The 111,750-nt window shown below is 69.3% G+C and carries 104 protein-coding genes, 1 tRNA gene and 1 riboswitch (2 of these 106 running past the window's edge); of the genes, 55 read left to right on the top strand and 50 right to left on the bottom strand.

Annotated features, from left to right (window positions below):
• Positions 1 to 438 carry the 5' portion of an FTR1 family iron permease gene (locus MMB17_RS05350; protein WP_238313666.1) on the bottom strand. It extends 387 nt beyond the left edge of the window, so 438 of the gene's 825 nt are visible here — the first part of the coding sequence; it begins with the start codon at positions 436 to 438; its stop codon lies beyond the left edge, outside the window.
• 415 nt (positions 439 to 853) lie between these two features.
• Here MMB17_RS05350 and MMB17_RS05345 point away from each other — a divergent pair, with 415 nt between their 5' ends.
• The 4 genes from MMB17_RS05345 to MMB17_RS05330 all read left to right on the top strand — a co-directional run bounded on the left by MMB17_RS05345 (position 854) and on the right by MMB17_RS05330 (position 3,537).
• Complete coding sequence (locus tag MMB17_RS05345; RefSeq protein ID WP_241101337.1) at positions 854 to 1,099, top strand: hypothetical protein; 246 nt, start codon at positions 854 to 856, stop codon at positions 1,097 to 1,099.
• Positions 1,100 to 1,230: 131 nt separating this feature from the next.
• On the top strand, positions 1,231 to 1,659 hold the full coding sequence (locus MMB17_RS05340; protein WP_241101336.1) for a hypothetical protein: 429 nt from the start codon (positions 1,231 to 1,233) through the stop codon (positions 1,657 to 1,659).
• A 118-nt stretch (positions 1,660 to 1,777) separates the two neighbouring features.
• Entirely contained in the window at positions 1,778 to 2,674 is an 897-nt protein-coding gene (locus MMB17_RS05335) for a GGDEF domain-containing response regulator (RefSeq protein ID WP_238313672.1), read from the top strand.
• 182 nt (positions 2,675 to 2,856) lie between these two features.
• A complete protein-coding gene (locus MMB17_RS05330) occupies positions 2,857 to 3,537 on the top strand; it encodes a LuxR C-terminal-related transcriptional regulator (RefSeq protein ID WP_238313674.1) in 681 nt (226 codons plus the stop codon).
• Between the two features lie 96 nt (positions 3,538 to 3,633).
• Here MMB17_RS05330 and MMB17_RS05325 read toward each other — a convergent pair whose 3' ends face one another.
• Positions 3,634 to 5,049, bottom strand: a complete 1,416-nt coding sequence (locus MMB17_RS05325; protein WP_238313675.1) for a cytochrome ubiquinol oxidase subunit I — start codon at positions 5,047 to 5,049, stop codon at positions 3,634 to 3,636.
• A 155-nt stretch (positions 5,050 to 5,204) separates the two neighbouring features.
• Here MMB17_RS05325 and pyk point away from each other — a divergent pair, with 155 nt between their 5' ends.
• Positions 5,205 to 6,626, top strand: coding sequence for a pyruvate kinase (gene pyk / locus MMB17_RS05320; RefSeq protein WP_241101335.1), 1,422 nt, complete (start codon positions 5,205 to 5,207; stop codon positions 6,624 to 6,626).
• Between the two features lie 10 nt (positions 6,627 to 6,636).
• Here pyk and MMB17_RS05315 read toward each other — a convergent pair whose 3' ends face one another.
• Together MMB17_RS05315 and MMB17_RS05310 are read right to left on the bottom strand one after the other, a co-directional pair.
• Positions 6,637 to 7,818: a DNA topoisomerase IB gene (locus MMB17_RS05315; RefSeq protein WP_241101334.1), complete on the bottom strand. Its 1,182-nt coding sequence runs from the start codon at positions 7,816 to 7,818 to the stop codon at positions 6,637 to 6,639.
• Positions 7,819 to 7,882: 64 nt separating this feature from the next.
• On the bottom strand, positions 7,883 to 8,314 hold the full coding sequence (locus tag MMB17_RS05310) for a GNAT family acetyltransferase (RefSeq protein WP_241101333.1): 432 nt from the start codon (positions 8,312 to 8,314) through the stop codon (positions 7,883 to 7,885).
• Between the two features lie 48 nt (positions 8,315 to 8,362).
• On the opposite strand from MMB17_RS05310, the gene MMB17_RS05305 reads away from it, so the two are divergent.
• From MMB17_RS05305 to MMB17_RS05290, 4 genes are all read left to right on the top strand, one after another.
• Positions 8,363 to 9,550 carry a glycosyltransferase gene (locus MMB17_RS05305; RefSeq protein ID WP_241101332.1) on the top strand — a complete coding sequence of 396 codons (1,188 nt, stop codon included), beginning with the start codon at positions 8,363 to 8,365 and terminating at the stop codon, positions 9,548 to 9,550.
• Complete coding sequence (locus tag MMB17_RS05300; RefSeq protein ID WP_241101331.1) at positions 9,547 to 10,212, top strand: class I SAM-dependent methyltransferase; 666 nt, start codon at positions 9,547 to 9,549, stop codon at positions 10,210 to 10,212. The genes MMB17_RS05305 and MMB17_RS05300 overlap by 4 nt, the downstream gene beginning before the upstream one ends.
• Before the next feature lie 183 nt (positions 10,213 to 10,395).
• Positions 10,396 to 12,798, top strand: coding sequence for a caspase family protein (locus tag MMB17_RS05295; protein ID WP_241101330.1), 2,403 nt, complete (start codon positions 10,396 to 10,398; stop codon positions 12,796 to 12,798).
• Positions 12,717 to 13,145 carry a hypothetical protein gene (locus MMB17_RS05290; RefSeq protein WP_241101329.1) on the top strand — a complete coding sequence of 143 codons (429 nt, stop codon included), beginning with the start codon at positions 12,717 to 12,719 and terminating at the stop codon, positions 13,143 to 13,145. Before MMB17_RS05295 ends, MMB17_RS05290 begins: the two co-directional genes overlap by 82 nt.
• 73 nt (positions 13,146 to 13,218) lie before the next feature.
• Here MMB17_RS05290 and MMB17_RS05285 read toward each other — a convergent pair whose 3' ends face one another.
• From MMB17_RS05285 to MMB17_RS05275, 3 genes are all read right to left on the bottom strand, one after another.
• Positions 13,219 to 13,500, bottom strand: coding sequence for a hypothetical protein (locus tag MMB17_RS05285; protein ID WP_241101328.1), 282 nt, complete (start codon positions 13,498 to 13,500; stop codon positions 13,219 to 13,221).
• A 121-nt stretch (positions 13,501 to 13,621) separates the two neighbouring features.
• Positions 13,622 to 14,560 carry an EcsC family protein gene (locus MMB17_RS05280; RefSeq protein ID WP_241101327.1) on the bottom strand — a complete coding sequence of 313 codons (939 nt, stop codon included), beginning with the start codon at positions 14,558 to 14,560 and terminating at the stop codon, positions 13,622 to 13,624.
• A complete protein-coding gene (locus MMB17_RS05275; protein WP_241101326.1) occupies positions 14,557 to 15,975 on the bottom strand; it encodes an AmpG family muropeptide MFS transporter in 1,419 nt (472 codons plus the stop codon). Before MMB17_RS05275 ends, MMB17_RS05280 begins: the two co-directional genes overlap by 4 nt.
• Positions 15,976 to 16,408: 433 nt before the next feature.
• On the opposite strand from MMB17_RS05275, the gene MMB17_RS05270 reads away from it, so the two are divergent.
• Positions 16,409 to 17,425 (top strand): histidine kinase dimerization/phosphoacceptor domain -containing protein, encoded by a 1,017-nt coding sequence (locus MMB17_RS05270; protein ID WP_241102122.1) that lies wholly within the window; start codon positions 16,409 to 16,411, stop codon positions 17,423 to 17,425.
• Between the two features lie 88 nt (positions 17,426 to 17,513).
• Positions 17,514 to 17,993 (top strand): response regulator, encoded by a 480-nt coding sequence (locus MMB17_RS05265; RefSeq protein WP_238313694.1) that lies wholly within the window; start codon positions 17,514 to 17,516, stop codon positions 17,991 to 17,993.
• Positions 17,994 to 18,002: 9 nt separating this feature from the next.
• On the opposite strand, the gene MMB17_RS05260 is transcribed toward MMB17_RS05265, so the two are convergent.
• Genes MMB17_RS05260 through MMB17_RS05250 form a run of 3 tightly spaced genes read right to left on the bottom strand, consistent with a single transcriptional unit; the run spans position 18,003 to position 21,138 of the window.
• Positions 18,003 to 18,839 (bottom strand): ABC transporter ATP-binding protein, encoded by an 837-nt coding sequence (locus MMB17_RS05260; protein ID WP_241101325.1) that lies wholly within the window; start codon positions 18,837 to 18,839, stop codon positions 18,003 to 18,005.
• Complete coding sequence (locus MMB17_RS05255; protein ID WP_241101324.1) at positions 18,836 to 19,690, bottom strand: ABC transporter permease; 855 nt, start codon at positions 19,688 to 19,690, stop codon at positions 18,836 to 18,838. The genes MMB17_RS05260 and MMB17_RS05255 overlap by 4 nt, the downstream gene beginning before the upstream one ends.
• The gene (locus tag MMB17_RS05250; protein WP_241101323.1) at positions 19,687 to 21,138 is read right to left on the bottom strand and encodes an ABC transporter substrate-binding protein; all 1,452 of its coding nucleotides are present in this window, start codon (positions 21,136 to 21,138) and stop codon (positions 19,687 to 19,689) included. The genes MMB17_RS05255 and MMB17_RS05250 overlap by 4 nt, the downstream gene beginning before the upstream one ends.
• Before the next feature lie 310 nt (positions 21,139 to 21,448).
• Here MMB17_RS05250 and MMB17_RS05245 point away from each other — a divergent pair, with 310 nt between their 5' ends.
• Positions 21,449 to 22,213 (top strand): Crp/Fnr family transcriptional regulator, encoded by a 765-nt coding sequence (locus tag MMB17_RS05245; protein WP_241101322.1) that lies wholly within the window; start codon positions 21,449 to 21,451, stop codon positions 22,211 to 22,213.
• Positions 22,214 to 22,223: 10 nt separating this feature from the next.
• On the opposite strand, the gene MMB17_RS05240 is transcribed toward MMB17_RS05245, so the two are convergent.
• From MMB17_RS05240 to MMB17_RS05205, 8 genes are all read right to left on the bottom strand, one after another.
• Complete coding sequence (locus MMB17_RS05240; RefSeq protein WP_241101321.1) at positions 22,224 to 22,547, bottom strand: hypothetical protein; 324 nt, start codon at positions 22,545 to 22,547, stop codon at positions 22,224 to 22,226.
• Positions 22,544 to 22,717 (bottom strand): hypothetical protein, encoded by a 174-nt coding sequence (locus tag MMB17_RS05235; protein ID WP_238313705.1) that lies wholly within the window; start codon positions 22,715 to 22,717, stop codon positions 22,544 to 22,546. Before MMB17_RS05235 ends, MMB17_RS05240 begins: the two co-directional genes overlap by 4 nt.
• A gap of 241 nt (positions 22,718 to 22,958) precedes the next feature.
• Positions 22,959 to 23,630: a M15 family metallopeptidase gene (locus MMB17_RS05230; protein ID WP_241101320.1), complete on the bottom strand. Its 672-nt coding sequence runs from the start codon at positions 23,628 to 23,630 to the stop codon at positions 22,959 to 22,961.
• Positions 23,630 to 24,064 (bottom strand): EamA family transporter, encoded by a 435-nt coding sequence (locus MMB17_RS05225; RefSeq protein ID WP_238313708.1) that lies wholly within the window; start codon positions 24,062 to 24,064, stop codon positions 23,630 to 23,632. Before MMB17_RS05225 ends, MMB17_RS05230 begins: the two co-directional genes overlap by 1 nt.
• Before the next feature lie 23 nt (positions 24,065 to 24,087).
• Positions 24,088 to 24,456, bottom strand: a complete 369-nt coding sequence (crcB, locus tag MMB17_RS05220; RefSeq protein WP_241101319.1) for a fluoride efflux transporter CrcB — start codon at positions 24,454 to 24,456, stop codon at positions 24,088 to 24,090.
• Between the two features lie 193 nt (positions 24,457 to 24,649).
• Complete coding sequence (locus MMB17_RS05215; protein WP_241101318.1) at positions 24,650 to 26,905, bottom strand: xanthine dehydrogenase family protein molybdopterin-binding subunit; 2,256 nt, start codon at positions 26,903 to 26,905, stop codon at positions 24,650 to 24,652.
• Between the two features lie 13 nt (positions 26,906 to 26,918).
• Positions 26,919 to 27,926, bottom strand: coding sequence for an FAD binding domain-containing protein (locus MMB17_RS05210; protein WP_238313714.1), 1,008 nt, complete (start codon positions 27,924 to 27,926; stop codon positions 26,919 to 26,921).
• Positions 27,923 to 28,447: a (2Fe-2S)-binding protein gene (locus MMB17_RS05205; protein ID WP_238313716.1), complete on the bottom strand. Its 525-nt coding sequence runs from the start codon at positions 28,445 to 28,447 to the stop codon at positions 27,923 to 27,925. Before MMB17_RS05205 ends, MMB17_RS05210 begins: the two co-directional genes overlap by 4 nt.
• A 214-nt stretch (positions 28,448 to 28,661) precedes the next feature.
• On the opposite strand from MMB17_RS05205, the gene MMB17_RS05200 reads away from it, so the two are divergent.
• Positions 28,662 to 30,053 carry a M20/M25/M40 family metallo-hydrolase gene (locus MMB17_RS05200; RefSeq protein WP_241101317.1) on the top strand — a complete coding sequence of 464 codons (1,392 nt, stop codon included), beginning with the start codon at positions 28,662 to 28,664 and terminating at the stop codon, positions 30,051 to 30,053.
• Between the two features lie 6 nt (positions 30,054 to 30,059).
• Here the strand turns inward: MMB17_RS05200 and MMB17_RS05195 are convergent, their stop codons facing one another.
• The 4 genes from MMB17_RS05195 to MMB17_RS05180 form a co-directional block, all read right to left on the bottom strand.
• Entirely contained in the window at positions 30,060 to 30,353 is a 294-nt protein-coding gene (locus MMB17_RS05195) for a hypothetical protein (RefSeq protein WP_238313719.1), read from the bottom strand.
• 53 nt (positions 30,354 to 30,406) lie between these two features.
• A complete protein-coding gene (locus MMB17_RS05190; protein ID WP_241101316.1) occupies positions 30,407 to 31,942 on the bottom strand; it encodes a PepSY domain-containing protein in 1,536 nt (511 codons plus the stop codon).
• A 2-nt stretch (positions 31,943 to 31,944) separates the two neighbouring features.
• Complete coding sequence (locus tag MMB17_RS05185; protein WP_420847333.1) at positions 31,945 to 34,137, bottom strand: TonB-dependent receptor; 2,193 nt, start codon at positions 34,135 to 34,137, stop codon at positions 31,945 to 31,947.
• Between the two features lie 293 nt (positions 34,138 to 34,430).
• Positions 34,431 to 34,629, bottom strand: a riboswitch (cobalamin riboswitch).
• A gap of 333 nt (positions 34,630 to 34,962) precedes the next feature.
• Entirely contained in the window at positions 34,963 to 35,943 is a 981-nt protein-coding gene (locus MMB17_RS05180) for a DUF3800 domain-containing protein (protein WP_241101315.1), read from the bottom strand.
• Between the two features lie 711 nt (positions 35,944 to 36,654).
• Here MMB17_RS05180 and MMB17_RS05175 point away from each other — a divergent pair.
• Complete coding sequence (locus MMB17_RS05175; RefSeq protein ID WP_238313725.1) at positions 36,655 to 37,014, top strand: ATPase inhibitor subunit zeta; 360 nt, start codon at positions 36,655 to 36,657, stop codon at positions 37,012 to 37,014.
• A 239-nt stretch (positions 37,015 to 37,253) separates the two neighbouring features.
• Entirely contained in the window at positions 37,254 to 38,819 is a 1,566-nt protein-coding gene (locus MMB17_RS05170; RefSeq protein ID WP_241101314.1) for a cation:proton antiporter, read from the top strand.
• A 7-nt stretch (positions 38,820 to 38,826) separates the two neighbouring features.
• Here MMB17_RS05170 and gshB read toward each other — a convergent pair whose 3' ends face one another.
• Both gshB and MMB17_RS05160 read right to left on the bottom strand, forming a co-directional pair.
• Positions 38,827 to 39,774, bottom strand: coding sequence for a glutathione synthase (gene gshB, locus MMB17_RS05165; protein ID WP_238313728.1), 948 nt, complete (start codon positions 39,772 to 39,774; stop codon positions 38,827 to 38,829).
• Positions 39,775 to 39,887: 113 nt separating this feature from the next.
• Entirely contained in the window at positions 39,888 to 40,223 is a 336-nt protein-coding gene (locus MMB17_RS05160) for a hypothetical protein (protein ID WP_373325072.1), read from the bottom strand.
• A 384-nt stretch (positions 40,224 to 40,607) separates the two neighbouring features.
• Here MMB17_RS05160 and MMB17_RS05155 point away from each other — a divergent pair, with 384 nt between their 5' ends.
• From MMB17_RS05155 to MMB17_RS05140, 4 genes are read left to right on the top strand one after another with little or no spacing between them, the layout of a single operon-like run.
• Complete coding sequence (locus tag MMB17_RS05155) at positions 40,608 to 40,814, top strand: hypothetical protein (RefSeq protein WP_241101313.1); 207 nt, start codon at positions 40,608 to 40,610, stop codon at positions 40,812 to 40,814.
• The gene (locus MMB17_RS05150; protein ID WP_241101312.1) at positions 40,811 to 41,602 is read left to right on the top strand and encodes a hypothetical protein; all 792 of its coding nucleotides are present in this window, start codon (positions 40,811 to 40,813) and stop codon (positions 41,600 to 41,602) included. Before MMB17_RS05155 ends, MMB17_RS05150 begins: the two co-directional genes overlap by 4 nt.
• Positions 41,603 to 41,635: 33 nt before the next feature.
• A complete protein-coding gene (gene rnhA / locus MMB17_RS05145; RefSeq protein WP_241101311.1) occupies positions 41,636 to 42,328 on the top strand; it encodes a ribonuclease HI in 693 nt (230 codons plus the stop codon).
• Entirely contained in the window at positions 42,328 to 42,891 is a 564-nt protein-coding gene (locus tag MMB17_RS05140; protein ID WP_241101310.1) for a DNA-3-methyladenine glycosylase, read from the top strand. Before rnhA ends, MMB17_RS05140 begins: the two co-directional genes overlap by 1 nt.
• A gap of 3 nt (positions 42,892 to 42,894) precedes the next feature.
• Here MMB17_RS05140 and MMB17_RS05135 read toward each other — a convergent pair whose 3' ends face one another.
• Genes MMB17_RS05135 through MMB17_RS05125 form a run of 3 tightly spaced genes read right to left on the bottom strand, consistent with a single transcriptional unit; the run spans position 42,895 to position 46,480 of the window.
• Positions 42,895 to 43,506 (bottom strand): DUF1254 domain-containing protein, encoded by a 612-nt coding sequence (locus MMB17_RS05135; protein WP_241101309.1) that lies wholly within the window; start codon positions 43,504 to 43,506, stop codon positions 42,895 to 42,897.
• Positions 43,503 to 44,192: a DUF1214 domain-containing protein gene (locus MMB17_RS05130; protein ID WP_420847369.1), complete on the bottom strand. Its 690-nt coding sequence runs from the start codon at positions 44,190 to 44,192 to the stop codon at positions 43,503 to 43,505. Before MMB17_RS05130 ends, MMB17_RS05135 begins: the two co-directional genes overlap by 4 nt.
• Before the next feature lie 20 nt (positions 44,193 to 44,212).
• A complete protein-coding gene (locus tag MMB17_RS05125) occupies positions 44,213 to 46,480 on the bottom strand; it encodes a transglycosylase domain-containing protein (RefSeq protein ID WP_241101307.1) in 2,268 nt (755 codons plus the stop codon).
• A gap of 353 nt (positions 46,481 to 46,833) precedes the next feature.
• On the opposite strand from MMB17_RS05125, the gene MMB17_RS05120 reads away from it, so the two are divergent.
• The 9 genes from MMB17_RS05120 to MMB17_RS05080 all read left to right on the top strand — a co-directional run bounded on the left by MMB17_RS05120 (position 46,834) and on the right by MMB17_RS05080 (position 57,936).
• Entirely contained in the window at positions 46,834 to 47,298 is a 465-nt protein-coding gene (locus MMB17_RS05120) for a YcgN family cysteine cluster protein (protein WP_238313744.1), read from the top strand.
• Positions 47,299 to 47,541: 243 nt separating this feature from the next.
• Positions 47,542 to 48,093, top strand: coding sequence for a TadE family protein (locus MMB17_RS05115; protein ID WP_420847332.1), 552 nt, complete (start codon positions 47,542 to 47,544; stop codon positions 48,091 to 48,093).
• Positions 48,093 to 48,914, top strand: coding sequence for a pilus assembly protein (locus MMB17_RS05110; protein WP_241101306.1), 822 nt, complete (start codon positions 48,093 to 48,095; stop codon positions 48,912 to 48,914). The genes MMB17_RS05115 and MMB17_RS05110 overlap by 1 nt, the downstream gene beginning before the upstream one ends.
• A complete protein-coding gene (locus tag MMB17_RS05105) occupies positions 48,899 to 50,347 on the top strand; it encodes a pilus assembly protein TadG-related protein (RefSeq protein ID WP_241101305.1) in 1,449 nt (482 codons plus the stop codon). Before MMB17_RS05110 ends, MMB17_RS05105 begins: the two co-directional genes overlap by 16 nt.
• 216 nt (positions 50,348 to 50,563) lie before the next feature.
• Complete coding sequence (gene zapE / locus MMB17_RS05100) at positions 50,564 to 51,790, top strand: cell division protein ZapE (RefSeq protein ID WP_241101304.1); 1,227 nt, start codon at positions 50,564 to 50,566, stop codon at positions 51,788 to 51,790.
• A 102-nt stretch (positions 51,791 to 51,892) separates the two neighbouring features.
• Positions 51,893 to 54,868, top strand: coding sequence for a response regulator (locus MMB17_RS05095; protein ID WP_241101303.1), 2,976 nt, complete (start codon positions 51,893 to 51,895; stop codon positions 54,866 to 54,868).
• A gap of 31 nt (positions 54,869 to 54,899) precedes the next feature.
• Complete coding sequence (locus MMB17_RS05090; RefSeq protein WP_241101302.1) at positions 54,900 to 56,666, top strand: SLC13 family permease; 1,767 nt, start codon at positions 54,900 to 54,902, stop codon at positions 56,664 to 56,666.
• 75 nt (positions 56,667 to 56,741) lie between these two features.
• Positions 56,742 to 57,374, top strand: a complete 633-nt coding sequence (locus MMB17_RS05085; protein WP_373325074.1) for a hypothetical protein — start codon at positions 56,742 to 56,744, stop codon at positions 57,372 to 57,374.
• 253 nt (positions 57,375 to 57,627) lie between these two features.
• A complete protein-coding gene (locus MMB17_RS05080) occupies positions 57,628 to 57,936 on the top strand; it encodes a hypothetical protein (RefSeq protein ID WP_238313758.1) in 309 nt (102 codons plus the stop codon).
• Positions 57,937 to 57,948: 12 nt separating this feature from the next.
• On the opposite strand, the gene aroB is transcribed toward MMB17_RS05080, so the two are convergent.
• Together aroB and MMB17_RS05070 are read right to left on the bottom strand one after the other, a co-directional pair.
• Complete coding sequence (aroB, locus tag MMB17_RS05075) at positions 57,949 to 59,067, bottom strand: 3-dehydroquinate synthase (protein ID WP_241101301.1); 1,119 nt, start codon at positions 59,065 to 59,067, stop codon at positions 57,949 to 57,951.
• A 28-nt stretch (positions 59,068 to 59,095) separates the two neighbouring features.
• A complete protein-coding gene (locus tag MMB17_RS05070) occupies positions 59,096 to 59,710 on the bottom strand; it encodes a shikimate kinase (protein ID WP_238313761.1) in 615 nt (204 codons plus the stop codon).
• Positions 59,711 to 59,868: 158 nt separating this feature from the next.
• Between MMB17_RS05070 and MMB17_RS05065 the strand changes: the two genes are divergently transcribed.
• The 5 genes from MMB17_RS05065 (at position 59,869) to MMB17_RS05045 (ending at position 64,938) form a co-directional block, all read left to right on the top strand.
• Complete coding sequence (locus tag MMB17_RS05065; RefSeq protein WP_238313762.1) at positions 59,869 to 60,021, top strand: histidine kinase; 153 nt, start codon at positions 59,869 to 59,871, stop codon at positions 60,019 to 60,021.
• Positions 60,022 to 60,101: 80 nt separating this feature from the next.
• Positions 60,102 to 60,995, top strand: a complete 894-nt coding sequence (locus MMB17_RS05060; protein WP_241102119.1) for a tyrosine recombinase — start codon at positions 60,102 to 60,104, stop codon at positions 60,993 to 60,995.
• A gap of 101 nt (positions 60,996 to 61,096) precedes the next feature.
• Entirely contained in the window at positions 61,097 to 62,821 is a 1,725-nt protein-coding gene (locus MMB17_RS05055) for a methanol/ethanol family PQQ-dependent dehydrogenase (protein WP_241102118.1), read from the top strand.
• 89 nt (positions 62,822 to 62,910) lie between these two features.
• On the top strand, positions 62,911 to 63,666 hold the full coding sequence (locus tag MMB17_RS05050; protein ID WP_241101300.1) for a methyltransferase: 756 nt from the start codon (positions 62,911 to 62,913) through the stop codon (positions 63,664 to 63,666).
• A gap of 132 nt (positions 63,667 to 63,798) precedes the next feature.
• A complete protein-coding gene (locus tag MMB17_RS05045) occupies positions 63,799 to 64,938 on the top strand; it encodes a sensor histidine kinase (protein WP_241101299.1) in 1,140 nt (379 codons plus the stop codon).
• Between the two features lie 71 nt (positions 64,939 to 65,009).
• Here the strand turns inward: MMB17_RS05045 and MMB17_RS05040 are convergent, their stop codons facing one another.
• From MMB17_RS05040 to oxlT, 4 genes are all read right to left on the bottom strand, one after another.
• Positions 65,010 to 66,536, bottom strand: coding sequence for an acyl--CoA ligase (locus MMB17_RS05040; RefSeq protein ID WP_241101298.1), 1,527 nt, complete (start codon positions 66,534 to 66,536; stop codon positions 65,010 to 65,012).
• Between the two features lie 32 nt (positions 66,537 to 66,568).
• The gene (locus MMB17_RS05035) at positions 66,569 to 67,576 is read right to left on the bottom strand and encodes a 2-dehydropantoate 2-reductase (protein ID WP_241101297.1); all 1,008 of its coding nucleotides are present in this window, start codon (positions 67,574 to 67,576) and stop codon (positions 66,569 to 66,571) included.
• Between the two features lie 164 nt (positions 67,577 to 67,740).
• Positions 67,741 to 68,505 carry a fumarylacetoacetate hydrolase family protein gene (locus MMB17_RS05030; protein WP_241101296.1) on the bottom strand — a complete coding sequence of 255 codons (765 nt, stop codon included), beginning with the start codon at positions 68,503 to 68,505 and terminating at the stop codon, positions 67,741 to 67,743.
• 4 nt (positions 68,506 to 68,509) lie between these two features.
• Positions 68,510 to 69,820 carry an oxalate/formate MFS antiporter gene (gene oxlT / locus MMB17_RS05025; protein WP_238313772.1) on the bottom strand — a complete coding sequence of 437 codons (1,311 nt, stop codon included), beginning with the start codon at positions 69,818 to 69,820 and terminating at the stop codon, positions 68,510 to 68,512.
• Positions 69,821 to 70,126: 306 nt separating this feature from the next.
• Between oxlT and MMB17_RS05020 the strand changes: the two genes are divergently transcribed.
• From MMB17_RS05020 to MMB17_RS05010, 3 genes are all read left to right on the top strand, one after another.
• Positions 70,127 to 70,330: a CsbD family protein gene (locus MMB17_RS05020; RefSeq protein ID WP_238313774.1), complete on the top strand. Its 204-nt coding sequence runs from the start codon at positions 70,127 to 70,129 to the stop codon at positions 70,328 to 70,330.
• Between the two features lie 120 nt (positions 70,331 to 70,450).
• Complete coding sequence (locus tag MMB17_RS05015; protein ID WP_238313776.1) at positions 70,451 to 70,867, top strand: CsbD family protein; 417 nt, start codon at positions 70,451 to 70,453, stop codon at positions 70,865 to 70,867.
• Positions 70,868 to 70,976: 109 nt separating this feature from the next.
• Positions 70,977 to 71,750: a creatininase family protein gene (locus MMB17_RS05010; protein ID WP_241101295.1), complete on the top strand. Its 774-nt coding sequence runs from the start codon at positions 70,977 to 70,979 to the stop codon at positions 71,748 to 71,750.
• Positions 71,751 to 71,754: 4 nt separating this feature from the next.
• Here the strand turns inward: MMB17_RS05010 and MMB17_RS05005 are convergent, their stop codons facing one another.
• Positions 71,755 to 73,350 (bottom strand): DHA2 family efflux MFS transporter permease subunit, encoded by a 1,596-nt coding sequence (locus tag MMB17_RS05005; RefSeq protein WP_238313780.1) that lies wholly within the window; start codon positions 73,348 to 73,350, stop codon positions 71,755 to 71,757.
• 5 nt (positions 73,351 to 73,355) lie between these two features.
• Positions 73,356 to 74,579, bottom strand: coding sequence for an HlyD family secretion protein (locus MMB17_RS05000; RefSeq protein WP_241101294.1), 1,224 nt, complete (start codon positions 74,577 to 74,579; stop codon positions 73,356 to 73,358).
• A gap of 121 nt (positions 74,580 to 74,700) precedes the next feature.
• Between MMB17_RS05000 and MMB17_RS04995 the strand changes: the two genes are divergently transcribed.
• From MMB17_RS04995 to MMB17_RS04985, 3 genes are all read left to right on the top strand, one after another.
• Positions 74,701 to 75,348: a TetR/AcrR family transcriptional regulator gene (locus tag MMB17_RS04995; protein WP_241101293.1), complete on the top strand. Its 648-nt coding sequence runs from the start codon at positions 74,701 to 74,703 to the stop codon at positions 75,346 to 75,348.
• Positions 75,349 to 75,464: 116 nt separating this feature from the next.
• Positions 75,465 to 76,109, top strand: a complete 645-nt coding sequence (locus tag MMB17_RS04990; protein ID WP_241101292.1) for a DUF47 domain-containing protein — start codon at positions 75,465 to 75,467, stop codon at positions 76,107 to 76,109.
• Positions 76,110 to 76,118: 9 nt separating this feature from the next.
• Positions 76,119 to 77,126 (top strand): inorganic phosphate transporter, encoded by a 1,008-nt coding sequence (locus tag MMB17_RS04985; RefSeq protein ID WP_241101291.1) that lies wholly within the window; start codon positions 76,119 to 76,121, stop codon positions 77,124 to 77,126.
• A gap of 7 nt (positions 77,127 to 77,133) precedes the next feature.
• Here MMB17_RS04985 and MMB17_RS04980 read toward each other — a convergent pair whose 3' ends face one another.
• Both MMB17_RS04980 and MMB17_RS04975 read right to left on the bottom strand, forming a co-directional pair.
• Positions 77,134 to 77,709, bottom strand: coding sequence for a sigma-70 family RNA polymerase sigma factor (locus MMB17_RS04980; RefSeq protein ID WP_241101290.1), 576 nt, complete (start codon positions 77,707 to 77,709; stop codon positions 77,134 to 77,136).
• Complete coding sequence (locus MMB17_RS04975; RefSeq protein WP_241101289.1) at positions 77,706 to 77,927, bottom strand: NepR family anti-sigma factor; 222 nt, start codon at positions 77,925 to 77,927, stop codon at positions 77,706 to 77,708. Before MMB17_RS04975 ends, MMB17_RS04980 begins: the two co-directional genes overlap by 4 nt.
• 361 nt (positions 77,928 to 78,288) lie before the next feature.
• Here MMB17_RS04975 and MMB17_RS04970 point away from each other — a divergent pair.
• A tRNA-Thr gene (locus MMB17_RS04970) sits at positions 78,289 to 78,364 on the top strand.
• 310 nt (positions 78,365 to 78,674) lie between these two features.
• On the opposite strand, the gene MMB17_RS04965 is transcribed toward MMB17_RS04970, so the two are convergent.
• On the bottom strand, positions 78,675 to 79,601 hold the full coding sequence (locus tag MMB17_RS04965) for a hypothetical protein (RefSeq protein ID WP_241101288.1): 927 nt from the start codon (positions 79,599 to 79,601) through the stop codon (positions 78,675 to 78,677).
• 106 nt (positions 79,602 to 79,707) lie between these two features.
• Here MMB17_RS04965 and MMB17_RS04960 point away from each other — a divergent pair, with 106 nt between their 5' ends.
• Positions 79,708 to 80,043: a helix-turn-helix domain-containing protein gene (locus MMB17_RS04960; protein ID WP_241101287.1), complete on the top strand. Its 336-nt coding sequence runs from the start codon at positions 79,708 to 79,710 to the stop codon at positions 80,041 to 80,043.
• A 236-nt stretch (positions 80,044 to 80,279) separates the two neighbouring features.
• On the opposite strand, the gene MMB17_RS04955 is transcribed toward MMB17_RS04960, so the two are convergent.
• The 4 genes from MMB17_RS04955 to MMB17_RS04940 form a co-directional block, all read right to left on the bottom strand.
• Positions 80,280 to 81,122, bottom strand: coding sequence for an ADP-ribosylglycohydrolase family protein (locus tag MMB17_RS04955; protein ID WP_241101286.1), 843 nt, complete (start codon positions 81,120 to 81,122; stop codon positions 80,280 to 80,282).
• Between the two features lie 498 nt (positions 81,123 to 81,620).
• Positions 81,621 to 82,061, bottom strand: coding sequence for a helix-turn-helix domain-containing protein (locus tag MMB17_RS04950; RefSeq protein ID WP_241101285.1), 441 nt, complete (start codon positions 82,059 to 82,061; stop codon positions 81,621 to 81,623).
• 586 nt (positions 82,062 to 82,647) lie between these two features.
• The gene (locus tag MMB17_RS04945; protein ID WP_241101284.1) at positions 82,648 to 83,349 is read right to left on the bottom strand and encodes a hypothetical protein; all 702 of its coding nucleotides are present in this window, start codon (positions 83,347 to 83,349) and stop codon (positions 82,648 to 82,650) included.
• Between the two features lie 86 nt (positions 83,350 to 83,435).
• Complete coding sequence (locus MMB17_RS04940) at positions 83,436 to 83,729, bottom strand: hypothetical protein (protein WP_241101283.1); 294 nt, start codon at positions 83,727 to 83,729, stop codon at positions 83,436 to 83,438.
• A gap of 138 nt (positions 83,730 to 83,867) precedes the next feature.
• Here MMB17_RS04940 and MMB17_RS04935 point away from each other — a divergent pair, with 138 nt between their 5' ends.
• Both MMB17_RS04935 and MMB17_RS04930 read left to right on the top strand, forming a co-directional pair.
• Positions 83,868 to 84,593 carry a hypothetical protein gene (locus tag MMB17_RS04935; protein WP_241101282.1) on the top strand — a complete coding sequence of 242 codons (726 nt, stop codon included), beginning with the start codon at positions 83,868 to 83,870 and terminating at the stop codon, positions 84,591 to 84,593.
• Between the two features lie 184 nt (positions 84,594 to 84,777).
• A protein-coding gene (locus MMB17_RS04930; RefSeq protein ID WP_241101281.1) for an IS630 family transposase occupies positions 84,778 to 85,739 on the top strand; the annotation gives its coding sequence in 2 pieces (ribosomal slippage) (positions 84,778 to 85,126 and positions 85,126 to 85,739; 963 coding nt in all).
• A gap of 95 nt (positions 85,740 to 85,834) precedes the next feature.
• Here the strand turns inward: MMB17_RS04930 and MMB17_RS04925 are convergent.
• Positions 85,835 to 86,848, bottom strand: a complete 1,014-nt coding sequence (locus MMB17_RS04925) for a DNA-methyltransferase (RefSeq protein ID WP_241101280.1) — start codon at positions 86,846 to 86,848, stop codon at positions 85,835 to 85,837.
• Between the two features lie 64 nt (positions 86,849 to 86,912).
• Here MMB17_RS04925 and MMB17_RS04920 point away from each other — a divergent pair, with 64 nt between their 5' ends.
• The gene (locus tag MMB17_RS04920; protein WP_338041767.1) at positions 86,913 to 87,155 is read left to right on the top strand and encodes a helix-turn-helix domain-containing protein; all 243 of its coding nucleotides are present in this window, start codon (positions 86,913 to 86,915) and stop codon (positions 87,153 to 87,155) included.
• Complete coding sequence (locus tag MMB17_RS04915; protein ID WP_241101279.1) at positions 87,155 to 87,781, top strand: PDDEXK family nuclease; 627 nt, start codon at positions 87,155 to 87,157, stop codon at positions 87,779 to 87,781. Before MMB17_RS04920 ends, MMB17_RS04915 begins: the two co-directional genes overlap by 1 nt.
• Positions 87,782 to 88,189: 408 nt before the next feature.
• On the opposite strand, the gene MMB17_RS04910 is transcribed toward MMB17_RS04915, so the two are convergent.
• Positions 88,190 to 88,750 carry a recombinase family protein gene (locus MMB17_RS04910; protein WP_241101278.1) on the bottom strand — a complete coding sequence of 187 codons (561 nt, stop codon included), beginning with the start codon at positions 88,748 to 88,750 and terminating at the stop codon, positions 88,190 to 88,192.
• A 289-nt stretch (positions 88,751 to 89,039) separates the two neighbouring features.
• Here MMB17_RS04910 and MMB17_RS04905 point away from each other — a divergent pair, with 289 nt between their 5' ends.
• From MMB17_RS04905 to MMB17_RS04895, 3 genes are read left to right on the top strand one after another with little or no spacing between them, the layout of a single operon-like run.
• Positions 89,040 to 90,368 (top strand): hypothetical protein, encoded by a 1,329-nt coding sequence (locus MMB17_RS04905; protein WP_241101277.1) that lies wholly within the window; start codon positions 89,040 to 89,042, stop codon positions 90,366 to 90,368.
• Positions 90,365 to 90,898: a hypothetical protein gene (locus tag MMB17_RS04900; protein WP_241101276.1), complete on the top strand. Its 534-nt coding sequence runs from the start codon at positions 90,365 to 90,367 to the stop codon at positions 90,896 to 90,898. The genes MMB17_RS04905 and MMB17_RS04900 overlap by 4 nt, the downstream gene beginning before the upstream one ends.
• Entirely contained in the window at positions 90,895 to 92,916 is a 2,022-nt protein-coding gene (locus tag MMB17_RS04895; protein WP_241101275.1) for an AAA family ATPase, read from the top strand. The genes MMB17_RS04900 and MMB17_RS04895 overlap by 4 nt, the downstream gene beginning before the upstream one ends.
• A gap of 423 nt (positions 92,917 to 93,339) precedes the next feature.
• Here MMB17_RS04895 and MMB17_RS04890 read toward each other — a convergent pair whose 3' ends face one another.
• A complete protein-coding gene (locus MMB17_RS04890; protein WP_241101274.1) occupies positions 93,340 to 93,498 on the bottom strand; it encodes a hypothetical protein in 159 nt (52 codons plus the stop codon).
• Between the two features lie 485 nt (positions 93,499 to 93,983).
• On the opposite strand from MMB17_RS04890, the gene MMB17_RS04885 reads away from it, so the two are divergent.
• Positions 93,984 to 95,138 carry a tyrosine-type recombinase/integrase gene (locus MMB17_RS04885; RefSeq protein ID WP_241101273.1) on the top strand — a complete coding sequence of 385 codons (1,155 nt, stop codon included), beginning with the start codon at positions 93,984 to 93,986 and terminating at the stop codon, positions 95,136 to 95,138.
• A 151-nt stretch (positions 95,139 to 95,289) separates the two neighbouring features.
• Here the strand turns inward: MMB17_RS04885 and MMB17_RS04880 are convergent, their stop codons facing one another.
• A complete protein-coding gene (locus MMB17_RS04880; RefSeq protein WP_241101272.1) occupies positions 95,290 to 97,596 on the bottom strand; it encodes a Tex family protein in 2,307 nt (768 codons plus the stop codon).
• A gap of 194 nt (positions 97,597 to 97,790) precedes the next feature.
• Here MMB17_RS04880 and MMB17_RS04875 point away from each other — a divergent pair, with 194 nt between their 5' ends.
• The 3 genes from MMB17_RS04875 (at position 97,791) to MMB17_RS04865 (ending at position 102,662) form a co-directional block, all read left to right on the top strand.
• The gene (locus MMB17_RS04875; RefSeq protein WP_241101271.1) at positions 97,791 to 98,540 is read left to right on the top strand and encodes a GntR family transcriptional regulator; all 750 of its coding nucleotides are present in this window, start codon (positions 97,791 to 97,793) and stop codon (positions 98,538 to 98,540) included.
• Between the two features lie 45 nt (positions 98,541 to 98,585).
• On the top strand, positions 98,586 to 99,632 hold the full coding sequence (locus MMB17_RS04870; RefSeq protein ID WP_241101270.1) for a threonine aldolase family protein: 1,047 nt from the start codon (positions 98,586 to 98,588) through the stop codon (positions 99,630 to 99,632).
• A 72-nt stretch (positions 99,633 to 99,704) separates the two neighbouring features.
• Entirely contained in the window at positions 99,705 to 102,662 is a 2,958-nt protein-coding gene (locus tag MMB17_RS04865) for an FAD-binding and (Fe-S)-binding domain-containing protein (protein WP_241101269.1), read from the top strand.
• A 44-nt stretch (positions 102,663 to 102,706) separates the two neighbouring features.
• Here the strand turns inward: MMB17_RS04865 and MMB17_RS04860 are convergent, their stop codons facing one another.
• The 4 genes from MMB17_RS04860 to MMB17_RS04845 all read right to left on the bottom strand — a co-directional run bounded on the left by MMB17_RS04860 (position 102,707) and on the right by MMB17_RS04845 (position 108,037).
• Positions 102,707 to 105,802: an efflux RND transporter permease subunit gene (locus MMB17_RS04860; RefSeq protein WP_241101268.1), complete on the bottom strand. Its 3,096-nt coding sequence runs from the start codon at positions 105,800 to 105,802 to the stop codon at positions 102,707 to 102,709.
• 62 nt (positions 105,803 to 105,864) lie between these two features.
• Positions 105,865 to 107,097, bottom strand: a complete 1,233-nt coding sequence (locus MMB17_RS04855) for an efflux RND transporter periplasmic adaptor subunit (protein ID WP_241101267.1) — start codon at positions 107,095 to 107,097, stop codon at positions 105,865 to 105,867.
• A complete protein-coding gene (locus MMB17_RS04850; protein WP_241101266.1) occupies positions 107,094 to 107,723 on the bottom strand; it encodes a TetR/AcrR family transcriptional regulator in 630 nt (209 codons plus the stop codon). Before MMB17_RS04850 ends, MMB17_RS04855 begins: the two co-directional genes overlap by 4 nt.
• The gene (locus MMB17_RS04845; RefSeq protein WP_241101265.1) at positions 107,720 to 108,037 is read right to left on the bottom strand and encodes a hypothetical protein; all 318 of its coding nucleotides are present in this window, start codon (positions 108,035 to 108,037) and stop codon (positions 107,720 to 107,722) included. Before MMB17_RS04845 ends, MMB17_RS04850 begins: the two co-directional genes overlap by 4 nt.
• A 241-nt stretch (positions 108,038 to 108,278) precedes the next feature.
• Here MMB17_RS04845 and paoA point away from each other — a divergent pair, with 241 nt between their 5' ends.
• The 3 genes in view from paoA to paoC are tightly spaced (at most 3 nt apart) and all read left to right on the top strand, a layout consistent with a single transcriptional unit that may run on beyond the window.
• Positions 108,279 to 108,872 carry an aldehyde dehydrogenase iron-sulfur subunit PaoA gene (paoA, locus tag MMB17_RS04840; RefSeq protein ID WP_373325075.1) on the top strand — a complete coding sequence of 198 codons (594 nt, stop codon included), beginning with the start codon at positions 108,279 to 108,281 and terminating at the stop codon, positions 108,870 to 108,872.
• Complete coding sequence (locus MMB17_RS04835; RefSeq protein ID WP_241101264.1) at positions 108,869 to 109,819, top strand: FAD binding domain-containing protein; 951 nt, start codon at positions 108,869 to 108,871, stop codon at positions 109,817 to 109,819. The genes paoA and MMB17_RS04835 overlap by 4 nt, the downstream gene beginning before the upstream one ends.
• A 3-nt stretch (positions 109,820 to 109,822) precedes the next feature.
• A protein-coding gene (gene paoC / locus MMB17_RS04830; RefSeq protein ID WP_241101263.1) for an aldehyde oxidoreductase molybdenum-binding subunit PaoC crosses the window boundary here: on the top strand, positions 109,823 to 111,750 show its 5' portion. 298 nt of this gene lie beyond the right edge of the window; only the first 1,928 of its 2,226 coding nucleotides appear in the window; its start codon is at positions 109,823 to 109,825; its stop codon lies off the right edge, out of view.

Raw genomic sequence — 111,750 nt, 5'->3', positions numbered from 1 at the left:
CTTGGCCAGGGCGTGGAGGAACAGCACCGTCTCGGCGCCTTCGCGGAACACGGCCAGGAAGGCGATGCCGGCGAGGGAGATCACGGTGCCCGCCCCGAGCGCCCGCTCGGCCAGCCGGTTCAGGTCGGCCTGCCAGGCCTTGGGATCCTGACGGATGAACATCCAGCCGCTCATGTAGAACATCAGCACGGCGGCCGCGATCATCACGGCGGCCTCGAACAGGTCGCTGTGAATGCCGTCGTAGAAGGTCTCGAACACCCAGGCCATGCCGAAGCTGGCGACGATGGCGGCGATCGCGCCGAGATAGATCGGCACGATTCGTTCCGAAGCGCCGGCCCGCCGCAGGAAGGCGGCCAGCGCGGCGATCACCAGCAGAGCCTCCAGGCCCTCGCGGAACAGGATCGTGAAGGCTTGTACGAACGTCGAACCGTCCGCCATCGCATGCGCTCCGTGTTGTCGTTGCACCGCACGACCACGCGGGACGTGCTGTTCCCTACATTTTAATGGATCAAAACTGCAGGGAATACAGGTTAGAATTGTTCTTAAGAAGAGCAGAAGCGGCCCACGACACGAATCTGCGCGGGCTTTGTCTGTCGTGGCGGCCTACTCCTATTTACCGTCTACCTGCAAGGCCGTGACGCGCCGGGCCGCCTTCACGGCTGCGGCATCGTCAGGGCGAGGCCGGTTTCTTTGCCGGTTCTCGAAACCCGTATCGGACGCGCCGGATTTCACGGGCGAAGCCGCAACCAATGGCCGCGCTCCGAATTACCGATTCAGAGAAGAACGGGGCGGCGCGCGGCTCTTGGCCGCGCAGAACGGGGCATGCCTGAACCGGGCATGCGGGCAGGGATTCATGATCGCGAGAACGTCCAGCATGGTCGCCCTGGCGGGCGCCCTCATGATCGGCTTTTCCGCTGCCGGACAGGCGGCGCCGGGACAGGCCGACCGGAGCCCGAGCAAGGTGGCGGAGGCATCCCCGGTGAAGCCGGTTTCGGTCGGCGAGGCCGAGGAGGAGGCCACGAATTGCATGAAGCCGCGCAAGCGCCTCTGGATCGAGGGCGAGGGCTGGGTCGTCCGCCGCGTCACGATCTGCCGCTGAGCGGGACGGCCCTCTTGGGCTCGCGGGACACGGCGGGGTTCAGCACTCTGCCTCCCTGGCGGAGCCCCCGCCTGCGGAACGACGATGCGCCCCCACCGATTGAGTCCGGGCCGTTTCGGAGGGTGAATCCCATGCGCAGCCTCGTCCGCCCCGCGCTCGCCGTTGCCCTGGTCCTGGGGGCGACCCCCGGTGCGCAGGCGGGCGAGCGCATCCTCTACGGGGCCTATGGCTACGGCCCCGCCGGATACGGCAACGCCTTCGCCGAGCCCTTCGTCTCCGGCAGCTATGTCGGCGCGCCGCTCACGCGCTTCCCCCGTCCGAGCGAGATCGTGCCGCCCGCCTGGGGCTACGGCACCTACGGGGTGCCGACCTATAGCGGGATCCGGCAGGGGCCCGCGGCCAAGCCGATGCTCTACGTCATCGACAGCCCCCGCGCCGGTACGGGGCGGGCCCGCATCGTCGAGCGCGGCCAGGACGGGCGCGGGTCGGACACGGACCGCGGCGCCGAGACGCGCGGCGGGGGCGCCCGCGTGGTCGACGTGACGGTGCCCCGTCGCTGAGGACGCGGGCTTCCGCTACCCGGGGATCCTTCGCAATATCCGCGAACCGGGAGCCTCCCGTTAACAACCCGGTCGTATCTTGCGCGGAGCGTTTCTTGCGCAGGGGGCCGTGACGGCCATGCATATCGTCATCGTCGACGCGAGCCGAGTGGTTCTGAAGATCATCGCCGGGTTGCTCGAGCCCCGCGGGCACTTGGTCAAGCAGTTCACGGATTCCGCCGAGGCGCTGGCCTACATCACCGACAACCCGTCGGTGCGCGCGCTCATCACCAGCCTCGAGGTGCGGCCCCTCAGCGGGTTCGAGCTGTGCTGGTCGGTCCGCCTGCTCGCCGAGTCCAACCGGCCGATCTCGATCCTGATGATGTCCTCGGCCCACAATGCCCGCAACCTCGCCGAGGCGCTGGACAGCGGCGCCGACGACTTCATCGAGAAGCCGCCGAGCGCCGAGGAGCTGCATGCCCGCCTGCGGGCCGCGGAGCGCCTGACCTCCCTCCAGATGGAGCTGATCCGCCTCGCCGAGACCGATCCGCTCACCGGCCTGCTCAACCGCCGCGCCTTCATGCAGAAGGCCCGCGACGCCGCGGACCGGGCCGGCTCCTTCGGCCAGCTCTCCGCCATCCTGGCCGATATCGACCACTTCAAGCGGATCAACGACGAGCACGGCCACGATGTCGGCGATGCCGCGATCAAGGCCGTCGCCGCGGTGATGGGCGAGCAGGGCCTCCCCTGCCGCTACGGCGGCGAGGAATTCGCGATCATGCTGCCGCACCGCACCCTCGCCGAGGCGGAAGCGCTCGCCGGTCTCCTGCGCGTGCGCGCGGCCGATCTGCGCATCCGCGGCAAGAAGGGGCCGATCCGCCTCACCTGCAGCTTCGGCGTGAGCGAATGGTCGGAGGGCGAGACCATCGACGGCCTGCTCAAGCGGGCCGACATCGCCCTCTACGAGGCCAAGACGGCGGGCCGGAACCGCGTCGTCTCGGCCGCGACCGAACTCGTCCTGGCACGGACCGGCTGAGGCCGGCCCGGCGGCCCATTCCGGGCCGCGCTGCGTTCCGCTTCGGGACGCTCCCGTGCAAGGTGCGCCGAAATCGCAAGGATTTCCCGCCCGCAGGCCGGCTAAACCGTTGGAACGACTCTTGTTCTGTCCCCTACGCATTCTCCGCGATGTATCGTGGAGGCACAGGAGGGGGACGCGGCATGAGTCACGCCGTCGAGGTCTTGATCGTCGATGAGCCGTCCCGGCTCGACCCGAACGCCCGGGCGGTGCTGGAACATGCGCCGTCGCTGCGCACGATCGGCGAGGCCGATCTCGACCGGCTCGATCCCACGCGCCGCACCATCGCCCTGGTCGTCCTCCGCGAAACCCATCTCGACGCCCATTGCGAGCGGATCGCGCGCCTGCGCGCCGGCCGGCCGGGCCTCGAAGTGCTCGTCGCCTTCCACGCCCTGCACCGGGACGAGCTCCAGCGGCTGATCCGGGCGGGGGCCGCCGGCTTCGTCGCCCGCAGCGCGCCGCCCGCCGAGATCTGCGCGGCGATCCTGGCGCTCGCCTCCGACGACGGCGCGCTCGTGGCGCCCCCCGCACCGGCCTCCCATTCCGGGGCAACCAGCGACACCCATGACGGGCTCGGCCTGACGCCGCGGGAGGCGGAGGTCTTGCGCTTCCTCAGCGCCGGCTTCAGCAACAAGGAGGTGGCCCGCCGCCTCTCCCTCAGCGTGCGCACCGTCGAGACGCATCGGCTGAACCTGCGGCGCAAGACGCAGACGGGGCGGCTGAAGGATCTCGTCTCCCTGGCCCGCCAGCTTCGCCTCGATCCGGTGCTCGACGCGGACATGCCGCGCCGGATCCTGCGCGACGAGCGCCCCGCCCGGCACTGAGGGGGCAACGCGCCGGGCGGGGCCGAGTCCCCCCTCAAATGCGGAGGCCGCCCCGCCGTTGCGCGGGCGGCCTCCGGTCCTCGACGCGCCGCGGCCTCAGGCCGGATTCGGGCGCAGATCCTCGTCGACGGCCGAGAGCGGGCGCTTGGGCGCGCGCACGAGGCTGCCCTCCGCCATGCCCGGCTCCACGGGATCCGGGCCCTTGCGCAGGAGCTTGGCGAGATAATAGCTGCCGAAGCCGAAGATGATCGCGTAGGCGATCAGGAAGGCGACGAGGGAGGTCGTCACGGCCTGCGCGGCGAGCGGCGAATGCGCGTCCGCGGTCTTGAGCTGCCCGTAGACGATGTAGGGCTGGCGCCCGATCTCGGCGGTGAACCAGCCGAAGATCACCGCGCCGAAGCCCGAGGGCGTCATCAGCATGGCGCAGGTGAGGAAGATCCGGTTGGTGTAGAGCCCGCCCTTCCAGCGCAGCCACAGGCTCCACAGGCTCAGGGCCAGCATGGCCATGCCGATCGCGACCATGATCCGGAAGGAATAGAAGACCGGCCAGACCGGGGGGCGCTTGTCCGGCGTCACCGCCTTCAGCCCCGGCACCACCCCGGAGAAATCGTGGGTGAGGATGAAGGAGCCGAGCTTCGGGATGCCGATCTCGACGTCGTTGCGCTCCGCCTCCATGTTGGGGATGGCGAAGAGCAGCAGCGGCATGTCCTTCTGCGTCTCCCAGTTCGCCTCGATCGCGGCGAGCTTGGTCGGCTGCAGCTTGAGCACGGCGAGGCCGTGGGCGTCGCCCACGAAGATCTGCACCGGCGTGACGATGACCGCGAACCAGAGCGCCATCGACAGGGACAGGCGCGCGCCCCGCACCTTCTCCGGCGGCTCCTTGCGCGCCCGCAGGATCATCCAGGCCGACATGCCCGCCACCGCGAAGGCCGTGGTGAGGAAGCAGCCGAGCACCATGTGGGCGTAGCGGATCGGGAAGGACGGGTTGAAGATCACCGCCCACCAGTCGGTGGCGACCGCCCGCCCGTTCTCGACGGTGAAGCCCGCCGGCGTCTGCATCCAGGAATTGGCCGAGAGGATCCAGAAGGCCGAGATCAGAGTGCCGAGGGAGACCATGCAGGTCGCCAGGAAATGCAGCCGGTCCCCGACCCGCTCCCAGCCGAACAGCATGATCCCGAGGAAGCCCGCCTCCAGGAAGAAGGCGGTGATGACCTCGTACTGGATCAGCGGCCCGAGCACGTTGCCGGTGAAGTCGGAATAGCGCGACCAGTTCGTGCCGAGCTGGTAGCTCATCACGATGCCGGAGACGACGCCGAGGCCGAAGGAGACCGCGAAGGCCTTCACCCAGAACTTGTAGAGCGTCCGGTAGACGGGGTTCTTCGTCCAGAGCCACTGCGCCTCGAGCCGCGCCAGGAAGGCGGCCAGCCCGATCGTGAAGGCCGGGAAGATGATGTGGAACGCCATGGTGAAGCCGAACTGGATGCGCGAGAGCATCAGGGCGTCGAGATCCATGGCGTCTCCTTCCGGAAGCCCGGTGCCGCGTCGCGGCCGCTTCCGAACGATGTCTAGAGAATCTCCGTCCGCGCCGCATCCGTTCCGGTTGTCGCGGCGGCCCTTCTGAGCGCGGCGCATTCTGCTAGAAGGGCCGCCCGGGCCAGGAGGACACCATGCGTCGTCACCGCCACGCCAAGATCGTCGCCACCGTCGGGCCGGCGACCTCCTCGCCCGAGACGCTCAAGGCGCTGTGCCTGGCGGGGGTCGACACCTTCCGCCTGAATTTCAGCCACGGCGTCCAGGCCGACCATGCCCGGGTGCATGCCGCGATCCGCGCCCTGGAGGAGGAGGTCGGCCGGCCCATCGCCATCCTGCAGGACCTGCAGGGGCCGAAGATCCGCGTCGGCACCCTGCGGGACGGGCGGCTCGACGTGGTGCCCGGCCAGGGCCTGCGCTTCGTGCTCCGGGGGGCCGAGGGCGATGCCCGCGCGATCCCCCTGCCGCATCCCGAGATCTTCGCCGCGGTGGTGCCCGGCCAGGAATTGCTGATCGACGACGGCCGCGTGCGGGTGCGGGTGACCGGGATCGAGACCGAGGCCCTGGAGGCGGAGGTCGTGATCGGCGGCGCCATCTCCAACCGCAAGGGCGTGAACCTGCCGGGCACGCTCCTCGACCTGTCGCCCTTGACGGAGAAGGACCGGGCCGACCTCGCCTTCGGCCTGGAGCTCGGCGTCGACTGGGTGGCGCTCTCCTTCGTGCAGAAGCCCGCCGACCTGATCGAGGCCCGCGGCCTGATCGGGGACCGGGCCGGCATCATGACCAAGATCGAGAAGCCCCAGGCGCTGGAGCGCATCGACGACATCGTCCGCCTCTCGGACGCGGTGATGGTGGCCCGCGGCGATCTCGGGGTGGAGATCCCGCACGAGGACGTGCCGGGCCGGCAGAAGGAGCTGATCCGCGCCTGCCGGCTGGCGGTGAAGCCGGTGGTGGTGGCGACCCAGATGCTCGATTCGATGGTGGCGGCCCCGACGCCCACCCGGGCGGAGGCCTCCGACGTCGCCACCGCGATCTACGATGGCGCCGACGCGGTGATGCTGTCGGCGGAATCCGCCACCGGGCGCTATCCCGTCGAGGCGGTCACGATGATGGACCGCATCATCCGCTCCGTGGAGGGGCACAAGCTCTACCGCTCCCTGATCGCGGCCTCCGAGCCGGGCGAGGAGGAGACGCCGCCCCATGCGGTCGCGACCGCCACGGCGCAGCTGGCCGAGGCCGTCCACGCCTCGGCGATCGTCGCCTATACCCTGAGCGGGACCACGGCGGCCCGCATCGCCCGCAAGCGCCCGTCCGTGCCGATCCTGGCCCTGACGCCGGATCTCGACACCTCGCGCCGCCTGAGCCTGCTCTGGGGCACCCACAGCGTCCGCTCGGACGAGGTCGGCACCTACGAGGCGATGGTGGAGAACGCGCTCATCCATGCGGCGGAGGAGGGCTTCGCCGCCGCCAACGACGTCGTCGTGGTCGCCGCCGGCATCCCCTTCGCGGTGCCCGGCAACACCAACAACATCCGCATCGCCCAGATCCCGGCCACCTGAGAGGACCCGTTCAGGCCGCGCACCGGCTGCCGCCGCTGGCCCGGGTGGTGCCGGTCCGCCTGGCGGCGCTGCGCTTGCCGGCGGCCGGCTTCTTCGCCGCCTTCACCGCGGCCTTGGCCTCCTGCGCGAGCCGCGTCCGCAGGAGGCCGAGCACGGCCGCCTCCTCCGGCTTGAGCGCGTAGAGGCCGTTGGCGAGCTCGTCCTCCACCGCCTCCTTCACCTGGAACAGCAGGGCGCCCTCCAGGTAGCAGTCGAGGATCTCCGGGTGCACGTAGCACTTGCGGCAGATCGTCGGCGTGTTGCCGAGGCGGCTCGCCACCGCCTCGATCGCGGTGCGCAGGTTGCTCTTGGCCTTGGCCTGGCTGTCGAAGGCCTCGAATTCCCGCAGGGCCAGGGCCGCGAGCACGGTGCCCGCCCAGGTGCGGAAATCCTTGGCGGTGATGTCCTCGCCGGTGATCGCGCGCAGGTAGTCGTTGACGTCCGAGGAGGTGACGTCCCGGCGCTCGCCGTCGTCGTCGAGATACTGGAACAGCTCCTGGCCCGGCAGGTCCTGGCAGGCCTTCACGATCCGGGCGACGCGCCGGTCGCGCAGGGACAGGTTCCATGCCTTGCCGCTCTTGCCCTTGAAGCGGAAGCGGATCTCCGAGCCCTCGATCGTCACATGCGGGTCGCGCAGGGTGGTCAGCCCGTAGCTCCGGTTCGAACGGGCATAGTCGTCGTTGCCGACGCGGATCAGCGTGCTCTCCAGCAGGTGGACCACCGTCGCGAGCACCTTCTCCCGGCACAATCCGCGCTTGCGCATGTCGGCGTCGATGCGGGCGCGGATGCCGGGCAGGGCCTCGGCGAAGGCCATCATCCGCCCGAACTTGGTGGCTTCCCGGGCCTGCCGGAACTCGGGGTGATACCGGTACTGCTTGCGGCCCTTGGCGTCGCGCCCCGTCGCCTGGATGTGGCCGTTGGCGCTGGGGCAGATCCAGACGTCGGTATAGGCCGGCGGGATGGCCAGCGAACGGATGCGGGCGAGCACCTTGGCGTCGCGCACCGGCGCCCCCCGGGCGTCGAGATAGCGGAAGCCCTTGCCGCTCTTGCGCCGGGTCAGGCCCGGCTTGCCGTCGTCGACGTAGCGCAGCCCCGCCTCGGCCGCGGCTTCGCGCAGATCGCCCGGCCCGCCCTCGTTCGTCTCGGCCGCCATGGCCTGCTCCTCCACCTTCGTGGAATCGAGAACCGGAAGCGGGGCTCCGGTGTTCCGAAGGTGGCTACGGCACCAGCCAGCGCTCCAGGACGAGGCGGGGCGCCTCCTCCCAGCCGACCTTGGCGTAGAAGGCGCGCACCGCCGCGTTGGTCGGGCGCACCATCAGCATGGCCTTGCGCACCTGCCGGTCGCGCAGCCAGGCTTCCGCCGCCCGCACCATCGCCCGGCCGAAGCCGCGCCCGCGGCAGGCGGGATCGACGGCGACGTAGTAGAGCCAGCCGCGATGCCCGTCATGGCCGACCATGACGCTCGCCGCGATGCGGCCGTCCGGCAGGACGCCGAGCAGCACGTCCGAGCCCGGCTTGCCCCTGGCGAGGTCGATATCGGTGTCGGGGTCGTTGTAGGGCACGGTGAGGCGGCAGGCTGCCCAGAGCGCCTTCACCGCCGCCCGGTCCGCGTCCGCGAGGGGGCGGATCGCCAAGCTCGCCTCGTCCATCTCTCGTCCGTCTCCCTCGGGCGCCGGCGCCATGCTACAGGCCGCCCGATGGCCTCCTCCTTCCCCGACGCGCCGGCCGACGGCAAGTCTCCCGACGGCAAGAGTTTCGCCGGCAAGTCCCTGGTCTTCGTGGTCACCGAGGACTGGTTCTTCGCCTCGCACTTCCTGCCCATGGCCCGGGCCGCGGTGGCGATGGGCCTCTCCGTCGCCGTGGTGACGCGGGTGCGCGCGCACCGCGCCGCCCTCGAGGCGACGGGCGCCCGGGTGGTGGAGCTCGAGGCCGAGCGCTCCAGCCTCAACCCGATGGCGGCGGGCTACGCGGCGGGCCAGCTCTCCGCGATCCTGAAGGCGCTGAAGGCCGATCTCGTCCATTGCATCGCCCTGCGTGGCATCCTGGTCGGCGGCACGGCGGCGGCGATGGCGGGCATCGACCGGCGCGTCTACGCCCTGACCGGGCTCGGGCTGATGGGCGCGCGGGACGACCGCACCGGCCGTCTCGCCCGCCTCGGCCTGAAGGGCCTGATCCGGGGGCCGCTCGCCGGCCGCCGCACCCGCTACCTGTTCGAGAACCCGGACGATGCCCGCGCCCTCGGCCTCGACCCGGCCGATATCGCGGTGACCCTCGTCGGCGGCGCCGGGGTCGATCCGGACCTGTTCGCCCCCGCGCCCCTGCCGCCGGTCCCGCCCCTGCGGGTGGCGATCGTCGCGCGCATGCTCTGGTCGAAGGGCATCGACGTGGCGGTGGAGGCCCTGCGGCGGGCCCGGGCGGAGGGCGTCCCGGTCGAGCTCTCCCTCTACGGCGCCCCCGATGCCTCGAACCGCCGGGCCATCCCCGAGGCGACCCTGCGGGACTGGAGCCGCGACGGCGTGACCTGGCACGGGCCGACCCGGGACGTCGCCGCCGTCCACGCCGCCCATCACGCCGCCTGCCTGCCCTCCCGCGGCGGCGAAGGCCTGCCGCGCAGCCTGCTGGAGGCGGCCGCCTGCGGCCGCGCCCTGATCACCACCGACGTGCCCGGCTGCCGCGCCCTCGTGCGCGACGGTGTCGAAGGCCTCGTCGTGCCCCCCGGCGATGCCGGGGCGCTCGCCGCCGCCTTCCGCCGGCTGGCCGCCGCGCCGGAGGAGGTCGCCTGCCTCGGCCAGGCCGCCCGCGACCGGATCCTCACCGGCGGCTACACCGAGGCGGCCGTCGCCCGGGCCGTGACCGGGCTCTATGCGGAGCTTCTCGCCTCGTGATTCCGGCCAGGGACCGCACCGCCTTCATCCGCGCACAGACCCGGCTGCGACCGGTGCCGCATGCGCCGGAGATCGCCCTGCACGTCGCCGACGAGGCGACGCGTCTGTGGGAGAAGACCGAGGAGGAATTGGAGGCGATCGGCCTGCCGCCGCCCTTCTGGGCCTTCGCCTGGGCCGGCGGCCAGGCGCTCGCCCGCTACGTCCTCGACCATCCCGAGACGGTGGCGGGCCGGCGCGTGGTCGATTTCGCCTCCGGTTCCGGGCTGGTGGCCATCGCCGCGGCCCGGGCCGGCGCCGCGCATGTGCTCGCCAGCGACCTCGACCCCTTCGCCCTGCACGCGATTCCCCTCAACGCCGCCGCCAACGGCGTGGCCGACCGGATCGAGGCCGTCGCCACCGACCTGATCGGCCGTGGCCGCGCCGCCCTCGGCGCCGAGACCGTGCTCGCCGCCGACATCTGCTACGAGCGCGACCTCGCCGCCCGGGTCACGGTCTGGCTCGAAGGGCTCCAGGGGGAGGGCGTCGCCGTGCTGCTGGGCGATCCCGGCCGCGCCTACCTGCCGAAGAATCGGCTCGAGGCGCTGGCGACCTATGAAGTGCCCGTGACGCGGGCGCTGGAAGATGCCGAAATCAAACGGTCGAGCGTCTGGCGTTTCCGCTGAGTCGGCGGGGCGCGGGCAAGTATTCCGCCCGGCCTGTCCGGTCGTCGGATCATGCGGAGCGCGGCTCTGATCTCGAATTCGTGAGGAGCCGCGCGGGCGCATTCAGTTTGCGTTCAACGGAAGGGTCCTGCAATGCCCCCCGCTTCGGCTCTGCCGCCGAACACGTCGAGGGGGAAACGCGCCATGCGCATCATCCTGCGCCCGTTCCTGGCCCTGCTGGCCGCCCTGGCGCTCGTCCTGCCCGCGCTCGCAGGGCCCGCCGCCGCGGGGAGCGAGAAGCGCATCGCCCTCGTCATCGGCAATGCGGAGTACCAGGCCGGCGCGCTCGCCACCCCCGCCAACGATGCCGGCCTGATCGCGCAGACCTTGCAGGCGGCGGGCTTCGACGTGGTCGGCGCCCGCGACCTCGACGAGGAATCCCTGCGCCGGGCCCTGCGCGACTTCACCGACAAGGCCGCCGCCTCGGGGCCGGACACGGTCGCCTTCCTCTACCTCTCGGGCTACGGCCTGCAGCTCTCCGGCGAGAACTACTTCGCCCCAGTCGACGCGCAGATCCCCAGCGCCGCGGACGTGCCCTCGCGGGCCCTGCGCCTCTCGGACTACACGCGGCGCCTCGCGGCGATCCCGCTCAAGGCCCGGTTCGTGGTGCTCGACGCCGCTCGCACGGCGCCCTTCGCCAAGACCGGCGACCCCCTCGCCGGCGGCCTCGCCCTGACGGAGGCCGAGCCCGGCGCGCTCATCGCCTTCAACGCCGCCCCGGGCACGGTCGGCCCGCCGGAGAACGGGCCCTACGGCGCCTATGCCCAGGCCCTGGTCGAGATGATCCGCGAGGGCGGCCTGCAGCCCAACGCCCTGTTCGAGCGGGTGCGCCTGCGGGTGAGCGAGACCACCAAGGGCGCCGAGATGCCCTGGCATTCCGCCCGCATCGACGCGCCCTTCGTCTTCCTGGAGCGCGCCCCCAACGCGCCGCCGGTGGCCGAGCCGCAGCAGGTCTCGGCCCTGCGGTCGCGCCCGATCCGCGAGATCGGCGCCAAGGACGCCTATGCCGTCTGCCTGGAGCGCGACACCCTGGAGGGCTACCAGGATTTCATCGCCGCCTATCCGCACGACGCCCTGGCCAAGCGCGTGCGCGCCCTCGTGGCCGCACGCCGCGAGGCGGTGACCTGGCGGCGGACCTACGTGGCCGACACGCCGGATGCCTACTGGTCCTATCTGAGCCGCTATCCCCGCGGGCCGCATGCCTGGGACGCGCGGCGCCGCCTGCGCGAGCTCGCCGTCGCCCTGGAGCCGCCGCCGCGCTTCGCGATGATCGCCTACGACGTGCCGCCGCCCCCGCCGGAGGAGGTGGTCTATGTCGAGCGCCCGGCGCTCTATCTCGACGATCCGGTCTACGACTTCGCGCCGCCCCCGCCGCCGCCGGCCGTGTTCCTGCCGCCGCCGCCGGCCTACATCGTCGATCTGGCACCGCCGCCCCCGCCCGTCGCCTATTACGCCCTGCCGGTGCCCGCCTTCACCCCGGTGCCGGACTACGTGAGCGCGCCGGCCTACGTCGCGGCCCCGCCGAACAACGTGATCTACGAGAACATCCACAACACCACGGTCATCAACACGATCAACGAACGCAACGCCGAGATCGCCCGCAACCCGGGCTCCGCAGCCGCGATCGGTGCCGGGGCGGTCGCGGGGGCGGCCCTGGGGGCCGCGGCGGCCCACGTCGCCCTGCCGCCGGCCGTGGCGCAGAAGGCGGCCCTGCGCGGGCCGATGCCGGCCGGTCCCGGTCAGAATCCAGCCCTGGCGCCCAACCTTGCCCCGAATGTCGCCCCCGGCCAGCCGGGGCAGGGCCTGCGCGGTCCGGCCCTGCCCAACGGCCAGCCGCTCCCGGCCCAGGCCGGGCGCCCCCGCGCGATGCCCGGCGCCGTCCCCGGCCAGCCGGGCGCCGTGCCGCCGGGCCAGAACCCCGCCGCGCAGAATCCCGGCCTTCGTCCGGCCATCGGCCAGCCCCTGCCGGGCACGAACGGGCAGCCCCTGCCTGGTCAGGCCACCCGCCCGGGCCAGCCGCAACAGGCCGGCCAGCCCAACCCGGCGGATCCGCGGGCGGCCAACGCGCCCGGAAGGGCCCTGCCGGGCATGAACGGCCAGCCGCTTCCGGCTCAGGCGGGTCGCCCCGGTGTCGCGCCCGGCCCGAACCCGGCGGGCGCCCCGCAGCAGGCCGGCCCGCCAAACGCCGCCGAGAGGGCCGCCACCGCCCCGGCCGGCCCCTGCCCGGCGCGAACGGTCAGCCGCTCCCGGCCCAGGCCGGGCCGGGCCGCGGGCCGCAGCCGGCCGAGCGGCCTTCGGCGCCGCCCGCCGTGGCGGGCCGCCCCGCTTTGCCGCCCGGCCCGAACCCGGCCGCCGGGCGCGAGGCCCCGCAGCAGGCGCTCCAGGCGCAGAGGGCTCAGCAGGCCGAGGCCGCCGCCCAGCGGGCGCAGGCGGCGCAGCAGCAGGCCGCCCAACGGCAGCAGCAGATGCAGGCCCAGCGCCAGGCGCAGCAGGCCCAGGCCGCGGCGCAGCGCCAGCAGGCCCAAGCCGCGCAGCGCCAGCAGATGATGCAGCAACAGGCGGCCCAGCGGGCGCAGCAGATGCAGGCGCAGCGTCAGGCCCAGCAGGCCCAGGCCGCCCAGCGTCAGCAGATGATGCAGCAGCAGGCCGCCCAGCGGGCACAGCAGATGCAGGCGCAGCGTCAGGCCCAGCAGGCCCAGGCCGCGGCGCAGCGCCAGCAGGCTCAAGCCGCCCAGCGCCAGCAGATGATGCAGGCCCAGGCGGCTCAGCGGGCGCAGCAGGCCCAGGCCGCCGCCATGCGGCAGCAGCAGATGATGCAGGCGCGCCAGGCCCCGCCGCCGCGGGCTGCCCCGGCCCCCCATGGCGGCTGCCATCCGGGCCAGCCCTGCCGCTGAGGCGGGCCGCCGCAGATCCCGGCGGCCCCACTCGGGGCGGCCGGGTGCGGTCAGGGGCCCGGTCGGTCGAGGGTCAGCGCTTGGCGACCTGCTTGGGCGCTTTCGGCTTCTCGGTCGAGGCGCCGGAGATCAGCTTGGCGAGATGCTGCTGGTCGAGGCCCTGCATGATCGAGGCCGCCGGGGCCGTCGCGGCGGCTTCCAGCTTGCGGGGCGCGATCGACCCCGTCGCGGCGGGGTCGTGGATCTTCGCCGTCGCGGTGGGTTCGCGCTGAACCCGCATCGCCCAATGGGCGGCGGTGGAGAGGGCTGCGATCGCCAGGATCGCCTTGATGCCACTCGTGAGAATGCGCCGCATGGCCGGGCCTGAACTTACGCGAGAGAACGCGGCCGGTTTCGCGGCCTGCCGGTAACATCGCGCAAGATCGTGAACGAAGCCGTAGCGAAGGCTTGACTGTGCCGTGCCGGAATGGCGCGAATCACCCGATCCCGAAGGCGTCCTTCTCCGCCGCGTAGGCCTGCCGGATCGCCTCCTTGCCGTAGCTGCGCTCCAGGCGGCGCACGGTGAAATGCGCCCGCGCCATCGACTGGAAATGGTCCATGAAGGCGGTGTTGACCGCTGCGCCGCCCACGGCGCCGATCAGCGGTACGGCCTGGGCTGCCACCTTCTGCGAGACGACGAGGCCGAAGCGCGCCGCGATCTGCGCGGAGAAGCGCATCAGCGCCGGGGCGCCGGCATCGAGCAGGGAGCGGTGCGCGGCGTAACGCGCGGCCTCCGACATGGTCTTGGCCAGGGCCGCGCGCACGGCGAAGTAGCCGCTGTCGGCGAGCGCCGTCTCGGCGCCGTTGCGGCCGCCCAGCGCGAAGACCTGGACGCAGGCGAGCGCGCCCTCGGGATCGCTCAGATCCTCGCCCTCCTCGCGGGCGATCTCGGCGATGGAGCGCAGCATCAGGGTGGTGGAGAGGGGCAGCTCGACGGCGAGGCTCGGCAGGCCGAAGGCGCCGCCCACGGCGCCGGACAGGGCGGCGAAGACCTTGTGGCGGGCATCGCTCGACCCGAGCAGGCGGGAGAGCCGGCTCGCCGTCTCCGCGGAGACGGTCTCGACCGCGGTGCCGGCGCCTTCGCCGGTCGCCTTCACGGTCCGGTCGGGCAGGGTGGCGAGGGCGATGCGCAGGGCCGTGCGCATGGCGCCCTCGGTGGAGCGGGCGACCGCCTCGGTGACCGGGCCGGGCAGGGCGCGGCCGATCATCTCCAGGGGCGCGCCCGCGGCGGCGGAGAGGCGGGCGGCGAGGCCCGGCCGTTCCAGGGCGGCGACCGCCCGGCGCAGGGCGGCGAGGTCCTCGGCCGTCAGGGGCGGCGGGACGGGGGTTCCGGTCGGGACGGGGAGGATCTCGCCGGACAGGGCAATCTCGTTCACGTCTGCGCTCTCATCGGTGACGCGGAAACTTCGACCGAAGCAAGCTCGGGACCGCCCGGTGGGTTCCTCTTCGGATCCGGCACGGGGGCCTCCGGGGCCTCCGCCGCGGCGGAGGCCAGGTTCGTGCGCCGGCCGACGGCGAAGCACAGGGCCACGACCGGGATACCGACCGCTGCCGTCATCGCGAAGAAGACCGGGAAGCCGAAGGCCCCGACCACGAAGCCGGAGGTGCCGGCGATGAGCTTGCCGGGCAAGGCGTAGAGCGAGGAGAACAGGGCGTATTGCGTGGCCGCATGCCCCGGCGTGGTCAGGCTCGACATGTAGGCGATCAGCACGATGCCGGCGAAGGACCCGCAGAAATTCTCGATGGAGATGGCGATGACGAGCCGCCAGATCTCGGCCCCGCCCAGCGCCAGCCAGGCGAGGGAGAGATGCGAGGCGGCCGCCACGAAGGCGCCGATCAGCAGGCTCGGGAACATGCCGAGCCGGTTCAGGGCCCAGCCCCCGGCGAAGCCCCCGGCGATGCCGACCCAGATGCCGTAGACCTTGGTGACGGTGGCGATCTCGTTCTTGGTGAAGCCGAGGCTGATGTAGAGCGGCCCGGCGAGCACCCCGGAGAGGAAGTCCGGCAGGCGGAACAGGGCGACGAGCAGCAGCACGCCCCAGAGAGCGTGGCCCATGCGGCCATAGAGGGCCGTCAGGGGCTCCAGCACGGCGTCGCGGAAGTTCCAGGTCGGCCGGGGGGCGGGGGCGGCGCCTTCCGTTCCCGGCGCGGGGTCGCGGCGGGGCTCCAGCAACGCGGCGGCGAGCCCGACGCTCATGAAGACCGCCATGGTCAGATAGGCCACCTTCCAGCTCGTGGCGCTGGCGATGTAGAGCGCCCCGGCCCCGGCCAGGATCAGGCCGAGGCGGTAGCCGAGATTGGAGGTGGCGGCCATCACGCCCTGCAGGTCGGTGCCGGCGGCGTCGATGCGCCAGCCGTCGATCACCACGTCCTGCGTCGCCGCGCAGAAGGCGACGAGCAGGGCGCCGAAGGCCAGGAAGGCGAGGTGCTCGACCGGGTCCGCGAAGGCCATCAGGGAGAGGCAGGCGGCGACCGCGATCTGCGTCACGACCATCCAGGCCCGGCGCCGGCCGAGGCGGTCGGCGAGCCAGGGCACGTCGAGGCGGTCGATCAGGGGCGCCCACAGGAACTTCAGGGAATAGGGCAGGGCCACGTAGCTCAGGAGCCCGATCGCCCGGATGTCGATCTTGGAATCGGCGAGCCGCAGGGTGAAGGTGCCGAGCACCAGCAGCAGCGGCAGGCCCGACGAGAAGCCGAGCGCCAGCATGCGCAGGATGCGCGGATCCTCAACCACGTCGCGCAGGCGGAACTTGCGCACCGCCGGGGCCGCTGGGGCGGGGGTGACGGCCATCAACCGAACTCCTGAACGTCGGAGGAGCTTGTCCCCCAGGATCGTGGCATCCTTGCGCCGACGCCGCGTCGCGGCGGGCCGAAACGTCTCATAGACGGCAAGTCTGGAGAAAGCCTAAGCCGTCTTTCGGGCGCGGCCCCGGTCGCCGGGGGGCGGGACCGGGCGTCCCGGACGGCCTTGCAAGGAACAACGGCCTCGGCCCCGGGTTGGCGTTGCCGAGACCAAGTGGACGAAACGCTCGATCCGAGCGGAGGGCTCCCGGCCACCGGATCCGGGAATGCCCTCGCTCAACGACAACGGTGTACGTCGCGGCGCGCGGATGACGGGGAAACGGGACAACGATTCCGATGAGAACAAGGTCGACGCCGTACCGCCTTCGGCACCGGTGAGCCTCGGCGCCTTCGCGGCGGCCTTCGAGGCCAGCCCGACGCCCATGGTCGTGACCGACCCGCGCCAGGCCGACAACCCCATCGTCTGGGCCAACGAAGCCTTTCTGGCGCTCACCGGCTACGGCCGGGCCGAGCTCTACGGCCGCAATTGCCGCGTCCTGCAGGGGCCGGATTCCGACCCGGCGGTGATCGCGGCCATGCGCGCGGCGGTGGCGGAGGAGAAATCCGTCGAGTGCGAGCTCTTCAACGTGCGCAAGGACGGCGCCCGCTTCTGGAACGGGATGACGATCAGCCCCGTGCGCGACCCCGACGGCACGGTCCGCTACTTCTTCTCGGCCCAGGCCGACATGACCGACAAGCACCGCCTGGAGGAGGCGCTGAAGCGGGCGAACGACGAGCTGGAGCGCCAGGTCGTCGAGCGCACCGCCGCCCTGCAAGCGGCCCTGGAGCAGAAGACGGCTCTGCTCCACGAGGTCGACCACCGGGTCAAGAACAACCTCCAGGTCATCTCCTCGCTGATGCTCCTGAAGGCCCGGCGCACGCCGGAGGGCGAGGCCCGGGAGGCCCTGCAGGCCATGGCCGAGCGCATCGGCGCCCTCTCGACCGCCCACCGGATGCTCTACTCCGCCGGCAACGTCTCCCGCTTCGACTTCCAGGAATTCACCGCGGAGTTCCTCTCCGACGTCGCGGCCGGGCTCGATCCGGAGCGGACCACGATCCGGTCGGAGATCGAGCCCGTCGGCACCACCGCCGCCATGGCCGCCCCGCTCGCCCTGATGCTGCACGAATTGACCGCCAACGCCCTGCGCCACGCCTTCCCGGGCGACCGCGAGGGCCTGGTCAGCATCCGGGCGCGGCAGGGTGCGGAGGGGATGCAGCTCGTGGTCGAGGATGACGGCGTCGGGCTGGCGCAGGCGCCCGCCAACCCGGCCGGCTTCGGCCGCAACCTCGTCGAGATGGTGGTGCGCCAGCTGCGCGGACACGTGCTCTGGAGCGATGCCGCGCCAGGAACACGTGTAGAAATCACGATTCCGATGAATGCCCGGGATGGCCTGAACTGAGTGTATCGGTATAGCTTCAGGTCGAACACAAGAAAACGAGGGTCCCGGTCACGGAACGAGGCCCCGCCTCGGAGGAAAGGCATCCGCCATGTCCCAGGAGACGTCCGGATCCGGCCTGCGGATTCTCGTCGTCGAGGACGAGGCCCTGATCGCGCTCGAACTGGAAAGCCTTCTCGAAGATCTCGGGCACATCCCGGTCGGCGTGGCCACGAATTCGCAAGAAGCCATCGCGCTGGGCCGCGACACGACACCCGATCTCGCCCTGGTCGACATTCATCTCGTCGACGGCCCGACCGGGGTGGAGGTGGCCCGCGCCCTGAGCGCCGACCCGCGCATCCTGGTGCTGTTCATGACCGCCAACGCCAAGCGCATCCCGGACGACTTCGCCGGCGCCCTCGGCGTGATCCCGAAGCCCTATTCCGAGCGCTGCGTGGCGAGCGCGCTGGCCTATGTCGCCGCGTGCCGGGCCGGCGCCACGCCCTCCCGGGACACCATCGACGGCTTCAGCCTCGCGCCGCTCGCCGCCGAGGCCTGCGGCCGGGCCGCCTGGGGCGAGCCGCGCCACTGAGGGTCCCCGTCACGCCCCCGCCCGGCGATCCGGCATGCCGATCGGGCTCAGCCGGGAGAGGGGCAGGCCCGGTCCCTGGTGGAGCAGGGCGAGGCAATGCTGCTTGATCCGGGTGAAGCCCGGGTCGGTGATCAGGCCCCGGGCCCGCGGGCGGGGAAAGTCCAGGGCGATGTCGTCGAGGAGGCGGCCGGGCCGGGGCGTCATCACGAGGAGGCGGTCGCCGAGGAACAGGGCCTCGTCGATGTCGTGCGTGACGAAGAGGATGGTGGTGCGGTGCCGCGCCCAGACTTCGAGGAGCAGTTCCTGCATGGTCAGGCGCGTCTGCGCGTCGAGCGCCCCGAAGGGCTCGTCCATCAGCAGCACCCGCGGGCGGTTGACGAGGGCGCGGGCGATCTCGACCCGCTGCTGCATGCCCCCGGACAGCTCCGCCGGGTAGCGCCCGGCGAAATCGGACAGGCCGACCTGCGCCAGGATCTCCCCGGCGCGCTCCAGGCGCTCGCGCCGGCCGATTCCCTTCATCTTCAGGCCGAAGGCGACGTTGTCGACGACGCTCAGCCAGGGGAACAGGGTGTGCTGCTGGAAGACGATGCCCCGGTCCGGATGCGGCCCGGCGATCGCCTCGCCGTCGAGGCTGACCCGGCCGCGGCGCAGGGCGAGATGCCCGGCCACCGCCCCGAGCAGGGTCGATTTCCCGCAGCCGGACGGCCCGAGGATGCAGACGAATTGCCGGGCCGGCACGTCGAGATGGATGTCCTCGACCACGTCGAAGGCCGCCGCCCCCCGGCCGAGCCGGATCGCGCCGCCCTCCAGGGTCACGCGGCCCCCGGCCGCCACGCCCGCGCTCATCGCTGCCCTCCCGCGCCGACCCAGGGCGTCGCCCAGGCGCCGAGCGTCCGCACGATCAGGCTCGAACCCATCCCGAGCAGGCCGATCAGCAGCATGCCGACGACGATGTCGTCGTAGTTCTGCAAGGTGTAGGATTCCCAGGTGAAGTAGCCGATGCCGTACTGGCCGGAGATCATCTCCGCGGTCACGAGGCAGAACCAGGCCGTGCCCATGCCGATGGCCGCCCCCGTGACGATGCTCGGGGCGGCGCCGGGCAGGATCACCTCCCGCAGGATCGCGGCATCCCCCGCGCCGAGGCTGCGCGCGGCGGCCACCAGCCGCGGATGCACGCCCTCCACCCCGTGCAGGGTGTTGAGCAGGATCGGGAAGAGCGCCCCCGTGAAGGTGATGAAGGCCATCGAGAGCTCGGAGGAGGGGAACATCAGGATCGCCAGGGGGATCCAGGCCACCGCGGGGATCGGGCGCAGCACCTCGAGCGGCGGCATCAGCAGGTCGTGGGCGAGGCGCGAGCGGCCCACGGCGAGGCCGAGCCCCACCCCGATCGCCAGAGCCGCCACGAAGCCGGAGAGCACCCGGGCGAGGCTCGCCCCGAGATGGGCGCCGAGCGCCGGCGCATGGAGAAGCGCCCAGGCGGCCTGCGCCGCCTGGAGGGGCGTCGGCACGTTGCGGAAGCTGACGAAGCCGAGGTCGAGCTTCGCATGCGCCGCCGCGTGCCAGGCGGCGAGGCTGAGGCCGAGGGCGAGGCCGCGCAGGGCGAGCCGCCCCAAAGGCCAGCGCTGCGGCAGGGGCAGCCGGAGCCTGCGCCCGGCCGCCCGCGGGGGCGCGGGCGCGTCCAGGGCCGAGGCGCTCATCGGGCGCTGAGCTTGGCGAGGCCGGCCCGGGCGGCGGCGAAGTCGAGCACGTCCCCGCCCTTGGCTTGCGCGAAGGCCTCCGCGTCCGCCTTGAGCAGGAAGGCGCTCAGGTGCTTCCCGGCGTCGCGCACGTACCAGGCCTGGGTGGCGAACAGCTTGATGCCGGTGCCCCGGTCCTGGGCGTAGACGACGCGGGCCTGGCCGCCCTCCTTCTCCAGGGCGGCGAGGGCCGCGAAGGCGCCCTCCGGCGAGGCGTAGTGGCGGACCTTCGGCTCCCCGCGCACCCAGATCTGGGCGACGCGGGCGAAGTCGGTGATCGGCGCCCCGGTCGCCGCATCCGTGGCGACGAGGGGGGCGGGGGCGTAGTCCCTGAGGCGGGCCTCGTAGTCGATCCCGGCCTGTTTGGCGGCCGCGCGGATGAAGCGGTCGTCGACGAAGCGGTCGAGGTCGATGTCGGAATCGGCCTTCTTCAGGAGTTTCAGCGTCTCGAAGGAGGTCTTCACCGCCTGCCGGTATTCGGGCTTCCAGGTCAGGTCCCGGGTCTGCAGGCCGAGGGGGCCGTGGAACAGGTAGGCGACCTCGGCCTCGATGCCGGTCACCTTCTCGATCAGCTCGGAATAGGTTTCCGGCTCGGCGGCGATCAGGCGGTCCGCCTCGATCGCCGCGCGCAGATAGGCCTCGACGATCTCGGGATACGTGTCGGCGTAATCGGCGTCGACCAGAGCGCCGTGGAAGGTCGGGGCGTCGGCCTGGGCGCCGTCGTAGATCTTGCGGGCGAAGCCGCGCCAGGGGAACAGCTCGGCGAAGGGCACGAAATCGGCATGCGCCTCGATCTTGTTGGCGAGCAGCGCCGAGCCCGCCACCTCCGGGGCCTGGGTGATGATGGTGACGTCGCGGCCCGGCTCCCAGCCCTGCGCCTTCACCGCCCGCAGCAGCAGCCCGTGCGCGGTCGAGGCGAAGGGCACCGAGATGGTCTTGCCCTTGAGGTCGGCGAGCGCCTGCACGGGGGAGTCCTTGGGCACCACGATGCCGTTGCCGCTGCCCTTCACGCTGCCCGAGAGCACGGAGAGGAACAGGCTGCGCCGCCCGGCCTTGGCGAAGGCGTAGCCGTTGAGCGAGCCGGGGAAGTCGGCCATGGCGCCGAGATCGAGCTTGCCCGCGACCATCTCGTTGGTGAGCGGCGCGCCGCTGGTGAAGTTGCGCCACTGGATGTCGTAGGTCGCGTCCTTGTACTTGCCCGTGTGCGGCAGGAACTTTTCCAGGAGCTTCAGCTCGCGGATCAGCAGGCCGCCGGTGGCGCAGTTGATGGTGGTGTCCTGCGTGCCGACCGCGACGCGGATCGTCTCGGCCGCGGCCGTGCCGGCCGTGGCGCCGAAGACGGTGGCCGAGAGGAGGAGGGCGGCGAGCGGCCGGGCGAGAGGGCGGCGGGCGGGGCGGAAGGCGGTCACGGGCGGGCTCCGTCGGGCAGGATGCGCCGGGCGGCCCGGGAAGGTGCGCGGCGACGGGCCCATCTAGCGGCCTCGTGCTGCGCTGCGGCGAGCAATTAATTTCATCGCCTCATGAAGACTGCGGTCTTTCGCGGCTGTTCTTGGATGAGCGGAAAGAAAATCTCCAAAAAATCTTCCCTTTGGGAAAATCTCGCCGTCGAGATCTTCAATTTGGAATTGCTCGCGGCGGCGTCCGATCGATAATCCCCCCCTCACAGCGCGCTCGGCCGCCTTCGCCGGTGGCCGCGCCCCGGAAGAGGCCATCCGCACTATGTCCGCAGCGATGCTCGCCCTGTCCGAACCGCACCGCCCGGCGCCGCTGATCGCCAGCGCGCTGTTCCTGAGCGAGACGATCGAGGGGCTCGACGACGGCGCCGGCTTCCTCGACCGGCTCACGCCCGCGGAGGCGGCGCGGGTACGCGCCGCCGGCCGCAGCCTGACGCTCCCGGCCGGCCGCAGCGTGTTCGCGCAGGGCGAGGCGCATGAGGGCATCTTCCTGATCGAGGAGGGCCGCGTGCGGGTGTTCTATTCCGGCCCCTCCGGCCGGCAGGTGACCCTCGCCTACTGGACGCCGGGCCATTTCATCGGCGGCCCCAGCATTTCCGGCGGCGGCTGCCACCAATGGTCGGGGGTGGCGATCGAGCCGGTGCGGGTCACGGTGCTCTCCAGCGCGACCCTGCGCAGCCTGATCCGCCAGATGCCGAACTTCGCCCTCTGCCTGATCGAGGCGCTGGAGGCCAAGGGCCGCTGCTACACGGCCATGGCGCAGATGCTCGGCACCCGCTCGGTGATCGAGCGGCTGGCCCAGCTGCTCCTCAATCTCGGCGACCTCTACGGCACGGAGGAGGACGGCGCGGTGGTGATCCACCGCCGCATCACCCATGACGAGCTCGCCGCCCTGGTCGGCTCGACCCGGCAATGGGTGACGATGATGCTCAAGCGCTTCCAGCGGGAGGGCATCGTCGCGATCGACAAGGCGCATATCCGCCTGACCCGCCCCGCCCGCCTGCACGAGATCGTGCTGACGGAGGGCTAGACGGGGGCCGTCAGGCGCGGCCGGCGGGCTCCATCTCGGCCAGGGTCCGGCCCGGCGGCTGCAGCAGGGCGGCGGCGAGCATCGCCTCCAGCACGATCAGGTCGGAATCGGGCTCCGGCCGCCAGCCGCAATCGCAGCCGCCGGGGCCATGCGCGGCCGCCGCCTGCCGGTAGAGCGCGCCCACCGTCCGCGCCGCCGTCTCGAGCCCCGCCATCACCGGCATGGGCTGGTCCTGCATCGCCTGCCAGAAGGCGCGCATGAGCGCGCGTTCGAGGCAGCCCTGCGCCTGCCGCTCCACGGCCTCGCGCCGCTCCTCGCTCACACCTGCGCTCACGCCCGTTCGTCCTCGCTCTCGGTCCCGCCCTGGGGCCGGCGGCTGCCGCCCCGCTCGCCCTCGGTCAGGCCCAGCAGGTCGCCGAAGGCCGAGAGGTGGAGGCCCAGGGCCGAGCCGTCCCACCAGGCGATCCGCGTGTAGTGCCGGATCGCGTCGAGGGTGCGTGCCATCCGTCTCTCCGCTTCTGTTCTCCCGCCCCTGACAGGGTAAGCCCGGGGCGATCGATAGGTTTCGTTGCGGGAGAATCTTTGAGCAATCGCCGGAATATTTGCAAGTTACGGGCAAAACATTAGAAATGATACAAGGCGAGAGTTGCTCTCGAAATCTGTCTCGCCTGAACTGGAATAATTCAAGGCGCAAGACAAATTCCACACAGAGCCATGGCGTTGCCTCGGCTTCTGCGCGCGGGCCTCAGCGGATCGGCCGGTCGAAGGCCGTGTGGGGAAAAGGCTCGCCGCGCAGGGTGAAGTGCCACCATTCCTGCGGATAGGGGGCGAAACCGGCCCGAATCATCGCCGTCCGCAGCCGGGCGCGGTGGGCCGCCTGGGGGAGGGTGAGGGCCTTGTTCCCCTCGCCGGAGGCGGGGCCGAAGAAGTCGAAGGGCGTGCCCATGTCGATCTCGCGGCCCTCGGCCCGGGTCACGAGGGTGAGGTCGACGGTCGAGCCGCGGGAATGCGCGGAGTTCCCGGCGATGTAGCCGAGGCGGAACAGGTCGGCCTTGTCGATCTCCGGATAGAACTCGGCCTTCATGCGGGCCTCGGCGGGGTCGCGGGCCCAGGCCACGAAATCGGCCACCGCCCGGGTCGGCCGGTAGCAGTCGAACACCTTCAGGCCGAGCCCCTCGCGGGCCAGATCCGCCTGGGCGCGGGCGAGCGCCGCCGTGGCCGCGCGGGTGAGCAGGCAGCGCGGCGCCGCGTAGCCGGCGATGGGCCGCCCGACGAAGTTGTGCGCGCCGGCATAGCGCATCTCCACGACGAGGCCGGGCACCCGCGCCCCGGCATCGACGAAGGGATCCTCCGCCGTGGCCGGTCCGGCCGCGAGCAGGGCGGGGGCCAGCAGGGCGGCCAGGCGGGGGGCTCCCATCAGCGCCAGGCCACCAGCAGGGCCCCGGCGGTGATGAGGCCGATGCCGAGCCAGTTGGTCGCCGAGAGCCGCTCCCCGAGGAAGAGCACGCCGAACAAGGCGACCAGCACGACGCTGAGCTTGTCGAGGGGCGCGACCTTGGCCGCGTCGCCGAGGGAGAGGGCGCGGAAGTAGCAGAGCCAGGAGGCGCCGGTGGCGAGCCCCGACAGGACGAGGAGCAGGGCGCTGCGCCCCGGGATCCGGCCGAGGCCCTGGGCCTGGCCCGCCAGCAGCATGATCGCGCCGGTGAGCGCCAGGATCACGAGGGTGCGCAGGAAGGTCGCCGTCTCGGAGGCGATGCCCTCCACCCCGGCCTTGGCCAGCACCGCGGTCAGCGCCGCGAAGGCCGCCGAGAGCAGCGCCCAGAGGCGCCAGGACTGGAGCGGATCGGCCATCCTCGGTTCCCCTCGGCTCCCTGTCAGAGGATCTGCCGCATCACGTAGAGCCCGAGGGCGAGGCCGCCGATGCCGGCGATCAGGGAGCCGAGCACATAGGCCGCCGCGGCCGCGCTCTCGCCGCGCTCGAACAGGGTGAAGGCTTCCAGCGAGAAGGTCGAGAAGGTGGTGAAGCCGCCCAGAATCCCGGTGGCGAGGAACAGCCGCGCCTGCAGGCTGCCGCCGCGCAGGGCGAACCAGCCGGTCACCAGCCCCATGGCGATCGAGCCGGAGACGTTGATGGCGAGCGTGCCCCAGGGGAAGCTCGATCCGAGCCGCACGGCGAGCATGTTGACCCCGTGGCGCATCACGCCGCCGAGGCCGGCACCGAGGAAGACGAGGAGAGCCGCCATGCAGCTGGATCCGGCGCGAGGAAACCCGAGCGCCGCGATACGCCGCCCGGGGCGGGTGGGGCAACGACGATGTGGGGCGGATCGCAGCCGCAGCTCTCCGCGGGTGCCGGGCGAAGCACCTTTCCCCGCCCTCTGGGCGAGGGGGACCGCGCGAAGCGGTCCGATCGCGCCTGCGGGGAAGGCGCCGGGGCCCTCAGGTCAGCAGCTTGTCGAGGGTGATCGGCAGGGCGCGGATGCGCGTGCCCGTGGCGTGGTGGACGGCGTTGGCGATGGCCGCGGCCACGCCCACGATGCCGATCTCGCCGAGCCCCTTCACGCCGAGCGGATTGGCCTTGTCCTCCTCGTCGACGAAGATCACCTCGATGTCGTGGATGTCGGCATTCACCGGCACGTGATACTCGCCGAGATTGTGGTTCATGAAGCGGCCGAGGCGGTGGTCGAGCATCGATTCCTCGTGCAGCGCCGAGCCGATGCCCATCACGATCCCGCCCTTGATCTGGCTGGCCGCCGTCTTCGGGTTGAGGATCTTGCCCGCGGCGATGGCCGAGACCACGCGGGTGACCCGGACCACGCCGAGCTCCTCGTCGACCTTCACCTCGGCGAAGACGGCCGAGTGGGTATAGGCCTCGTACTGCGCCTTGAAGTCGGAATCCGGCCCGGCCGATTCCGTGGCCTCCAGCCTGTCGGTGCCGGTGGCGGCGAGCACCTCGGTCAGGGCGAGCCCGCGGGCGGCATCCTCCGCGAGCTGGATCCGGCCGCCGGTGAACACGACCCGCTCGAAATCCGCATTGGCGAGCGGCGAGCCCTCCAGGCCCCGGGCGAGCCTGAAGACCTGCTCGGCCACGTTGCGGGCGGCCTTCATCACCGCGGTGCCGGAGGAGGCGGCGGTCCAGGAGCCGCCGGCCACGGGGGCCTCGGGCAGGCTGGTGTCGCCGAGCTTGGTCGTGACATGCTCGAAGGGCACGCCGAGCCCGTCCGCCGCGATCTGGGTGAGGATGGTGTAGGTGCCGGTGCCGATGTCGCCGGTGGAGTTGCCGACCTCGACCCGCCCGTCGGCGGTGAGCGCCACCCGGGCGCTCGATTGTTGCATCATCGATTCCCAGATGCCGCAGGCCATGCCCCAGCCGACGCGCTCGCGGCCGTCCTTCATGGAGCGGACCTGCGGGTCGCGCTTGTCCCAGCCGAAGCGCGCGGCGCCCTGCTCGAAGCAGCTCTTCAGGGCCTTGGAGCCGAAGGGCTTGCCCTCGGTCGGGTCCTCGTCGGTGTAGTTGACGAGGCGCAGGGCGATCGGGTCCTGGCCGGTGGCGTAGGCCAGCTCGTCCATGGCGGATTCGATGGCGTAGACGCCGGAGACGGCGCCGGGCGCGCGCATGTCGCCCGGGGTCGGGGTGTCGAGCTTGACCAGCTTGTAGGTCAGTTCGACGTTGTCGCACTTGTAGAGCACGCCCGACCAGTTGACGACGACCTCCTGGTAATCCTCGTAGGTCGAGGTGCCCTGCACGGCACCGTGCCTGAGCGCCTGCAGCGCGCCGTCCTTCGCCGCGCCGAGCCCGATGGACTGCACCGCCTGCGAGCGGAAGGTGAAGCTCCACATCTGGTCGCGGGCCAGCGTCACCCGCACGGAGCGGTTCAGGTCCTGGGCCGCGAGCATGGCCAGGAAGAGCTGGTATTGCGGGCGCAGGGCGGAGCCGAAGCCGCCGCCGAGATAGGGGTTGAGGCAGCGCACCTGCTCCGGCTTCAGGCCGAAGACGTTGGTCAGGTAGAGCTGCGTGTTCGCCACCCCCTGGATCTTGTCGTAGACGGTGTAGGTGCCGTCCTTCTCCACCACCACGGTCGAGGCGTGGGGCTCCATCGGGTTGTGGTGCTCGTCGGCCAGGCGGTAGCTCTGCTCAACCCGGATCTCGGCTCCCTCCAGGGCCTTGCGCGCATCGCCCCAGGGCTCCGGCGGCGGCTTGATGCCCTCGCGCTCCACCGGCGGGACATAGGCGTCTCCGCTCAGTGCATCGAGATCGGTGCGGGGCGTGTCGGTGTCGTAGGCGACGCGGACCAGCGAGGCGGCGTAGCGCGCCGTCTCGAAATCCTCCGCCAGCACCAGGGCGACGGGCTGGCCCGAGAACAGGATCGTCTCGTCGTAGAGGGCGCGGAAGGGCGCGCCCGGGGGCGCCACCATGTCCTGATAGGCATCCGCCTGCCCCGGCACGGCGGGGCGGTTCTCGTGGGTCAGGACCTTGAGCACACCGGGCACGGCCTCGGCCTGCGACGCGTCGATGCCGGTGATCCGGCCCCGGGCGATGCGGCTCGACACGACATAGCCGTGCACGAGATCGGGGGCGGCGAATTCGCCGGAATACTTGGCGAGGCCGGTGACCTTGGCGGGGCCGTCGACGCGGCTGATCGCGCTGCCGACGAAGCGGTCCTTGCCGGCACCGCTGCTGAGCTGGGTGGCCATCGTCGGGCTCTCCTTACTGGATGCGCTTGTCGGACTGCGATTGCGGGGTGCCCGCGGCGGCCTGCTCCAGCCCGCGCACGATCGCCCGCCGGGCCAGCTCGACCTTGAAGCCGTTCTCGGACTGGGGCCTGGCCTCCGACACGATCCGGTCGGCGGCCTTCCGGAAGCTCTCGCGGGTGGCGGGCGCGCCTTCGAGCAGCGCCTCCGCCTCGCGGTTGCGCCAGGGCTTGTGGGCGACGCCGCCCAGCGCCAGCCGGGCGGTCCGGATCGTCCCGCCGTCGAGTTCGAGGGCGGCGGCGACCGAGACCAGGGCGAAGGCGTAGGAGAGCCGGTCGCGCAGCTTCAGGTAGGTGTGGTGCGGGCCGAAGTCCCGGGCCGGCAGGTCGATCGAGAGGATCATCTCGCCGGGCTTCAGGTTGGTGTCCTTCTCCGGCGTGTCGCCGGGCAGGCGGTGGAACTCCGCGAAGGGGATGGCGCGCTCGCCCTCCGGGCCGGTGACGTTGACGGTGGCCTCCAGGGCCGCGAGCGCCACGCACATGTCGGAGGGGTGGGTGGCGATGCAGTGCGGGCTCGTCCCGAAGATCGCATGGATGCGGTTCACCCCGCCGATGGCCGGGCAGCCGGAGCCGGGCTCCCGTTTGTTGCAGGGCGTGCCCTCGTCGTAAAAGTAGTAGCAGCGGGTCCGCTGCAGCAGGTTGCCGCCGGTGGAGGCGGCGTTGCGCAACTGGGCCGAGGCCCCGGCCAGGATCGCGCTCGACAGCAGCGGGTAGCGGGCGCGGACGCGGTCGTCATAGGCCAGCGTCGCATTGGTCACGAGGGCGCCGATGCGCAGGCCGCCCGCATGCGCCTCGATGTCCGTCAGGGGCAGCCGGGTGATGTCGACGAGCCGCTCCGGCTTCTCGACATTGTACTTCATCAGGTCGAGGAGGTTGGTGCCCCCCGCGATCAGGCGGCCGCCCGCACCGAGGGCCTGCACGGCTTCCGCGACCGTGCCCGCGCGGACGTAATCGAAGCGGTTCATCGGGCGCCTCCCTGCTGCATCACCTCTTCGATGGCGTCGACGATGTGGGTGTAGGCGCCGCAGCGGCAGAGGTTGCCGCTCATCGCCTCGCGGATCTCGTCCCGGCTCTTGGCATGGCCCTCGTTCATCAGGCCGACGGAGGAGCAGAGCTGGCCCGGGGTGCAGTAGCCGCACTGGAAGGCGTCGTGCTCGATGAAGGCTTCCTGGATCGGGTGCAGGGTGTTGGTGCCCGCCTTGTGGGCCAGGGCCGCGAGGCCCTCCACAGTGGTGATCTCGGCGCCGTCCTTCATCACCGCCAGTGTCAGGCAGGCATTCACGCGCACGCCGTTCACCAGCACGGTGCAGGCGCCGCACTGGCCGTGGTCGCAGCCCTTCTTGGTGCCGGTGAGGTCGAGGCGCTCGCGCAGCAGGTCGAGGAGCGTGACCCAGGGGGCGACGGCGATGCGCCGGCTCTGCCCGTTGATGGTCAGGGTGATGTCGACGGTGCCGGGGGCTCCGGGCGAGCCGCTGTCGATGAGCATGGCGGGGATCCGATGCGTGAGGGACAGTGTCCGCCGGGCGGACGTTGCGCGGAGGACGAAACGCTGCCGTCCGCAGCTTTGCGTCGATAACCGCTCCAAACTGGCGCCGTTCCATGCGGCGGCGTGCCCGGGACGGGGCGGCCGGGGTTCCGCCCCGGGCCGCCCTCGGCTAACGCTGAGGGCACGACCCGCTTCCCAGGGAACCCGAAGGCCCATGCCCGACACGGCGCTCGACCCCGTCCTCAACGACATCGACCGCGACCTCGACAATGCCCTGGAGCGGCTGTTCGCCTGGCTGCGCATCCCCTCGATCTCGACCGACCCGGCCTATGCCGGCCCTTGCCGGGAGGCGGCCGCCTGGCTCGAGGGCACCCTGACCGCCCTCGGCTTCGCGACCACCGTGGAGGAGACCTCCCTGCATCCGGTGGTGCTGGCGCATCGCCCCAAGCCGGGGGCGCCGCACGTCCTGTTCTACGGCCATTACGACGTGCAGCCGGTCGACCCGCTCGCCCTGTGGGAGACGCCGCCCTTCGAGCCGCGCCTCGCCGGCGAGGGGGAGGCGCAGAAGATCGTCGCCCGCGGCGCCTCCGACGACAAGGGCCAGGTGATGACCTTCGTCGAGGCCTGCCGGGCGCATCTCGCCATGAACGGGGACCTGCCGGTCGGCGTCACCATCCTGGTCGAGGGCGCGGAGGAGAACGGCTCGCAGGGGCTGCCCGAATGGGTCGCCGCCAACCGCGACCGCCTCGAGGCCGACGTCGCCCTCGTCTGCGACACCGGGATGTGGGACCGGCAGACGCCGCAGATCACCACCTCGCTGCGGGGCCTCGCCTATTTCGAGGTGAAGGTGACCTGCGCCGACCGGGATCTGCATTCCGGCTTCTTCGGCGGGGCGGCGGCCAACCCGATCCACGTCCTGTCGAAGATCCTCGCCGCCCTGCACGATGCCGACGGCCGGGTGACGCTGCCGGGCTTCTACGAGGGCGTGCGCGAGCCGCCGCCGGAGCTGCTGGAGCAGTGGCGCTCCCTCGGCCTCACGGCGGAAAAGTTCCTCGGGCCGATCGGCCTGAAGGAGCCGGCGGGCGAGCGGGGGCGCCTGCCGATCGAGCTGATCCAGTCGCGTCCGGCCTGCGACGTGAACGGCATCATCGGCGGCTATACCGGCGAGGGCACCAAGACGGTGATCGCCAGCGAGGCCTCGGCCAAGGTCTCCTTCCGCCTCGTCGACGACCAGGATCCAGAGCGGCTGGCCCGGACCTTCGAGGCCTTCGTGCGCGAGCGGGTGCCCGCCGACTGCAGGGTGGAGGTGATCTGCTACAAGGGCTCCCGCGCGGTGGCGCTGCCCTACGACATGCCCCAGCTCGGCGCCGCCAGGCAGGCGCTCGCCGAGGAATGGGGCCGGGAGGCGGTGGCGGTCGGGGCCGGCGGCTCGATCCCGATCGTGGGCGACTTCAAGCGCCTCCTCGGCCTCGACACCCTGCTGATCGGCTTCGGCCTCGACGACGACCGCATCCACTCGCCCAACGAGAAGTACGCGCTGTCGAGCTTCCACAAGGGCACCCGCTCCTGGGCCCGCATCCTCCAGGCCCTCGGCGCGGCGGGCTGAGGCGGCTCAGGTCGTGCGTTCGTGGGCGAGGTCGAGCTCGTCCTCGGCGAGGCGGACGAGATAGGCGATCTGGTCCGGCCGGGGCTTCTCGCTTTCGAGGCGCCGGCGCAGGCTGGTCTCGAAGGCCGCGCGCTCGGCGAGGCGCTCCCGCGGCATCAGCCGCTTGAGCATCGGGCTCGCGATGGCCTCCCGAACGAAACCGCGATGGACGGCGAGGCGTCCCATCCGGGCCACGAGATCGTCGACGAGCGAGACCGCCTGGTAGCTGCGGGCGGTCTCGAAGCGATGGATCGGAGCCATCTGTCTCAACGGGCCGAGAGGGACGAGGGGTCGTGCCTGACCACTCGGCAGGATCATGCCGGTCCCGTCCTCAACGAATCGTTGCGACGATCCGTGAAATTCTCGGAATAGTTGGGTGCGAAGCGCGGCCGGCGGCGCAGGCGGCGCAGGCGGCGCCAGCCCAGCACCACCCCGGTCACGGCGATGACGCCGCCGAGCCCGTTGAGCGACCATTGCGCGATGTCCCAGGCCGGCCGGTGCCCGGTGAGCACGGCGAGGTCGAGCCGGTGCAGCCCGGCGAACAGCCAGCGATAGAGGCGGCTGCTGCGGTCGAGCCGGTTCAGGATCTCCCCGGAGACGGGGTCGACATGCAGCCAGGTCGCCGCCGCATCGGCGAAGCGCAGGCGCAGGACCGGCAGCGGGCGCGTGTCGTGGTGGGGGTACCAGTAGGAATCGTAGCGGGTGAGCCGCACGATCCCCGCGAGCGGCGCCGCCGGGAAGGCGCGGGCGGCCGCCGCGGCGATCGCGGCCTCGTCCGGGGCCGGGCCGCCCTCCGCCCCCTGCACGCGCCGGGCGGCGGCGGTCCGGGCCTCGGTCAGCCAGCGCCCGCCGAGGCGCAGGAAGCGGAGCTCGACCGCGCCCTCCGGCGCCGCCGCCCTCAGCCCGGCGGGATCGAGCCCGATCGGCCCGGCCGGCCCGGCATAGGCGGCCAGCAGGTCGCCGGGCGGCCCCGGCATGGTGAACCAGTGGTTCGGGTTCATCGAGAGCCAGCCGCTCACGATGAAGCTGAGCAGGCTCGCCCCGCCCGCGAGCCCGACGAGGTGGTGCCAGCGCCCGATCCCGCGATAGGGCGTCACCGACCCGTGCGGATAGGGCCGCCGGACCCGCAGCCGCCAGATCCCGAGGACGAGCCCGCTCAGGGCGCCGGCGATGCCGATACCGGAGACCCAGAGGATCGCCTGCCGCCAGAGCTCGGCCCGGGCGCGCAGGGGCGTCGGGTAGAACCAGTGCGGGATCGCGCCGAGCCAGTTCCAGACGCGCTCCTGCCGGTTGGTGTCGAGGGCGATCTCGCCGGTCCGCTCCGAGACGTAGCGATCCGTGCCGGCCGCATCGCCCAGCGCCACCTTGAGGAAGGGGCGCAGGGCGTCGTAGCGGGCATGCACCGTCCACTGGTCGCGCGCCACGGCCTCCACCGGGGCCTCCGGGCCGGCCCCGGCGATGAGCCGCGCCTCCTCGGCCGAGACCGGGCCGAGCCGCGCCCCGGTCCGGGCCGAGAGGGTGAGCCGGTCGCCCTGCGCCGTGACGAGGCGGTAGACCGGCACCGCGCCGCGCATGGCGAGCGCCAGGCTGCGCGGCGTCCCGCCCTCCGAGGCGGCGCGCGCCGCGTCGGGGCCGAGGGCGACGCTCTCCCAGGCGATCGGCGGCAGGCCCGCGAGCCGCTCCGCCTCGCTCAGGCTCGGGAAGGGCACGTAGAGCATCACCAGCCCGGACCCGATCCAGGCGGCGAAGAACAGCCCGGTCAGGATGCCGATCCAGCGATGGCCGAGCAGCAGCCAGCGCTTGGCCGCCTTGCCGATCCGCTTCGTGCCCTGTCGTCCGCCGCCCCGCATCCTCACCACGTCACGCTGTAGGCGACCTCGAAGGAGCGCGGGCGCCCGAGCAGCCAGTTGGTGCCGACCCCGTCCACCGCGTTGCCGGCGATGGCGTAGACCTCGTCGAGGAGGTTGTAGGCCCGCAGGGAGAGCACGGAATTCGGGGTCACCTGATGGTCGAGCCCGGCATTGAGCAGGGCATAGGCCGGCCGCGGCGCGGTGTTGCCGAAATCGCTGAAGGTGCGCCCGACATACTGCACCCCGAGCCGCGCCTCCCAGCCCGGGGCGAAGGCCCAGTTGAGCCAGAGATTGCCGACCCGCTCCGGCACGTCCAGGGGCTGCTTGCCGGCATAGCTGACCAGCACGTTGTTCACCACCTGGGTGAAGTCGTCGTACTGGGCGTGGAGCAGGGCGAGGTTGGCGTCGATGCGCCAGCCCTCGGGCAGGCGGAGGGAGACCGCCGCCTCGACGCCCTGGGAGGATTGCCGGCCGACCTGCACCTGCTGGGTCGAGGTGCCCGGCAGCGCCGAGATCAGCTTGTCCTTGACGATGCGGTAGCCGGCGAGCGTCCATTCGAGGGTGCCGCCGAAGCTCAGGCCCTTCACGCCGATCTCGACCTGCTGCCCGGTGGAGAGGTCGAAATTCGCGTCGCTCTGGCTGAGGGAGATCAGGCTGTTCACCGGGTCGGTCGCGGTGGCGTATTGCGCGTAGAGGGCGAGGTCCGGCGCCGGGTTGTAGACGCCGCCGAAACGGTAGCTGAGCGCGCTGAAGTCGCGCGCGAACCGAGCCCCCGTCTGGAGGTTGGTGCGCTCCAGATACGGCGCGTCGTAGCGCAGGCCGGAGAGCAGCGCGAACTGGTCGGTCACGATCAGCCGGTTCTCGGCGAAGACCGAGGCCTGGAAGGTCCGCGTCGCATAGGCCGGGCGCGCCCGCCCGTCCTGCGGGAACAGGCCGGGATCGTAGCCCGAGACCGGCACGCTGTCGGACGCGTCGAAATAGAAGTTGTTGGTGTGGCGGAAGCGGATCGTGTTGACGTCGAAGCCCGCCAGGAACTCGTTGCGCATCCCGAACAGCTCGCCCTTGAAAGCGGTGTCGAAGCGGTTCCCGATCTGCTCCTGGGAGTGGTAGATCTCCAGGTAGTCGCGGCGGTCGATCCGCCCGGTGGCGCGGTTGAAGCTGTATTGCTCCACGTCGAGCCAGTGGCGCCGGCTCTGCAGCCGGTAGGCGGTGTTGCGGAGCGTGATGTCCGCGCTCGGCGTCCATTCCGCCTTCAGCTGCGTCCAGTTGTCGAGCCAGGTGACCTTGGCGTCGCGGACATTGTAGTTGTTGAAGCGGATCCGGTCCGGCACGCGCCCGTCGATGAGCGGGCTGCCCCAGTAGCGCATCGGCTCCTGGTAGCCGAGGTCGTGGGAGAGGGTGACGGCGAGGTCCGGGGTCGCCTGCAGGGTCAGGGCGCCCGAGACCGCGAGGTTGCGGAAATCGCCGTCCGGATTCATCCAGCCGTCCGCGCGGTTGCCGCTCACGTTGAGGCGGTAGGCGACCTGCTCGCCGAGGGGGCCGCCGGTGTCGAGGGCGAGCCGCGCCGTCCCGTCCGAGCCGAGGGCAGCCCGCGCCGCGCCGACCGGCGTGAAGACCGGCTGCTTGCTGACCACGTTGACCACGCCGCCGATCGCCCCGTCGCCGTAGAGCACGGAGGCCGGGCCGCGCAGCACCTCGATGCGCTCGACGTTCCAGGTGTCGAAGGGGAAGGTGACGGTGCCGGCGCCGACGAAGAGCCGGGTGCCGTCATAGAGCTGCTGGATCGAGTTCGGCCCGGCGAAGCCCCGGCTCGTGAAGGCGCCGTTGCCGTTGCCCGGCGCGGCGATGGTGGTGATGCCGGTGGCGTTCTGCGTCACCGCCTCCGTCACCGTGTTCTGGCCGCGGATGCGGGCGGTCTCGCCGGCGATCACGTCGAGGCTCGCCGGCGTCTCCAGGGGCGTCAGGCCGAGGCGGGAGCCGCCGCGATCCGGCGTGCGCAGGTTGAGGCCGGCCGGGGCGGCCCGGGTCAGGCTCACCCCGTCGCCGGTCACGGTGAGCTGGTCGAGGGTGACGCTGGCCGCCTCCTGCGCGGCGGCCGGCCCGCAGGGCAGGGCCGGCCAGAGCAGGAGGGCGAGGGCGGGCAGGCCGCGCGCGGAACGGAGCCGCCCGGAGGGGCGGGGAGAAGGCATCGTCATGGGAGCGTGGGTGTCCGGGCACGGGCGGCGGTGCCCCGGCCGCGGTCCTACAGCGAATGTAATAATGTTACAATCGCCATCCGCGAGGCCGCCGTGTCCCCTCCTGGGGCGCGGGCACGGGCGGGCTCTCTCCCGGGGCGGGAGCGGAAACCTTGCGGGATCGGACATCGGCGGAGGTGGCGCGCGCGTCTTCGAGTGGCACGTCACCGCGAACGAGGCTTCGGCCTCCGCCTCCTCCGGGGAGGGGCGGCGCCTTCAGCACCCGTCAGGACACCCCGCCCGACGCGTTTCGCGTGTGACCACGGCTGACGGCAGGTCTCCTGGCTCGCGGGTCGCTGCCCTCTCACCGTCTTCCCGGGCGGATCGCCCAGTGACATGGTGGCGGAAGGCTCGCCGCTCACAGTTGCGGGGGCAGCCGCGGCTTCAGGCCCGACAGGCCCTCACCGCGTTCCCTTTTGATCCCCGAGGGGAACCGTCGGCACCAAGCTTGGCCGTTGCTCACGGTTTCGTCAATGCGGGGCTTTCTCCATTGGACCTTAAGTGTGGCAGGCAGCGCATGCACCGCTATCTCGCCAGGTTCGGCTTCCACTACAGCAATCGGCTGGAACTTGACGTTAACAATTCGAATCGCGCTGAGCGGCCTTGGGGGCTAGCAAGCGACCAACCTATCAACAGTCATCTCGTTAGGCGCGAAATCCGAGGTGGAACGAAGCCACCGAATGTGCATTATGGGGATAATTCGAGCGGTATGGGTTTCAGCCCTTGCGCAAGAAGGGAGATCGTGTTGCGCGATCGGGCGGGGGCTATAGGCCCCCGTTTCCCGTTCTAGGGTAGCCATTTGAGGCCAAATCCCTCAACTCGGAGCGTTCTAGGGCAGCGTCGATATTTTTTCTTGAGCAGAATATCGACTATTTTAGTCCCAAAGTCTGCCGGTTGCTCCATCTGGTCTTTTATAAATCGCATGTATCTGGCGCTTGGGTGTGCGAGAAGATCGGCAATCTGTAGTCCTGCCACATTCGCGGTCTTTGCCCGCATGTGAATATCTCGCGATGTTAAGTGCATTTGTACTATTCTTGCTGGAATATGTTCTGTACCATTGCTATAAACTCTAGCAAAAGATGCCTTTAGCTTTTTGTCTACGCTTTTATTTCTGGCTTCAACAACCACATCTCCTTGGATATTTCTAGATTTTAGATACATTACGTATCTTTCGACCAAGCACCTCATGCAGTAGTGATATGGATCGAAATGCCAAACTCCATATTGCTCTAAATGTTTCTTCTTGTCGATCTGAACAGTGATCACAAGATATGGAATTCTGTGCAGTTCCTCTAAAATATAATTATTAAATTCGTCGAGTTTGCCAGGGTCTCGGAGGGTGGCGAATGGCCCTTCGCGTCGCATAATTTCGCGCCTGTGGAGAACCACGGGGATATCGGGGGTATGTCCGAAGAGCTTCTCCTTGAACGCATCAAGTCGGGGTTGGATTACGTCGTTATGGGTTTTCAAAGGCGTTAGAACGCCAGTCAAACTTAAGTACCTAATATTTGGATCATTTTCAGCGCCTTTAAGGTCGCCATTCCCAACTTCATCAACAAATAGGCGATATAGCATGGGTAAGAGTACAAAATATGCTATCGAGCCAGGCCGATCATTTGAGGATGTTAATCCATCTTCTGACGAGCAAAGCGAGCGGCTTTTGCGTGATGCTATTCGGCTGGAACGCGGTGAAAGGCGCCGACAAGCAAGCAGCAAGTTAGCGCAGAAGGCAACAGGTAGGGGTAAATAAGTTTCAAGCGCCCACACGCGCGCAGCGGTTCGGCGGCAACTGCATGGCGTTGGGCCATAATGACGATATCCCAGCTTGAGTATCTTAGGGTATGCCGAGACTATGGGGCCTGCTCTTTAAGCCGAAACATCCTAATCATTTCGGCGTCAATAGGTTAAAAAATAAGAGGTAGAATTGTCTATCCAGAAAATCCGCACGGGAAACTGGCGCCGATGGATATAAGGCGAAATTAAAATTATTGATATCGACCGACAAAGCAATTTTAATTAAATAATTACTATGTAGTATTGAGCAGATATTTTATGGGATGATTTCGAAATCGAGAAACTAAATCTAGCCATATCGACGGATTATAGAGGTAATCACTAGGGCCCTATGTGTTTGCAGTTCAGGCTCCATCGATTCGAGTCTGCGTGATGTTTAGTCGTGATTTTGCGCGGGAAATAGATGTGCTTCTTTGCTGTGATTAATATGTTTCCGGCCAAATTGTTTGGAGGCTTAGTCTTATAGGTGAATGCGCGAAAAGTGTGTCATCAAACTTATGGGCCGAGCCGAGGTAGTGACCATGAAGGCATCATAACGTAGCCTCTGACTAACGCCAACGCCTACGCATCTTCCGAAAAATTTGAAATTCAACCTCCGCCGAATTCCCTTGGTAATCCGCGCATTCGGCGGCATTCTCAATGCTTCGACCCCTCGCATCCCCCGGATCGCCCAGGAGGGAAACGATGCTCAGATCGTTCGAAGAGAGAGAACGTGCCGAAGAACTGAAATTTGCTTTGGAGGAGGAGCGGCGTTTCCTGAATCGCCGTCTCGGAATCCAGGCGCTCGCGAACTTTGCTGTCCGAAAACTTGGCTGTGACGGGCAGACGAGCCGGGCCTATGCCGACGTGCTGATCGACGCCATGGTCCATGGCGCCAGCGACGAGACCCTGCTCGCGCGGGTGCAGGCCGACCTCTCGGCGAATGTCGCCGATTTCGGCCTGGACGAACTCCGCGGCGTGATGCGCAGCGGCCTGGACCCCGCCCTGCAATCCCGCCGGGTGGTCACGCCCCGCTCCAGCGTCCCGCGCTTCGAGACCCTGTAGCGGGCGACCCGCCGGGCCGAGCGCGCGACGCGGGTCGACGAGGCTGCCGAGCGGGCGAAGGGGCGCGGCCGGCCCGGCCGCCTGCTGCGCCGGCCTGCGCGGGGCGCCGGAACGCCCTCCGGGCTGGGCAGGCAAGGCGCGGGCGCTCGCTTCGCGCCGCGACCGATCGGCCGGGCGGGGATACCGCCGGCTCCGCGGGGGGTTCCGCTTGCCTGACCGCGTCGCGTTGCTCCGGGCCCATGCTTCTGTTCGACTGGATCGTCGGCATCCTCACCGGGGCGGTGGTGCTCGCCGCCCTGGCCCGGCGGATCGGCGCGCCCTTTCCCGCCTTCCTGGCGCTGGGCGGGGTCGGCATCGCCTTCCTGCCCGGGGTGCCGAACCTGACCCTGGATCCCGGCCTGGCGCTCGCCCTCTTCCTGGCGCCGGTCCTGCTCGATGCGGGCTACGACACCTCCCTGCGGGATCTCCTGCGCTGCTGGCGGCCCGTCGCCGGCCTCGCCCTGGGCGCGGTCGCGGCGACCACCCTCGCCGTCGCGGTGGTGGCCAAGGTGCTGGTGCCGGACATGCCGCTCGCCGCCGCGATCGTGCTCGGGGCCATCGTCGCCCCGCCGGACGCGGTCGCCGCCCTCTCGGTGCTCGCCCCCGGCACGGCCCAGGCCATGCCGCTGCCCCACCGCCTCATCACCATCCTGCGCGGCGAGAGCCTGCTCAACGACGCGAGCGCGCTGCTGATCTACCGGCTCGGCGTCGCCGCGGCGGTGACCGGGCATGTCGAGCCCTCCGAAGTGGCCCCGACCTTCCTCGTCGGCGTGCTCGGCAGCCTCGTGGTCGGGCCGCTGCTCGCTTTGGTCTCCCTCCGGCTGATCCGCTGGTTCGACGACGCGGCGAGCACCATCGTCCTGCAATTCGTGGCCGCCTTCGGCATCTGGATCGCCGCGGAGAAGCTGCAGCTCTCCGGCGTGCTCACCGTGGTCAGCTACGCGATCACGGTCTCGCGCTTCTCCCCGGGCCAGACCGCGCCGCGCGCCCGCATCCTGTCCTACGCCGTCTGGGACACGGCGATCTTCGTGCTCAACGTCCTCGCCTTCGTGCTCATCGGCAACCAGATCGGGCCGATCCTCGAACGCCTGCGCGACGACCACGCGGTCTCGCACAATCTCTTCGCCGGGCTGGTGGTGCTCACGGTGATTCTGGTGCGCATCGCCTGGGTGCTTCCGGCGAGCGGGCTGCGCGGCATCGGCTTCGAGGCGGCCGCCGAAGCGGCTCCGAAGCCGAAGGGCCTCGGCCTCGGAGCCGGCTTCGCGGTGTCGTGGGCGGGGATGCGCGGCCTGGTGACGGTCGCGGCGGCGCTCGCTTTGCCGGAGGGCTTCCCCCACCGCGATCTCCTGGTCTTCACCGCCTTCTGCACGGTGCTCGGCACCCTGGTGCTGCAGGGCCTCACCCTGCGCCCCCTCATCGCCCGCCTGCGCCTCGAAGACACGGATCCCGTCGGCCACGAGGTCGGCTGGGGCCGCGCCCAGGCCTACCAGGCCGCCCTCGACCGGCTGAAGCAGGACGAGTCGCAGGCGGCCGAGGCCCTGCGCCGGGAATTCGCCCTCGCCCTGAAACAGGCGGCGGCGCACGAGGCCGGCCATGCGCCGGAGGCCCTGCCGGCGGACGAGGCCCGCCGAAAAGCCGTCTCCGCCGCCCGCGACCGCATCCTCGCCCTGCGCCGGGAGGGCCGGATCGGCGACGACGCCTATTACGTGCTGGAGGAGGAGTTCGACTGGGCGGAGCTCGACGTCACGCCCCGGGCGGAGCGCTGAGCCGGCCTCAGCTGCGGCCGAGCCGCCCCTCGATCGCGTCCCAGACCGACACCGCGAGATCCGGGCCGCCGAGCCGCTTGATCGCCCGGATGCCGGTCGGCGAGGTGACGTTGATCTCGGTGAGATGCCCGTCGATCACGTCGATGCCGACGAGGATCAGGCCCCGGCGCCGCAGCTCCGGCCCGATCGTCGCGCAGATCTCGCGCTCCCGGTCGGTCAGGTCGGAGGCGGCGGCGGCCCCGCCCCGCACCATGTTGGAGCGGATGTCGTTCTTGGCCGGCACGCGGTTGATCGCCCCCATCGGCTCGCCGTCGACGAGGATGATGCGCTTGTCGCCCTCGGTGATCCGTTCCAGGAAGCGCTGGACCACCCAGGCCTCGCGGAAGGTGGCGGCGAAGAGGTCGAACATCGAGCCGAAATTCGGGTCCTCCTCCGAGACCCGGAACACCGCCGCCCCGCCATGCCCGTGCAGGGGCTTCATCGCCACCGTGCCGTGCTCGCGGCGGAAGGCCTCGATCTCCGCCTTGTCGCGGGAGATCAGCGTCGGCGGCATCAGCTCGGGGAAGTCGAGGACGAAGAGCTTTTCCGGCGCGTTGCGCACCTCGGCCGGGTTGTTCACCACCAGCGTGCCGGGGTGGATCTTCTCCAGCATGTGCGTGGCCGTGACATAGGCCATGTCGAAGGGCGGATCCTGGCGCATCAGCACCACGTCCGCCTCCGACAGGTCGATGCGCTCGATCCCGCCGAGGGTGGCATGCGCGCCCTCCACGTCCTGCACGGTCACCGGCTCGACCCGGGCCGTGACGCGCCGGCCCTGCATCGAGAGCCGGTCCGGCGTGTAGTAGAGAAGTCGGTGCCCCCGCGCCTGAGCTTCCAGCATGAGCGCGAAGGTGGTGTCGCCGGCGATGCGGATCGCCTGGATCGGATCCATCTGGACCGCGACGGTGAGCGGCATGGTCGTCCTTTGAAGTCCTGTGGCCCCCTCTCGGCCACGAACCGGCGGGACCGGCGTCCCGGTGGTTCAGTGCCTCTCACGAAACGCCCGCGATGGGGAGTCCGAAGACGCGCTCAGTCGTCGTCCGGCTTGGTCATCCCGCTCCTGTTGCCGGTGCGGCGATCGTAGTCGCTGATCGCGGAGCGGCATTCCGGCGAGAGCCGGTTGCGGTTGCGCTGCATGCAGCGGTCCGCATCGTTGCTGTTCGGGTCGACGCCTGCGCAGAGGCGGAAATAGTCGTTGGCGCAGCCGAGCTGAAGACCCTGATCCTCGCGCTGCGCCTGGGCCGGGCCGGCGAGCACCAGGACCGCCATCGGCGTCCCGATCAGCGCGGCGGCCTTGAAGCCTCGGGCCAGGCGCAGCGCCGTGGTTCCCGCCACGCTCCCGAATCGTGAGGTGTCCAGACCCATCCTGGGATGTCCTTCGCTGGGTTGAGAGGGCAGGCACCGCATATCGGGCGCTCCGCCGAGTTAGCAAGCCAAACACAGGTGAGCCCCGAAAGCTCCCGGGCGGAGGGTCGCGCGGCGGCAACACCTTCCCGTCGTCGCACCGCGTCCGATGGGTTGCGCCAAACGAAAAAAACCCGCTCGCGCGAAGCGAGCGGGGTCGCAGTTCAAGGGAGGAAACGCCCGCCGTGGGCGAAAAACCACGATGCAAGGACCGGGCCGCGCCGCGACGGCCGCGGAAACCATCCGTTAACCATGCCGTGCTGAGGTACCCTTCAGTTTCCTCCGGTGCCGGAGCGGCGCAGGACGACCAGACCGTCAGACCCGAACGCGACGGGACGTAAGGCCATGACTCCTTCGATCAAACCCCGCCGCAAGGCGCCGGTCCCCGCGAGGCCCACGACCAACGTCGTGCCCTTCCCCGCCGCCGCGATCCGCCGGTTCCGGCGGGACGAGGCCGAAGGCCCGCGCGGCGCGATCCTGCTCTTCACCGGCGTGCGCTACGAGCGCCTCGCCGACGACGACGCGGCCCAGCGCCTCCGCAAGTGGTCGTGAGCCCCTTCGAGCGCGCATCCCGCCTGATCCTGCTCGCGCCCCTCTGCCTGGTGGCCTGCGCGCAGCAGGGCGATTTCGGCCGCCCGGCCAAGAGCGCCTGGAACGACCTCGTCGAGACCACGGGCACCCTGGCCGCCCGCGAGCGCGAGGAGCCGGCCTCCGCCTTTCCTCTGACCGACGACGAGCGTGTCCTGCGCGACCGGGCCTGGCGCTTCCTCATGCCCGCCCAGGGGCACGCCGCTTTCGAGGACGTGCTCGCCAACCTGACCCGCACGCGGGTGCTGCCGCCGAACTGGCGCGAACCGAACGTCGCCGCCTATCATGACGGCCTCCTCTCCGAAGCCTTCCGTTCCCCCGTCTCCCGCTACCGGCGGCTCTCCGAGGATGCGGGGGCCGACGGCCGGCTGATCCCCGTCTTCGTGGCCACCGCCGCCCGGGTGATCGAGGCGGATGCCTTCCGCCTGCGCAGCCTGCCCTTCGCCAGGACTCTGGACGATTTCGACGTGCGTAACGCCGCCATGCGGGTCGCCGAGAATCGCTGCCTGATCGCCTGGGTGCGCCTGGAGCTCGGGCAGCGCGTGGCGCAGTACCGCTACGCCCTGGAGCATCTCGCCGTGGAGATGCCCGGCCGGGACGCGGCGGTGACCGAGCAGGCGATCGGCTTCCTTGAGTCGCGCCGGGCGCTGCTCGCCCCCCTGCTGCCGCCCGAGGCGGCGGCGCGCTGCGGCCTCGAAATCCTCGATCCGCCCCAGGCAGCCCTGGCCCCGCCGGTCGTCGCCAAGTATTGAGCCGACCCTCAGACAGCGGAACCGGACTCCTCCATGCGAACCATCGTCTACGCCGACGGCGGCTGTGACCCCAATCCGGGTCCCGGCGGCTGGGGCGTCGTCATCCAGCATCCGACCGGCACGGTCGAGCTGCATGGCGGCGAGCGCGCGACCACCAACAACCGCATGGAGCTGACGGCGGCGATCAGCGCGCTGGAGCACTTCCCCGAAGGCGCGGCCATCGAGATGCGCTGCGACAGCCAATACGTGGTGAAGTCGGTCACCGAATGGATGAAGGGCTGGAAGCGCAAGGGTTGGCGCACCGCCACCGGCCCGGTGAAGAATCGCGATCTGATGGAGCGCCTCGACGCCCTCGCCTCGGCCCGGGACGTGCGCTGGACCTGGGTGCGCGGCCATGCCGGCGAGGTGGGCAACGAGCGGGCCGACCGGCTGGCCGCCCAGGGACGCCGCGAGGCCCTGGAGCGCCCGACCGGGGCGCCCTCGGATGCACCTGCTCCGGTTCAGGCGCCTGCGCCTGTCGCCGCCGAGTCTGCCCCCGCGGCGCCCCCGCGCACCACCGAGGTGCGGATCGGACTCGGCCTCGGGCTGGAGGTGTCCCGCGCCGCCAAGCGCGCCGGCCTCTCGCCCCAGGCCTTCGTGGAGGAGGCGGTGCAGCTCGCCCTCGATCTCGGGCCGGAGGGCCGGGCGCGGGCCCGGGCCTCCCTCCTTCCCGCCCGCGAGACCTGATGGAGGCGGGCTTCTTCGCGCGGCCCGTCGCTGCCGTGGCGTCGGAGCTGATCGGCTGCGGTTTCTTCGTCGACGGCGTCGGCGGCCTGATCGTCGAGACCGAGGCCTATGACCGGACGGACCCCGCCTCGCACAGCTTCGGCGGCCCGACGCCGCGCAATGCCAGCATGTTCGGGCCCCCCGGCCACGCCTATGTCTACCGTTCCTACGGCCTGCACTGGTGCCTGAATCTCGTCTGCGAGCCGGGCAGCGCCGTGCTCCTGCGGGCGATCGAGCCGACCGCCGGCCTGCCCACGATGCGCGCCCGCCGCGGACTCGACGCGCCCCGGCTGCTCTGCGCCGGCCCCGGCCGCCTCTGCCAGGCGCTCGGCGTCGACCGCGCCCAGGACGGCCTTCCCCTCGACCGGGCGCCCTTTACCCTGCGGCCTCGGGCGGAGGACGTGCCCGTGGCGGCAGGCCCCCGCATCGGCATCAGCCGCGGCGTCGAGACGCCCTGGCGCTTCCTGCTCGCCGGCTCGCGCTTCGTCAGCCGCCCGCTGCCCCGCGGGACGGCCCCGGCCTGAGACTTACCGGCCCGGCGCCGCTTCGGCGTCGGTCGGTTCGTCGGGGCTGTCGATGGAGCAGGAGACCGCCTGCACCGCCTCGTTGGCCATGGCACGCTGGCTCGGCAGCCCGGCCATCACCCGCACCACCACGAAGCCTTCGCGGTCGCTGGCGACGATGCGCACGTCGCGGCTCGGTTCGCTCTCGTCGTCGCTGGCCAGCGCCTCGTCGTATTGCGCCCGGGTCATCACCACGAGGTCGAGGGCGCCCTTCACCGCCGCCTGGTCGGTGACCGCGTAGAAGGCGCCGCGGCGGCCATGCACGGCGAGGGACAGGGTCAGCGCCCCGGTCTTGGCCGAGACCCGCATCGGTCCGTCGTCGAGGTCGTAGGCGCAGACGCCGACCGCCACCGCAGGGTCGGGGATCGGGAGCCAGGATTCGGCCGGGCCCGGATTCTCGCCGGTGGCGAGGGTGTGCACGGCCAGGGGATGGTCCAGGCTCTCGCTCGCCCGGGCATGGGAGAAGGCGTCGCCCTCGGCGAAGCGCGGGATCGAGAGCACCGTCGCGATGTGGACCATGCCCGCCAGCACAAGGCCGCAGGCGGTGGCGAGCAGGAAGCGGTTGCGCGGGCTCATGAGGCGCAGCCCATGCGGGTGATGGCGGGCAGGCTGTCGCGGTCGAGGCTGCCGACGCTCGCCGCGACCGGGGTGTCGTAGAGGCGCAGGGCCAGCCGCACCGGCCCCCGCGGCCGCGGCATCGGCAGCCAGTTGCCGGGCTGCACGTCGGGGGCGATCACGATGCCGAAGCTGCCGTCGCGCGCCCGCAGGATCTCCGTGGAGGTGAAGCCTTCGCGCAGAGCCGTCGCCCCCGGCTCCGGGGTGCCGCGCCCGGCGATGGTCAGGGTCCAGGCCCGGGCCGGCGGGGTGGCGCCGCCGACCGTGTAGGTGCAGGCGGCGTCGAGGGTGCGGCCCTCGTCGTCCACGGCGGCCGTCACCAGCATGCCTTCGCCGACGGCGAGGGCGATCTCGCCGCGGCGGGCATTCACCGCGCGGGCATAGGGGTCGGCATCCATCGCGCCGGTGCGCGGCCAGGCCACCCAGGGGCCGATCCGCACGCCGCCGAACGGGTAGCCGCCTCGGGTCGCGTAATCGGCGCTCAGCAGGCCGAGGGCGGCGCCGAGCGCCAGGGCGTAGAGTGTCAGCGCCACCACGGAGGCCCTGCGCAGCCAGCCCCCGAGGACATGGCGCAGCCGGCCGAGGCGTGCCGTCGCGCGCGGCCGGGCCGGGCCCGTGCGGGCGAGGTCGGGAGTCTCCGTCAGCATGATCTGCCCAACCGGATCGCTCAAGGCGTCCCGAAGCCGGCGGAGCGGGTGCGCTCGGCCACGTCCACGAGGCCGGAGCCGCCCTTCCGGTCCGGCCGGAGCGCGCCGGAGCGGGCGGGATCGGCCTTCTGCGCGGCCGGCTTGCTCTCGACCGCCCGGAACAGACCATTGAGGCTGGTCAGCACCTCGAAGGAGCGCCGCGACAGCCGGCCCGCCGCGCTCGCGGCCGGGTTCACCGGCGCCTCGGCGCCCGTCAGCGCCTGGGCGACCTGATTGCTGCCCTTGCGCTCGTTGAGGCCGGGGATCGGCTTCAGCTCGATGCCCTGGTGGGCGGGGGCCATCACCTCGTGCCACGTCATCGCCGGCAGGGAGCCCCCGGTCATCTTGTTGGTCGGGCTGTGGTCGTCGTTGCCGAACCAGACGGCGCCCACGTAATTGCCCGTGTAGCCCACGAACCAGGCGTCGCGGTAGCCGTTGGTGGTGCCGGTCTTGCCCGCCACCTTGGTGGTCTCGAGCTGCGCCTTGCGGGCGGTGCCCTCCTCGACGACCTTGTTGAGCATGTAGTTCATGTCGGCCGTCACCTGGGTCGAGAGCACCTGCTCGGCCGGTTCGTCGGCGTGGCGGTAGATCACCTCGCCGCTGGAATTGCGCACCTCCACGGTCGCGTAGGGCTTGGCCCGCTTGCCGCCATTGGCGAAGACCGCGAAGCCCGAGGCCTGGTCCATCACCGTCACCTCCGTCGAGCCGATCGGCAGGGAGGGCGTGTCGGTGATCGGCGTGGTCACGCCCATGGCCTTGGCGGTCTGGATGATCTTGGCCCGGCCCGCCTTGGCGGCGTTCCACTCGTGGGTGATGCCCATGCCCTTGCCCAGCGCGATCGAGATCTTGATCGGGATCGTGTTGATCGACTTCGCCACGGCGAGCCACATCGGCTGCCGGCCGGAATAGGAGCGGCCGTAATTCTGCGGGCACCAATTGCCGACGCAGACCGGCGAATCCACCACCGGGGTGTCCGGCTTGAACTGGCCGGAGGCGAGCGCCGCCGCGTAGACATAGGGCTTGAAGGAGGAGCCCGGCTGGCGCAGGGCGTCGGTGGCGCGGTTGAACTGGCTCTCGCCGTAATCGGCGCCCCCGACCATGGCGCGCACGGCCCCGTCCGGATCCATCACCACCATGGCGGATTCGTCGACGTCGTACTGGTCGCCGTAGCGGCGCAGCATACCCTCGATCGCCTGGTCGGCGCTGCGCTGGATCGAGAGGTCGAGGGGGGTCTTCACCGTGAGCACGCGGTCGTTGCGCAGCTTGCCCGCGTCGGCCAGCGCCTTCACCTGCCCGAAGGCCCAGTCGAGATAGTAGTCGGCGGTGATGTCCTTGGCCCGGGTCACGGGCGTCGCCGGGTTGCGCAGGGCGGTCTGGATCTGGCCCTCGGTGACGAAGCCCGCCTCGACCATGTTGTGCAGCACGTCGACCGCCCGGGCGCGGGCGGCGGGCAGGTTCACGTTGGGCGAGTACTTGGTCGGCGCCTTGAACAGGCCGGCGAGCATCGCGGCTTCGGCGAGGGTGATGTTCTGCAGGGGCTTGCCGAAATAATAGTCGGCCGCCGCCACCGCGCCGAAGGTGCCGCCGCCCATATAGGCGCGGTCGAGATAGAGCTTCAGGATCTGGTTCTTGGTCAGGTGGCTCTCGAGCCAGAAGGCCAGGAACGCCTCGTTGATCTTGCGCTCGAGGGAGCGCTCGTTGGTGAGGAACAGGTTCTTGGCGAGCTGCTGCGTGATGGTCGAGCCGCCCTGCACGTTGCCCTTGCCGCGGGAATTCGAGACCAGCGCCCGGGCCGTGCCGATCGGGTCGATGCCCCAGTGATCGTAGAAGCGCCGGTCCTCGGTCGAAAGGAGCGCCTTGATCATCAGCTCGGGGAAGTCGTCGAGCTTGAGCGAGTCGTCGTGCTTGATGCCCCGCCGCCCGACCTCGGTGCCGTAGCGATCGAGGAAGGTCACGGCGAGGTCCTGGGCCTTCAGCCAGTTGTCGCTGGTGAGCTGGAAGGCGGATTGGGCCAGGATCAGCACGCCGAGCGCCCCCACCGCGCCCAGGGTCGTCGCCTCGCTCGTCAGGTCGAGGGCGACGCGCTTCCAGCCGCGCACGGAGAAGACGTTCATCCGTTCCTGAAAGCGCTCGTAGGCCTCCGAGGTCGAGCGGCCGCTGTCGTAGAGGCTCGCATTGACGAAGGCGTCGAAAGCCAGCGCCGCGCGGCTGATCCGGGTTCTGAGCGAGGCGAGGCTGGGCAGGCGCACGGTCTGAGTGTCTCGTCCTTCGGGCGACCCGGCCGATCCGCGCCCTGCCGTCCCTCGCGGGAGCGGGCGCCGATCCGCGCTGAATGCCCTGCCTACCAAGTCTCACGCCGCCGCGCGAGATTCACGGTTGCGTAACCAACGCGCGGGCGCGCCGGTGGGAGCGGCCGGGCGACCGGAATGTTTCCTTAACCTTGACGCCGGAATAGGGCGGCCGGATGGCCGGAGGCCGTTGCGAGCCCGTTTGAACCTCTCGGAGGCGCTTCCCGGCGCGGCTCCGCTTGCCTCTGCGGCCGCCTTCCGGCAGGAGAGGCGACGATCCGACACATGATGCGTGAAAGAGAGGGGTGCGCCCGATGCGGGACCGCCCGGCCGAGCCGTTCTGGCGTGTGAAGAGCCTCGAGGAGATGTCGCCGACCGAGTGGGAGAGCCTGTGCGACGGCTGCGGTCGCTGCTGCCTCCTGAAGCTTGAGGACGACGATACCGGCGAGATCCACCACACCGATATCGGCTGCACGCTGCTCGACACCCATGCCTGCCGCTGCCGCGACTACCGCAACCGGTCCAAGCGCGTGCCCGATTGTGTTCGGCTGACGCCGGAGGCCGTGCGCAGCATCCCTTGGCTGCCGCCGACCTGCGCCTACCGCCTCGTGCGCGACGGGCACGACCTGCCGAACTGGCACCCGCTGCTGACGGGCCGCAAGGCGAGCGTGCACGAGGCCGGCATCTCGGTGCGCGGGCGTGTGGCCGGCAATGAGGAAGAGTTCTCGGAGGACGAGCTCGTCGAGCGCATCGTAGCCTGGCCGGGCGAAAAGCCCTGAGCCTGCCTCACGGGACGCCCGATCGCGGGGGGCGTCTCGCCGGCCACGTCACCCGACGCTTGGGCGCGGCTTTTGCCAGTTCCCGCTATCCGCGCATTAAATTGGTGCCTGCGTCGCCCGCCGGCCTCATGAATATCACTAGTTGTAAACAACTTGGATTGCTGCCTTGATATCAATACAGGGCGACGTGCTTTAGGCAGATAGATTCACTTTTGTTTAAATGCCGCATGATATTGTTATATTATGCGGCGGGCGTCGAAATATAGTGAGGGTGCCGAGGGCTCAACCACGGTCGAGTTCGCTCTCGTGGGGGCGATGTTCATTCTTGCGATCATGCTCATCATGAGCACGGCTCTGGTTCTGTACGTCAACCAGGCGCTCAACAATGCGACCGCCCATGCCGCCCGGCAGATCTTGACCGGTAGCTTCCAGTCTCAATCGACGACGCCGACGCCGGAGGGCTTCAAGCAGATCCTCTGCGAAAATCTTCTAGCTCCGATCAAATGCAACGACGTGATCGTCAACCTCTACGTCGTGCCCAAGGCATCCAAGCCGAGCGGATACTATGCCTATGTCAAGCCGGATCTGAGTGGTCTGGCACTGGCCGATTTGTCTGTGGGATCAGGGCCGTTCAATATCGGAAAACGCGGCGATTATCAGTACTTGCAGGTCATCTATCCCGTTGCCTTCCTGCCTCGCATCATTTCATCCTGGCTGAGCGGCGGTGTGACCTACAACGGCAAGCCTGCGTATCTGGCCATATCGGCGGCGGCCTTTCGCGTCGAACAATACTGATGCCAGCCTCGCTCTCCCGAAAGCCGACCCTCGCTGCGTCCGAGGGGAGCCGCGGCCTCTGTCTTGCGGATCGTATCCGGGCCGTCAGCGCGCGCTTTCGCCGTCACGGACGCTGTTTCCGCTTCGCCGATAGCGGGATCGCCGCAACCGAGTTCGTTCTGCTTCTGCCGACGTTGCTGTTCATCCTGTTCTGTGGTGCGCAGTTGATCACGTATATCGATGCCACTCGCAAGGTCGATCTGGTGGCGTACTCGGTCAGCCAGATGGTTTCGCAATTGCCTCCGCCGATCAATGGCTCAATTGCAAAAGTAAATTCGACAGATCTTCGATTCAGCTACGATTCGACGCTGGTTCTATTCCCATACGTCATGGCGGATGCCCGGCTTAGGGGTGTAAAATGGCAGGATAACATTTCAATTAATTTCGCGAGCATTGAGTTCAGGCCGAAAGACGCCTCCTGCAAGAGCAAAATCCAAGGCGCCGCCGATGCGAGCGCCTGCTACGAGGCCAAGGTGGTCTGGACGAGCAGCGGCAGCCCCCAGCCGTCCGACGGACCCAATTTCCGGCCTTGCAGCACCTCGCAGCGGGCGATGGACGACAAGGCGCCGCCGAACCGCGCCGCCCTTCCGCGCTCCGCCTTCGGCCCTCTGTCGCTGGTGGTGATCGACGTCGTGTTCACCTTCAGGCCGACCTTCGGGGCGCGGTTCCTGCCGGCCATCCGGATCGCCCGCTCGGCCTATGTCCAGCCTCGCTACGCCGCGCTCGTCAGCTACGACACGACCAACAGTGATGGGATCGCTGTGACATGCCCCGGTTACTGATCCGTGCGCGCCGGCTCAACGCCTGGGCCAAGGCCCTGGCCGGTGAGACCACGGGCAGTCTCACCGTCTTGGCCGCCCTCGCCATGATCCCCATTCTCGGCTTCATCGGCCTGGGCATCGAGTACGGCATGGCGGTGACGAACAAGACGCGGCTCGACAATGCGGCGGATGCCGCGGCGCTTTCCGCTGTCGTGACGGCAAAGGCCTATGTCGCCGCAAACGCGAACCAACCCGGTGTCATCGACGCCGCTCTGATCGCTGGCCAGAACCAAGCCATCAAGGTGTTCAACATCAACGCCGGCGAGGTGCCGCTCACGGCGGTGTCCCTCGTGCCGCCTCAACTGCAGCGCAACGGCCAAACTTTGACGGTTACGCTCACCTATACTGCGACCGTCCAGAATACGTTCGGCAAGCTGTTTATGCATCCGACGACGCCACTCGGAAATACGATCGTCGCGAAGGCAGATCTGGCGAGCTACCTCGATTTCTATTTGATGGTCGATGTGTCGGGATCGATGGGACTTCCGTCGACCGAGCTTGGCATGCAGGCTTTGGCCCGCGACAACCACGACATGTGGTTCGATTACCAACAGGGGTGTCAGTTCGCCTGCCATTTCGTCAACACGAACGGCTGGAACCTGGCAGCCGGCAAGATTCAGCTGCGCTCGGATGCCGTGAACAATGCCGTCTGTGCGCTTCTCAAGCGGGCCTCGGTCCAGGTCGTCCCCAACCAATATCGGATCGGGATCTACCCGTTCATCAATGACTTGGTGACACTCGTGCCATTGAACGACACTTCGGCCTCACTCAATGCCCTGAAGGCGGCTGCCGATTGTACCAGTTCGTGGCCCCTGGCCTTCACCAAACTCCTGGATACCGGCACGACGCAGTTCTACACCAACGGCGATCCCGGCACCGGCACCGGAAGTGGCGGAACGCATTTCGAAAACGCGCTGCCGCGGATGCGGCAGACCATCAAAACTATCGGCGACGGCACGAGTTCGAAGAACTCCAAACCCTTCGTGTTTCTCATTACCGACGGCATGCAGAATTACCAGACCTATTCGACTGTCAAGAACGGTAGATACGCCTACGCCGGAAATCCCTCTGAGTTCAAATGGTATGGGCCGTCTTCCTTCGATGGCTCGAAGCCTGCAGCGATCGATCCAAGATATTGCGATGATCTAAAGAGATCTGGCATCATAATATCGATATTATATATACCATATATTACGATAAATTATAAACCAAATCACGGGTATATTTCGGAAGAAAACGGGAAGGTCAATAAAATTAGCCCGACCCTTTCTAACCCGCTTCGCGCCTGTGCCTCACCGGATTACTTCTATACAGCCAATACGCCGGAAGATATCACGGCCTCTTTGAACGCGATGTTCGAGCACGCCTTGAAGGGCGTCCGTCTCTCGAAGTGAGCCTCTCCGGCTGTCGCGGTCCGCGGAAGCGAAGCCTCGGAGCCGCGTAGCCTCGGCAGCGGGAAGAACCAGATCGATGCCGATGTCGGTAGCGCGAGCCTTCGCCGGCTTGATCGGGAGGGCCAGGGACGGCAAGCAGATCCCCGGGAAACGCTTCCGCGGCTTCCCGGGCCCGCTCGACGGACGGGCGCCCGCCTCACCCGAACGATCGGCCGGATGCCCTCCAACACGCACGTCCCCTCCGACCACGCCCGTGCCGGCGCCGTCTCTCCCGGTCCGGTGCGCGAGCGATACGATGCCCTCGTCGCTGCGGGCAGCATCGAGCGCGATCCGGCGCAGATCCGCCTGATCCAGACCCTCGACCGGCTGGTGCAGGATCTGGAACGCCGCCGTCGGGCGAAGAAGGGCAGTGCCCTGGGCTGGCTGTTCGGGCGCAAGGACGACGACGCAGGGCCGCCGAAGGGGCTGTACATCTGGGGCTCGGTCGGCCGCGGCAAGACCATGCTGATGGACCTGTTCTGCGAGGTCGCCCCCGGGCGGAAGCGGCGCGTTCATTTCCACGGCTTCCTGGCGGATGCGCATGAGCGCATCCACGCTCACCGGCAGGCGCTCAAGCGCGGCGAGGTGAAGGGCGACGACCCGATCCCGCCCGTCGCCGAGGCCATGGCGGCGGAGGCGAGCCTGCTCTGCTTCGACGAATTCACGGTGACCGACATCGCCGACGCGATGATCCTCGGCCGCCTGTTCGGGGCCCTGTTCAAGCACGGGGTCACCGTGGTTGCGACCTCCAACGTCGAGCCCGACCGGCTTTACGAGGGCGGCCTCAACCGGGCGCTGTTCCTGCCCTTCGTCGAGGAGCTGAAGAGCCGCGTCGAGATCGTGCGGCTCGATTCGCGCACGGATTTCCGGCTGGAGAAGCTCGGCGGCGCCTCCGTCTACCACGTGCCGGCGGATGCGGCGGCCGAGGCGGCCCTCGACAAGGCCTTCAAGGCGCTCACTGGCCGGACCAGGGGCAATCCCACCACCCTCAAGGTGAAGGGCCGCGAGGTCGCGGTGCCGGAGGAGGCGGCCGGCGTTGCCCGCTTCGGCTTCACCGATCTCTGCGCCAAGCCGCTCGGCGCCTCGGACTACATGGCGATCGCCGGGGCCTTCCACACGGTGATCCTCGCCGGCATCCCGGTGATGGGGGAGGCCAACCGCAACGAGGCCAAGCGCTTCATCACCCTCGTCGACACGCTCTACGACGCGCATGTGAAGCTCGTGGCCTCGGCGCAGGCCGAGGCGCAGGAACTCTACACGGCCAAGGAGGGCCGGGAAGCCTTCGAGTTTGACCGCACGATCTCGCGCCTGATCGAGATGCGCTCGACCGAGTACCTCGCCATGCCCCACGGCGCCGGGGATTCGAGCGCGTCCGGGTCGAGCGCCGGTCTCGTCGAGACCTGAGCACGGTGCCGGCGCCTGTCCACGACAGCCGGCGCGGATATATTCCCCGCCATCTGGCGGCTTAGAAGGCTCGAGCGTCGGATTGCGCTGGAGGTCCCGTCGATGCCCGCCCCGATCGCAGCCCTGCGCCGCCGCTTCCGGCGGCAGTCGCGGGTTCCGGCGGCCTTCGTCAACTCGCCGCTCGCCTTCGGCCTGATGATCCTCGCCCTGCTCGCGGCGGGCTGGAACTACCTCGTCGGAGAATCGAGCCGCGAGCGGGTGCGGCAGGCCAACGAGGTGCTGATCGAGGTCGAGCGCCTGTTCTCCGCGATCAAGGATCTGGAGACGGGGGAGCGCGGCTTCGTGATCGTGGGCGGCGAGAACTATCTCGGCCCCTACGAAGGCGCGCGGGAAGCGATCGCGAAGAGTCGGGCGGTGTTGCGGGAGATTACCCATGGCGCGCCGAGCTCGCCTCTGACCGGGGGACGTACGCTCAATACCTTGGTCGACGAGAAGCTCGCCTTCGCCGCGAAGGCGGTGGCCCTGCGCCGCGAAGCCGGCTTCGAAGCCGCCACGGAGTTCGTGCGCACCGGCGAGGGCAAGCGCATCATGGACGCGATCCGCGCCGAGGTCGGCCTGATCCGCGCGCACCTCGCCGCCCGGATCGGCGAGATCGAGCGCAAGGACCGCCTGCGCGGCCTCGTCCTGGCGCTGCTGACCGGGGCCGCCGCCTGGAGCGCCGTGATCCTGCTCGCCGGGCTGCTGTTGCTGCGCCGCAAGGAGGGGATGCGGATGTCGGCGCTCCTCGACGGCGTCCTGGAGAACGCCCCCGTGGGCCTCGGCTTCCTCGACCGCGCCCTCAAGCTGCAGCACATGAACCGGACGCTCGAGATCATGAGCGGACGCGGCCTCGGGGCGAGCCTCGACCGGCCGGTCTGGGCGGCCGTGCCGGCGCTGGAGGAGACGCTCTCCCCGCCCCTCAATGCGGCCCTGACCCACGGCCTCGTCACCTCCGACGTCGACGTGCCCGTGCCGACGCCGAGCGCCCCGGGCGGGGTGCGCCGCTTCGTGATGAGCTTCTATCCCCTCCAGGTGAAGGCCGAGGATGGCGGCGCGGAGATCGAGGGCGTCGGCCTCGTCGTCTCGGACGAGACCCTGCGGCGCCAGGCCGAGGCCGAGACCCGGCGCAGCGAGGAGCGCTTCCGCTCCCTCGTGGAGGCGACCGCCTCCATCGTCTGGTCGGCCCATCCCGACGGCAGCCTCGCCCCCCGCCAGGCCGACTGGACCCGCTTCACCGGCCAGGACGAGGCCGCCTATGCCGGGGCGGGCTGGCTCGAGGCCGTGCATCCCGACGACCGGGAGCAGACCCGGGCCGCCTGGGCGCAGGCCATGGCCGACTCGGGCTTCTACGAGAACGCGCACCGCCTGCGCCGGCACGACGGCGTCTACCGCCACATGCTCGCCCGCGCGGTGCCCATCCTCGGCGAGGACGGCGCGATCCGCGAATGGGTCGGCACCCATGCCGACGTGAGCGAGCAGAAGGAGGCGGCCCTCGCCATCGCCGCGGCCAAGGAGGCGGCGGAGGAGGCGAACGCGGCCAAAAGCCAGTTCATCGCCAATATGAGCCACGAGCTGCGCACGCCCCTCTCGGCGGTGATCGGCTATGCCGAGATGCTGCAGGAGGAGCTGGAGGATCTCGGCGAGCCGCAGCTCACCGCCGACATGCGCAAGATCGAGTCGAACGCCCGCCACCTCCTCGGCCTGATCAACGACGTGCTCGACCTGTCCAAGATCGAGGCGGAGCGCATGGAGGTCTTCCCCGAGGCCTTCGCCGTGGACGAGGCCCTGCGCGAGGTCGCGGCCTCGGTCGAGGGGCTGATCGCCAAGAAGGGCAACGCCTTCGAGCTTGCCATCGCCCGCGATGTCGGCATGGCCTACACCGACCAGACCAAGCTGCGGCAATGCCTCGTCAATCTGCTCGGCAACGCCGCGAAGTTCACGGAAGGCGGAAAGGTGCGGCTGGAGGCGGAGCGCCGGCGCGAGGGCGGCACCACCTGGCTGGTCCTGCGCGTGGCCGATACCGGCATCGGCATGAGCGAGAGCCAGGTGGAGCGCCTGTTCGAGCGCTTCACCCAGGCCGACGCCTCCACCACCCGCCGCTTCGGCGGCACCGGTCTCGGCCTCTCCCTCACCCGCGCCTTCGCCCAGATGCTCGGCGGCGAGGTCGGCGTCGCGAGCAAGGAGGGGGAGGGCACCACCTTCACCCTGCGCGTGCCCGCCCGCTATGCCGGGCCGGGCGACATCCCCGCGCAGGCCCCCGCGGAGCCGGGCAGCGCCCCCGAATACGGTGAGCCCTCGGCGCCGCATGTGCTCGTGATCGACGACGACGCCTCGACTCGCGACCTGCTCGCCCGCTTCCTGGCCCGGGACGGCTACGCCGTCTCGACGGCCGGGGACGGCCGGGCCGGGCTGGAGCGCGCCCGGGCGCTCAGGCCCCGGGTCATCCTGCTCGACGTGACCATGCCCCTCATGGACGGCTGGTCCGTGCTGCGGGCCCTGCGGGCCGATCCGGCCCTTGCCGAGATCCCGGTCATCATGGTGACCGTGCTCGACGAGCAGCACCTCGCCTTCTCCCTGGGCGCCACCGACTACCTGCACAAGCCGATCGAGTGGTCCGCCCTCAAGGAGACCATGGACCGCTTCCGCCCCAATGGCGGGGGCGGCCCCGTCCTCGTCGTCGACGACGATGCGGAGGCCCGCGAGCGCATGGAGAAGGTGCTCCTCCGGGAAGGATTCGCCGTGCGCTGCGCCGAGCACGGCAAGGCCGGCCTGGAGGCGGTCGAGGCGGAGCGGCCCTGCCTGATCCTGCTCGACCTGATGATGCCCGAGCTCGACGGCTTCGGCTTCCTGCGCGGCTTGCGCGCCCGTCCCGAATGGCGCGACATCCCGGTCGTGATCCTGACCGCCAAGGATGTCAGCGCCGACGATCGCCGCCGCCTCGCCGGCCAGGCCGACCGCGTGATCCGGAAGGGCGCCCTGAGCCTGTCGGATCTCGCCCAGGAAGTGCGGGACCTCGTCCCCGCCGCCCCCGCCGCATGAGCCTTCCGTCCGTGCCGGCCGCCCCCCGCCGATGACCCTCGACCAGGCCCTCGCCTTCGGCGTGATCGGCGTCACCATCGTCCTGTTCGTCTCGGGGCGGCTCGCCTACGATCTCGTCGCCCTGCTCGCGCTGCTCGCCGGCCTCGTCACCGGCGTGGTGAAGCCGGCCGACGCCTTCAGCGGCTTCTCGGACGACGTGGTGATCATCGTGGCGAGCGCGCTGCTGATCTCGGCGGCGGTCTCCCGCTCCGGCGCCGTCGAGACCGCGATGCGGCCGCTCCTGCCCTATCTGCGCACCCCGGCGAGCCAGGTCCCGGTGCTCTGCGCCGTGGTGATGGCGCTCGCGGCCCTGACCGAGGGGGTCGGCGTGCTCGCCCTGTTCATGCCGGTCGCCCTGCAGCTCGCCCGCCGCACCGGCACCCCGCCGGCCCTGCTCCTGATGCCGATGGCCTTCGCCTCGCTGATCGGCGGGCTGATCACGCTGGTGGGCTCCTCCACCAACGTGGTGCTCTCCAAGGTGCGCGTGGACATCGTGGGCAAGCCCTTCGCGATGTTCGACTTCACCCCCGTGGGCCTGAGCCTCGGGCTGATCTTCCTCCTCTTCGTGAGCCTCGCCTACCGCCTGCTGCCGCGGGACCGGCGCCCGGCCGGGTCGCTCGCCGATGCCATGCGGCTCGCCGCCTACACCACCGAGGCGCGGCTGCCCGCGGCCTCCCCCCTGGTCGGCGCCACGATCCGGGACTTGGAGGCGCTGGCGGAGGGCGGGGTCGTGATCGGGACGGTGATCCGCGAGCGCTTCCGCCGCTACGTGCCGACGCCGGACTGGCGGCTGAGGGACGGCGACATCCTGCTCCTCGAAGGCGAGCCGGAGGATCTGGAGCGCCTCGTCGCCCGCGCCCGGCTGGAGCTGGTGGGCGCGGCCCCCGTGGACGGCCCGGTGGGGGTGGTCGAGGCCGTGGTGCCCGAGGGCTCGCCCCTCGACGGGGTGAAGGCGGGGGCCGCCGATCTGGAGGGCACTCTCGGTGTCGGCCTGATCGCCGTCAGCCGCAGCGGCGCGGCCCTGAGCGGCCGGCTCGCCAGCCGGCGCCTTCGCGCGGGCGACGTCGTCGTCCTGCGCGGGCCCGATGCCCGGATGCCCCACGCCCTCGCCGAGCTGCGCCTGCTGCCGCTGGCCGAGCGCAGCATCGCCCTCGGCCATAGCCGCCGGGGATACCTGCCGATCGCGGTGCTCGGCCTCGCCATGCTGGCCGTCGCCTTCGACCTCGTGCCGGTGGCGATCGCCTTCTTCGCCGCGGCGACCGCCCTGCTGGTGCTGCGGGTGATGACCATGCGCGAGGCCTACGAGACGGTCGACTGGTCGGTGATCGTGCTGATCGGCGCCCTGATCCCCGTGGCGGAGGCGGTGCGCACCACCGGCGGCACCGACCTGATCGCGGCGTCGATGCAGGGCCTCGTGCAGCACCTGCCGCCGGTCGCCACCCTGGCGCTCGTGATGGTGACGGCGATGCTGGTCACGCCCTTCCTCAACAATGCCGCGACCGTGCTCGTGGTGGCGCCGATCGGCGCGAGCCTCGCGGCGCGGCTCGGGCTCGACCCGGATCCCTTCCTGATGGCGGTGGCGGTGGGGGCGACCTGCGATTTCCTCACGCCGGTCGGCAATCCCTCGAATTCGCTGGTGATGGGGCCTGCGGGCTATCGCTTCGGCGACTATGCCCGGCTCGGCCTGCCCCTCGTCGTGCTGATGATCGCGGCCGGCACCGGCCTGATCGCCCTGATCTGGCCGCTCGGAGGACATTGACGGATGCGACGGCTCACCCGCTCCCGCGCCGCTGGCGCTTTCCCTTTCGCGGTGCCTGCCGTATGCCGCAGGGTGATCGTTGCGGCGCAATGCGCGGGTTCCGCACTCCTCGTCTTCGCCTGGCTCGGCGTGCTCCCGGCCGCGTCCGAGGGCGTGGCGAGCCCGGAGGCGCCCCGGACCAGGCCCGAGACCGCACGCTTGATCGAGACCCTGAGCGCAAGGCTGCTCGCCGCCCACAGCGCCACCGCGGTGCTGGAGGCCTGGTGCGCCGAGCGCGGCCTCGCCGACGACCCGCGCATCGTCGCCGTGCGGGTGCCCGGCATCGACAAGGCGCCCTCGCCGGAGCAGCGGGCGCGCCTTTCGGTCGGGCCGGACGAGCCGGTGCGCTACCGCCGGGTCCGGCTGACCTGCGGCCCCTACGTCCTCTCGGAGGCCGACAACTGGTACGTGCCGGGCCGCCTCACCCCGGCGATGAACGCGATGCTCGACGGGACGCAGACGCCCTTCGGCCGGGTCGTCCGGCCCCTGGCGCCGACCCGGCGCAACCTGTCCCTGCGCATGCTCTGGAGCCCGGGCCGCGAGGCCGTCCCGGCCGCCGACGAACCGCTCTTCGCCGTGGAGGCGGTGCTCTCCACGGGCGAGGGTCTGGCCTTCTGCGAGGTGGCGGAGACCTATACCGGCGCCGTGCTCGCCCAGGTCCGGCGCTGACGGGCGCGCCCGGGCCGGATCCGAGGAGGTTCCGCGGGACGCTTCGATCGCGCGGGCGCGGTCTACCCGGGCGTCGAAGCGCGGGTTGGCCCGTGGGTTGGCCCGTGGGTTGGCCATGGTGCTCGACAGGTTCTCGATGGAGCGGCCGGGCCGTCGCCGGGCCCTTCGTTCGCCCCGAAAGACCGGGGCGGGGGCGGGATGGACGCCGGGTGCCGGCGGGGCTATCCGGAAGGGCGCCCCACGGGACCTGCCCATGAAAGCCCTGCTTCCCCTGCTCGGACTGCTCGCCGCCACCGGGGCCGTCGCCCAGGAGACCGTCCGCGACGGGCGCCCCTTCACCCCGGCCCTGAGCTGCGCCGCCGTGAAGCGGATCGTGGCCGAGCGCGGCCACGCGGTCCTGGCCACGAGCCCCAACGCCTACGAGACGGTTCATCTCGAGAGCGGGGCCTGCCGGGAGGAGGTCACGGCGGCGCCGGCCTTCGAGCCGACCCTGGACGATCCGAACTGCTTCGCGGGCTGGCGCTGCCGCCAGCGCGACAACGACGGCACCGGGGTCCGCTGACGGCGAGGTCCCTCAGCCGGCGGCCAGCTCGTCCTCCAGGAAGGCGCGGACATCCGCCGCCTCGATGCCGGGGGCGATGAAGCTCCGGCCGATGCCGTGGGCGAGGATGAAGGTCAGGCGCCCGTCGCGTACCTTCTTGTCCTGGGCCATGGCGTCGAGCAGGGCCTCCGCGTCGCCGCAGCCGCCGGGCACCGCCTGCAGGCGCGTCGGCAGGCCGGCGAGCGCGAGGTGGTTGGCGACGCGGCCGGCATCCTGGCCGGGGCAGAGCCCGAGCCGGGCCGAGAAGCGGAAGGCGAGGGCCAGCCCGATCCCGACCGCCTCGCCATGCACCAGGCGGGCGGACTCGTAGCCGGTCAGGCGCTCCAGGGCATGGGCGAAGGTGTGGCCGAGATTGAGCAGGGCCCGCTCGCCGTCCTCGCGCTCGTCGCGCACCACCACGCCGGCCTTGGCCCGGCAGCAGATCGCCACCGCCTCGTCCCGCTCCGGGCCGCCGGCGAAGATCCCCGGCCAGTGGGCCTCGCACCATTCGAAGAAGGCCGCCTCGTTGATGAGGCCGTACTTCACCACCTCGGCATAGCCCGCCCGCATCTCCCGGGAGGAGAGCGTGTCGAGGGTGGCGGTGTCGGCGAGCACCAGGCGCGGCTGGTGGAAGGCGCCGATCAGGTTCTTGCCGAGGGGCGCGTTGATCCCGGTCTTGCCGCCGACGGAGGAATCGACCTGCGCCAACAGGGTGGTCGGCGCCTGCACGAAGCGCACGCCCCGGCGCAGCACGGCGGCCGCGAAGCCCGCGAGATCGCCGACCACGCCGCCGCCCAGCGCCACGACGAGGTCGTTGCGCTCGATCCTCTCCGCGAGCAGCCCGTCGCAGACCTGGGCGAAGGTGGCGTAGCTCTTCGAAGCCTCCCCCGGCGCGACGCAGACGATGCCCGCCCGCAGGCCGGCCGCCTCGAGGCTGGTGCGCACGCGCTGGGCGTAGAGCCCGGCCACGGTCTCGTCGGTGACGATCGCCGCCGCCCGGCCGCCCAGGGCCTTCACCCGGGCGCCGGCCTCGTCGAGGATGCCGCGCCCGATCAGGATGTCGTAGTCGCGGCCCCCGTCCAGGGGCACATGGACCGTTCTCTCGCCGCTCATCGTCGCCTGGCTCATTCGCGTCCCCGGCTCACTGCGCCGCCACGCCCTGGATCGGAGGCGGGTGGAGGAACCCGTCGATGGCTTCCATCACATCCTGGACCACGCGGTCGTGCGAGACGTCACGGGACATCACCATGATGTCGGCCTGGGCGTAGACCGGATGCCGCACCTCCATGAGCTGCCGCATCGTCTCCTCCGGATCCTCGGTCTGGAGCAGGGGGCGGGTGCCGCGCTTGCGCACCCGGCGCATCAGCACGTCGAGCTCCGCCTTGAGCCAGACCGAAACCCCGTCCGCGGCGATGCGGGTGCGGGTGGTCTCGCGCATGAAGGCGCCCCCGCCCGTGGCGAGCACCATCGGCCCCTCGCGCAGCAGCCGCGCGATCACCCGCTCCTCGCCCTCGCGGAAGCTCGCCTCGCCGTAGATCGCGAAGATGTCGGCGATGGTGAGGTTGGCCGCGGCCTCGATCTCGTGGTCGGCATCCTTGAACATCAGCCCGAGCCGGCTCGCGAGCCGGCGCCCGACCGTGCTCTTCCCGGCGCCCATGAGACCGACGAGCACGATCGACCGGGCCCCGAGGCCACGGCGCAATCGCGCTTCGATCGGTTCGCCGGGCGGCTCCGCCGGCGGTTCGGTCAAGGTCATGCGGGGGTCATAGACGGTTTTTCCGGGCGGGCGAAGCACCTGCTTGATCCGGCTTCGCGGAGCCTGTGGCCTTCCGGGCCTTGCCTTCGCCGTTGCCCCGTGGGATCGGAAAACCGGCCCCGCAGCGCGACTTGCCGTGCGCCCGGAGAGGTTGCCCTTTGCCCACGCTGTTCCGCTTCCTCGCCACGATCGCCATCCTGGCCGGACTGGTTTTCGCGGGCATGTTCGCCCTCGCCACCTTCGTGACGCCGACCCCGCGGGAGATGAGCGTGACCATCCCCGCCTCGAAGCTGCAGCCGGGGGCGAAGTGAGCCGCGCCCCCTCTCCGGCCACCGGAAAGGGACAGGGGGCGCACGCGACGCAAGAGGACACGGCGGCCCTCTTCCTCGACATGCTGGCGGCCGAGCGGGGCGCCGCGGGCAACACGCTCGCCGCCTATCGGCGCGACCTCGACGACTACCTCGCCCATCTCGAGGCGGCGGGCACCTCCCCGGAGGAGGCGGAGCCCGAGCAGGTCCGCGCCTATCTCGCGGGGCTGGAGACGCGCGGCCTGAAGGCCTCCTCCGCCGCCCGCCGGCTCTCCTGCATCCGCGGCTTCCACAAGTTCCTCTACGCCGAGGGCCATGCCGAGGGCGATCCGACCGCCCCGGTCTCCGGCCCGCGCCGGGCCACGGGCCTGCCCAAGGTCCTGTCGGTGGCCGAGGTCGACGCGCTGCTGGCCTGCGCCCGGGAGCGGGCCGAGCAGGCCGGGCCGCCCGGCGAGCGCGCCCGGGCTCTGCGCCTGCTCTGCCTGCTGGAACTGCTCTACGCCACCGGCCTGCGCGTCTCCGAGCTGATCGCGCTGCCCCGCTCGGCGGCCGCGACCCGGGAGCGGCATCTCGTGGTCAAGGGAAAGGGCGGCCGCGAGCGCCTGGTGCCGCTCACCGAGATCGCCCGGGCGACGATGCGGAGCCATCTCGCCCATCTGCCGGGGGACGGCCCCTGGCTGTTTCCCGCCGACAGCGAGAGCGGCCATCTCACCCGGCAGGCCTTCGCCCGCGACCTGAAGGTCGCCGGCGCCGCGGCCGGCATCCGCGCCGACCGCATCAGCCCCCACGTCCTGCGCCACGCCTTCGCGAGCCATCTCCTGCAGAACGGCGCCGACCTGCGCATCGTGCAGGAGCTCCTGGGGCACGCCGACATCTCGACGACCCAGATCTATACCCACGTCCTCGACGCCCGGCTGAAGGGCATGGTGCGCGACCTGCACCCGCTCAACGACGCGCCGGACGAACCAAGTCCCTGAAGAAACGGTTTGGTTTCTTGCTAAAACTATCTCTTTTGCCGGCTTTTCTTCTGCTCTGGCCCCTGGCCGCCGGTGCGGCGGGGCAGGGGGGCGAGAGCGATCTGGCGCGGCGTCTCGCCGATCCCGGGCAGCAGGTGCTGCAGACCCTCGACTATGCCAACACCCGCTATTCCAGGCTCGACCAGATCACCCCGGAGAATGTCGGGCGGCTCAGGGTCGCCTGGACCTACTCGACCGGCGTGCTGCGCGGCCACGAGGGCGCGCCCCTCGTCGTGGGCAACGTCATGTATGTCCACACCCCCTTTCCCAACACGGTGACGGCGCTCGACCTCGACCATGACGGGCGGATCCTGTGGCGCTACGAGCCGCGGCAGGACGCGAACGTCGTCGCGGTGATGTGCTGCGACACGGTCAACCGCGGGCTCGCCTATGCCGACGGCGCCATCCTGCTGCACCAAGCGGACACCACCCTGGTCTCGCTCGACGCCCGGACCGGCGCGGTCAACTGGTCGGTCAAGAACGGCGATCCGTCCAAGGGCGAGACCAACACCGCCACCGTGCTCCCGGTGAAGGACAAGGTCATCGTCGGCATCGCGGGCGGCGAATACGGTGCCCGCTGCCACGTCACCGCCTACAGCCTGAAGGACGGCAAGCGCCTCTGGCGCGCCTATGCCACCGGGCCGGATGCCGACCTCCTGGTCGATCCCGAGACGACCACCGCCCTCGGCAAGCCGATCGGCAAGGATTCCTCGCTCAAGAGCTGGGACGGCGACCAGTGGACGATCGGCGGCGGCTGCAGCTGGGGCTGGTTCTCCTACGACCCGGAGCTGAACCTGGTCTATTACGGCACCGGCAATCCCTCGACCTGGAACCCGGCCCAGCGCCCGGGCGACAACAAATGGGCGATGACGATCGTCGCCCGCGACCCCGACACCGGCCTAGCCCGCTGGCTCTACCAGATGACGCCCCACGACCAGTGGGACTATGACGGCGTCAACGAGATGATCCTCACCGACCAGACTGTCGGGGGACGCGACCGCAAGCTCCTCACCCATTTCGACCGCAACGGCTTCGGCTACACCCTCGACCGGGCCACGGGCGAACTGATCACGGCCGAAAAATTCGATCCGAGCGTGAACTGGGCCACGCGGATCGAGACGGATCCGAAGGCTCCGGATTACGGCCGCCCGGTCCTCGACAAGCGCTACGCGACGGAGGCGGCAGGCGAGGACGAGGTGACCAAGGGCATCTGCCCGGCCGCCCTCGGCGCCAAGAACGAGCAGCCGGCCGCCTTCTCGCCGAAGACCGGCCTGTTCTACGTGCCGACCAACCACATCTGCATGGATTACGAGGCGTTCCACGTCTCCTTCACGCCGGGCCAGCCCTATGTCGGGGCGACCCTGACGCTGATGCCGCCGCCGGGCACCGAGCGCACGGGCAACCTCGTCGCCTGGGACAACGTCGCGGGCCGGATCGTCTGGTCGCTGCCCGAGCCCTTCTCGGTCTGGTCGGGCACCCTCGCCACCGCCGGCGGCGTCGTCTTCTACGGGACGCTGGAAGGCTGGCTGAAGGCGGTCGATGCCGGCACGGGCAAGGAACTCTACCGCTTCAAGACGCCGTCGGGCATCGTCGGCAACCCGATGACCTTCTTGCACGGCGGCAAGCAATACGTGGCGGTGCTCTCCGGCGTGGGCGGCTGGGCCGGCATCGGCCTCGCCGCGGGCCTGACCGATCCCGCGGACGGCTCCGGCGCGGTCGGCGGCTATGCCGCACTGTCGCGCTACACGGCGCCGGGCGGCCAGCTCACGGTCTTCGCCCTGCCGTGACGGCCGGGGCCCTCCCGTCCGGGATGCTTGAGGCGCGCGCGCGGCCGGTCTATCCGGTCCTGGCACGGAGAGCAGGTCCTGTCGTCGGCATGACAGCGTGGAAATCCGCGGTCGCGCGCGCCTTCGACGGGGCGGCGGCCTATGACGGCTCGGCGCGGGTGCAGGCGCTCGTCGCGCGCGCCCTCGCCGAGGCGGTCGCGGCGCGCAAGCCCGCTGCCGCCAGCGTGCTCGAGATCGGCTGCGGCACCGGCCTGCTCACGGCGGCGCTCCTGCCCCGCCTCGCCCACGAATCCTGGCTCGCCACCGACATCGCCCCGGCCATGATCGGCCGCTGCCGGGCACGGCTCGGCGCGGTTCCGGGCCTGTGCCATGCCGTCATGGACGGCGAGCGTCCGGCGCTTGCCCCCGGCTTCGACCTCGTGGTGTCGAGCCTGGCCGCGCAATGGTTCCTCGATCAGCCCGCCGCCTTCCGGGGGCTCGCCGGCCTGCTGCGGCCGGACGGCCTCCTGGCGGTCGCGACCCTGGTCGAGGGCACCTTCGCCGAGTGGCGGGCGGCGCACGAGGCCCTCGGCCTGCCCTGTGCCACCCCCCGCTTCCCCCCCGCCGAAGCCCTGGCCGGGCTTGCGATCGAGGGCTGCACCACCGACCTCACCCTCGAGCGCGTGGGCGAGCGCCACGCGGACGGCACCGCCTTCCTGCAGGCCTTGCGGGCGATCGGCGCCCAGACCGGGCGGTCGGCGCCCCTCTCGCCCGGAGCGCTCCGGCGGGTCCTGCGTCGGTTCGAGGCGCAGGGCGCGTCCGTCACCTACGCGGTCGCCACCCTGCTGGTGCGCCGCGCCGGCTGAGGGAGGCTCTGTGCGCGTTCGGCGACGATCGGAGAATCCGGCCGTTTTCCGGCCACATCGCCGCCCATCTCTCTTGCGAGGGGGCCGGCTTCCGCCCTTGATGCCCTTACCCGTGGTCCGGAGCGATCCTCGATGACCGCCCTCTCCCCGTCGGCGCTGGAGATGCGCCTGCGGCAGCAGGCCCTGTTGTCCGATTTCGGCCTGGAGGCCCTGCGCGCGACCGAGCTCCTGCCCCTGCTCCAGAAGGCGACCGAGCTCTGCGCCGAGGGCATGAACGCGCAGTTCTGCAAGGCGCTCGAATATCAGGCGGCCCAGGACCTCCTGCTCGTCTGCGCCGGCATCGGCTGGAGCCCGGACGTGATCGGCAAGGCGACGATCGGGGCCGATCTGGCCTCGCCCGCCGGCTTCGCCCTCAAGACCGGCCGCCCGGTCATCTCGAATCACCTGCAGGGCGAGACCCGCTTCCGGACCCCGTCGCTGATGGCCGCCCACGGCATCCGGCGGGCGATCAACGTGCTCATCACCAATGCCGACGGCCATTACGGCGTGCTGGAGGTGGACGACACCCGCGAGGGCATGTTCGAGGAGGCCGACGTCGCCTTCATGCAGGGCTTCGCCAACCTGCTCGGCGGCGCGATCGAGCGCCTGCGGGCCGAGGCGCGCCTCAAGGCGGCGCTGGAGCGGCAGGACCTGCTCGGCCGCGAGATGAGCCACCGGGTCAAGAACAGCCTCGCCGTGGTCGCCGGGCTGCTCGCGCTGCAGGCGCGGGGCTCGGACAACAAGGACGTCCAGAACGCCCTGGCCGATGCCCGCACCCGGGTCGAGGCGGTGGCGCAGGTCCATGACCAGCTCTGGCGCCAGCCGGACGTGACGCGCTTCGACCTCTGCGACTTCCTGGAATCGCTCTGCGCCAAGCTGCAGGAGAGCGCCGGCCCGCACCGGCTCGTCTGCCGGGCGCAGGCCCTCTCTCTTCCCGCGGATCTCGCGATCCCCCTCGGCCTGTTCGTGAACGAGCTCGTCACCAACGCGATCAAGTACGCCTATGGCGAGGGCGCGGGCGAGATCCGCATCGAGGCGAGCGCGCCGGCGGAGGGCGGCCTGACCATCGCCGTCTCCGACGACGGGATCGGCCTGCCGGAGGGGTTCGAGCCCGCCAAGGCGAGGGCGAGCCTCGGCATGCGGGTCATCGTCAACCTCGCCCGGCAGCTCAACGGCACCCTCGCGGTCGTTCCGGGGAAGGGCGCCCGCTTCGAGCTGCGCATGGCCCCTTAGGGGCGGGGCGGAGGGTTCGTTTCGGCCGCTCCCTCGAACCCGCGGGGGTTCGAGGGAGCGAAGGGGCCGGATCAGGCGAGCCCGAGCTTCTGGGCGAGGCCGATGCGCTGGAGCTTGCCGGTGGCGCCCTTCGGGATCTCGTCGAGGATCAGGATCTTGGCGGGCACCTTGAAGGCGGCGAGCCGCTCCGAGGCGAAGCCGCGGATGTCCTTCTCCAGCGCCTCGACGCCCTCGCGCAGCACGATCGCGGCGGCGACGTCCTCGCCGAGCTTGTCGTGCGGCATGGCGAAGGTCACGCATTGCGACACGGCCGGATGGTCCATCAGGATCTCGTCCACCTCCCGCGGCGAGATCTTCTCGCCGCCGCGGTTGATGATCTCCTTCAGGCGGCCGGTGATGGTGAGGTAGCCCTCCGGGCTGAGCACGCCCTGATCGCCGGTGCGGAACCAGCCCTGCTTGGTGAAGGCGTCCGCATTGGCCTTCTCGTTGTTCTCGTAGCCCGCCATCACGTTGTCGCCGCGGATCACGATCTCGCCGGGCTCGCCGGCGGGCAGGGGCTCGCCGTCGAGGTCGACCACCGCGATCTCCGGGCCGGCCGCGAGACCGACGCAGCCGGCATAGTGGGGCTTCGGCGGCAGCGGGTTCGAGGCCATCTGGTGCGAGGCCTCGGTCATGCCGTAGGCCTCGATCACCGGGGCGCCGAAGGCCTCCTCCAGTTCCTTGAGCACCTGCGGCGGCAGGGAGGAGGAGGAGGAGCGGATGAAGCGCAGCTTCGTCGCCTCGATCACCTCGCGGTTGCGCGAGGCGCGGCCCAGGATCGCCTGGTGCATGGTCGGCACGGCCGTGTACCAGGTCGGCTTCACCTCCGACATCCAGGCGAAGAACTTGAGGGCGTTGAAGCCCGGGGTGCAGGAGACCTGGCCCCCCGCCGAGAGCGGCGCGAGGATGCCGGCGATCAGGCCGTGGATGTGGAACAGCGGCATGATGTTCAGGCCGCGATCCTCGGCGGTGAAGGCCAGGGTCTGCCGGATATTGCGGGCCGAGGCGCAGACGTTCGACTGCTTGAGCGGCACGATCTTCGGGCGGGAGGTCGTGCCCGAGGTGTGCAGCACGAGGGCGAGGTCGTCGGCCGCGGCCGGGCCGCCCTGCGCCGGGGCGCCGGCGCCCGCGCCGGCAAACGACAGGGTGAAGCTGCCCGCGCCCTGGTCCGGCGTCGGGGTCAGGCGGGCCACCGGCACGCCGAGCTTCTGCGCCACGCCGACGGCCGGGGATTCCTCGCCGTCGAGGGCGACCAGGAGCTTCGCCCGGAGGTCGCTCATGTAGAACTCGAACTCGTCCGCCTTGTAGGACGGGTTCAGGGGCGCCGAGGTGGTGCCGGCGGCGATCGCGATGAAGGCCGCGGCCATTTCCGGCCCGTTGGGGAGCACGATGGCGACGCGGTCGCCGCGCCCGATGCCCTGGGCGTTCAGGTCGGCGATGGTGCGGTCCGTCAGGGCGCGCAGCTGGCCGAAGGTGAGCGGCACGCCGCCGGGGCTCGACAGGGCCGTGGCGTCGTCGGCGCCGGTCTTGATCAGGTCGAGAAGGGTGGTTGCGGCCACGACGGCCTCCTTGAGCAAGGGATGAGAAGGGGTCAGGCGGGCTGGATCGCGAGGCGGCCCTGGGCCTTGTCGAGGCTCTGGGCGAGAAGCCGCATCAGCGAGAAGACGCTGTCGATATGCGGGGTCGGCGTGTTGGTGAGGCGGCCGAGCTCGATCACCGAGCCGACCAGCGCCTCCAGCTCGATCGGCCGTCCGGCCTCGACGTCCTGCAGCATCGAGGTCTTGTGCGCGCCGACCTTCTCGGCACCGGCGATGCGCTTCTCGATGCCGAGGCGGAAGGTGACGCCCAGGGTGTTCGCGATGGTCTCGGCCTCGCGCATCATCTCCGCGGCGAGGGCGCGGCTGTCGGGGAAGCGGCAGATCTCCTCCAGCGTCGCGTGGGTCAGGGCGGAGATCGGGTTGAAGCTGAGATTGCCCCAGAGCTTGAGCCAGATCTCGGCGCGGATATCCGTCGTCACCGGCGCGCGGAAGCCGGCCTTGCCGAGGCGCTGCGACAGCGCCAGCACCCGCTCGGACTTCGAGCCGTCGAGTTCGCCCAGCCCGAAGCGGTTGCCCTCGATCACCTTCACGGTGCCGGGATCCGTCAGCACGGTCGCGGGATAGACCACGCTGCCGATGACGTGCTTCGGGTCGAGGTTGTCGGCGATCAGGCCGCCGGGATCGGCGCTCTCCAGGCGGGTGCCGGCATAGCTGCCGCCATGGCCGCCGAGGAAGTACCACCACGGGATTCCGTTCTGCATCGTCACGACCACGGTGTCGGGGCCGATCAGGTGCTTGAGGTCGGCGGCGATGGGGCCGACCTGATGCGCCTTGACGGTGAGCAGCACCACCTCGTGCGGGCCCGCCTCCTCCATGGAGCGCGTCGCCTTCACGTTGCGGGCGTGGATTTCCCGCCCGTCCTCCTCGATCAGCCGCATGCCGTTCTCGGCGATGGCGGCCGCGTTGGAGCGGGCGATGAAGGTGATGTCCTCGCCGGCTTCCGCCAGCCTCACGCCGAGATAGCCGCCGATGGCGCCTGCGCCGACGATCGCGATGCTCATGATCCGTGTCCGCTTCTCAAACCGTGTCAGCTCTTGAACTGCGGATCCCGGGCAGAGGTGCCCGGGCTCCCTGTCGTCGCCCGGCGGGTCGGCAGGGCGCATTCTTCATTCAATCCCGCGGCGCACAGTTCCGCCCCGCGGGCCGTCCCGTTCAACCCCGACTTTCAGACGAAGGTGTTGGTGAGGATGCCGATCCCGTCGATCGCGACCTCGACGGTCGCGCCCTTCGGGATCGGGCCGGAGCCGATCGAGGTGCCGCAGGCGATCACGTCCCCGGGCTCGAGGGTCATGCCCTGGGAGAGCATCGAGACGAGCCGGGCCGCGGGGAAGATCATGTCCGACACCGGGTAGTTCTGCCGTTCGCGCCCGTTGACCAGGGTGCGCACGGTCAGCGTGGCGGGGTCGAGACCGGTGGCGATCACCGGGCCGAAGGGGCCGAAGCCGTCGAGTCCCTTGGAACGGCACCACTGGGCGAAGCTCGGATCCGCCTTGAGGATGGGCAGGGCGGTGACGTCGTTCACGCAGGTATAGCCGAAGATATGCGCGGCGGCCTCCGCCTCCGTCACGTCGCGGGCGGCCTTGCCGATCACGATGCCGAGCTCGCCCTCGTAGAGCGCCCGGCCCGTGGCCTCCGGCACGGGGATGGCGGCGCCGGAGGCGGCGTAGCTGTTGGCGGGCTTGAGCAGGAACAGGGGCGCCTCGGGGATCGCCAGTTCCTGCTTCTCCGCCATCGCCCGGAAGTTGTTCCAGAGCGCGATGAACTTGGAGGGCCGGCAGGGCAGGCCGACGGTCACCTCGGCGAGATCGAGGACGGTGCCGGTCTGCACGGGCGTGCCGAACAGGTCGCCCTCGTGCACCGCGATCCGCCTGCCGTCGAGGCGGCCGAACCCGGCCGCCCCGTCCCGTGTGAAGCCGATCCAGTGGGCCATGGCGTCAGCGGCTCCGCGCGATGAAGCGGGCGCGCATCGGCTTGAGCACGAACATCGCCAGGAAGCCCGCCACGAACGCCATGGCCGAGGCGAGGTAGAACACGTTCTGCCAGGAGCTGGTGACGGTCTGGATGTAGAGGAACAGCGGCAGCATCAGCGAGGCCGTGCCCTTGGCGGTGTAGAGCAGGCCCGCATTGGCGGTGGCGTTCTTGTCGCCGTAGGTGTCGGCGCAGGTCGAGGGGAACAGCGAGTAGATCTCGCCCCAGGCGAAGAACACGAGGCCGGTGAGCAGCACGAAGGCCATCGGCGAATGGGCGAACATGCCCAGCGCCAGGATGCCCGCGCCCTCGATCATGAAGGCGAGGAACATGGTGTTCTCGCGCCCGATCCGGTCCGAGATCCAGCCGAAGACGGGCCGCGTGACGCCGTTGAGCACCCGGTCGATGGTCAGCGCGAAGGTGAGCGCCGGCAGGGTCAGGCCGAGGAGCGAGACGGGGATCGTGTCGACGTGGAAGTCCTTGGCGATGGGCGCGAGCGAGGCGGTCGCCATCAGGCCGCCGGCGGCCATCATCACGAACATCGCGTACATCAGCCAGAAGACCGGCGTGCGCACCATCTCGGCGGAGGAGTACTGGCGGCGCGTGGTGGCGTTGGGGGTCGCGCGGCCGGCCAGCATCCGGTCCTTGTAGGCGGCGCTCGGCGAGGAGAGCAGCAGGGCGGCGACCATCACGACGATGCCCTGGCCGAGGCCGAACATCAGGAAGGTGTGCTCGTAGCCGCTGTCGCGGATCATCGCGGCGATCGGGATGACGGTGAGCGCCGAGCCCGCTCCGAAGCCCGCGGCCGTGAGGCCGGCGGCCAGGCCGCGGCGGTCCGGGAACCACTTGAGCGCGTTGCCGACGCAGGTGCCGTAGACCGCGCCCGCGCCGATGCCGCTGACGGCGGCGGCGAGGTACAGGAACCACAGCGAATCCGCGACCGAGTTCATCGCCCAGCCGATGGCGCAGAGCGCGCCGCCGAACAGCGTCACGATCTTCGGGCCGTAGCGGTCGACGAACCAGCCCTCGATCGGCACGAGCCAGGTCTCGGTGAGGACGAAGATCGTGAAGGCGACCTGGATCGCCGGCTTGCCCCACTGGTACTTGTCGTTGATCGGGTTGACGAACAGCGTCCAGCCGTACTGCAGGTTCGCGATCATCGACATGCAGAGCACGCCGAGGACGAGCTGGCCCCAGCGGCCGAAGATCGGCGCATCCGCCTTCGCGCCGGCGAGGGCGGTCGTACCGGGAAGGGGATCGGCGGCGTGCACGGCCATGGGCGCGTCCTCGGTCTTTAAATCTTTTTGGGATTATCGGTTCTAGACATACGAATTTTGAATTCAACAACCTTCGCCGCCATTTGGCTGAAAGGCTTCCGCAAAATATTTGGCCGGATGCCGCAAAAAATTTGAACGGCGCTGCCGCAGCGGCGGGAGAACCCAGCGTCCCGGGGCAGCCTCGCCAAGCGTTCACGAAACCATCATCGCATCGTCGACGATGGAACAATCCGATGAACCACACCGTTCAGCTTCGCCGATCGCGTCCAAGACCGGATGCGACATCGAAATGAACGGAGTGATCCGATGAGCAGCACCACTGACAAGATCAAGGGCGTCGCCAACGAGGCCGCCGGTTCCGTGAAGCAGAGCGTCGGCAAGGTGACCGGCAACGAGAAGCTTCAGGCCGAGGGCAAGGCCCAGGAGCTGAAGGGCAAGACCCAGAAGACCGTCGGCGATGCCAAGCAGGGCGTGAAGAACGCCGCCGACGCGGTCAAGAAGAGCCTCTGAGCCGCACCGGTTCGGGCCGCGCGGACGCGACGCCCGAGCAGCCGATGCGAACTCAGGATTCCGGAGCGGCGGGCCTGCCCGGCCCTCCGCTCCGGCCCCCAGACGACGAACGAGGACGGCATGAACAGGGACCGTATCGAAGGCGGGATCCGTCACATTCGCGGCCGCGGCAAGACGGCGCTCGGCGCGGTCGCCGGCAATGCGGGCCGCCAGCTCGAAGGCGCGTACGATCAGGTGGCGGGCGCGGCGCAGCACGCCTATGGCGACGCCCGCGAACGCGTCGAGGAATGGCAGCGGGAAGGCCGTCACTTTGTCGACGAGGCGGTCGAGCGGGGCCGCGACCTGCGCGAGGAGGCCTATGACCGGGGCCGTGCCCTGCGGGACGACGCCTATGAGCGCGGCCGCCATTACCGCAAGGAAGCCAGCCGCCGCGGCCGGGCGCTCGCCCACCGCGCCGAGGAGAACAAGGCGGCGACGGTCCTTCTCGTCGCGGCCGGCGCCTTCAGCCTGGGCTGGCTGCTGAGCCGCCGCCGCTGAACGCGAAAAGACGGGCCCCGCCGAGCCGCCATGGCGGCAGGGGGGCTTGACGCGTGGGGCGTGCGGCCGGTCTGCGTAGCGGGGCTGTCACGCCACCACGGAGACGACGATGCCGGCACGGGCCTGGGCCGACCTGACGACGCGGGATGTGTCCACCCGCGACATGAGCCGGGCGATCGCGGTGCTGCCCGTCGCCGCCGTCGAGCAGCACGGGCCGCATCTGCCCCTCGGCACGGACACCCTTATCGCCGAGGGCTATCTCGCCCGCGTGACCGCCCTCGTGTCGGCCGAGCAGGACGTGCTGATCCTGCCGGTCCAGGCGGTCGGCAAGTCGGACGAGCACGATTCCTTCCCCGGCACTCTCACCCTGACCGCCGAGACCGCCCTCGCGGCCTGGACGGGATTGGGGGAGGGGGTGCTCAGGGCCGGCTGCCGCAAGCTGGTGATCGTCTCCTCGCACGGGGGCAACAGCGCGCTGATCGACCTCGTGGCCGGAAGCCTGCGGGCGCGCGGCATGGTCGCGGTCACCACCTCCTGGAGCCGGCTCGGCGTGCCGGAGGGGCTGTTCCCGCCACAGGAGGTGCGCCACGGCATCCATGCCGGCGGCATCGAGACGGCGCTGATGCTGGCGCTCCGGCCCGATCTGGTGCGTCAGGAGGCGATCGCGGATTTCGTGCCGCGCACCCGGGCGATGGAGCAGGACTTCGCCCTGCTGCGGGCCGGGCGGCCGGCGGCCTTCGCCTGGAAGGCGGAGGATCTGCATCCTTCGGGCGCCATCGGGGACGCGACCCTGGGCAGCGCGGAAGCCGGCGAACGGCTCCTCGACCACGGCGCGCGGCTCTTCGTGGATCTCCTGGCCGAGGTCGACCGCTTCCGTCTCTGAGGCCTCAGTGGCCGCCGCCCCCGGCGCCCGCCCGCGGCCGGCGGATCAGCGGCGTGGCGCAGGCCATGGCCAGGAACAGGCCGGTGAGGACGAGGAACACGTCCTCGAAGCTCATCACGAGGCCCTGGACGCGCACGGTGTTCGTCATGGCCTTGAGCGCCATGCCGCCGGCGTCGCCGCCGAGCACCTCGAACTGCTTGCGCATGGTCTCGAGCCGCTCGAGCGCCGCGGTGTTGGACCAGCTGAAGCGCTCGTGCAGCCGGGCGAGATGCAGGTCCCAGCGGTCGTTCAGGAGCGTGTTGATCAGCGCGAGGCCGACCGCGCCGCCGAGATTGCGGGTGAGGTTGTAGAGGCCCGAGGCGTTCTTCATCCGCTCCGGGGGCAGGGTGCCCAGCGCGATGTTGTTGATCGGGATCATGCACAGCATCAGCGAGCAGCCGCGCAGGACCTGCGGCCAGAGCAGCTCCCAGAAATCCCAGTCCTTGGTGAGCCCGGTGACGATCCAGGTGCCGAAGGCGAAGCCCGAAAAACCCATCGCCATCAGCAGGCGCGGATCGGCCTTGCTCAGGAAGCGGCCGGCGATCGGGGCGGTCGCGAACATGCAGAGCCCCGAGACGAACATCGTCTCGCCGATCTGCAGGGCCGAGTAGCCGCGCACCCGGGCGAGATAGACCGGGTAGAGATAGGTGAGCCCGTAGAGGCCGATGCCGAGCACGAAGCTCGCGACGCAGCCGGCGGCGAAGTTGCGGTCGGAGAAGGCGCGCAGATCCACGATCGGCTGGCGCGCGGTGAAGGCGCGGGCGAAGAACAGCAGGCCCGAGACCGCGCAGACGAGGGCGCAGGCGAACACCGCCTCGTCCTGCAGCCAGTCGTGGTTCGGCCCTTCCTCCAGCACGTATTCGAGGCAGCCGAGGAAGCCCGCCATGAAGGCGAGGCCCGCCCAGTCGAAATGGTCGAGGAGCTTCAGGTTCGGCTTGTCGAAATCGACGAGCAGGATGGTCGCGACCGTGACGAAGAGGCCGGGCACCACGTTGATGAGGAACAGCCAGTGCCAGGAGAACAGGTCGGTGAGGTAGCCGCCGACCGTGGGGCCGATGGTGGGGGCGAGCGTCGCCACGAGGCCGATCATCGGGGAGACGATGGGGCGCTTGGAGGGCGGGAAGATCGTGAAGGCGGAGGCGAACACGGTCGGGATCATGCCGCCGCCGATGAAGCCCTGGAGCGCCCGCCACACGATCATCTGGTCGATGGTCGAGGAGGTGGCGCACATCAGGCTCATCAGGGTGAACCCGCCCGCCGAGATCGCGAACATCCAGCGGGTCGAGAGCACCCGGGAGAGCGTGCCCGAGAGCGGGATCGAGATGACCTCGGCGATGAGGTAGCTCGTCTGCACCCAGGGGATCTCGTCGCCGGAGGCCGAGAGGCCGGCCTGGATCTCGTTGAGCGAGGCCGAGACGATCTGGATGTCCAGGATCGCCATGAACATCCCGAACACCATGCACAGGAACGCCACCATGCGGCGGCGGTCGAGGGGCGGCTCGGCCGGGCGCGCGGCGGGAGGTGCTCCGGCGCTCGGGGCGAGGGCGGCCGTGGCGGCCATGGCGGTCAGTCCCGCGGGCCCGCGTGGGCGGTGCGCAGCAGCGGGGCCTGCGCGCCCTCGCGGGTATCGACGCGCACCACCACCGAGAGGCCCGGGCGCAGCAAGCCCTCGCGGGCGACGTCGTCGGGCACATGCACCCGCACGGGCAGGCGCTGCACGATCTTGGTGAAGTTGCCGGTCGCGTTGTCCGGCGGCAGCAGGGAGAAGACCGAGCCCGAGGCCGGCGACAGGAATTCCACGGTGCCGACGATGTCCCGGTCGGGATAGGCGTCGACATGGATGTGCACGGGCTGGCCCGGGCGCACCCGCTCGACCTGCGTCTCCTTGAAGTTCGCGTCCACCCGCACGCTCTGGAGCGGCACCAGGGCGGCGATGCGCGAGCCCGGGGCGACATAGGCCCCGGCCTCCACCGCCTTGTTGCCGACGACCCCGTCGAAGGGCGCGCGGATCACGGTGAAGTCGAGGTCGCGCCGGGCCCGGTCGGCCGCGGTGCGCAGCTCCGCGGCGAGGTTCTCCGCCTCCCGCTTCTGGGCCTGCAGCACGTCGACATTGGCCTTCGCCGCGACAAGGGCGGCCTCCGCCCCCTTCACCGCCGCCTCCGTGCGGTCGCGGTCGGCCTTGGCCTGGTCGATGCGCGACTTGGCGACGTAGTCGGCCTGGATCTGCGTGGCGCGGACATAGTCGGCGGCGGCGCGCACGGCATCGGCCCTGGCCGCCTCGACCTGGGCCGCGCTCTGGCCGACCTGGGCCTGCGCCGCCTCGGCCTGGCGGCCGATGCGCGCGATCGTGCTCTCCTGCGTGGCGAGCTTGTCCTGTGCCGCCTGCAGGGCCAGGCGGTAATCGCCGTCGTCGAGCCGGGCGATCACGTCGCCCTGCTTCACGGATTGCCCGTTCACGACGGGCACCGCCTGGAGGTAGCCGGAGATCTTGGCGGCCAGGACCGAGATGTCGGCCTGGACATAGGCGTCGTCCGTCGCGACGAAGAAGCGCCCGACCGTCCACCACTGCCAACCCTCGTAGCCGCCGCCGGCGAGCGCCGCCGCGAGCAGGGCCGTCAGGACCAGCTTCCGGCGGGAGCGCTTCGCGGGCGCCGGCAGCGGCGGGGCGAGTGCGGTCTCCGGGGCGGCGTCGGGGGCCGGCGCGGGCAGGGGCGCCCTGCGCGGCTCGGCCTCGCCGCGGCTCTCGATGACCGGCTCGTCGCGCCGCGTCTCGTCCTCGCGAAGGGACATGTCTGGCTCCGGAACCCTCTCTGACCGAACCGTTCGGTCAATGAGCGATGCGGCTTGACCCGCAGGTGGCTGACGGCCTATCTAATCTGACTGAACGGTTCGGTCAATGGAACTTCGCGTCATGTCCGTGCAAGCGGCGATCCAGGGAGACGGCGCGGCCCGCGCCGCCGCCGAGAGCGACAAGCGCCGCCAGATCCTGGAAGGCGCCCGCCAGGTCTTCATGGCCTTCGGTTTCGACGGGGCCAGCATGGGCGAGATCGCCCGGGCCGCCGGCGTCTCCAAGGGCACCCTCTACGTCTATTTCGCGAGCAAGGAGGATCTGTTCGAGGCCCTGACCCTCGAGCAGAAGCGCGGCCTCGCCGAGGCCCTGTTCAAGCTCGACCCGGAGGATCCCGACGTGCGCGGGGCCCTGACCCAGCTCGCCGAGACCTATCTCTCCGAGCTGGCCAAGCCCCAGCACATCTCCCTCGTGCGCATGGTGATCGGGGCGACGGAAAAATTTCCCCGCTTCGGGCAGGCCTTCTACGAGGCGGGACCCGCCTGCGGCATCGGCCGGCTCGCCGACTATCTCGACCGTCAGGTCGCCGCGGGGCGCCTGCGCAAGGCCGACACCGAACTCGCCGCCAAGCATTTCCTGCATCTCTGCCAGGCCGGCCTGCTGACGCGCCTGCTCTTCGCGGCCGGCGGGCCGCCGACCCGGGCGGAGATGGAGCAGCGGGTGGGGGAGGCGGTCCGGGTCTTCCTGGCCGGTTACGGGCCGGAGCTCTGACCGCGTCGCGCGCATTCCGGAAACGCATGCTCTTGACGCGGCGATATGCCGACTAAGTGTGCGATGTTGCGCCGGCTCCGCTTCCTGCGGCGGCGGCTTTTCTTCCGCGAGGTCCGATGCTCGGCTGGTTTCGTGCGCTGATGCCGCGGGAGGACCGCTTCTTCGTGCTGTTCGAGCGTCATTCGCGCACCCTGGTCTCGGGCGCCGAGGCGCTGGAAGCCCTGCTCGCCGGCGGCGAGGCGGTGGCCGAACATTGCCGCACCATCGTGGCCCGGGAGGAGGAGGCGGACACCATCACGGCGGAGGTGCTGCTCGCCGTGCGCCGCAGCTTCATCACCCCCTTCGACCGCGGCGACATCAAGGACCTGATCCAGTCGATGGACGATGCCATCGACCAGATGCACAAGACCGTGAAGACCATCACCCTCTACGAGCAGCACGCCTTCGAGCCGCTGATGCGGGAGATGGGCGGCACGGTGGTGGAGGCGGCCAAGCTGACGGCCCAGGCCGTGCCGCTGCTCAGCGCGATCGGCAGCAATGCCGGCCGTCTCCAGGAGATCACGGAGGCGATCACCCGGGTCGAGGGCCGCTCGGACGAATTGCACGAGGCGGGCCTGCGCGCCCTCTACCGGGGCAAGGGGCGCGCCGACCCGATGGCCTACATGATCGGCCGCGAGATCTACGACCACCTGGAGAAGACGGTGGACCGCTTCGAGGACGTCGCCAACGAGATCAGCGGCATCGTCATCGAGAACGTGTGAGGGCGGCCCGTGCAAAGCGTCCAGCTCGCCCTGCCCTGGCTGATCGGGCTGATCGGCATCGCCCTCCTGTTCGACTTCCTGAACGGGCTGCACGATGCGGCCAATTCCATCGCCACCATCGTCTCGACGCGGGTGCTGCGGCCGCAATACGCCGTGCTCTGGGCGGCCTTCTTCAACTTCATCGCGTTCCTGTTCTTCGGGCTGCACGTGGCCCAGACGCTCGGCACCGGCATCGTCGATGCCGCGATCGTCGATCCGCGGCTGATCTTCAGCGCGCTGATGGGGGCGATCGCCTGGAACGTGATCACCTGGGTGCTCGGCATCCCCTCGAGCTCCTCCCACGCCCTGATCGGCGGCCTCGTCGGCGCGGGTATCGCCAAGGGCGGCCTCGGGGCGGTGGTCTGGGGCGGCCTGACCAAGACGGCCGCCGCGATCGTGCTCTCCCCCCTCGTCGGCTTCGTCCTGGCTCTGCTCCTGGTTCTCGCGGTCTCCTGGATCTTCGTCCGGCAGACGCCGTTCGCGGTCGATTCGACCTTCCGCGTCCTGCAATTCGCCTCGGCCTCGCTCTATTCCCTCGGCCATGGCGGCAACGACGCCCAGAAGACCATGGGCATCATCGCGGTGCTGCTCTACTCGCAGGGCCATCTCGGCGAGGGCTTCCACGTGCCGCTCTGGGTCGTGCTCGCCTGCCAGGCGGCCATGGCCCTCGGCACCCTGCTGGGCGGCTGGCGCATCGTCCACACCATGGGCTCGAAGATCACCCGGCTGAACCCGATGCAGGGCTTCTGCGCCGAGACCGGGGGCGCCCTGACCCTGTTCATGGCCACGGGGCTCGGCATCCCGGTCTCCACCACCCACACCATCACCGGCGCCATCGTCGGGGTCGGCGCCGCCCGGCGCACCTCCGCCGTGCGCTGGGGCGTGGCCAGCAACATCGTCGTCGCCTGGGTGCTGACCTTGCCGGCCGCGGCGCTGATCGCGGCGGGCACCTACCTCCTCACGGCCCTCTTCGGCTGAGCCCGGCTCAGGGCGCGCCGCCGAGGGCGGCCCGGGTCAGGCCGTCGGCGCCGATATCGTCCGTGCCCTGCATGCCGAGCGCCTCGATCAGGCGCCCCCGCGCCCGGCTGACCCGGCTCTTCACCGTGCCCACGGCCACGCCGCAGATCGCGGCGGCCTCCTCGTAGGTGAAGTTCTGGGCGCCCACCAGGATCAGCGCCTCGCGCTGGCTGTAGGGCAGGCGATCGAGGGCCACGCGGAACTCGCCCATCTCCACCCGGATCTCCTGCTCCGGCAGGCTCGACAGCCGCGCGGCATGGGCGCCGTCGGCATCCTCGATCTCGCGCTTGCGCTTGCGCTGCTCGGAATAGAACAGGTTGCGCAGGATCGTGAACAGCCAGGCGGTGAGGTTCGTGCCCCGGCGGAAGCTGTCCGCCTTGGTCCAGGCCCGCACCAGCGTGTCCTGCACGAGGTCGTCGCTGCGGTCGAGGTCGTAGGTCAGGGAGAAGGCGAAGGCGCGCAGCGCGGGAATCGCGGCGAGCAGGAGCTCGCGCATCTCCGCATCGACGAGGCCGGCGGCGGGGGTGAGCGGCTGGGTCATCATGAGCCCTCCTTGCTCGTCGGGGCGGCGGGCAAGGCCGCGATCAGCGCGGTGAAGCGCTCGGGCAGGGGCTCGTCGAGGAGGCCGCCATAGAGCGCGCGCAACGCGCGGCCGATGCGTTGGCGCGCGGCCGCTTCGAGGCCGCGGCCGTCCGGTCGCCGGGGCCGCCCGGCCGGGGGTGGGCACGGTGCGTCCGTGCGTCCGTCGCGATCCCTCGTCATCTCTCCTCACCACCGGGCCGCGGTCGTTTCCGGCAGCGATGGGACGGCTCGGCCTGCCGGCCGGCCCGTCGGGCCCGTGCGTCGGCTGTTCTTCGAGGGGAGGCTGCTATCGGGGTGCGATTTAACCCCGTCTGAAACCGCTATTCAGACTTTCTTCATCGGCCCGGTCATGATGAAGCCGTGAAGACGGGGAATGTTTCCGGATGTTTCCCGCGGCGCAAGCACATCTTGCCGGAATGACTTGCGCGCAACTGATCTAAGCTTGACCATGATACACGGAGCCGCCCGGCGGCTCCGGACCCTTCGCCCGGAGCGACGGCTTGCGCGGGGCTGCGCCGGCTGTTAGCGGATTCGCGGTTTCGCCGGTTTAGCTCAGTTGGTAGAGCAACCGCCTTGTAAGCGGTAGGTCGCGAGTTCAAGTCCCGCAACCGGCACCATCCTAACCCGTTGTACCCATTGAAAGATGGTTCCGCTTCGGGGGAGCGCCGCTCTCACGTCAGTCGGAACTGAGCGGGAACAAACGGTTTAATTGGCACTGTTTCGGGACGGATGCTCCCGAAAAATCCCCGAACCAGTTCCGGGCATGTTCCCGCAGCGAGTGGCCGTCCATCCTCATCCTGATTGGGCTACAGGCATCACCAAATGTGAGCAACGTTGCCGAACAGCAACGCTTCATCTGTTCGCAGAAGGTGCGATTCGATCTGCCGGTGAAGGCGTCCCGCAATTAATTGCGGGCCGAGATCATCTTCACCGAGCCTCCGCGGACTGGCGGGCTCGCATCTCATCGACAGAGTAAAAACCCATCCAGAACGGGATGCCAGCGTTGGTGCTGTCGGGGGCATAGACCGTTCGCCGACCACCGTCAGATGCTCGAATGCGCAGCACGGCCACCGGCATGTGACCGTCGAAGCTCTCCTTGATCCACTCCACGGCCGTGCCTGCTTGATGGATACGACAAGCCGTGATGCTCTCGGCCCAATTCCGGTCCTTGGCACGCATGGCGTCGCCGGCATCTTTGGCCGCGTAGGGGTGCGTGCAGAAAGGCACCTCGGTCCGAGTCCTCACGAAGGGGTAGCCTGAAGCCGTAAGAAGGACGCCACGATAGCCCATGCTGGTGCCGAACTCGGAATTGAATGGCGGCTGGTGATCAAGAGGAGCCGGTATTGCCAGTTCAGTGATCGCCTCGGAGGCTTCTCGGGCATCCTTCCTGCGTTGTGCCCGCTCCGCCGCATCAGCAGCGTCCCGCTCAGCCTGAGCGGCTTTCTCCTTTGCGGCCTTTTCGGCGAGCCGCTTCTGCTCGACGCGCTCTCGGACACCCTGGGCGTCGGCATAGAAGGCCTTCGCGTCAGTAATGCCAGCCTCCTGCGCCAAGCGTCTATCCGCGGCGGTGTTAAAGCCGGCGGCGATGGCGGCCTTCTCGATCGAGTGACCGAACAGGAAAAGCATCGGAATACCTATCACCAGCCCACCGATGACCAGTGGAAGGCTCATTCGACGGTGCCGTCGGAACGGTAGGAGTAGCAGGCCTAGAAAGAAGGCCAGGGCCGAAGCGAGAACCGCAAAACCCATCAGATCCATGAGGGCTTCCATGGTGCAGGTCAGCTGCCATTTCAGATGCTCCGGCTGCGAAGCAACACGGATGCGCGTTACGGATGAATGGCCCCAACCGTACAACGGTGCCGAATTTTCCGCAAACAGATTGCGGATTAGAAGGTGATAGCAATTAGCTTCACTGCTGTGCTCTGCCGTCCCGTCCTACGCCTCCATCCCGGAGAGCGGGATGGACGAGCTTCGCAAACGGTTCGGGCTGCGTGTGGCCGCTCATCGCAGACGTAAGGGGCTGACGCAGGAGGCTTTGGCGAGTGCTTCCGATCTGAGCGTCGATATGATCTCGAAGATCGAGAGCGGCGGCACTGGCGCCCGGTTTGGCGCGATCGAGAGGTTGGCCGCAGCGCTGGAAGTCGACCCAAGTGAGCTGTTCCTGCCGCCTGGAGGAATAGGTTCAAGGCACCCTGAGACGTTGACAGAGATCGCTTCGAGGTTGGCGCCTCTATCGGATGCTGAGTTGCTCTGGGTGAAGGGTATCCTCGATGCCATCCTAAGGCCGAGGAGGTAGAGTTTCATCTGTACCCCTCAAGACGTTGGAGGTCGCCAGTACACCGTCAAGCTGCGGGGCAAGGCTCGCGCAACTAATTGCGGATGTTGGCCGGCACCCACCTGCCGGCATCCTCGACCCCGGCGCGCGCTGCTCGAACAGGGCAGGCAGAGCGTGAGCGATCCGGTCGATCGACTTGACGGATGTGGCTGCCGCATAGGCTGCGCAATTAATTGCGCGCAGCCGGACCACGATCCTTATCCTCGTAGGAGGAACAGGGACGATGCGAGCGACGCGAACCGGGTGTGCCACGCGAGACCGGTGCACCACGGCTGCGGGATGGTGGTGTAGCCATAGATCGCCCCGGCGAGCTGGCCGGTGATGGCCCCGACCGTGTCGCTGTCGTCGCCGAGGTTGACTGCGAGCAGCACCGCGTCCTCGAAGGTCTCGGTGTTGGCAATCGCCCACTTGGCGGCGTGCAGGGAGGCCGGCGCGTGGCCGGAGGAGATGACCTGTTCGCGCGGGAAACCCTTCAGGCCGTCGAAGGTGATCCGCCTTCCCTCGATCGCCTCCCACAGGATCGAGGCCATTTCCTGCGCGGCCGCGATGCACACGGGGGAGGCGTGCGTGGTCTGCGACTGCGCCGTGGCCACAACGACCGCATCCAACTCCGTGCGGGCCACGAGGACGGCGGGCACGAGCCGCATCAGGGCGCCGTTGCCCTGGGCGTCCTCGTCGACGTTGTTGCGGCACGAGCCGGCGGTCTCGAACGCCTCGATCGCGGCGACCGTCTGGTTGCCGATGTCGAAGCATCGCCCCGTCACGTAGTTGTGGCCCGTCCGGTAGGAGGCGGCGACCCGGGTGAGAAAGTCGGCCGGGTCGAATACGCCTTCGCTCTCGACGAGGCTATCGGCAAGGCAGAGCGCTTGAGTGCCGTCGTCGGTGAACTGGCCGGCCTTGAGGCGGTGCGGGCCGCCGGCGCGGTAGCCGGTCACGGGCGGGAGGCTGTCGCGCTGGGAGAACTCGATCGGTGCTCCGAGAGCATCGCCCACGGCCAATCCCACCATCGCTCCTCTTGCCCGGTCGAGCTGCTTGTCCATCGTCCCGGGCCTCCTTGGCCCTTTCACACTCGGTTGCGGGTGCTTGTTCGGTTGGCGGCTGAGCCCCTTCGAGCCACCGCAAAATTTCTGGCGCCCCCTCACGGCCCCCTCGGTGACCCCTTGGCAGGCTTGGGGGAGGGGACATGCCTCTGTGAGAGGGGGTAGGATTACCACTAGGGCATTCACTAGGAGATGCTGTAGGTTTCTCTATAGGCTATGCAGGGTATTGGTATCGACCAAGTTATTGGTTTTAGGCTGTTTTCCGCCAAAGTTCGATTGAGCAGGGTTGGAGGGGTTTGCCCCCGAATTGCGCGGATTTTTCCGCTATTTTTCGTGTCTCTGGATCGTGTCTCTGGAGGGACGGGGACGCACGAAAATCAGGTGAGGGATACGACCAATGGGCATCCTCGGGGCCGCCTCGCTCGGAGGAGGGACCCGGGCTGACCCGCAATTAATTGCAAACCGCAGATTGGCCCGGGATGGTAAGCAGGCGAAGGGTCAAGCTGCCTTTGGAAGAGCGAGTTTGACCGTGCCGGCCGCTTTGGAGGTCAGCTCGATCTTCTTGGCGGTCTGCGCGATGGCGAGGACCGCGGCCAACGCGGCTTGGCGCATCTCGGGGCTCAGGATCTTGTGGTAGGCCAGGAGAAGTTCGGCCGAACCAGGGGTATCCACCAAGCCGACGCTGAGTGCACTCGCGTTAGGAGTGCCTGGGGCGTCCTTGGCCACGAGCTGGTTGACCGATACGCCGAGCTTCTTCGCGATGGCCACAAGTCGCTCGGCCGCGATCCGGTTGGTTCCCTTCTCGTACTTCTGGATCTGCTGGAAGGTGACACCGACCGCTTCGCCGAGCTGCTTCTGCGACAGGCCTCTCAGCCTACGCAGGTGCGCGATGCGCAGCCCGAGAAACGGGTTTTCTCCAATGCCCTTCGGTTGTTCCATTGCACATTCTCCCGCCGCAAAACCATCATCCCGAGACTGAACGCCGAGGAATGCCTAAGCGTCCTGATCTCATTCAGATTATACGATACAGATTCAATCTAGTGGAGTGGGTATGCGTCGTTTTACGAAAAATTTGGGAAAGACACGCAGTGGCCGTTCATCACGACTTGTTTTGTGCAATTAATTGCAATGAATATGCGGCGAACGAGGTTGGAGTGCCGCGTCGAGCTACGTGAGAGGACACCTCTAGCGTGACTTTATGTGCCCGGTGACCCGCATATAGGCGCTGCGCTTCTCAACCGAGAAGTGGCCGACTGGCTTCAGGAAGGTCGCGATTTTGTCGAGTGCGTCCAGCCACTCGATGACACGCGGCGCAGTCGAGAACAGCCGACCCTCTGCGCGGGGATCGCGAGCGGTCATGGCGGCAGAATGCGCGTTCTTCCTCGCCGCAGCCGCCTTCCTCGCCGCAGCCGCACCTCTCCCATCGTCTAGGATGGCTCAGGATGGCTTGTGTTGGTCAGTTGGCTGTTGGGTAGCTAACGGGCCTTCGTTGGCCGTCTGTGGCCTTCTGAGGCCATTCCAGGGGCTATCGTCGGGCGGGGTCCTGCCAATTTATGGCCTTGGTCCCCGGGAACAGCCCGGTCGTGCTCTTGATCGCCAGCATCTCTGCGGCGGTCATGCCCTTCTTCTCGGCCATCGAAAATTTCGAGGGGGCTTTGGGGGAGATCTTCTTCGAGGCCTGCACGAGAGAATTTCCTTTTTTCGTAATACGAATTTCTTCGATTTTCGAGGAAGGTTCCTTACCCGAAAAATGAAGGTCTCCGACCTCGGGTTTTGCCTCTATCTTCGTAGAAGGAGATTTATCTCCTTCGGAGAAGGTAGAGGTATCCATAAGGGACCTATGATCTAGGGGTTGGCCTTTTGGGGCCATCCTGGAAGGGGCGGCTTCCTCGGTGTTTTTCGGGGCTCGGTAGCTCCCGAGAAGGGCCTCCGCGCGGGGTAGGAGCCGGTAGCGCATCACGGCGTCGCGGTCGCGTCCGAAGCGGTGCTGCGAGGTCTCGACGAGGCCTTTGGCCTTGAGCTTCTCCAGGGCGCCGCGCAGCTCCTTGTCCGTGAACCCGATCTCCTCCCCGAGCTGGCCCCGCGGCTTGGCGCGCCACTCCTGCCCGTGCACGACCCGTGTGCCCTTCTTCCACCAGTAGAGAAGCTGATCGAGAACGATCGCGGCCTTGTGGCAGCCGCACATCTCGAACCGCTGCTTGTGCGGGCTCGTGTAGATCGAAGACATCGGGATCTCTTGGCGTCGAGATGGCGCGTAAAGGCCCCCAGGAGCGCCCTGGAGGCCGTTGATGCGTTTCGGGCTGTCCTAGGACCCTAATCGTCCTCTTCGCCGCCCTCAGGGCTCTCAGAGGCTTTCTGAGCCTTGGCGAGGTTCGCCAGGAACTCGTTCTCCAGGGTGAAGCTGCCGGCCTTCGGTTTGGGCATGGCGTCGGCGATGACCGTGTGCTTGTCGGCCGCGTCCTTGAGCTTCTCCAGGGAGACCGTTTGGCTCTTCCCCGGTGTGAGGCGGCGTTTAGGGGCATGCCGAGGGCCGAGATCCCAGGGACCTGCGCAATTAATTGCGGGAAGTCTGCGCGCCGCTTCTTGCGGCACCGCCCGTGCCCGCATAGCTTATCGGCGGGGTTAGGCACCTCTGACTTGTCGCCGGGTCAAACGCCTCTCAGTTCGAGACATTCCACAGCCTGCATCCCTTCTTTGGGTGGCAGTTAATCGGCGATCTGCGTGCCCTGAACCGGAGATGCTGCTGTGTTCACGCTACATATCGCTATTACCCGTCCGTCCGTGGACGCCATCAAGGCGGACCTGACTAAGAACCTCTCGGAGGTGAAGTCCTCGCATCGCTGTGAGGCTATGGCACGAGCCTTCGGCTTCCGGACCTACGCGTCCATCCTGGCCGCCACCGCAGATGGTGCGGATGCCGGCCGGCGAAAGGCCGATGGCCAGCTCTTTGCTGGGTATCTCGTCGAGCGCGGCTTCGCGGTCGATACCAGCATCTTCCACCGGGCTGTGGGGCGCATCGCCTTGAGCGAGATCATGGCTCGTGAGCCCCAACTGAACACAGGAGGGATCGGAGCTGGTGATCGTAGGCGCGTGAACGGCTTGCCGGAGACAGTTGATGACCGTCAGCGCCGGGTTGAAGACAGGCGTGCCGACTTCATGAGCGACTACGGCGTGGAGGAGTTTCTGCGTGCCCTCGTCTTCGTCAAACGGGTGAAGCTCATCAAGCGGATCGATCGGCAGGCGTACAGCTACGAACTGAAGCACCTCGCCGAAAAGGCAATGTGCACCTATCCCGAGGGCCAACAGCTCGGCCCGCACTACGTCTCGAACGGTGCTCTCATTGCGGCTGCGATCTATGCCGGTTTCACACACCGGCAGATCGATGCTGGCGCACGGACGCCGAGCCTGAACGCGAACTTCAACATGTCCCCGCGTTCGATCCGCGAGTTGCGGGCTGAACTCAGGCCGTAAGGCGATTGAGCGTTCCACCAGCGTTCGGGGATGGGGCGGCAGTTAATGCCCCATCCTCTGTCGAGAGCAACGTTCCTGGCCGTGGTGGGCCTTGTCGAAGGCAGGCTAGAGCCGGTCCCGGACGGCTTGCGACGGCTTGCGACGGGTTAGCGGGTGGCGCGTTGACAGGTGAAGGAGCACGCCGATGCCTTCACCTCTGTCCGTCGACTTACGCGAGCGTGTCGTGGCTGCTGTGGCGGCAGGTGCCTCGTGCCACCGAGCGGCAGCTCGCTTCGGGGTCAGCGTGTCGAGCGCCAGCCGCTGGTCGCAGCGCGCCCACCAAGAGGGCCATGTCGCGCCCAAGCCGATGGGCGGCGCTCACACCTCGAAGCGCATTGAGGCGCATGCCGGGCTGATCCTGGCGACCTCCGAGCAGGAGCCGCGTCTCTTCCTGCGCGAGTTGCGCGACCGACTGGCTGAGCAGGGCGTGCAGACCAGCACGAGTGGCCTGTCGCGCTTCTTCCAGCGGCACCGGATCACCTGGAAAAAGGGGCGACGCACGCAGCTGAGCAGGAGCGCGCGGACGTAAGAGCGGCACGCGAGGCGTGGTTCGAGGCGCAGCCCGAGCTCGATCCGGACCGGCTGGTGTTCCTGGACGAGACGGCGGCTGCCACTAACATGGCGCGGCGCTACGGTTGGGCGCTACGCGGCGAGCGCTGCCGGCTTGCAGCCCCGCAGGGACACTACAAAACCACGACCATCACGGCCGCCTTGCGCACGAGCGGGCTGTGCGCGACCGCGCTGTTGGACGGTCCCACGAACGGCAGGCGCTTTTGCAGCTACGTCACCGAGACCTTGGTCCCGGACCTGCAGCCTGGTGACATCGTCGTCATGGACAACCTGCCAGCCCACAAGGTCGCAGGCGTGCAGGACGCGATTGAGGCTGCAGGAGCGCGGCTGCTCTACCTTCCGTCCTACAGCCCTGATTTCAACCCGATTGAGCAAGCCTTCGCGAAGCTCAAGGCGCTGCTACGCAGTGCGGCAGCCCGCACGATCCCGGATCTCTGGGCGGCGATCCGTCAGGCATTCACGCGCTTCACGCCGCAGGAGTGCCGCAACTACCTCGCCGCAGCCGGCTACGAGAACGACTTGGCCGTCGCTACCTGACCGGGAACAGCTCTAGTTCGTTGGCCAGATAAGCGGTCACGAGCCTCGGGCTTTTGGAGCCAGCTTCTATGCCCTCTCACACGAAGCCCTTCAGGCTATTCGGCCGCGTTCCTGAAGCCGAGGCTCGCCTGCTTGACGGCAGAAGAGAGGTCGAGCGGCCGACCCTGCTCGATCGCCCGATAGCCTGCCTCAAGCTCCGCTGGAGTTGATGCTAGGTCCATGAACCGGAATACACTTTCTGCGACGTATTCCTGCCGCTCTTCGAACGCGAGCCAGCGGCGCTCCTCGGCTTGTGCGACCTGCCCGGTAGTGTTCGACCCGGCGAAGATATCAAGGACGAGATCGCCGGGCTCCGTTAGAAAGCGGATGAAGAACTCAGGAAGCTTAGATGGGAACCGAGCTGGGTGGCTCTTCGCTCCAACGAGCTTGCAGCCCGCGAGGTATTTGCCGTTGGACTCCGTGTTCGGAATGGTGATGAGGTTCGGCGGAATTGCTCCCCCGTTGTCTTTTCCAAATGAGCTCCCGATGTCATGCCCAGATGGCCGTAACTTTGGTGTATAGAATTTTGCTGGGTCTTTAATGAGGGTTTTCATTCGTTCGCTGTATGGGGCGAGCACCTTAGAAACATTAGCCTTCGGCCATTCGGTTTTTCCAAACCACCAGACCGTATTTACGGCATCTTTTGCACGAAGCTTTCTTTTGTTAACCCACTCAATTGGACTCGGAAGTTTCGAGGGATTGTACCAATAGAAATCTTGTGCGAGGAAATAACCTAGCTCATCGCAGAAGCGGATCGGTATCCGGAAATTGTAGAGGCTACGAGAAGGAGCTCCCTTCTGGTAGGAGCCGCCAACGTCAATGACGAAGCTGCCCGTATCCTTTAACTTTGGCTTCACGAGCTCCGCGAATTCCATAAGCCAGTTCAGATACTCTGCCTGATCTAGGTTACCGTAAGCCTTTTGCCGCTGAAGCGCGAAAGGCGGCGAGGTCATCACCAGGTCAAGGCAGCCGTCCGGCAACTGCTTGAGCAGGTCACGGGAATCCCCAACGTAGGATGCACCGAGATCGGTGCTGTAGGCCGGGTTTCTATCGAAGGTAGGCAGTACCAAGTAACCCTCCTATCACACTCATCGTGTGTAGACCGATTCCTGCGGGTCCCACAACCGTCGCACCGTGAATGACACGACCGACGTCCATGAACGTAGCCTATCCGCACGGCAAGCGGTCGCCGATAACGTTCGGCGGCTGCGGCTTCAACGCGGGTTATCCCAGGAGGAGTTGGCGTCCCAGGCCGGACTCCACCGCAACTACGTCGGCGGCATTGAGCGCGGAGAGCGCAACGTTTCCGTTGATAACATCGGCCGCCTCGCCCGTGCGCTTGGTGTAACGCCCTCCACGTTGTTGGAGGGTGCGTGATGGCGGCTAAACGGCATCCCGAGTGGGAGCGCCTACAGGGCCTTCTTCCCGCGGTTCTTGAATATCAGAAGCTGGCGACAGAGCACGGTATCAACGACATATTCCAGGACAATGGGGGCAAAATCCTCCAAATGTTGTTCGCACTCAACCTTCAAGGCCTGCCCGGTCGTGAAGGTAATGATGCAGTAGATGCTGATGGCATTGAGTATGAATTGAAGAGCGTTAACATTGTGCTCACGCCGAACTTCAGCACCCATCATCACATAAATCCGACAATCATCGCCAAGTATAAACAGGTAGGGTGGTATTTTGCTGTCTTCCAAGACATCGAAATGCGTCGGATTTATCATGTTGGAACCGACAAACTAATCGCGATTTTCGATCAATGGGAAGAGAAGTGGTATCGCGAGGGTAAGGACATCAACAATCCGAAAATCCCGCTGACCTTCGTCATGGAGCATGGAACCCTCGTCTACGAAGACGGCAAGCCCTTCGACCCCGCGGAAGCTGCGAAATTGCGCGCCGCGCGCAAGCGAGAAGCAGCCCGCATCAAAGCTGAGGCCGATGAGCGTGCTGGAAAACCTCCGGTGCCGAAGAAGACGCAGGGGCGCTCACCGAAGAGGTAGCCTGCACTCATTTCGTGCCGGAACCCGTTTGGTCACGCAGGCTCTGAATTTTTTAGCTTATTGGCTTCGAGCATCACGACGGCTTTGAAGGGTTTGCTGAACTCGACTTCGTAGGCAGCGCCGTTCTCGTGGACAAGAACGATGGCTCCCCGAGAGCCTGCTGGCAGGGGTCGCTCGTCGCTCAGGGTGACATAGGCTGAGCACGGCCATGCACAGCTCACGGAGTAGACCGCGTGCGCGGGCGAGATCCGAAAAAGCTATCTGTTGCGAAGTGGGTCGAGTTTGTCCGGGCCATTTTACACCCTGGCTCAGCCATAGGACGGAAACACCCGAGCGGGTTGCCCAACGATTTTCGGCTCAGAGCTGCAACGAACATAGCACAAGAACGCTTCCGCAATTAATTGCGCGTCAGCCGGTCAATCGGCAGGCTCGTTTCACGCTCGCCGCCGAGATGCCAAAATGTACGGCCGTGACGGCGATGCTGGCCGCATGCTCCTTGCGCCAAGCAGCGACTGAGCTGTCGTCGATCGCCTTCCTCTGGCCGAGCGCCTTTCCTTCGGCTTTCGCACGCTGGATACCGGCCATCTGCCGAGCCTTGATATTGGAGCGCTCCAGCTCGGCCACAGCGGCCAGCATGGTCAGCATGGCCTTGCCGATCGGGGTTGAGAGGTCGAAGCCCTCGCGTAGGCTGATGATGGCAACGCCCTTTGCTTGAAGGGCCTCAACGGTCGCCAGGACATCGAGGGTGTCGCGGCCGAGGCGATCGACGGCACCAACGATCAGGGTGTCGCCCTTCCGGGCGTATTTGAGCAGAGCCGAGAAGCCCGGACGATCAAGGGCACGCACGACTCCTGATAAGCCCTCATCGCAGAACCACTCCTCGACCTTATGGATCTGCTCAATGCTGTGCCGCTGGGCCTCGACGCTTTGGTCGCCCGTGCTGACCCTGACATACCCGATCGTCGACATACCGCTCAGCCTTGGCTCACAATGTATGGCTCAAGACGTAGAGGGTGGATCAGCTTATATCAACACCTTTGAGCCACCTTTGTAGGTCAAGCTCAGGCTAGGCTCACAGGGTGTACCTTTTGAGCCTGGCCGTGTCAGTTGCCATTGCAGTCATGGATTATGACTCGCGCTTCGTACCTACCGTGACCAGCTCCTTTCCGAGCTTTGCCGCCGACCGGCCTGGGCTGGCGCATGCACGAACGAATGGTAAACATGTGCTCGTGGAGTTTCACGAGGGTCTACGATCGCTATGAGGGAGATCAGCGTCGACGAAGGTGTCGCACTCGCGTTCGACGCGCTCCTGAACGACCGGCTGGCAATGCTGTGCGGTGCCGGACTGTCGATGGCCTCGCCGAGCGATCTACCAAGCGCCGCCACCCTCGCCGCGGCGGCCAAGCGCAAGTACGATGCTCGCTACGGCACTTCGCGCTTGCCCCTTCCGCAGGGCATTGAGGAGCAGGCCGAGTTCTTCTTCCGACAGGGTGATCTCGGCACAGTCTACCTGCGCACCTACATCGACAAAGATGCGTTCGCGGGGCCACCTAACCCCGGGCACGAAGCAGTTGCCGATCTCCTTCTCGTACGCGGCATTCAGACAGCGGTTTCGACAAACGTTGACGTGATGATCGAGACGGCCGGGCAGATGCTTTTCGGCCAAATCGGAGTTGGCACCTGCCGCGACAGTGTCGCCCGCTTGCAGCCCGATGTTTCGCCCCTCCTGAAAGTCCACGGCTGCTGGAACTTAAACGCTGCTGAGACCGTGTGGGCACCGAGTCAGGTCACAGCCGAACCGATCGCGAGTCGCATCGCTGGTAGCGCCGACTGGATGCAGGTACGCCTTCTCGACCGCGACTTAGTCATCGTCGGATATTTCACCGATTGGGACTACCTGAACGGCGTGCTGGAGCAAACGCTCGGTCGGGTCCGACCCGCCCGGGTGATCGTCGTGGACCCGAGCGACGGTGCTTGGCTCGCTAAAAAGGCGCCGGATCTCTACGCTCTTGGCGGCAAAACCAGCACCGCTTTCCTGCACGTCAACGCATCGGGGGACGAGTTCCTAGCCCGCTTGCGCCTCGCGTTCTCGACGAGTTTCGTGCGCAGTGTGTTGCACAGTGGTGCCCAGGCGTATGAGGATTATACGGGTGCGCCGCCCGACTCTGCTTGGATGGAACCTGGGCCGGCGGACAACGAGGCGCTTTGGCAGGTTCGGCGCGACCTTGAGGGCCGCAGGCCTGGGCAGCCAGCAATCGCGCGCACGCCTGCTGATGAACCCGTCTTGGGCCTAACACTCATCCAGCTTCGCGCGCGTGGCGCCGTTGCCGATGGGCCTCATTGGCTGATCGACGGGCGCCGCATACGCATTTTGCGTGCGGCAAATCAAATGCTTCACCAAGTCCAAGGTGCTTACGCCCGCGAACAGCCGCCCCTCATCGCCCCCGACGTTACCGTCGCGGTTGGTGCCGAGCCGAGTACTCTGCCCGCCCATATCGTGCGTGGCGGGGCGTCCGGCTCGATCGTGCGCAGCAGCGGCGGGCGGTGGCTCACGCGGCCTGAGGCCGTGACGGAGTTCAAACTGTGATCAACATTGTCGCCGAGTGCCCACACCTCTTCATGGAGGCGGAGATCGCGACCTCGCTGGTGGCAGCGGATCATCCAGCTCTTGCGTTCGAAGGTGCGACAGTCCTGGGCTTCCTCTTGGCCTACCCAGATGCGGCGGTGCTTCTCGCATGTTGGCAGCGGGACGCGGGTGCGCTCGTCGCTGCTCATCAGTTCGGGCTGCGTCGCGCCCAGGCGAAAGCCTGGAATACCTATATGGTCCTACTGGCCGCTGGTGCGCCGACCGACGGCGAGCAGGTTGCTTTGAGCGCTATCGAGGAGGACCTCGGCGGGACCCGCAAGATCGCCCGCGGCGGCATCGTCACCCTCGACAGCCTACGCTCCGCTCTCTTGCCATTGCTGCCAATCCAGAACGCTCCCCGCCTTGAGCCCGTCGATATGGGGGACGAGATCCGCCTACGCACCACAGAATTGCCAGACCGGGCTGTCGAGGCCTTCCTATCGCATGCGCCTGTGGCGGTTGTGGTCCAAGCGCTGGAGGAACTGCCGTGAGACTCGCCTACGTTGATGTCTGTGGCTTCCGCGGTTACCGTAGACGCTTGCGCCTCGACTTTGCCGACGCCTTCACCGTGATTGAGGGCCGCAACGGTGTCGGCAAGAGCACGGTGTGCGACGCAGTCGAGTTTGCACTCACCGGCACCATCAGCAAGTATCCTGAGGCCAAAGCGGGCCGAGAAACGGTCGCTGACTATATCTGGTGGAGTGGCGAGGGTCCGGCGCCCGAGGCCCACTACGTCGAGGTCGGCTTCCACGACGAAGATGAGCTTTTCGTCGTCCGGCGGGAGCAGATCGCCGCCTTCGACGAGGCAAGCCTTTCCGTTGTAGTTGACCGGCTTTGTGACAGGGCCATGCGTCCGAGCCACCCCGTGGCACAGTTGTGTAAGGCCTCGATCATCCGGGACGAGCACATCGCGGCGCTGAGCCTCGATCTGAGCGAGACCGATCGTTACGCACTTTTGCGCGACGCGATCGGCGCGACGGACGCGGATGAGTGGGTCGAGCGCGGGCGCCAACTCGTTCTACTCGCTAAGAAGCGGCGTGACGCGGCCAACGCAGAGGCCGAAGCTGCCGCCCGTGAGGCCGCGCAGGCAGCCAGGCGGATCGATGAGCTGCGCGCGGCGATTGCTGAAGAGGGCACCGTGGCCAGCGCCGTTGCCCGACTCCAAGCTTTGATCGGCAGCACTGCGCCTGCCGACAGCATGGCTGAGGTGGCGCGCATGGCTATCGTTGAGCGGGCCCAGCGGGAGGACGAGATGCAGTCCCTCCGCGCCGGTTGGGTGGACTACGAGACTGCAAAGGCATCCCTGGCGGACTTGGTCAGCGCTGTAGCTGACACCCAGCAGACGCTTGTCGTACGACAGCTCGAACTCGAAGACCTGCTGCAGGCCATGGTCGACGATGCGATGCAGGATTTCTCCGAGCGCGCGCGCGATCTTGCAGCCTTGGCAGACCTCGGGCGCCATATCGGACTGAACGACGGGTGCTGCCCTCTGTGCGCGAGTGGAGTGTCACACGACGCGTTCGCGCGCGGCATCGCCGCTGCCGAGGAATTGGCGAGTCAGCTTGATGCTCGGGCTGTCGCGCGGGAAGCCACACTTGCCCAGCGGCGGATGGCGGAAGCCGATCTCGCGATCGCAACGGCCGCTGCGAGACGAGCCGCCAACGAAGCAGAGGCCGCTCGGCAGACCGTCGGCGCCTTCGAGGCGCAGCTGAGACAAGCTGGGTTTGCACCCGATCGGGCGCGCAGTGCCGTTGATGCTGAGCTTGAGCGTCTAGGCGCCGAGCTCGGGCGGATACGTGAGGACCTGCGCGTCGTCGAGACACTTAGGACGAACATCGCACTGGAGCGCGCCGTTGCGGCCGAGCAGGCGGCCCGGACCGCGTATGCCAAAGCGCAGGAGCGACTCGGAGTAGCCCGGCTCGCGGAGACGCGCGCACAGGCGCTTCATGACGGCGCGCGGCGTGCGGCGGGCGAGACGCTAGATCAGCGGCTTGACCGTGTACTGCCACTCATGACGGAGCTGTTTCGGCGACTGCGCCCTCACCCGCTATGGAGTGACATCGACTATAAGATCCGAGGCGACGTGCGTCGCTTCTTGAAGCTCCAAGTCGGCGACGAGCTCAACCCGCAGTTCATTTTCTCAAGCGGTCAGCGACGCGCCACAGGGCTAGCCTTCCTCCTGTCAGTAAACCTGTCTCTCGCCTGGAGCCGCTGGCGCACGATCCTTCTTGATGATCCCGTCCAGCACGTTGACGACTTCCGAAGCGTGCACTTGGCAGAGGTTATCGCGCAGCTCGTTGGCGCCGGGCGACAGATTGTGTGCGTGGTCGAGGACCCAGCGTTAGCTGACCACCTCTGCCGACGGCTACCGGTCACGGCGCCCGGCAAGGGCGCGCGCGTGACACTCGGTCCCGATGCGGACGGTGCGCTCGCCTTGCTCGACCACCGGACGCTTGTTCCAATGGCGGGAGCGGCGCTGGTAGGCGAACCCACGCGGGCCGCTGGCTGAGCGAATGCGTTGCGCAATTGATTGCACGCCCAAACGAAGCTGCGCTGGGGCCTATCTGATCCGCCGGCCGTCCTCGGGGACAGCGGACAGGTCGACGCTGTAACCCTTCGCTGCAAGGGCTTCGAGGACGAGGTACTTCACCGTCACGCGCCGATTGAGCACTTCCTGGTGGGGCCGTCCAGATAGCGTCCGGGACCTCAGAAAACGTGAGAGCCGTCCCTCTGGCAGGAGCAGATGGTTTTTGGGTGCTTGGTCAACAGGCAGAGGTGTCTCTGCAGGGGGCTCAGCCCGCGTCTGGGGTGCGGATGATGGGCGAGTAAACCCGAGATCCCCTGTTGCAGCTGCAAGCTGGTGCGCGTCTTCAGCGGAGATGCGCCGCAACGGTTTGAGGGGCTGGCTGGAGGGTGGGCTTTATCTGCTCGCTCATGCTGCCTCTGCCTGCTGGGCCGCCAAGACTTCGAGCAGTTCGCCGACGGTGCCGGTAACTTCGATCGGCGCCTTTGGATCACCATCAGGATGCGCCTGAGCGGCGCCCGTGAAGAGAATGGCTTGGTAGGCGATCTGCTCGGCGATCTCAATCAAGGCCAGTATGCTCGCGCTCCGAATTGTCTGAGGTACCTTTCGATCCATGTCGCGGCATCGGTTTGATGCTCATGCTGGAACATCGCAACTTTGCGCAATCAATTGCGCGGCGCTGCTGGTTTTTTCCAGCGACTCTGCAGGCAGGTGTTGCCGAACCCGGCGGTCATGGTAGTCTCGCGAGTATTGCAACCCTGCACGCCACCTGGGCCAGACACGGCACCGTGCCTGAATGCTTTAGCGTGCGAAAGAGAGATCGTGACAGATGACGATGTTCCCGCGCCTATCGCGGTAGCGTTTGCCGGCCGCCCAATTCTATCCGTCAAAGAAGTTTGCAGCTTGTTGCGGATGGATGCAAAGACACTGCGCAAGCATTGTCGTGCCGGGAATATCCGCTTTATCCTCAAGGGAATAGGTGAGTCGAGGCCGAGACGGGAGTTCATGCTCTCTGATGTGATGGGTTTCCTTGAAAACAGGTCTCGGATCGAATGTCTATCTACCGGCCAAAGGGCTCGCCGTACTACCATTTCGACTTCCAGTGCGGAAGTGTTCGATTTCACGGCTCGACGAAACAAACAGAGCGCCGTCTCGCGGAAGCGGTAGAGCGCGCTGAACGGAAAAGCGCGATCGCGTCGGTTGGGGCCGCGCGTGCACGTGCGGTGGGCGCCATGACCTTCAACGCCGCGGCGGGCAGATATTGGAAAGAGGTTGGGCAACACATCGCGACCGCATCGGAGACCGAGCGCAACATCGAGAGGCTCGTCGAATGGATCGGCAAGGACACGCTCGTTGCCGACGTCACAGACGAACTGGTCGCGCGTTTGGTTGCCCGGCGGCGGGGACAGTATCGTCGCGGTGAGAAGCGGCTGGGTCTTATCTCCGCGGCGCAGGTGAATCGGTCGGTCACGCAGTTGCTACGTCGGATTCTGACGCGCGCCCGCAAGGTCTGGAAGGAGCCACTGCCTGCGGAGCCGAACTGGACAGCGCACCTTCTTCCTGAGCCGCGGGAACGGACTAGGGAGTTGTCGTATCAGGAAGAGGAGCGTCTCGAAGGGATTGAGCGGGCTGATTATCAGCCTGCACGCCTCTTCGCTCAGATCACCGGCCTCAGGCGGCGGGAGGTGGTTTCGTTGACATGGTCGCAGATCGATTTCGACGCCGATGTGATTCGCGTGGTCGGCAAGGGTGACAAGCCGCACATCATCCCGATCACCCCAGACCTGCACGCGCTCCTATGGCCTCTCCGGAAGCACCACCAGACAAGCGTCTTCACGTACGTCTGCCAGCGGACGCGTGTTGAACCTCGCACCCGACGGCACCTGGTTGCAGGCGAGCGTTACCCGCTCACCTACTGGGGGCTTGGCTCGGAAATGCGGCGCGCGCTTGAGAAGGCCGAGGTTCCAGATTTCCGCATCCATGACTTGAGGCATACCGGGGCAACTCGCACCCTACGTGCGACCGGTAACCTGAAGCTGGTGCAGAAGCTTCTGAATCATTCGAGTTTGCGAGTGACGGAGAAATATGCGCACGCGAGCCTCGACGATCTACGGGATGCGATGATGCAGACTGCCTCGGATGATCGGAGACGTCGCACGAAGTCCCGGAAAAACTCCCAAATTACGGCGCTCGATTGGGAAAAATGACGAACCATCAAATGGTTGTGTAGGGCTTGCAACCGCCTTGTAAGCGGTCGGTCGCGAGTTCGAGTCCCGCAACCGGCACCACTTTTTCCGATGGGCGTCGACGTTTCGCGGCCGGGTTTCGACCTTCGGCCGCGATTCCGTTCCGGGCGGGTCAGCGGCCGGGGCGGGGCGTGGCGCGGCGGAACGCGTCGGCAAGGGCGCCGCCTTGGCTCGGCTCCGGGGAGGGCTTCGGAGCCGCCGGCCGGGCGCCGGGCCGCGGGCCGGGGGCCGGTGCTGCGCGGTCGATTGGATCGTCGAGGCGCATGGACAGCGAGATCCGCTTGCGCGGCACGTCGACGGCGAGGACGAGGACGCGCACCACGTCGCCCGCCTTCACCACCTCCGCGGGCGAGGCGATCCGCCGGCGCGCCATCGCCGAGATATGGACCAGGCCGTCCTGGTGCACGCCGATATCGACGAAGGCGCCGAAGGCGGCCACGTTCGTCACCACGCCCTCGAGCTGCTGGCCGGGCTTCAGGTCGGTGATCGTCTCGACCCCCTCCTGGAAGGTCGCGGTCCTGAAGGCCGGGCGCGGATCGCGGCCCGGCTTCTCCAGCTCGGCGATGATGTCGCGCACCGTGGGCACGCCGAAGCGCTCGTCGGCGAAGGCGGCGGGCGCGAGCGTCGCCAGCACGGCGCCGTTGCCGATCAGCACGCGGATGTCGCTCTTCGTCGCCTCCAGGATGCGGCGCACGACCGGATAGGCCTCCGGATGGACGCCGGAGCGGTCGAGGGGGTTCTCGCCGCCCTGGATGCGCAGGAACCCGGCCGCCAGCTCGAAGGTCTTCGGCCCGAGCCCGGCCACCTTCTTGAGGGCGGCCCGGCTGCGGAACGGGCCGTTCGCGTCGCGATGGGACACGATGTTGGCGGCGACCGTGGCGCTGAGCCCGGAGACCTGGGCCAGCAGCGCCGGCGAGGCCGTGTTCACGTCGACGCCGACGGCGTTCACCGCATCCTCGACGACGACCGAGAGCGACTTCGACAGCTTGGTCTCGCCGACATCGTGCTGGTACTGGCCGACGCCGATCGACTTCGGGTCGATCTTCACGAGCTCGGCCAGCGGGTCCTGCAGGCGGCGGGCGATCGAGACCGCGCCGCGATGCGAGACGTCGAGGCCGGGCAGCTCGCGGCTGGCGATCTCGGAGGCCGAGTAGACCGAGGCGCCCGCTTCCGAGACCATGACCTTGGTCATCTTGAGATCCGGGTTGGCGGCCAGGATCTCGGCGGCGAGCCTGTCGGTCTCGCGGGAGGCGGTGCCGTTGCCGATCGCGATCAGCTCGACCCCGTGCTGGCGGCAGAGCCGGCCGAGGCTCTGCACGCTCTCCTGCCAGCGGCGCTGCGGCTCGTGCGGATAGGTGGTCTCGACGGCGACGACCTTGCCGGTGGCATCGACCACCGCGACCTTCACGCCGTTGCGGTAGCCGGGATCGAGCCCCAACGTGGTCCGCCCGCCGGCGGGGGCGGCGAGCAGCAGGTCCTTGAGGTTGCCGGCGAAGACCTTCACGGCCTCGCTCTCGGCCTTCTCGAACAGGCGGGCGCGCAGGTCGGCCTTGATCCCGGTCCGGATCTTCGTGCGCCAGGCGGCGCGCACGGTGTCGAGGAGCCAGCGGTCGCCGGGGCGGCCCTGGGCCGCGATGCGGTAGCGGCGGCCGATGGCGAGCTCGAACGGGCCCGGCTGGCCCGCCGGCATGTCCTCGCCCTCGGCGGCGAGATCGAGGTCGAGAACCTCCTCCTTCTCGCCCCGGAACAGGGCGAGGATCCGGTGCGAGGGCATGCGCTCCAGGCGCTCGCTCCAGTCGAAGTAATCCGCGAACTTGGCGCCGGCCGCGTCCTTGCCCTTGCGGACCTTGGAGACCGCGCTGCCGCCGCGCCAGAAATCCTCGCGCAGGCGCCCGACGAGGTCGGCATCCTCCGAGAAGCGCTCGACGAGGATGTGCCGGGCGCCCTCCAGGGCCTCGTCCACCCCCGGCACGCCCTTGGCCGCCGAGACGTAGCTTCCCGCGGCCGTGCGGGGATCGAGCGCCGGATTGGCGAGGAGCGTCTCCGCGAGGGGTCCGAGGCCGGCCTCGCGGGCGATCTGCGCCTTGGTGCGGCGCTTCGGCTTGTAGGGAAGATAGATGTCCTCCAGCCGCGCCTTGGTATCGGCCGCGGCGATGGCGGCGGCGAGCTCCGGCGTGAGCTTGCCCTGGGCGCGGATGCTCTCGGTCACGGTCGCGCGCCGGTCCTGGAGCTCGCGCAGGTAGCCGAGGCGCTCCTCCAGGGTGCGCAGCTGCGCATCGTCGAGGGAGCCGGTCGCTTCCTTGCGGTATCGGGCGATGAACGGGACGGTCGCACCCCCGTCGAGCAGCTCGACGGCGGCCGCGACCTGCGCCTCGCGCACCCCGAGTTCCTGGGCGATCAGCCGGTTCACGGATGTCATGGTCTCTCCCGTAGGCCGAGGGGCGTGGCCCGCATGACCCGGCTCGTAGCACAAGGCCACCCCGTCGCGCGTGCCGGCAAAGGGATCGCGGCGTCGGTCCTGAGGCCGCAAAATGCATTCATTTTTTTGAGAGTGAGCGGCATTCCGCACGCAGTTTCGTCGACGCGCACCTATTCGGCTGGTAGAGGCGGGCCATGATGCTCGAACCGCCTGCCGGCGCTGCTGCCGACGAGGGCTTGGCCCCGCCCTCCGCCCCGGCGGGCGAGGTCTGCGGAGCCCCCTCACTGCACGATGCCCTGCTCGCCCGGCTGCGCGACTTCGTCGTCGAGGGAAATCTGGCGCCCGGTGCCCGGGTGCCGGAGCGCCTGCTGTGCGAGCGCTTCGGCGTCTCGCGCACGCCCCTGCGGGAGGCGCTGAAGGTGCTGGCCGCCGAGGGGCTGATCGAGCTCCTGCCGAACCGCGGCGCCCGGGTGCGCCAGCTCGGGCCGGAGGAGCTGGTCGCGCTCTTCGACATGATGGGCGGGCTCGAGGCGCTGGCGGGCCGCCTCGCCTGCGAAAAAATCGCCGAGCCGGCCTTCGCCGATATCGAGCGCCTGCATCACGAGATGTACGGCTTCTACCTGCGCCGGGATCTGCGCGGCTATTTCGCATGCAACCAGGCGATCCACGACCGCATCGTCGAGGCCGCCGACAACGAGCCCCTGCGGGCGGCCTATGCCAATGCCGCCGGGCGCCTGCGCCGGGCCCGCTACGCGGCCAATCTCGACGCGAACCGGGACCGCTGGGGCGAGGCCATGCGCGAGCACGAGGCGATCCTCGACGCCCTGCGCCGGCGGGCGGGCGACGAGCTCGGCGACATCCTGTTCCGGCACCTGCGCAACAAGCGCCGCGCCGCGGCGCCGCGGGAGAACGCGCCGCCCCCGCCGGATCGCTCCGACGGTTGAGCGGGCTCCGCTTCCTCGACATTGCATGCAAATTGGCCCGCCGCCATGATCGATTTGTACAGCGATACGCAGACTCGGCCCACCGCGGGCATGCGCGCGGCGATGGCGCAGGCCGAGGTCGGGGACGAGCAGTCGGATTCCGATCCGACCACCCTGGCCCTGTGCGCCCGCGTCGCCGCGCTGCTCGGCCAGGAGGCGGGGGTCTTCATGCCCTCCGGCACGATGTGCAACCTCGTCGCGATCCTGGTGCAGACGCGGCCCGGCGACGAGATCATCGTCGACGATCAGTCCCACATCTACAACACGGAGGCGGCGGGCTCCGCCGCGATCGGCGGCGTCTCGGTCGCGGCCCTGAAGACGCCGGCGGGGCTCTTCACCCCGGAGGCCTTCGCCGCCGCGATCCGGGCCCCCGGCCGGACGGCGCCCCGCTCCGCCCTGGTGTCGGTCGAGCAGACCACGAGCTTCTCCGGCGGGTCCGTCTGGCCGCTCGAGGCCATGCGGCGCATCCGGGACATCGCCCATGACCGGGGATTGAAGGCCCATATCGACGGCGCCCGCCTGCTCAACGCCGTCGCCGCCACCGGCATCGCCGCCAGGGACTATGCCGAGGGCTTCGACAGCGCCTGGATCGATCTCAGCAAGGGGCTGGGCTGCCCGGTCGGCGCCGTGCTGTGCGGCCGCCGCGCCTTCGTGACGGAGGCCTGGCGCTGGAAGTACCGGCTCGGCGGGGCGATGCGGCAATCCGGGATCCTGGCGGCGGCGGGCCTCTACGCCCTCGACCATCACCTGAGCCAGCTCGCCCGCGACAACGCCCATGCGGCGCGCCTGCGCGACCGGATCGCGGACGTGCCGGGCCTCGCCCTCGAGGCCGGGGCGGCCCAGTCGAACATCCTCTGTTTCTCGGTGGAACCCCTGGGGGTGACGGCGGCGGCCTTCGCCGAGGCTTGTCTCGCCGAGGCGGTCCGCCTGCGGGCCATCGGCGCGCATCAGATCCGCGCCACCACCAGCCTGCACGTGGACGCGGACGGCATCGACCGGGCCGCGGCGGTCATCCGCGCGCAGGCCGGACGCCTCCATGTCCCGCGGGGATAGCCCGCCCGACACCCCCCGATCCCGATTGCGCCGGGCCAATGCCTGCCCGGCCGCCGCGCGAGGATGCCGATCATGACCGCCACGGCCGAGCCGTCCCTCTCGCCCCGCGCGGCGGCACGCCGGAACGCGGGGCTGCCGCGGCGCTTGGCCGAGGCGCTGCGGGGCGAGGCGCGCTTCGACGCCTTCACCCGGGGCCGCTACGCCACCGATGCCTCGATCTACCAGATCATGCCGGCGGGCGTCGTGCTCCCGAAGAGCGCCGACGACATCGCCGCGACCCTGCGGATCGCGGCCGAGCACGGCGTGCCGGTGATCCTGCGCGGCGGCGGCACCTCGCAGAACGGCCAGCCGATCGGCTCCGGCCTGGTGGTCGATTGCTCCCGCCACTTCAACGGGATCACCGCCTACGACCCGGACCAGGGCACCGTGACGGTGGAGCCGGGCCTGGTGCTGGAGCGGCTCAACGCCCGGGTGAAGGCCGATGGCTGGTTCTTCCCCGTCGAACCCTCCACCGCGAGCCGCTGCACCATCGGCGGCATGGCCGGCAACAATTCCTCCGGCGCCCGCTCCCTGCGCTTCGGCAAGATGAGCGACAACGTGCTCGCCCTGGAGGCGCTGCTGCCGGACGGGGAGGCCTTCGGTTTCGGCCTCACCGGCAACGCGGCCAGCGGCGTGACGGGCTCGGACCGGGCCGCCGATCTCGCCCGGCGCCTGCTGAGCCTGGCGGAGGCCCACCGCGACGAGATCGAACGGGTCTATCCGAAGGTGCAGCGCCGGGTCGGGGGCTACAATCTCGACGCCCTGATCGCCCCGCGCCCGAACCTCGCGCATCTGCTGGTCGGCTCTGAGGGCACGCTCGCGGCCACCACCGCCGTGACCCTGAAGCTGTCGCGGCTGCCGGCCCACCGGGTCATGGGGGTCTGCCACTTCCCCTCCTTCCGCGCCGCCATGGAGACGACCCGGGCGCTGGTCGATCTCGGGCCGGTGGCCGTCGAGCTCGTCGACAACAACGTCCTGGTGCTCGGCGCCGACATCCCGCTCTTCCGCGCGACGCTCTCGGACATCACCCGCGGGCGGCCGAACTGCCTGCTGCTGGTGGAATTCGCCGGCGACGACCGCGCCGCGCTGCTCCGCGACCTGAAGCGTCTCGACGCCTGCATGGCCGATCACGGCTTCGCCGAGGCGGTGGTGGCGGTGCCCGAGCCCGCCCGGCAGAAATCTGTCTGGGAGGTGCGCGAGGCCTGCCTCAACATCATGATGTCGATGAAGGGCGACGCCAAGCCGGTCTCCTTCATCGAGGATTGCGCGGTGCCCCTGGAGCACCTCGCCGACTACACCGACGCGGTCACCGAGGTGTTCCACCGCCACGGCACCCGCGGCACCTGGTACGCCCACGCCTCGGTCGGCTGCCTGCATGTGCGCCCGATCCTCGACATGAAGCAGGGGGGCGACGTGGCGCGGATGCGGGCCATCGCCGAGGAGGCCTGCGCGCAGGTGCGCCGCTTCAAGGGATCCTATTCCGGCGAGCACGGCGACGGCATCTCGCGCTCGGAATTCGTCGCCCCGATGTTCGGGGAGCGCCTGACCCGCGCCTTCGAGGCGGTGAAGGACGGGTTCGACCCGGAGAACCGGCTCAATCCCGGCAAGATCGTCCGGCCCCTGCGCATGGACGATCGCAGCCTGATGCGCTTCCGGCCCGGCTACGCCGTGACCGAGCCGCAGACGCCCGCCCTCGACTGGTCGGACTGGGGCGGCTTCGGCGGCGCGGTCGAGATGTGCAACAACAACGGCACCTGCCGGAAGCTCGTCGGCGGCGCGATGTGCCCGTCCTATCGCGTCACGAAGGAGGAGCAGCACCTCACCCGGGGCCGGGCCAACACCCTGCGCCTCGCCATGTCCGGGCAGCTCGGGCCGGACGCCTTCACCGGCCCGGAGATGAAGCGCACCCTCGATCTCTGCGTCTCCTGCAAGGCCTGCCGGCGCGAATGCCCCACTGGGGTCGACATGGCCAAGATGAAGGTCGAGTTCCTGCATCACTACCATGCCCGGCATGGCCTGCCGCTGAAGGAGCGGCTGGTGGCGGCCCTGCCGCTCTATGCCGGCGCGGCGGCGCGGCTGGCACCGCTCCTCAACCTGCGCGACCGGGTCCCGGCCTTGGCCCGGCTCTCGGAGCGGGTGGCCGGCCTCTCCGCCCGGCGCTCCCTGCCGCGCTGGGGCCGGCCCTGGCGGGAGACCGGCCCGTTCGCGCGGCCGCGGGATGTCCTCGCAGACGGCTTCGACGTCGTGCTGTTCGGCGACACCTTCAACCGCGCCTTCGAGCGCGAGAACCTCGAAGCGGCCGAGCGGGTGCTGCGCGCCACAGGCTACCGCCCGCACCGCCTCCGACCGCCGGGCGGGCGCCGACCGCTCTGCTGCGGCCGGACCTGGCTCGCCTCCGGGCAGACCGACCGCGCCCGGGCCGAGGCGCGGCGCACCCGCGACGCGCTCCTGCCCTACGCGCAGGCCGGGGCGCGCATCGTGGGGCTGGAGCCCTCCTGCCTCCTCACCTTCCGGGACGAATTCGCCGCCCTACTGCCGGGGCCGGAGACGGAGGCGCTCGGCCGGGCGAGCTTCCTGTTCGAGGAAGTGCTGGCCGCCGACCTGAAGGCCGGCCGGATCGTACTGCCGCTGGCCGACCAGGGCGGCCGGGTCGCGCATCTGCACGGCCATTGCCACCAGAAGGCCTTCGGGGCGATGGGCGCGGTGGAGAGCGTGCTGCAGGCGGTGCCCGGCCTCGACCTGCGCGTCATCGAATCGAGCTGCTGCGGCATGGCCGGCGCCTTCGGCTACGGCGCCGACACGATCGACGTCTCCCTCGCCATGGCCGAACTGTCCCTGTTCCCGGCCCTGCGGGCCGCCGGCCCGGACGATCTCGTGGTCGCCGACGGCACCAGCTGCCGCCACCAGATCGGCGACGGCCTGGGACGGGAGGCCCTGCATGCCGCGCGGGTGCTCGACGGGGCGCTCCTCGTCCGAGCGCCGGCCGCCTGAGGCGTCCCGCCCTCGTGCGTCCCCCGCCGCGGGGGGAGCGGGCCTCAGGCCGGGCCGGCTGCGGCCTGGGTTCTGTCGCCCGGCTCGTCCCGTGGTCCGACGAAGCGGCCGAGGAGGCGCCCGAGGAGGCGGGACAGGCTGTCCATCAGCAGGAACACCGCCGGCACGAAGACGAGAGAGAGCAGCGTCGAGACGATGAGGCCGGCGATCACCGCGACCGCCATGGGGGCGCGGAACTCGCCGCCGATGCCGAGGGCCATCGCCGAGGGCACCATGCCGGCGGCCATGGCGATGGTGGTCATGACAATCGGCCGCGCGCGCTTGCGGCCGGCATCGACGATGGCCGTCACCCGATCGACGCCCGACCGCATCTCCTCGACGGCGAAGTCCACGAGCATGATCGCGTTCTTCGTCACCAGCCCCATCAGCATCAGGATGCCGATCACCACCGGCATCGAGATCGGCATGTGGCAGATCAGCAGGCCGAGGATGGCGCCGCCGATGGAGAGCGGCAGCGAGAACAGGATGGTCAGCGGCTGCAGGAACGAGCCGAACAGCAGCACCAGCACGGCGTAGACCATCATGATGCCGGCGCCCATCGCCATCAGGAAGCCGGAGAACACCTCCTGCATGATCTCGGCGTCACCCGTCTGGCGGATGGTGACGCCCGGCGGCAGGCTCTTGGCGGTCGGGGTGGCGAGCGCCTGCTCGATCAGCGAGCCCAGGGCGTCGGAGCCTTCCATATTGGCCTCCACCGCCACGCGGACGGCGCGGTCGTAGCGCTCGATGGCGCCGGGGCCCTGGTCGAGTTCGATGTCGGCCACCGCCGCGAGCGGCACGGCGGTGCCGTTCTTGGCCGGGACCTTCAGATTCTCGAGCCGTGAGACCGCGCCGCGGGCACTCTCGGGCAACTGCACCCGGATCGGCACCTGCCGGTCCCTGGCGTTGAACTTGGCGAGATTGATGCCGATGTCGCCGATGGTGCCGACCCGGACGGTTTCGGCGATCACGTCGGTGGAGACGCCGAGATCGGCCGCCGCGCCCTCCTTCGGGCGGATGCGCAGCTCGGTGCGGTTGAGGGGCGCCGTGGACATCACCGAGACGAGGTGCGGGATCGCGGCCATGTCGCGCTGAAGCCGGGCGGCGACGTCAGTCACCACATCGACATCGGGGCCGCTGACGACGAGGGCGAGGTCCCGCTGGCCGCTGTCGCGCAGGGTCCAGGAGCGGATGTCCGGCTCCTCCGCCAGCAGGCCGGCGATCTCGGACTCGAGGGTCCATTGCCGCTTCGCCCGCTCGCTCTTCGGGCGGAGATTGACGATCAGCGTGGCGAGCCGCGTCTCCTTCTTGCCGCCGGCCTGCCGGCCGCCATCGACGAAGACCGAGGTGACCTCGGGCAGGGCGCGGATCCGCGCGACCACCCGGTCGGCGACGGCGATGGTGTCGGGAAGCCGCGCGCCCGGCGCCAGCTCGATCATGAACAGGGTGCGGGCATTGTCCTGCTTCGGGATGAAGCCCGAGGGCAGGAGCTTGGTGGACATGATCGAGCCCGCGAACAGCGCCAGCCCGACCATCAGGGTGATCCACTTGTGGCGCACCGACCAGCCCACCAGCCGGGTATAGGCCCGCATCACCGGGCCCTCCTTCTCCTCGGCGTGGCCGTGATCGCGCAGGAAATAGGCGGCGAGCAGCGGGGTGATCAGCCGCGCCACCAGCAGCGACATGAACACCGACACCGCGATGGTCAGCCCGAACTGCATGAAGTAGCGCCCGGCGATGCCCCCCATGAAGGAGACCGGCGCGAACACCGCGATCAGCGTCGCGGTGATGGCGATGACGGCGAGCCCGATCTCGTCGGCGCCCTCGATCGCGGCGCGATAGGGCGACTTGCCGAGCCGCATGTGGCGCACGACGTTCTCGATCTCGACGATGGCGTCGTCGACGAGGATGCCGGTCACCAGGGTGATCGCCAGCAGGCTGATGCCGTTGAGGGTGAAGCCCAGCGCATCCATCGCCCAGAAGGTCGGGAACACCGAGAGCGGCAGCGCCACCGCCGCGATCAGGGTCGCGCGCCAATCGCGCAGGAACAGGAAGACCACGATGACGGCGAGCGCCGCCCCCTCCATCAGGGTGTGCATGGCCGAGGCGTAGCTGCCGCGCGTCGCCAGAACCGAGGAATCGATCTCCTCGAAGCGGATATCGGGGTAGCTCTCGCTGAACTCGGCGATCTTCTTCTCGACGCCGGCCGCGACCTCGGCATCGCTCGCGCCCGAGCCGCGGGAGACCGCGAAGGCCACCACCGGCGCGCCGTTGAAGCGGGCGAAGGTGCGCGGCTCCTCGATGGAATCCTCCACCGTGGCGAGGTCGTCCAGGCGCACCTTGCGGCCGCCGGGCAGGACGATGGAGGTCGCCTTCAGGTCGCGGAGGGTGCGCGAGGCGGCCAGCGTCCGGATCGACTGCTCACGCCCGCCGACTTCGCCGCGCCCGCCCGCCAGATCGGCGGAGGTGGCGCGCACCTGCTTGTTCACCTCGGCCGCCGTGATGCCGAGGGCGAGCAGGCGGTCCGGCAGCGGCGTGATGCGGATCTCGCGGGCGACACCGCCGACGCGCTCGACACCGCCGACCCCCTTCACGCCCTGAAGCGTACGGGCGACCTTGTCCTCGACGAACCAGGACAGGTCGGCCGGGGTCATCGCCGGAGAGGTCACGCCGTAGATCAGGATCGGCAATCCGGTGATCTCGACCCGCTGGATGATCGGCTCGTCGATGGTGCGGGGCAGGTTGATGCGGATCTTCGAGATCGCGTCCTTCACGTCGTTGACCGCCCGGTCGGTGTTCACCTCCAGGCGGAACTCGACCGTCGTGACCGACGAGCCCTCGGTGATCGCCGAGGTGATGTGCTTGACGCCGCGCACGCCGGCGATCGAATCCTCGACCCATTTCGTGACCTGGGTCTGCAACTCGGACGGGGCGGCACCGCCCTGCGTGATCGTCACCGAGACGATCGGCACGTCGATGTTCGGCATGCGGGTGACCGCGAGCCCCCGGAAGCTGACGAGGCCGAGCACCACCAGCACGAGGAACAGGACGAGGGGCGCGATCGGATTCCGGATCGCCCAGGCGGAGATGTTCAGGCGCATCGGGGCAACCCGTCGGTGAAATCGGTGCGAAGCCCGCGCGGGTGCCGCGCGGGGAAGGGGGTTCAGCGCGGGCCGGCGTCGGCCGTGGCCTGGGGCGACGGCGCGGTGGAGACCGCCGCCGGCGTCGCGCCCTGCCGCGCGACCGGAACGGGGCGGACCCGGTCGCCGTCCCGCAGGAAACTGCCGGCGCGGGCCACGACCCGCTCGCCCTCGGTCAGGCCGGTGCGGATCTCGATATCGTCCTCGTCGGACAGGCCGGTGCGGACCTCGCGGGCCTCGACCTTGTCGTCGGCGACGACGAGCACGGAGCTGCGCTTGCCGCCGCCATAGAGGACGGAGGCCTGGGGCACGGTGACCCCGTGGGTGCGGGCGAGCTCGACGGCGCCGCGGGCGAAGGTGCCGATGCGCAGGCGCGGATCGGGATCGAGGCGCACGCGGACCTTGCCGAGGCGGCTCGCCTTGTCGACCTCCGGATAGACCGCACGGACGCTGCCGGCGACGCGCTCGCCCGCGCCGATCTCGATGAAGGCCGGATTGCCCTCGCGCAGGAGCGGCAACTTGGTCTCGATGATTTCGGCCTCCAGCTCGATCTCGCCGCGGGCGATCAGCCGGAACAGGGGCTCGGCGGCACTCGATGCGGTCATGCCGACGCGGGCGGTGCGGCGGCTGACGATGCCGGCCTCCGGCGCGCGGATCTCCGTGCGGGCGAGGCGCAGCTCCAGTTCGTCGCGCACCGCCCGGGCCTGGGCCAGATCGGCCTTGGCGATGGCGAGCCCGTTGCGGGCGAAGGCGAGCTTGCCCTCGGCCTGGCGGAGGGCGGCGGTGCGGCTCTCCATCAACGCAGCGGTCGTGTTGCCCGTCTGCATGAGCTGCCGGGCGCGCTCGTAGGCCAGGCGCGCCTCGGTCTCGGCGGCCTCCGCCTGCTCGATGCTGTTCTGGGCCTGGGGCACGGCGGCCGCCGCCTTCTCGATCAGCGCGTTCTGCTGGGCGAGTTGGCGGTCGATCAGGTCGCGGGAGAGCCGCGCGAGCACCTGCCCGCGCTCGACGCGCATGCCTTCCTCGGCGAGCAGATCGACGATGCGGTAGCCGTCGATCTCGGGCGAGACCAGGATCTCGTCCCGCGGCACCAGCGTGCCGGTCACGACCACGCTCTCCACGATCTCGCGCCGGATCGCCTCGACCACGCTGACCACGGGCACCGGAGCGATCTTCGTCGGAGCCGTCTCGGCCCCGGCGGGTACGAGGCCCAGGGCCAGGAGCAGGAGGGCGGGGGCAAGCGCCCGAACGAACGTCATCGGCCGGTCTCCGTAACGGCGCGGGGGAGCGAGCCGGACAGGCCCGCATCGATCAGGGCGTGAAGCTGCGCCACCGCCGGGCCGGCATCGTAGTCGGGCGTCAGGGCCCGGCTGACGATGATGCCCTTCATCAGCGGCGCGACGGCGTCGAACAGGGCCGCCGGGTCGCAGGCCGGGGAGGTCTTGATCGCCTCGAACATCTCGATGAGCCAGGTCCGTCCCTCCTCGTCGCCCCGCTCGACCAGCGCACCGATGGCCGGGTTGCGGGTCGCTTCCGCCCAGAGGTCGAGGCGCAGCACCGCCGCTTCGCGGGTGAGGTCGTGGAAGAAGCGGGCGAGAACGGTCATCAGGACGGCGCGCTTGTCGCCGGCCCGCTCCATCGCCTCGACCAGGACCGCGCCGCGCTCCCGATCGCGCTCGGCGAGGCCGAGGACGATCGCCTCCTTGGATTCGAAGTAGCGATAGAAGTTGCCCGGGCTCATCGAAGCCTCCCGGGCGAGGTCGAGCATGGTGGTGCGGTGGAAGCCGTTGCGCACGAAGCAGGCTTCCGCCGCGTCGAGGATCTGCGCGCGCCGGGCGGACGAGCCGTTCCGGGTGTCGGCGATCGCCTGGGCCTGCAGGCTCACGAAGCGGCGTCCTTCGCCGCGGCCACGGGTTGCAGGCGGCTCTGGTCCTTGCCCGGATCCCGGCCGAACTCCGCGCCGAGAGGGACCGTGCCGCAGGCCTGCGGCCGGTCGACGAGATCGGCGCAGATCCGCGCCTGCCAGCCCTTGGGGCCTGTGCCGCTCCAGACGACGAGCGCCGCCCAGGCGACGGCCATCACCGCCAGCACCGCGAGATTGCCGCCGCGGCAGAGGTCGCGGAACTGCCGCAGGGCGCCGCCCGGCCCATCGCCGACCATGGGTGCAGGGGAGCGGAGGGTTGTGTGAGGGGCGCGCATCCAGGCCTCCCGAGACTGCGAGGCAGCATAATGAACGTTCATTCTCGTCGCAAGAATGAATGTACATTCTCGGATTGCCGATCCGAGGCGGGCATCGTCGCCGCACCTTGGAGCCGATCGAGGAGATGTGAGGTTTGCCCCGGGTGAGCCCTCGGGCCGGCTTGGCGCTGGCCGTCCCCCATCAGGTTCGGAGAGCGCGATGCCACGTCTGGGAGATCTCGACTTCAACCGGAGGGACCTGATGGTCGGCGCCTCCGCGGTGGCGACCCTGGCCGCGATGCCCGCGCGCGCGGGCGCCACGGCCGCTGACGCGGACGTGCCGGTCCTGGCGAAGGTCGCCTTCACGGTGAACGGACAGCGGCGGGAGTTGGAGCTCGACACCCGCACCAGCCTGCTCGATGCGGCGCGGGAGCACCTGCACCTGACCGGCTCCAAGAAGGGCTGCGACCACGGCCAGTGCGGCGCCTGCACCATGATCGTCGACGGGCGGCGCATCAATGCCTGCCTGACCCTCGCGGTCATGCATCAGGGCAGCACGATCACCACGATCGAGGGGCTCGGGCGCCCCGACGACCTGCATCCGATGCAGGCCGCCTTCATCAAGCATGACGGCTACCAGTGCGGTTACTGCACGCCCGGCCAGATCTGTTCCGGCGTGGCGGTGCTCGACGAGATCAAGGCCGGCATTCCGAGCCACGTCACCGCCGACCTGAACGCCGCCGCGGCGGTGACCGAGGACGAGATCCGCGAGCGCATGAGCGGCAATATCTGCCGCTGCGGCGCCTATTCCAACATCGTCTCGGCGATGACCGAGGTCGCCGGGAGGCGCGCATGAAATCCTTCACTTACGAGCGCCCCGACACCCCGGCGGCGGCCGCGGTTGCCGTGGCCCGCAGGCCGGAAGCCAAGTTCATCGCCGGCGGCACGAACCTGCTCGACCTGATGAAGCTGCAGATCGAGACGCCGACGCATCTCGTCGATGTGAACGGACTCGGCCTGGACCGGATCGAGCCGACGTCCGAGGGGGGCCTGCGCATCGGCGCCCTGGTGCGCAACACCGATCTCGCCGCCGATCCGCGCGTGCGCCGGGACTACGCGGTGCTCTCCCGCGCCCTGCTCGCCGGCGCCTCCGGGCAGCTGCGCAACAAGGCGACGACCGCCGGAAACCTGCTCCAGCGCACCCGCTGCCCGTATTTCTACGACACCGCGCAGCCCTGCAACAAACGCCAGCCCGGCTCCGGCTGCGGGGCGCTCGACGGCGTCAGCCGGCAGCTCGCGGTCATCGGCGGCAGCGAGGCCTGCATCGCGACGAATCCGGGGGACATGGCGGTGGCCCTGCGCGTCCTCGACGCGACCGTCGAGACCGTCGACGCCGCGGGGACCGAACGGACGATCGGCATCGCCGACTTCCACCGCCTGCCCGGCGACAGGCCGGAGGTCGACACCACCCTCAGGCCCGGCGAACTCGTCACCGCGGTGACCCTGCCGAAGCCGGTCGGCGGAACGCAGGTCTACCGCAAGGTCCGCGATCGGGCCTCCTACGCCTTCGCCCTCGTCTCGGTGGCGGCGATCGTCCAGCGGGACGGCACGGGCCGCGTGGCCTTCGGCGGATTGGCGCACAAGCCCTGGCGGGTCGAGGCCGCCGAGGCCGACCTGCCCCGCGGGGCGAAGGCGGTCGCCGAGGGCGTTCTGTCGGGCGCCAGGCCCACCCGCGACAATGCCTACAAGCTGAAGCTCGCCGAGCGGACCCTCGGTGCCGCGCTCAACCAGGCGAGGAGCTGAGCCATGAAGTTCGACACCCCCGCCGGCCAGAACCCGATCGACCAGCTCAAGGTCGTCGGCAAACCCACCGACCGGATCGACGGCCGGTTCAAGACCACCGGCACCGCGCCCTACGCCTATGAGCGCCACGACGTCGTGCCCGGGCAGGCCTATGGCTACGTGCTCGGCGCCGGCATCGCGAAGGGGCGGGTGCGCCGCATCGACGTCGCCGCGGCGGAGCGGGCGCCGGGCGTCCTCGCAATCGTGACGACGCTGGACATGCCGAAGCTCGGTCTCGGCCGGATGAACACCGCCAACCTGTTCGGCGGCGACGCGATCCAGCACTATCACCAGGCCATCGCGGTCGTGGTGGCCGAGAGCTTCGAGCAGGCCCGCGCCGCCGCCTTCCTGATCCGGGCCGACTACGCGCCGGAACCCGGCACGTTCGACCTGGCGCGGGAGGCCGCGGCCGCCAAGCCCGTGACGGCGGGGAGCGGCGAAGGCAGCGGCAGCGGCAGCGGCGGCGAGGACCGGACCGGCGATTTCGAGGGCGCCTTCGCCCGGGCCCCGGTCCAGCTCGACGAGACCTACACGACGCCCGACGAGAGCCACGCCATGATGGAGCCGCACGCGACCATCGCGGCCTGGGAGGGCGACAAGCTCACCCTCTGGACCTCGAACCAGATGATCGCCTGGGGCAAGGAGAGCGTCGCCAAGATCCTGGGGCTCCCGAAGGAGAACGTCCGGCTCGACTCGCCCTATATCGGCGGCGGCTTCGGCGGGAAGCTGTTCGTGCGCTCCGACGCGGTGCTCGCCGCGCTCGCGGCCAAGGCCGCGAAGCGCCCGGTCAAGGTGGCGCTGACCCGTCCCCTCATCGCCAACAACACCACGCATCGGCCCGCCACGATCCAGCGCGTCCGCATCGGCGCGACGGCGGAGGGGACGATCACGGCCATCGCGCACGAGAGCACCTCCGGGAACCTGCCGGACGGCCGGCCGGAGACCGCGGTCGACCAGACCAAGCTGCTCTATGCGGGGGCGAACCGCCTGACCGCCCTGCGGCTCGCCCATCTCGACCTGCCCGAAGGCAACGCCATGCGCGCGCCGGGGGAGGCGCCGGGCCTCATGGCGCTGGAGATCGCCGTGGACGAGATGGCCGAGAAGCTCGGCCTCGATCCGGTCGCGTTCCGGCTGCGGAACGACACGCAGGTCGATCCGGGCAAGCCGGAGCGTCCCTTCTCCCACCGCGATCTCGCCGGCTGCCTCACGCTCGGGGCTGAGCGCTTCGGCTGGGCCCGGCGCAACCCGAAGCCCGGCCAGGTCCGGGACGGCCACTGGCGCGTCGGCATCGGCATGGCCGCCGGCTTCCGCAACAACCTGCTGACCAAGTCGGGCGCCCGCGTCCGGCTCGGCCGCGACGGCCGCGTGACGGTCGAGACCGACATGACCGATATCGGCACCGGCACCTACACCATCATCGGCCAGACCGCGGCGGAGATGATGGGCGTGCCGCTCGACCGCGTCGTGGTCCGCCTCGGCGATTCCGCGTTCCCGGCCTCGGCCGGCTCCGGGGGCCAATGGGGCGCCAACAATTCCACCGCCGGCGTCTACGCGGCCTGCGTGAAGCTCCGGGAGGCGGTGGCCCAGCGGCTCGGCATCAACTCCACCGACGCCGTCTTCGCCGACGGCGCGGTTCGCGCCGGCAACCGCGCCACGCCCCTGGCCGAGGCGGCCTCCGCGGGCGAGCTCGTCGGGGAGGACGTCATCGAGTACGGCGACCTTTCCAAGAAGCAGCAGCAATCGACCTTCGCCGGCCATTTCGTCGAGGTCGCGGTCGATGCCGACACCGCCGAGATCCGGGTGCGGCGGATGCTGGCGGTCTGCTCCGCGGGGCGGATCCTCAACCCGAAATCGGCCCGCAGCCAGGTTATCGGCGGGATGACCATGGGCGT

This window comes from Methylobacterium organophilum, assembly GCF_022533465.1.
In the GTDB taxonomy this organism is placed as follows: Bacteria; Pseudomonadota; Alphaproteobacteria; order Rhizobiales; family Beijerinckiaceae; genus Methylobacterium; species Methylobacterium organophilum.
The sequence above is the reverse complement of the archived record's forward strand: the minus strand, read 5'-3'. Positions and strand labels throughout refer to the sequence as shown.

Excerpts from the sequence above, each read along its gene's own strand:
- paoA (WP_373325075.1), top strand. The coding sequence starts at position 108,279 with ATGGTCGGCGCCTCCGCGGTGGCGACCCTGGCCGCGATGCCCGCGCGC.
- MMB17_RS05175 (WP_238313725.1), top strand. The coding sequence starts at position 36,655 with ATGCTCAGATCGTTCGAAGAGAGAGAACGTGCCGAAGAACTGAAATTT.
- MMB17_RS04995 (WP_241101293.1), top strand. The coding sequence starts at position 74,701 with ATGTCCGTGCAAGCGGCGATCCAGGGAGACGGCGCGGCCCGCGCCGCC.
- MMB17_RS05095 (WP_241101303.1), top strand. The coding sequence starts at position 51,893 with ATGCCCGCCCCGATCGCAGCCCTGCGCCGCCGCTTCCGGCGGCAGTCG.
- MMB17_RS05205 (WP_238313716.1), bottom strand. The coding sequence starts at position 28,447 with ATGCTCATCGACAGCGGCTCGCCCGGAGCCCCCGGCACCGTCGACATC.
- MMB17_RS05000 (WP_241101294.1), bottom strand. The coding sequence starts at position 74,579 with ATGTCCCTTCGCGAGGACGAGACGCGGCGCGACGAGCCGGTCATCGAG.
- MMB17_RS05090 (WP_241101302.1), top strand. The coding sequence starts at position 54,900 with ATGACCCTCGACCAGGCCCTCGCCTTCGGCGTGATCGGCGTCACCATC.
- MMB17_RS04955 (WP_241101286.1), bottom strand. The coding sequence starts at position 81,122 with ATGGACAAGCAGCTCGACCGGGCAAGAGGAGCGATGGTGGGATTGGCC.
- MMB17_RS05130 (WP_420847369.1), bottom strand. The coding sequence starts at position 44,192 with ATGCTGACGGAGACTCCCGACCTCGCCCGCACGGGCCCGGCCCGGCCG.
- MMB17_RS05270 (WP_241102122.1), top strand. The coding sequence starts at position 16,409 with ATGGTCGTGACCGACCCGCGCCAGGCCGACAACCCCATCGTCTGGGCC.
- oxlT (WP_238313772.1), bottom strand. The coding sequence starts at position 69,820 with ATGGCCGTGCACGCCGCCGATCCCCTTCCCGGTACGACCGCCCTCGCC.
- MMB17_RS05160 (WP_373325072.1), bottom strand. The coding sequence starts at position 40,223 with ATGGGTCTGGACACCTCACGATTCGGGAGCGTGGCGGGAACCACGGCG.
- MMB17_RS05185 (WP_420847333.1), bottom strand. The coding sequence starts at position 34,137 with ATGACGATGCCTTCTCCCCGCCCCTCCGGGCGGCTCCGTTCCGCGCGC.
- MMB17_RS05080 (WP_238313758.1), top strand. The coding sequence starts at position 57,628 with ATGAAAGCCCTGCTTCCCCTGCTCGGACTGCTCGCCGCCACCGGGGCC.
- MMB17_RS04835 (WP_241101264.1), top strand. The coding sequence starts at position 108,869 with ATGAAATCCTTCACTTACGAGCGCCCCGACACCCCGGCGGCGGCCGCG.
- MMB17_RS05335 (WP_238313672.1), top strand. The coding sequence starts at position 1,778 with ATGCATATCGTCATCGTCGACGCGAGCCGAGTGGTTCTGAAGATCATC.
- MMB17_RS05105 (WP_241101305.1), top strand. The coding sequence starts at position 48,899 with ATGCCCCGGTTACTGATCCGTGCGCGCCGGCTCAACGCCTGGGCCAAG.
- MMB17_RS05115 (WP_420847332.1), top strand. The coding sequence starts at position 47,542 with ATGCGGCGGGCGTCGAAATATAGTGAGGGTGCCGAGGGCTCAACCACG.
- MMB17_RS05230 (WP_241101320.1), bottom strand. The coding sequence starts at position 23,630 with ATGGGAGCCCCCCGCCTGGCCGCCCTGCTGGCCCCCGCCCTGCTCGCG.
- MMB17_RS04860 (WP_241101268.1), bottom strand. The coding sequence starts at position 105,802 with ATGCGCCTGAACATCTCCGCCTGGGCGATCCGGAATCCGATCGCGCCC.
- MMB17_RS05210 (WP_238313714.1), bottom strand. The coding sequence starts at position 27,926 with ATGAACCGCTTCGATTACGTCCGCGCGGGCACGGTCGCGGAAGCCGTG.
- MMB17_RS05015 (WP_238313776.1), top strand. The coding sequence starts at position 70,451 with ATGAACAGGGACCGTATCGAAGGCGGGATCCGTCACATTCGCGGCCGC.
- pyk (WP_241101335.1), top strand. The coding sequence starts at position 5,205 with ATGCGTCGTCACCGCCACGCCAAGATCGTCGCCACCGTCGGGCCGGCG.
- MMB17_RS05195 (WP_238313719.1), bottom strand. The coding sequence starts at position 30,353 with ATGGCTCCGATCCATCGCTTCGAGACCGCCCGCAGCTACCAGGCGGTC.
- MMB17_RS04885 (WP_241101273.1), top strand. The coding sequence starts at position 93,984 with ATGTCTATCTACCGGCCAAAGGGCTCGCCGTACTACCATTTCGACTTC.
- MMB17_RS05325 (WP_238313675.1), bottom strand. The coding sequence starts at position 5,049 with ATGGATCTCGACGCCCTGATGCTCTCGCGCATCCAGTTCGGCTTCACC.
- MMB17_RS04980 (WP_241101290.1), bottom strand. The coding sequence starts at position 77,709 with ATGATGACCCAGCCGCTCACCCCCGCCGCCGGCCTCGTCGATGCGGAG.
- MMB17_RS05200 (WP_241101317.1), top strand. The coding sequence starts at position 28,662 with ATGCCCGACACGGCGCTCGACCCCGTCCTCAACGACATCGACCGCGAC.
- aroB (WP_241101301.1), bottom strand. The coding sequence starts at position 59,067 with ATGAGCGGCGAGAGAACGGTCCATGTGCCCCTGGACGGGGGCCGCGAC.
- MMB17_RS04990 (WP_241101292.1), top strand. The coding sequence starts at position 75,465 with ATGCTCGGCTGGTTTCGTGCGCTGATGCCGCGGGAGGACCGCTTCTTC.
- MMB17_RS05315 (WP_241101334.1), bottom strand. The coding sequence starts at position 7,818 with ATGGCGGCCGAGACGAACGAGGGCGGGCCGGGCGATCTGCGCGAAGCC.
- MMB17_RS05110 (WP_241101306.1), top strand. The coding sequence starts at position 48,093 with ATGCCAGCCTCGCTCTCCCGAAAGCCGACCCTCGCTGCGTCCGAGGGG.
- MMB17_RS04910 (WP_241101278.1), bottom strand. The coding sequence starts at position 88,750 with ATGTCGACGATCGGGTATGTCAGGGTCAGCACGGGCGACCAAAGCGTC.
- MMB17_RS04845 (WP_241101265.1), bottom strand. The coding sequence starts at position 108,037 with ATGCGCGCCCCTCACACAACCCTCCGCTCCCCTGCACCCATGGTCGGC.
- MMB17_RS05020 (WP_238313774.1), top strand. The coding sequence starts at position 70,127 with ATGAGCAGCACCACTGACAAGATCAAGGGCGTCGCCAACGAGGCCGCC.
- MMB17_RS05170 (WP_241101314.1), top strand. The coding sequence starts at position 37,254 with ATGCTTCTGTTCGACTGGATCGTCGGCATCCTCACCGGGGCGGTGGTG.
- MMB17_RS04975 (WP_241101289.1), bottom strand. The coding sequence starts at position 77,927 with ATGACGAGGGATCGCGACGGACGCACGGACGCACCGTGCCCACCCCCG.
- MMB17_RS05155 (WP_241101313.1), top strand. The coding sequence starts at position 40,608 with ATGACTCCTTCGATCAAACCCCGCCGCAAGGCGCCGGTCCCCGCGAGG.
- MMB17_RS05310 (WP_241101333.1), bottom strand. The coding sequence starts at position 8,314 with ATGGACGAGGCGAGCTTGGCGATCCGCCCCCTCGCGGACGCGGACCGG.
- crcB (WP_241101319.1), bottom strand. The coding sequence starts at position 24,456 with ATGGCGGCTCTCCTCGTCTTCCTCGGTGCCGGCCTCGGCGGCGTGATG.
- MMB17_RS05035 (WP_241101297.1), bottom strand. The coding sequence starts at position 67,576 with ATGAGCATCGCGATCGTCGGCGCAGGCGCCATCGGCGGCTATCTCGGC.
- MMB17_RS05260 (WP_241101325.1), bottom strand. The coding sequence starts at position 18,839 with ATGAGCGCGGGCGTGGCGGCCGGGGGCCGCGTGACCCTGGAGGGCGGC.
- MMB17_RS05340 (WP_241101336.1), top strand. The coding sequence starts at position 1,231 with ATGCGCAGCCTCGTCCGCCCCGCGCTCGCCGTTGCCCTGGTCCTGGGG.
- MMB17_RS05225 (WP_238313708.1), bottom strand. The coding sequence starts at position 24,064 with ATGGCCGATCCGCTCCAGTCCTGGCGCCTCTGGGCGCTGCTCTCGGCG.
- MMB17_RS05045 (WP_241101299.1), top strand. The coding sequence starts at position 63,799 with ATGACCGCCCTCTCCCCGTCGGCGCTGGAGATGCGCCTGCGGCAGCAG.
- MMB17_RS04940 (WP_241101283.1), bottom strand. The coding sequence starts at position 83,729 with ATGCGGGCACGGGCGGTGCCGCAAGAAGCGGCGCGCAGACTTCCCGCA.
- MMB17_RS05050 (WP_241101300.1), top strand. The coding sequence starts at position 62,911 with ATGACAGCGTGGAAATCCGCGGTCGCGCGCGCCTTCGACGGGGCGGCG.
- rnhA (WP_241101311.1), top strand. The coding sequence starts at position 41,636 with ATGCGAACCATCGTCTACGCCGACGGCGGCTGTGACCCCAATCCGGGT.
- MMB17_RS05235 (WP_238313705.1), bottom strand. The coding sequence starts at position 22,717 with ATGGCACGCACCCTCGACGCGATCCGGCACTACACGCGGATCGCCTGG.
- MMB17_RS04880 (WP_241101272.1), bottom strand. The coding sequence starts at position 97,596 with ATGACATCCGTGAACCGGCTGATCGCCCAGGAACTCGGGGTGCGCGAG.
- MMB17_RS05245 (WP_241101322.1), top strand. The coding sequence starts at position 21,449 with ATGTCCGCAGCGATGCTCGCCCTGTCCGAACCGCACCGCCCGGCGCCG.
- zapE (WP_241101304.1), top strand. The coding sequence starts at position 50,564 with ATGCCCTCCAACACGCACGTCCCCTCCGACCACGCCCGTGCCGGCGCC.
- MMB17_RS05010 (WP_241101295.1), top strand. The coding sequence starts at position 70,977 with ATGCCGGCACGGGCCTGGGCCGACCTGACGACGCGGGATGTGTCCACC.
- MMB17_RS04905 (WP_241101277.1), top strand. The coding sequence starts at position 89,040 with ATGAGGGAGATCAGCGTCGACGAAGGTGTCGCACTCGCGTTCGACGCG.
- MMB17_RS05070 (WP_238313761.1), bottom strand. The coding sequence starts at position 59,710 with ATGACCTTGACCGAACCGCCGGCGGAGCCGCCCGGCGAACCGATCGAA.
- MMB17_RS04915 (WP_241101279.1), top strand. The coding sequence starts at position 87,155 with ATGGCGGCTAAACGGCATCCCGAGTGGGAGCGCCTACAGGGCCTTCTT.
- MMB17_RS04870 (WP_241101270.1), top strand. The coding sequence starts at position 98,586 with ATGATCGATTTGTACAGCGATACGCAGACTCGGCCCACCGCGGGCATG.
- MMB17_RS04945 (WP_241101284.1), bottom strand. The coding sequence starts at position 83,349 with ATGTCTTCGATCTACACGAGCCCGCACAAGCAGCGGTTCGAGATGTGC.
- MMB17_RS05290 (WP_241101329.1), top strand. The coding sequence starts at position 12,717 with ATGCAGGCCCAGCGCCAGGCGCAGCAGGCCCAGGCCGCGGCGCAGCGC.
- MMB17_RS05140 (WP_241101310.1), top strand. The coding sequence starts at position 42,328 with ATGGAGGCGGGCTTCTTCGCGCGGCCCGTCGCTGCCGTGGCGTCGGAG.
- MMB17_RS05345 (WP_241101337.1), top strand. The coding sequence starts at position 854 with ATGATCGCGAGAACGTCCAGCATGGTCGCCCTGGCGGGCGCCCTCATG.
- MMB17_RS05030 (WP_241101296.1), bottom strand. The coding sequence starts at position 68,505 with ATGGCCCACTGGATCGGCTTCACACGGGACGGGGCGGCCGGGTTCGGC.
- MMB17_RS05190 (WP_241101316.1), bottom strand. The coding sequence starts at position 31,942 with ATGCGGGGCGGCGGACGACAGGGCACGAAGCGGATCGGCAAGGCGGCC.
- MMB17_RS04960 (WP_241101287.1), top strand. The coding sequence starts at position 79,708 with ATGGACGAGCTTCGCAAACGGTTCGGGCTGCGTGTGGCCGCTCATCGC.
- MMB17_RS05275 (WP_241101326.1), bottom strand. The coding sequence starts at position 15,975 with ATGGCCGTCACCCCCGCCCCAGCGGCCCCGGCGGTGCGCAAGTTCCGC.
- MMB17_RS05330 (WP_238313674.1), top strand. The coding sequence starts at position 2,857 with ATGAGTCACGCCGTCGAGGTCTTGATCGTCGATGAGCCGTCCCGGCTC.
- MMB17_RS05285 (WP_241101328.1), bottom strand. The coding sequence starts at position 13,500 with ATGCGGCGCATTCTCACGAGTGGCATCAAGGCGATCCTGGCGATCGCA.
- MMB17_RS04865 (WP_241101269.1), top strand. The coding sequence starts at position 99,705 with ATGACCGCCACGGCCGAGCCGTCCCTCTCGCCCCGCGCGGCGGCACGC.
- MMB17_RS05255 (WP_241101324.1), bottom strand. The coding sequence starts at position 19,690 with ATGAGCGCCTCGGCCCTGGACGCGCCCGCGCCCCCGCGGGCGGCCGGG.
- MMB17_RS04950 (WP_241101285.1), bottom strand. The coding sequence starts at position 82,061 with ATGGAACAACCGAAGGGCATTGGAGAAAACCCGTTTCTCGGGCTGCGC.
- MMB17_RS05215 (WP_241101318.1), bottom strand. The coding sequence starts at position 26,905 with ATGGCCACCCAGCTCAGCAGCGGTGCCGGCAAGGACCGCTTCGTCGGC.
- MMB17_RS05120 (WP_238313744.1), top strand. The coding sequence starts at position 46,834 with ATGCGGGACCGCCCGGCCGAGCCGTTCTGGCGTGTGAAGAGCCTCGAG.
- MMB17_RS05265 (WP_238313694.1), top strand. The coding sequence starts at position 17,514 with ATGTCCCAGGAGACGTCCGGATCCGGCCTGCGGATTCTCGTCGTCGAG.
- MMB17_RS05135 (WP_241101309.1), bottom strand. The coding sequence starts at position 43,506 with ATGAGCCCGCGCAACCGCTTCCTGCTCGCCACCGCCTGCGGCCTTGTG.
- MMB17_RS05060 (WP_241102119.1), top strand. The coding sequence starts at position 60,102 with ATGCTGGCGGCCGAGCGGGGCGCCGCGGGCAACACGCTCGCCGCCTAT.
- MMB17_RS04875 (WP_241101271.1), top strand. The coding sequence starts at position 97,791 with ATGATGCTCGAACCGCCTGCCGGCGCTGCTGCCGACGAGGGCTTGGCC.
- MMB17_RS05305 (WP_241101332.1), top strand. The coding sequence starts at position 8,363 with ATGGCCTCCTCCTTCCCCGACGCGCCGGCCGACGGCAAGTCTCCCGAC.
- MMB17_RS05295 (WP_241101330.1), top strand. The coding sequence starts at position 10,396 with ATGCGCATCATCCTGCGCCCGTTCCTGGCCCTGCTGGCCGCCCTGGCG.
- MMB17_RS04855 (WP_241101267.1), bottom strand. The coding sequence starts at position 107,097 with ATGACGTTCGTTCGGGCGCTTGCCCCCGCCCTCCTGCTCCTGGCCCTG.
- MMB17_RS05005 (WP_238313780.1), bottom strand. The coding sequence starts at position 73,350 with ATGGCCGCCACGGCCGCCCTCGCCCCGAGCGCCGGAGCACCTCCCGCC.
- gshB (WP_238313728.1), bottom strand. The coding sequence starts at position 39,774 with ATGCCGCTCACCGTCGCGGTCCAGATGGATCCGATCCAGGCGATCCGC.